Raw genomic sequence first — 81067 nt, forward strand, 5'->3', positions numbered from 1 at the left:
ATCACGGCGACGAACCCCGCGCTCCTCGATCTCGGCGCGGTCGCCGGCCTGCAGTTCGGTCTCGCGCTCGCGTTCGCCATCCTCGGCGCGGAACTCATCAACCAGACGTGGTGGCAACGTATCTACGCGGCCGACTCGTCGGAGACGGTCGGGCGGAGCTTCCGGACCGCGGCGCTCGCCAACGGTGCCATCGTGTTCGTCACCGCTTTCTTCGGCGTCGTCGCGGTCGGCAACGCCGCCGTCGTCACCGATCCCGCGAGCGCGGGTTACAACGCCGACGCCGCCTTCTTCGTCCTCCTCGGCGAGGCGTTCCCCGAGTGGCTCGTCCTCGCGGCGGTTCTCCTCGCGCTCCTGCTCGTGATGAGTTCCATCGACACGTTGTTCAACGCGCTTTCGAGCCTCGTGACTGCGGACCTCGCCCGCCTGCTCGCGGAGCCGAGCGACCGCCGCCTCGCGCTCGGGTCGCGGGCGCTCACAATTGCCGTCGCGGTCGCCGCGATTTACGTCAGTCTCCGTGCCCAGAGCGTCCTCCGGCTGTTCTTCTTCGCCGACCTGCTCGGCGCGGCGGTCGCCTTCCCCCTCGTCTACGGGCTGTACTCGACTCGAATCACCGGTCTCGGTGCGCTCGCGAGCAGTCTCACCGGGCTCGCCGTTGGCCTCGCGTTCTTCCCCGACCTCCGCGGCATCATCACGTCGATTCCGGTCGTCGGCGGCCTGCTTCCCGCCGCCGACCCGCTGTATCTCACCTCCTTCGGCGGGGCGTTCGTGGTGTCGACGGCGGCGGCGCTCGTCACCGCCCGGCTCACGGATGCCGGGTTCGACCTCGGTCGGCTCTCGCGGGAGATTCGGCGGTTCGACGACGGCCGAACCGACGCGCCGTCGTCCGACTGACGCGCCGTCGGCCGACTGGACGACTTCAGTACTCGCTGACCGTCGCGGTCCCCACCGAGATTCGGACGAGTTCGTTTTCAGGCCACGCGGATTCTTCGGCCCCGTACTTCCGGTTGATTCGCCGCGTGGCATCTCGAACGGCCTCATCGTCGTCGGTGACGACGGTTGCCGTCCCGAGAATCGTCACCTTCCATTGCGCCTGTCCCTTCTCGTCCTTCTGGACGGAGAGCGCGACGCGCGGATTCTCGCGAATGTTGGCGAGTTTCCGGCCCGTGGTGAGCACCTCGATTACCCCGCGGTCGTCCGCGTAATCGAACCAGACGGGAGCGACGTGAGGGCGGTCGTCGACGCTGGTCGCGAGGTGCGCCATGAGCGGTTCGCTCGTCACGAGCAACGCGGCGCGTTCGGAGAGGCCAGTCATAGTCGGATATCGGTCTCTCGGCGTAAAACGATGGCTTCGACCGGGTCTTACAAACGCGAGGGTAGTCCCCGCGACGGCGGGTACTGTCGGTTCTGATGACTCTCGTCTCACCTCCCCCGCTCCGTGAACACCCGAACTCTCTATTTTCATGTCATCTAAATGTTCTGTTTAGTTATTCCTAACGCCAGCCGGAACGCAGTTGTCATCCGTTCGAATCGGCCGGAATAACCCTCCTAACGGGTGCATAACAAAGGGGTCGGACGCGACAGTTCAGGCACCTTACTCATGAGTATCGAGGTTCGGCGGGCGACTGGAGATGACGTCCACAGTTGGGACGCGTGCGTTCGTCGAACAGTCACCGCACGGCAACGCGTTCCATCAGTACGACGCGCTGGAGATTCAGGCGGCACACGCCGGCGCGGAGTTGGTTCCGCTCGTCGGACGAAAAGGCGAGGAAGTCGTCGGCTTGTTTCCGCTGTTCCGCATCGACAAGGGGCCGATAGCGACGGTGTTCTCGCCGCCGCCGGAGCTTCGCGTCGCGTACCTCGGTCCGGTCCTCTTGAACATGGACCACATGAAACAGCGAAAGCGCGAGGGCCGACACCACGAGTTCATCGACGCCTGCCTCGAATGGGTCCGCGACGAGATTCGACCGCGCTACACCCACATCCGCCTCGACGGTCGGTACGACGACCTCAGAGCTTTCTCGTGGAACGACTACGCGATAACGCCGCAGTACACCTATCACGTCGACCTCTCGCCCGGCGTCGACGACGTGCTCATGAGCTTCAGTAGCGACGCCCGGTCGAACATCCGGAACGCGCCCGACGACGCGTACTCCATCGAGGAGGGCGGTCCCGAAGCAATCGAGCAAATCGTCGAACAGGTCGCCTCGCGCTACGAATCACAGGGTATCTCGTACCGGTCGACCCCGGCGTTCGTCACGGACCTCTACACCACCCTCCCCGAGGGGCAGATACGACCCTACGTCCTCCGAACCGACGGCGAGTTCGTCGGAGGCATCCTCGTCATCGACTACAAGGAGACGGTGTCGCGGTGGCAGGGTGGCGTGCGGACCGACGTGGAGACGGACCTCGCCGTCAACGACCTGCTCGACTGGCGCATCATGCGCGACGCGATTGACCGCGGGCGGACGACCTACGACCTCGTCGGCGCGAACAACCGCCGCATCAACCGGTACAAGGCGAAGTTCAATCCCGAACTCCACCCCTTCTACAGTCTCGAACGGAACGCGGCGGGGATGAAGACGCTCGCGCACCTCTACAAGACGATTCGCGAGGGCGTGTGACTACCCAGCCAGCCCCGAGTTAGAGCCCCGCGTAGGGGTCGGGCTTCGCTTCGGTCAGGCGGTCGACCTGCTCGTCCGTGAGGTCGATAGCGGCGGCTTCGAGGTTTTCGGTCAGTTGTTCCACCGTGCGCGCGCCGACGATGGGGGCCGTGACGCCATCGCGGTGCATGAGCCACGCGAGCGCCGTCTGAGCGGGCGTCGCGTCGACTTCCTCGGCGACCGCGTCGAGTTCGTCGTGCACGTCGAAGTTCTCCGCCGTCAGATACGACTCCTCGAACCGGCTGGACTCCGCGGCGCGGGACTCGCCGGTGAGGCCGTCCTCGCGGGTGTACTTCCCGGTGAGGAAGCCCTGCCCGAGCGGGCTCCACGGGCAGACCGCGATGCCGTACGAGCGGGTCATTTCGAGGTAGTCTCCCTCGATTTCGCGGTCGACGAGGTTGTACCGCGGCTGGGCGACGGTGAACGGCTCCCAGCCCTCGGCGCGGGCGATTTCGTTCGCCTTCGCCACCTTCCACGCGTTCGGCCGGAGGGTCGATGCACCGAGGTAGTGGACCTTCCCGTCTTCGACGAGGCCGTTGAGCGTCTTCATCATCTCGCGCGTGGGCGTCTCGTCGTCCCAGCGGTGGATGTAGAGCACGTCCACGTAGTCGGTGTCGAGGCGGTCGAGCAGGGCGTCGATGCGGTGCCGGATGTTCTTCCGGTTCGTCCCGCGGCTGTTCGGGTCGCCGTCGCGAATCTGCCAGTATATCTTGGACGCGATGGTGAACCGCTCTCGGTCTCGGTCTTCGAGCCAGTCGCCGATCCAGCGCTCGCTCGCGCCGCCGCCGTAGATGTCTGCGGTGTCGATGAAGCGCCCGCCGGCCGCCTCGTAGGCGTCGAGCAGTTCGTGCGCGCGCTCCTCGTCGATTTCGACGTTGCCCTGTTCGGTCTCCTTGCCGAACCGCCACGTTCCGAACTGGAGTTCGCTCGTCTGGAGGCCCGTCTCGCCGAACGGCACGAAGCCCAGGTCGATGTCGTCGGGTGTCGTCATGCCCGCGGGGATACGCCGAATCGACGCAAAAGCGTTGGGTAGCCGGAAGGCGATTGGGGTGAGTCACCCCGCGTTCCGTCGTCAGGCGTTCGCGCGAATCAGCGATTTCAGTTCGTCGCGCACCTCGCTCGCGTCGGTGGTCCGAACCGTCGTCTGGACCGTTCGCTCGTCCAAGTCGCTAAGCTCGCTCAGTACGCCGCCGCGACGGTCGACTTCGATGTGCAGTTCGAGCGCGTCTTCACCCGGCCGGGGCACGACTTCGAGTTCGTCCAACTCGCCGGCGAACGGCCCCGACGTGGGTCGGAACTCGAACTCCTGTACGAAGCGCCGAGTCGAGGTGAAAACGCCGTGGGGGTCGGCCTCGCACTCGGCGCTGTGCAGCGAGAAACCGAGATCGTCGAGCGCGTCAAAGACGGCTTGCAGCCGCGGCGTCGGCCGGACGTTCAGGTAGTCTTTGTCTTCGGGGTCGACAGCCAACTCGATGTCGAGTTCGGTTTCGACCCACACGTCGACGTTGCCGAGCGTGACGGGCGTTCCGTGAGGGATGTCGAGCGAGACCTCTCGCGTCTCCCGTTCGTCCGGTTGGATAGTGAGGCTCTCCGCGAGAGTGTACTGTGCGATGTCGACCTCTCGGTAGCCCTCTTCGGTCCGGTAGCGGGTCTCCAGTTCGAACCGAATTTTCCCGATTTCCTGCTCCGTCGAACCGCCTTCGATGCGCACTTCTGCGACGACCGTCTCGCCGGGACGGACGGTGTCGGAGGGGAGGACGGTATCGACGGTTGCGTTGCCGATTCCGATTCGTGCGAGGACCTTCTTCATGATGCACGCCGCACGTCTCGCCCGCGGTGTAAGTGTCTCGTGGCTCGCTCACCCTCGAGCGACAGTCGGTTTTCAGAGCGACCGAATCGCTGCCACACGCGCCGACCCTCCAGATAGCGACTTGTCGGTCCGGTTAGAAATGACAAACAAATGAATATTGGGCTGGGATTGAAATTCAAAATCACATAATTACCTTTGAAACGGGGCTCTCAGCAGGTTCTGATAGTGTTTAGATATGACAGACAAATATCTATTTACACCTCGACATTGTCTAGTAGTCGAGGTGTTCAGAAGTGACAACCAAACCACGAACTCGACGAGGCGTCCTTCGGAGCGCGGCAGGACTTGTGAGTCTCGTCGCGTTCTCCGGCGTGGGTAACGCGAGTTCGACCGCGAAAAGCCGGTTCGACGACGAAGACGGCAACGGTATTCCTGACGAGGGGGAGGTCGTTACCGGCGCGTACAAGTCGGTCTTGGCGTACGAGGGCGAGTACGGTTCGGGAGCGTATCCGCAGGAAGACTGGTACTGGGACCTCGGCGACGGTCGGGTTTACGGTACGGTCTCTAGTATCGATGAACTCGATCAGGACCGTCTCACCATCTGTGATTACAAGGTGCAGTACCGGGGAACGTACGCGAACGACCCGTTCCTAGACACCGGCTGGGTCAGAAACCAGATTAACTGTCGCGGCTACGACGACAACGGGAACTACAACTACAACATCGTCCACGAGACGGACCCGCGGTACACGGGTGACCGCCCGCCCGCGTTCGGTGGCGACTGGGAGTACCAGACGAACGTCGTCTCTGGCGTCGGTAACCAGGTCACTCGGCCAACATCGCCACCGGGTCAGTAAACCATCGGCATCGCGGTGAGGCCGTCTTACTCCGTTTTTCACGACGCCCCGCACTCGCGCACTCCAGTCCAGTACGACGGCCCTCACGTCACGTACACGTCGCCTTCGACTTCGTAGAGATACCCCTTGTTCAGGAGTTCGTCGACGGCTTCGGGGTCTTCGCCCGCCGAGCGAACCCGGCGGCGCGCATCGGTCACGGGCATGCCCGCGTCGCGGTCGGCGACGAGGGGCCGAAGGTGCTCGAACGCTCGCGTCGCCCGAGGAGAAAGCGGTGTGTGTCCGCCCTGGTTCGATGTCATCGAGTCCTCTATTCGCGACCACGGAACGCTCCGTAAAGAAGGTGGGTGCCGATTCGGTCTCTCGCGCGGTGGTGGGGTTCCGACGCGCAACCTCAATGTGTGGTCCGCCAGCGTCCTCCAAGTTCCTCACGTTCGCGATCAGTGTATTCTCCACTCCGAAAGACGGTCACACGGCCGTTCTCTTCGCTCAGCGTTACACTGGCAAGCACCTCTTCTCGGAGGGACACTTCTAACGCACTGAGATGTTTGGTTCCCATCCAATCGGCATAAGCGAGGGGTGGCTCTTCGACCACTTCAGTAGCATTTGGAGTCCGAACGCGAACCATCTGTTCTTGGATCGTCCTATCCGCGGCAATAACGACTGCCCCATCGCAGCTGAATGCCACGTTGCGGGCTGCGTCGATGAACTCATTGGATGTGATGCCGACTGACCGGCACTGTTTGACGGGCCACGTGTTGTCTCCCAGTGGATCGGTGTATCTTCCGAAATCGATGTCAGCGACGATAATAAAATAGAGACTCGGTCCGGTCACGTATGGCTCGTCCCACCGGCTGAAAGAGAGACTCAAACTCTCTGCGACATATCTGAGGATGTCGATAGTCTCTGGGATTGTGGCGTACTCCGCTTGACTGTCGTTGGCTTCTACGATAGCTCTCTCACCGATATACTCGATGTACGGGGAGACTCCGTTTGAATGCTCTGCCCGCGATAGAGACGCCTAAGGTACATCACCGCTACTGACGTACCTACCCTCCGTAGACGCTGTACAAACACTCATTCGCCTTGCACAGCTTCTAGAAGCATGGCCGAGTTTCCAGATGAACGACAGCACCACTCGCGCGGCAGTACGTTCATCTCTACTCACCACGAAGTGTTTCCTCATGCCGGTCAACGTTCTCGTCGCCTTCGATGGCTCTCCGCTTTCAGAGCGCGCGCTCGCATATGCCACTGAGACCTTTCCGGACGCGTCCATCACATCGATGTACGTGATTAATCCGCTCGACTCGGTTATCGACGTGGAGGCTGGCGGCTTACCAGTCGCCGAAGACTGGCACGAGAATGCGAAAGAAGTCGCAACCGAAATCCACACGACGGCCACAGATCTCGCGGCGGACCGGAATACTGAACTCGTTACCGTCACGGAGGTCGGCAAACCGGCACGAGCAATCTTGGAATACGCCGACGACCACGACATCGATCAGATCGTCATGGGTAGCCACGGCCGCTCGGGAATCGATCGTGCGCTCCTCGGGAGCGTTGCCGAGACGGTTACCCGCCGAGCGCGGATTCCGGTGACGATCGTCAGTTGAACCATTCGGACCAGACGGACGCGAGGGCGGTCGATAGTGGGTGCCCATTTCGTCTGCACTCAGACAGGGACACGATGACAGACCGACAATACAGAATCAGAATGCAGTATATGGAGAGACCGCGTGACCGTTACTGAACCGTCCCCGCTCTCGACGTGTGCCGTCCAGATCGAACGACGAGGCGGTCGCGGCGAAGCGGGAGCACGAGCCCTCGCACGACACCTCCGAGACACGCCGGGCGTCCACGACGTCGACGTCTCGTTCCGAACGGGGAGCGTTCGAATCGCCTACGACGAGAGCGTCACCTCGGAGGAACAGCTTCGAGAAGCGGTTCGCGACCGCAACGTCTCGATTCGGGACGACCCCGACACGGCACCCGACGAGGCGACCACCCGATCGGACCTCAGGCGGGAGGCCGTGTTCGTCGGGCTGACGCTGGTCGGCATGGTGACCGGCCTGGCGACGGGATGGCTCGGCGGACCGTCACTCCTCATGTGGACCGGCTACGGCGTCGCGTACGCCTTCGGTGGCTGGTACGGACTCAAGGGGGCGATAGAGACGATTCGTCACGGCGCTGTCGACATCGACCTGTTGATGATCGTCGCCGCGCTCGGGGCGCTCTCTATCGGCTCACCGTTCGAGGGCGCGATGCTCCTCTTCCTGTTTTCGCTGTCGAACACGCTCCAGCACTACGCGATCGGCCGCTCGCGACGGGCGATCAAGTCCCTCGTCGAGATGCGGCCGGACGAGGCGCAGGTCCTCCGCGATGGTGAGGAGGTTACGGTTCCCATCGAGGAGGTCGCCGTCGGCGACGTGTTCGTCGTCCGTCCCGGCGACAGAATCCCGCTCGACGGCATCGTCACGTCCGGCGAGGGAACGGTGGACCAAGCCTCGCTCACCGGCGAATCAGTTCCCGTACCCAAGGTACCCGGTGACGAGGTGTTCGGCGGCACGATAAACGAGAGTGGAAGCCTCGAAATCGAAGTCACGCGGCAGGCACACGAATCGGCGATCAGCCGCCTCATCCACATGGTCGAACGCGCCCAAAGCGAGAAGGCCCCGACACAGCGGCTCATCGACCGCCTCGAACAACCGTACGTCCTCGGCGTGTTCGGGCTCACGATTGCCGCTATCGCCGTTCCGGTCGCGCTCGGGAGCGAGTTTACCGGGACGTTCTACCGCGCGATGACGCTCATGGTCGCCGCCTCGCCGTGTGCGGTCATCATCTCGACGCCCGCGGCAGTCCTCTCAGCTATCGCCTCCGGAGGCAGACAGGGCGTCCTGTTCAAGGGCGGCGAGCACGTCGAGACCGCCGCGCGCATCGATGCGGTCGCCTTCGACAAGACCGGGACGCTCACGCAGGGCGACACGCAGTTGACCGACGTGTTCGTCCGTGACGGCACGGCAGAGGAGACGCTAACCGAGGACGAACTCCTCTCTGTCGTGGCCGCGGTGCAGGCCCGCTCGGAGCACCACCTCGCCCGTGCGACGGTGCGGGCGGCAGATGCTCGGTCACTCGACGTCCCCGACGCGGAGCGGTTCCAGTCGGTCGCCGGGAAAGGGGTCAAAGCGGACGTCGACGGCACGACGACGCACATCGGGAACCGCAGTTATTTCGAGACCGCCCTCGGCGACGCGGCGATCGACGGTCTCGACCCGGGCCTCGACCGTCTCCAGACGTTAGAGGCGGAGGGGAAAACGAGCGTCCTCGTCGCCCGAGAGCGCCACGGCGACGTCAGCGTGTCGGGGTGGCTCGCCTTCACCGACACCGTTCGCCCCGGCGCGGCCGAGATGATCGACGATCTCCGCTCGCTCGGCGTGGAGCACATCGTCATGCTGACGGGCGACAACGAGCGCGTCGCACAGCGCATCGCCGACGAAGTCGGCATTGACGAGGTACAGGCCGAACTGCTCCCGGAGGAGAAAGTGGCGACCATCGAGGACTTGGTCGGGCGATTCGAGAACGTGGCGATGGTCGGCGACGGCGTCAACGACGCGCCGGCGCTCGCCACGGCGACCCTCGGCATCGCGATGGGCGGCGCGGGAACCGACGTCGCGCTCGACACCGCCGACGTGGTGCTGATGGGCGACGACCTCAGCAAAATTCCCTACGTACTCGGTCTCGGACGCAGGACTCGCCGGACGCTCACCATCAACCTCGCAATCGCCTTCGGAGCGATTGCACTCATGGTCGGTGCGATCCTCCTCCGAGGCATCCCGCTCCCGCTCGCAGTCGTCGGCCACGAGGGCTCGACGGTCATCGTCTCACTGAACGGCCTTCGGCTGCTCGGCTTTCGTGGGTGAGCACGTCACGGGCGACGGCAGTGAATTCCCTCAGGTCGCTCGGACGACCGCCGGTCTGTCGCGATGATGAGAGGTCGACGGACTTTCCAACCCGCCTGTTCACCTCTACGCAGGCCGTACGTTCCAGTATAAAGACAATTCACCGGTTCCTCGCGGCTGCGGGCTTCGTCGTGCTGTCCGGTATCGTGAGCTTGCTTGCCGCTCCATCGCTCCCCGCTGCGCTCGTCACGAACTGGGGGGGCGGGTGGCGAGCCCAACGGGACGATGCCGAAGCTGCTTGCCCTCTGGCTCATTCCCGCTCTGACCGCGGGGCTCCTTGTCACGTTCGCCGCCCTCCCGCAAATCGACCCGCTCCGAGAGAACAGGTCACGTCGTAAACCACAATATCCCAACTGCGGTGGGGAATCCTCGCGCTTCAGCGCGGGGAAGATGTCAAGTTACCGTCTCCTGACGACTCTTGCGCTCCTGTCCGCTTACTCCCACGGGTTCGTCCCCAGCGCGTGGACCAACAGAATCGCTCCGACGGCGATGCCCACGAGGACGAGCGCGACCGGGAACGCGGCGTCGAGGCCGGTCGAGAGGTACGACACCCAGATTTGTACCGGGAGCGTCCGCGGGTAGTACGCCAGCATGAGCGTCGCGCCGAACTCGCCCATCGCCCGCGCGAACGTCAGGGTCACGCCGGCGAGGATGCCCTGCTTCGCCAGCGGGAGCGTCACGCGTCGGACGCTCCCGACGCGGTCCTCACCGAGCGAGCGGGCCGCCGCTTCGAGTTGCCTGTCCACGCCGTCGAAGGCCGTCTTCGCGGTCACGACCAGAAACGGCGAGGCGACGTAGGTCTGCGCGAGGACGACGCCGACCAGCGAGCGCGTGAGCGGAACGCTTGTCAGTTGGCCGAGGCCCGCGGGGCCGACCAGCTTGAGCAGTAACATCCCGCTGACGACCGGCGGGAGCACGAGCGGGAGCATGACCATCGCCAGGATCACGTCGCGGCCGCGGAACGACGTGCGCGAGAGCCAGTAAGCCAAGGGGACGCCGAAGGCGACGGCGACCAGCGTGCTCAGCGTCGCCGCGACGACGGAGTTGGTGGCGGCGGTCAGGACGACCTCGCTCGTCACGTCGCCGACCAGCGACGCCGGCGACTGCGCGAAGACGAGCGCGCCGATAGGAAGCAGGTAGTAGACGAGGAGCATCCCGGCGAGAAGCAGCGTCAGACCTCGCCACGTCTCGGGTAGGAGTCGCGTGACGCCGCTCTCGCGGCGGTTAGGCTCTCGGTGGGACATCTCCGAAGTAGTGTGGTTGGCTCTCGCGCACGGTGAACCCGGAGGGTTCGAGGAACTCGCCGGCGGTCCCGACAAGCGCCTCGAACACCGATTTCGCCGCCATCGTGTCGGTTCGTCGCGTCGCAGCATACCGGATGGGGCCGCCGCGGACGGTGACGCCCTCCGGGAGCGTGTAGGAGACCGACGCGTACGCCGACGCGTGTTCGGGGTCGCTCAGGTTAATTTCCGCCGGGAGTTCGAGGTACGGGTAGTCACGCTCGACGGCCATGCTCCGGTAGACGAACGCTGCATCGACGCCGCCGGCGTCGAACTGCGCGAGCAGTTGCGTCTCGGGATATATCTGGTCGCGGCGGAGCAGGTCGTTGGCGAGCGCCGGTCGGTCGTAGTAGTCGGCGGCGAGCACGAGCGCGAACCGCGTCCGGTAGCCCAGCGGGTCGAGGTCGGGGTCGGTTCGGCCGAGACTGACGTCGTCGTCGAGGAGGGAGTCGGGCCACGACGCGGCGTCGGCGACTCGCTCGCCGCCGTCGGTCTGGGGGTTGTACGCGACGACGAGCGCGTTGTTGGCGAACGTCGCGTACCACGGGACCGAAAGCGGCGCGTCGAACAGCGTCGGGTCCGCGAGGGCGACGATGTCGGGGTCGCGTTGGTCGTCGGCGACCATCCGAGCCACGCGCGCGGAGCCGTGTGCCTCGACCTCGACGCGGGTTCCCTCCGGCGCTTCGAACTCGGCGGTGAGCGCCCGCTGGAGGCTCCCGGCGGCGAGAATCGACACGGTCGGCGTCGCCCCCGCTCGGCCGAGGCAGCCCGCTGTCGCCGCGAGGCCGGCCGCCGTGGCCCCGCCGACGGACGCGAGAAACGCCCGCCTGCTCGACCCACTGGCGGACCCGCTGGTGTTCTCCGCCGCGTCCGTTCGGGGCGGCCGATCCCGTCTCTTTCGCATCATCTGGTCAGGGTTTCTTGGAGATGTCTTCGAGCGATTCGGGGTCGGTAGACGGGTCGAGCACGCATGCCTCGACGGCGCGGACGCCTTTCACCGTCCGCGACCCGTCGATTTCGGGCGCGATAAAGCGCGTCTCGTAGTCGTACTCCTCGCCTATCGGCGTCCCGTCGCGGGCGTAGGCGAGCACGGCGTCGAGGGCGTCGTACACGTCGATACAGACGCGATAACCGTCGTCGCTCTTGACGACGAGGTGCGTCGTCTCGTCGTCGAGGCCGACGTCAGCGAAAAGGTCGAAGACCGGAACCCCGGTCCACGTCGCGGTGTGCCGCGTCCCCGACGCGCACGCGACCGTCACCGTTCGGTCCTCGACGGGGAAGTCGAGTAACTCCGCGCCCGACAGCGATGCTCGGTCGTCGCCGCGGACGAGAATCGACTCGGTCGGGGCGGTCGCCGAACGCGACCTGTCGTGTTGTGCGTGCATGCGTACTCACTAGTCCGATATTGGTTGACTCTACCGGTGTGTGTAACCGCTAATAATTAAGGGCTTATAACTGTCTGAAGGATGGGTCCCCCTGACGTAGTTGGTTGGCGGGCGTCGACCCGATTGGACGGTTTCGACTCGGTTGCGAGTCGGTCGATTCCGAACTCCATATATTCATTGCTTTGAGAATATATGTTCAATCTACATGTTCGAGGTCCAGTCCGAGTTGGCGGTGTTCGTCCTTCTGATGCTCGTCTGGACCGTCTTCGTGCTGTATTCGGCCTCGGTGTTCACCTGGTTCGTCGAGGTGCTCGTCCTCGCGTGGCGACAGACCGTCCCCGCCGACGACGTCGCCTACGGCTACGACGACATCCAAGTGCGCATCATCACCATCGACGCTGCCAACATCGTCCAATCGACGGTCAACGCGGTCCCCGACGGTCTCGACGACGTTCGGGTCATCGCGGAAAAACCGATTTCGGTCGACGGTGCGACGGTTCACGCCGTTCCCGAGGAGTTCACGTGCACGGCATCTCACAAGGGCCGCGCGCTCGAATGGGCGCGCCGCGAGGTCCCCTGCGACAAGGAGTTCGTCCTCTACCTCGACGAGGACACGTTGATGGCGAACTTCGAGGGGTTGCCGGAGGGTGACATCGTCCAGATAACCGAACTTCCGGTGTATACCGGTTCGTGGGTGACGTACCTCTCGGAGGTGTTCCGTATCGGTTACCAACGCGAACAGCGGGCGTTCGGCCGGTTCAGCTTCCCGCTGTACGCGTGGGGCGGCGGCATCGCGATTCGAACGAGTCTCGAAAATCGAATCACGTGGGACTCGAAGACCATCACCGAGGATACGGACTTCGCGTGGCGCGCGGCCGCCGATACTGGCCTCGATTTCAACGTGCTGAACTGCAAGTTCCGCAATCAGGCCCCGCCGTCGGTCATGACGATGCTCAAACAGCGTCGACGGTGGTTCTCCGGAACGCGACAGGACTCGGACCTGCTGCCGCTACACTATCAGATGTTCCTACAGTTCCGCCTCGTCGCGTGGGGCTTTTCGCCGCTCATTCCGCTGATAACCCTCATCACGTTCCTCGTCCCCGGCGCGCTCCCCGACCTGATGGTCTATCGAATCGGCTCCCTTCTCGAGTTCGCCACGCTGTTCGTCGTGACGGGCGCTGGCGTGGCAAGTTACTGGTCGGAGTCGAAACTCACGCTCCTCGCGGTCCCGTGGACGCCGATTCTCGTCGTCCTCAACACGGCGGGCGCGCTCTGGGGGTTCGTCTCCCCGGTCGAGCACTTTGCCGTCACGACCAAGGTGCCGTTGGAGACGGTCGAAAAGCGCAACCCCGCGTTCGAACCCGGTTCGCTCACGAAACACGACGGGCGGAACGACCTCCCCGAACATCTGGATATGAACCGCTTTACGAGCGAACACCGGGAGTCGTTTCATATCCATGATAATTAATTGCGGACCGTTCGGACCGCACTACTCCCGGTGTGACCCCAAATAATATCCCGCTAAATACAGCGTATTTGGCGGTACTGTCTACCGATTCTGCACATCACCACCTCGTGGGAACCGAATCAAGCCTTATCCATCGCAGCCGCAAACCTCCACCTGTATGTCATCTAGAAGACAACTTTGTCATCATCGTTCACGCCGTTCGGTCGGAGCCGGCCCGACGGCCTGCGTGCACCGTCTCGGGACCGGGGGTGAGCGCCCGTGGCGGTAATCGAGTCGCTCGTCGGAAACGGGCTGTTCGTCCTGTTTCTCGCGGTGCTCGTCGGGATGGGTCTCGGCAAAATCAGTATCCGCGGCGTCAAGTTCGGCGTCGCGGGCCCGCTCTTCGCGGGGTTGGTGCTCGGCCACTTCGGCTTCACCGTCCCCGACGCGTACAGCGGCCTCACGCTGGCGCTGTTCGTCGCCGCGGTCGGCCTCATCGCGGACCACGAAATCGAGGGGACCGTCAAGGCGTACGGGCTCAACTTCGTCGCCGTCGCGGTGCTGATGCCAACCGTCGCGCTGGCGCTCACCTACGTCTGGACGCAGTTCGTCTTCCCCAACGCGTCCACGCCGCTCATCATGGGGTCGTTCTCGGGCGCGCTGACGAGCAGTCCCGGACTGGGGTCGGCCATCGAGGCCCTCCCCGCGGCCGCCCGGCAGGACTACCAAATCGGCCACTCCGTCGGCTACGTCGTCGGCGTCCTCGTCATCGTCGTGTTCCAGCAGTTGTACCCCGTCATCGCCCGACTGAACCTCGACGACGAAAAACGCCGTTTCGACGAGGCTATCGGCGGGACCGCCGACGACGCGGCGTCGGAGTCCTCCGTCTCAGAGGTGACGTTCAGCGTGATGGGCTACGCGCTCGTCATCGTCGCTGGCGCGGTTGTCGGGTCGATTCCGATTCCGATGGGGCCGTTCGGCACGCCCTCGCTCGGGACAACTGGCGGCGTCCTCGTCGCCGCGCTCGTCTTCGGCTACTTCGGCCGGGTCGGTCCCGTACCGACGCGCATGGACACGACCATCCTCTCGGAGATTCGGGCGTTCACGCTCGCGATGTTCCTCGCGGTCGTCGGCATCGGCGCCGGTGGCGGCTTCCTCGCGACCATCGCCGAGTACGGCCTCCAAATCGTGGCGGCCTCGGCGCTCACGAGCTTCGTCGCCATCCTCGCGGGCCTCGCGCTCACGCGGTACGTCTGGGGGATGGACTGGATTAGCGCCGCCGGCGGTATCACCGGCGGGCACACCGACACGAAGGGGCTCGCGGCCGCCGTCGACGCCACCGGCGCAGACGAGGTCGCGGCGGGCTACGGCAACACCTACCCCTTCGCGCTCCTGTTCATGGTCGTCTACGCGAAACTCCTCGTCATCGTCATCCCGCTCGCCGCGTAGCGAACCGTTGGGGTTGTCGTAGTGCGAGGTGTTTGACCGGCCACGACCCGTCCGCAGTCGGGCGTTCTCTCTCGTGGTCGCCCCGCCCTCGGGCCGCGGTCTGGGTCGCCGACGACCCTCCAGGGGCTGGCTCCCGCGCCGTGGTAATCGAGTCACCGATTGATGCGCTCACGGCACGTCTTCTCACGTATGAACGCGCACGCGAACATCGGTCCCGACCGCGCTCGCAAACACGAGCCCTTCCCGGCGTACGGGCCCGTGGATGCGGCGCTCGGATTCGTCGTCTTCTACCTGTTTGTCGAGCGCGCGACCCCGACTATCGTCGAAACCCTGACGAGTGTCGTTCCCGGGATCTCGGCGTCGGCGGTCGGCTTCGGACTCGCGGCGTTCTTGTGGTTCATCTTCGTCGTGACGACGCTCGACCAACTTCGTCGACAACTCGCGGCGCTCGGGGTCGTCGCCGGGGACGCCGGCCGACCCGTCCGCGTAGAGTTGGGGCGGGCGGTCCCCACCACCCCGCGGCTTCTCGTGTACGCCGTCATATCCGTTGTCGGCGGCTCCATCGCCGTTCTCACGTTCGACCGCGCCGTCGACGCGGGCATCGCGTTCATCCGACTCGTCGTGGACCTCGGTGTCGGCGTATTCCCGTTCGGCGCGTTCCCGATCGTCGAGTTCCTCGTCATGGTCGTCTTCTTCGTCTCGTTCGGCGCGGCGACGCACTCGCTCGATAGGGTCGTCATCGGGATCGTCAGGGCTGCATTCGCGATGGTCCGCCCGTAAACCAGTCGGCAGACGCGACATTCTCTCTTACGAGACGTATCGAACCACAAGACTGTTATCCTAGTTTTCTGATTGACAGAGACGAGAGTCCCCATGAAGCGCCGCACGTTCCTCCAACTGACCGGTCTCGGGGCCGCTGGCGGACTCGCCGGCTGTCTCGGTTCGAACTCCCCTCCCCCGCGAAAGTCGAGCGTCGTCTCCGACTTCGAGATCTCCGACGGCTCGCTCGTCGTCGACCTCGCCGACCAGACGTGGGTGATGTCCCGCTACGAAGCCGCCGACCAGTCGTCGCTGTCAGGGTTCGACCCGCAGTCGCTGGCCGCGCTCAGCCCCGTCGGGGTTGCGAGCGCGAAAGGCAAGAGCGGCGGCGGTGGCGGCCGCGGTGCGACCGGCCGCGGCACGGGTGGCTACGCCTCCGCCCCGCGGACGGTCCACGGCCACGCGTGGTACCACGGCGGCGACTACGCCGACGATTGGTACGAGGACAACGCCGGCAAGGTGAACCGGTTCCCCGTCGGCGTCGCCGCGCTCGGCATCGCCTACCTCGGGTCGACCGCGGCGATGCGAGACGACGCGCCCGAGGCCGGCCCGGTCCCGTGGGACCGCGAGATACAGGACCCGAGCGGCACCGCCGAGTACGACATGTCGGACGGGAGCCAACTCGGTCGAGACGGCTGGTACCGCGTCGGCGCGCACATCGTCGGCGACGACGTGAACCACGACTTCCGCTGGGAGTGTTACGACCTCGAAGTCACCGACGGCATCGGTGACGCGGGGTACTCCATCGAGGAAGAGTGGAAAGTCTCCCCGCGCATCTGAGCGGGACGAACCACGACGGCGACCGCGGCGTCGTTGTCGCACACGCCGCGACCGACTCGCCCTCCATCGATGTCTGACACACGAACCGACACGGCGACGCTCCTGACGCTCACCTTCGTGGTGTCGTTCTGTAGCTTCGCCTACGAGTTCGTCTACTCCGAACTGCTGACGGTGATGTACGGCGGGACGGTCACCCAGTACGTCATCACGGTCGGGCTGTACTTCTTCAGCCTCGGCATCGGCGCGGCGCTCTCAGACGACCTCGACGGCGCGAACCTCGGCGGGAACTTCTTCCGCACCGAGGTGCTTCTCGCGGCCGCCGCGCCCGCGGGCTTCCTGCTCATCGTCGGCCTCAACAGCGTCCGCATCCCGCAGGCGGTGCCCGCGGAGGTCATCTGGACCGTCGCCCGCCTCCCCGTCGTCGTCGTCGGGTTCCTCTCCGGGTTCGAACTCCCGCTTTTGACCCGCATGTTCGACGAACTCGACGACGACGAATCGGCGACGCCCTCGTGGCTCCGAACCGCCGGCACGCGAATCCACGATTTCGTCGTGGCCGCCGTCGGTACCCTCTGGACCGTCGAGCGGACCGAGGGTCGCCGAAGCGGGCTGTCTGTCATCCTCGCGATGGACTACGTCGGCGGCCTCGCCGGTGCCGTCGTCTACGCCCGCGTCCTCTACCCGGGTATCGGCCTCATCCCGACGATATTCGTGTTGGCGCTCCTCAATGGAGTCGCCGCGCTCGTCTTCGTCGCTCATTTCGGCGAGTGGTCGTGGTGGCCCTTCAGCGGCGTCACCTCGTCCGCAAGACCCACCTCGTCCGCCAGCGCCGCACCCGGCGGGAACGCGACCGACAGCACCCGAACCGACCGATCGCTCTCGGCCGCTCGGGTCTCGAAGACGCTTCTCGTGGTCTGCCTCCTTTTGACGGCGACCTACGCGGGCGTCGTCGCCAAGCACGATGTCGCGGACGAGCGTCTGTCGCAACTCTACCTCGAACAGCAGATCGAAAACGAGTACCCGCCGGGCGCGATGCGCGCGACGGTCACCTCGCAGGAAACGACCGCTTACCAGCACGTCATCCGGTACAATCGCACGTGGACCGGTACCGGCCCGAATCCGCACTTCGACGGGCGGACAGAGCAGTGTCTCCGCCTCGGCGCGGCCGTCCAACTCTGCGAGAGTTGGGCCGACAGCTACCATGAGGGGCTGGTCGACGTGCCGATGTCGCTGGTCGAACCCGGTCCCGAGACCAAGGTGCTCGTCGTCGGCGGCGGCGACTGGATCGCCATCAACCACCTGCGGGAGTATGGCGTCACCGTCGACCACGTCGACCTCGATGGCGAGTTCATGCGCGACGCGAAGACGGACCCGTTCTTCCGCCGCTGGCACGACGACGCCTACGAGTACGACCGGCTGAACACGACGGTCGCCGATGGCTACCGCTACCTTCAGGAGACGAACGAGACGTACGACCTCGTGTTGCTCGACGTCCCCGGCGCGACCGACGACGACCTGCTCACGCTCTACTCGACCGAGTTCTACCGCTCCGTCCGGACCCACCTCTCCGAGGACGGCGTCGCGGTGACGTGGGGCTACTCGCCCGACGCCTACCCCGAACACCACAAGGCGTTCGTCAACACCGTCGGGGCAGCGGGCTTCACCCAAGAGCTTTCGTACTGGGTTCGCGAGGACCTCGACGACGACGGCGAGACCGAGCGCGTCGAGCAGTTCTACGTGCTCGCGCCCGGCGACCGCCCCCGGCTCACCGGCGACGGCGCGACGCGGTACGTCCGCGCCCGCGAGGAGCACTACGACTCTGCCGAGTGGCACACGGTCCCGCACTACCGCGGCGTCCGCCAGAACTCCATCTTCCACCCGAACTACGACATCCTCGTCGACACCTGATCTCCCATGCCCTCCCAACAACCTTCCACCACCGAACCGCCCGCCGGCTCCGACCCGTCTCCGCCGGTCGAGACACCAACGGAACTGTACTTCGGCTACAGCGCCGACGTGCCGGACCTGACGACCGTCGACGTGAAGACGGTCGCCCCGGCGACGCTCGCGGGCGAGCCGGCGGTTCTCACCGTCATCGGCGAGTCCCACTACATTGGCCTGCCGGCGCTCAACTTCCACGAGCTGTGTTCGTGCAAGCCGCTGCCGCACGAACGGACGCACGAGACGCCGCTTTCCGTCGGGGCGGAGCGCGAGTTCAGCTTCGAGAGCGACCGACTCGACGCCCGAACGGTCGTCGAGGGTCGGCCACTCGGCGACTTCCCCGGCCCGGACGACGCGACCGTCGCCTACCGGTTCGACCCGGACGCGTGGACCACCATCCGCGTCGGCGACGGCGGCTACGAGACGTACCACACCTATCCGGAGTACGACCTCGCGCTGTACACCGAGACGACGATGACCCCCAAACGAGAGGCCCAGCGATGACACCCGAACGACAGACCCAACGATGACCCGAAACGCCACCACCTACGACGGCGACGTGACGCTCAACGGCTCCGAACGACCTCCGGTCGAACTCCACGACCCCGCGGACGTGTTTGTCGGCGGCGCGAGCGTCGCCGGCGACCTCACCGTGCAGAATGCCGAGTACGTCTTCACCCACGCGCCGGTGACCGACGACGCGGCCGTCGGCGACGGGACGGCTGGCGACGCGGCCGTCGAGACCGAGATTCGCGGCAGCCTCGAAGACGGCTACGTCCAGTCGGTCGACGGCGACGTGCTCCTCGGCGACGCCGAAGACGTGTTCATCGCGGCCGATGCCGCCGACGGAGCGGTCTCGGCACCCGGCGCGGAGAACGTCTACGCGGGCGAGGCGACGCCCGTCGCCGCCCCCGACGACTACGACGTGTCCACCTTCGGCTGGAAGCAGTCGGGGAGCGCGACCGACCCCGACACCGGCGTCTACGCGGTCGGCATGGCCCACGACATCGACCTCACGAAGGTCAACTCCGACGTGGAACTCTACCTCGTCGGTCACGGTCACGAGGTACGAGTCGAGGGCCGGGGTGCGGCGGTCTCGATTCACTTCGTCGGCTACGACAACACCGTCAACGTCGGGCCGTACCTCGCGTCGAGCGTCGAGACCGACACCGGCTTCGACAACGCGGTCGACGCTGACCCATATCCAGCGGAGGACCTCGTCGAGATGTCCAGAAGCGAGGCCTACTCGAACGCCGGGTTCGGCCGCCGGAAGGTGACGTTCCAAGAGCCGGCCAACGGCGACGAGTGGTGTCCGAACTGCGGCAAGCCCGCCGAGGCCATCATCGAGCGCCACCAGATGGAGGCCTTCTTCCTCTTCGGCTGGCCGCTTTGGACCTTTGAACAGAGCACCAATCCCGCCCGCGAGTGCGAACACTGCTCGCCCAACGCGATTCACGCCGAACTCTCGGCGTCCGAGCGCCGCGAGATATTCGACTGACGCCGACGACGGTCCGAAGATATATATCAAAACACCAGACAATGTTGCACATACGACTGTCCGCGCGTTCGAACGTCGCCCCGACGACCGAACGCACCCGCCGGGTCCGCACCCGCAACCGTATCCGCCACACCCGCTGTCCCCGGCACACCCGTCCACCCCTCCCCAGCCATGTCGAGAAATGAGTCCACGCCGGCGTTGATGTCCTCCTCATCGTGCCGGTACACGTTCGACCCGTCGGTCCAGACCGACGCCCACCTCCAGACGACGTGGGAGTGCCCGCACGAAGCCCACCCCGAAAGCGAGTTCTGCGTGTTCCACATGAGCCGCGACGAGCGCGCCTCGCTCGACGTGACCGGCGACGACATCGTCGGCGAACTCCGGGCGAACCTCCAGTCGCCCGACACCCGCGTCAACGAGTACGTCGGCGCGGACCTCCCACATCTCTCGCTCACCTATCAGGACATCAACGGCGCGACGAACCACGTTCTCAACTTCCAGCACGCCGACATCGAGGGGTTAGACCTCACCCACGGCCGCCTCGACCAGGGGTTGATTCTCCGCGAGGCGACGGTCGACCGCCTCAAACTTGACGAGGCGGTCGTCACCGGCGACGTGGACGCCCGGGAGGTCACCGTGACCGGCGCGGTGACGACCAACGAGGCGACGTTCGAACAGGACGTTCGCTTCTCCGGGGCGACCTTCCGCGGCGAGGTCCGCTGCGACGAGACGGTGTTCCAGGGCGACACCAGTTTCGCAGACGCGACGTTCCACGGCACGGCACGCTTCCGCAACGTCGAGACCAGCGGGAGCAGCCACGTCCTCGACGACAACATCACCTTCGCGAACGCGACGTTCCGCGACGACGCGAGTTTCAGACAGGCCATCTTCGACTACGTGACGTTCGAGGGGGCGCGGTTCTCCGCGGGTTCGGACTTCGAACACGTCGAGTTCGAGGGAGACGCGCGGTTCGACGGCGTCCGCTTCGACGAGATGGCCGACTTCGACGAGGCGCGGTTCGATGACGACGCGAGCTTCGCCGACGCCCGGTTCATGCAGTTGGCCGAGTTCCGCGGCGTCGAGTTCAACGGCGGGAGTCGGACGACCCACGACGACGTGACGTTCGAGGGCGCGACGTTCGAGGGCGAAGCGGACTACAAACTCGCGCGATTCCGCTATTCGGACTTCAAGGACGCCGTGTTCAAGGGCGCGGTCAACTTCGACCGCGCGACGTTCACCGCCCGCACCGACTGCTATCGCCTCCGCGTCGACGGCGCGTTCGACCTCTCTCTTTCGTCGTTCGGCGGGCAAGCGAACTTCGACGAGAGTGAGTTCCGCGACGCCGTCGTCGCCGAGGAGGCGACGTTCGGCTGTGACGCCTCGTTCGAGGCGGTCGAGTTCGAGTCTACCGCCCGGTTCGGCGAGGCGCGATTCGAAGAGGACGTGAGCTTCAAGACCGCCACGTTCCACGGTCTCGCGTCCTTCCGCGGGACGTTCTTCGAGGGCGAACTGCAACATCTCGAAGCGAACGCCTCGTTCAACGAGGCGACCTTCGAGGCCGGCGCGGAGTTCGAGGCCGCGAACTTCACGAGCGCGTCCTTCTGGGAGACGACGTTCCACGACCGGGCGGACTTCCGGCAGTCGGATTTCGAAACGGCACGCTTCCGCGTGCTGGTCGGCGACCGCGACACCTACCTCGACTTCACCGACGCGACGCTTTCCGGCGGCACGATATCGCAGGGCTCCGGCGAGCCGACGCCGTACGACCTCACCCGCGCGACCATCGGCGACCTGACGCTGGAGGGCGACGGCAACGAACACCAACTTCTGGACCACTTCCGCTTTTGTCTCACCGAGTTCGACCGCTTCGACTTCAGCGACCACCACGGCTATCTCGAACGCAACGACTGGACCATCCACGACTTCGTCGGCAACGGCGCGACCGGCCAGTTCGCCGTCGAACTGACGCCCGACATCATCGAGGAAACCTACCGGAAGGCGCAGGACAGCGCCAACGCCGTCGGCGACACCCCCGCGAGCCGCGAGTTCGAGTTCAAGCGCTACTACTACAACCGCCAGAAGAACTTCGACATCATCCTCAACGAGTACTCGCTGAACACGTGGGCCCACGGCAAGAAGGTCGCCAGCGTGGGGCTGAACATGCTCATGCAGGTCACCTGCGGCTACGGGAACCGGCTCCCGCGAATCGCGGCGTTCACGTTCCTCCTCCCGGCGCTGTTCGGACTGTGTTACGCCCTCGGCGGGCCGTTCCTGACGCAGGCGGGGAGCGCCTTCGACCCAGCCGCGGTCGACAAGACGACGATGGAGGTGCTCTTCGACAACGTCTACTACAGCTACATCAGCTTCAGCACGGTCGGCTACGGCGACATCAACCCGCTCGGCCCGGCGGCCCGCGTGCTCGCGGCGAGTCAGGGGATGTTGAACGGGCTGTTCTTCACCCTGCTCACGTTCACGCTGTTCAAGCGCGTGCTCGGCGGGAGCTAATCGCGCCAGTCCGCGTCCTCACTTCTCCGACCGCTCGTACACGTCCGGTCGCGCGTGCTGGAGCGTCTGCATGTCGCGGCGGATATCGTCAAGGTGGGACAGGTCGATGGTCGCCGTGACGACCTCCTCGCGGTCCCGCGCCTTCGAAATCACGTTCCCCCACGGGTCGACGACGAGCGTGCGGCCGTAGGTCTCGACCCACGACGGCTTGTCGCCGATCTGGCCGGGCGCGATGACGTACGCCTGATTCTCGATTGCGCGGGCGCGAAGCAGCGGCTCCCAGTGGTCTTTTCCGGTGTGCATCGTGAACGCCGACGGGACGAGAAGGACGTTCGCGCCGGACTGCGCCATCGTCCGGTAGAGCCCCGGGAACCGGAGGTCGTAGCAGATGGAGAGGCCGAACGTCGCGAGATCGGTGTCGACCGTCACCGTCCGGTCGCCGGATGCGACGTAGTCCGATTCCCTGTGTTCGACGCTCCCGTCGAGTTCGATGTCGAACAGGTGAACCTTCCGGTAGGTGTCGAGCACTTCACCGCCCGGGCCGATGAGTGCCGACGTGTTGTACACCCGGTCGCTGTTCGGAATCCGCTCGAAGAAACTGCCCGTATGGACGAAGATGTCGTGTTTGCGGGCCTTCTCGGAGAACCGTTGTATCGTCGGTCCGTCCAGCGACTCCGCGACCTCGGCGAACCGCTCTTCCGGGCCGATGAAGGTCGTCATCTCCGGGAACGCCACGAAGTCAGCGCCGTCGGCCGCGGCCTCGTCGAGGAGGCCGAGCGCCCGCTCCACGTTCGCCGCCTTGTCGTCTCGCGAGTCTAGCTGGCACGCGGCCGCCACGAATCGGGACATCTCGTCGGAACGCTACGCGGACCGACGGTATGGTAGTCACGGTTATTCGCTCGGGTCGAACTCCAGATAGACGAGTCGCTTGTCTCCGACTGTCCAGCCGCGGTGTCCCGGCGGGATAGTCGCGGCACAGCCGGCGGTAATCTTCGTCTGCGTCCCGTCGTCCAGTTCGAGGCCGAGCGTCCCGGAGACGACGTAGATGTCGTGGGCGTTCTGGCAGTAGTCTGGCTCCGCACTCCCGCGGTCGCTGTCGGTTCCCCACTCCGGCTCCAGCGTCGCTCGCGTGACCGACACGTCGCTTAGGTCAACCGACTCCGTGCGGCCGGCTTCGAGCGCCGTCGAGTTCGTGTCGGAAAGCTCCGTGACAACCAGCTCGTCGACTTCTGTACTGTCTGCCATAGAACACGTTCTCCGGGGATGGTAGTATCTCTTCCGTCGGGGGTAACAACGTCACTAAAACATATAAGAAAAATTTAGAAATCGGTTTCATATACTATTTCAGACGATATAGTCTGGGTCCGTTGACTCGGTAGGCTCGCTGTCTACGAATCGACACACGAGCGACTCGGAATCGGATTCGAAACTCCTTCCCTCGAGATCCACCCCTGCCAAGCTATATGAACTCTTAGCCATCTTACATACGAGACGATGGTCTCGACTCCCCGCTTCAGGCCCTTCTCCCCAGCATGGAATGCCGCGCTCATCGGTGTGGTTGTCTCGCTCCCCGTCATCACGGTTGTCAACTGGCTCCCAGAATCGGAGTCGACCGTCGGTGCCGGCATGATGATATTCGGCGCGTTCATTGCGGGGGCTGTCGCCGCAGTCCGCTCGACGGACCCGGACGCCGCCGGACTTCGCGCCGGCTTTCTTGGCGGCGTTCTAGAACTGGTCATATTCGCGGTGACGGCGGGAACGACGGCGGCGTGGCCGCTGTCCAGAGTCGCGTTCTTCGCACTCGCCGCCGGAGCCGTTCTCTGTCTCGCCTCCCTGTTCGGTCTGGGCTGCGGGCGAGTCGGCGGGTGGGTGGTGCGCGCCGTCGCCTCACGGTGGAATCCCACCGCGAGTACGCCGTAGCTTCCTCGTGATATCTACACTGAAATAACAAATTTAAAACATACATTCAAAACTGATATTAAGAGGTTTTTGACGCCCGATTCGGGTTCGAACACCACCTCGCTTCTCACAGCGACGAGATTGCGAACCGTTCGGTGACGGCCGTCTCATTTGTTCTCCACAGGGGAACGGTCTCTGCCGCGGCACGTGCCGCTCCGCTCACTCGTCGACGGATTCGAGCGGGTCGGTCTTCCCCCACCGCGCCGACGCGCCCTCGGTCGGCGTCGCCCACTCGACGGCGTTGTCGATGACTCGCTTGACCTCGTCTTGGTGGAAGATGGGGTACTCCTCGTGGCCCGGTCGAAAGGCGAAGATTCGCCCGCGGCCGCGGCGATAGCAGATCCCCGAGCGGAACACGTCGCCGCCTTCGAACCACGAGATGAAGACGGTTCTGTCGGGTTCTGGGATGTCGTAGGGCTCACCGTAGGTCTCCGTCGCCGGGATGACGAACTGTTCGTCGAGGCCGTCGGCGATGGGATGGCCGGGGTCCGCGACCCACACGCGTTCGCGTTCGCCGCCGTGGCGGTATTTGATGTTGCACGTCGTGCCCATCAGCCGTGTGAACGGCTTCGAGTTCTTCCCCGAGTGCAGCGGGATGAATCCCATCCCTTCGTGGACGCGGTCGACGACGCGCTCCGCGACGGCGTCTGTCACCTCGTCGTTGGCGCAGTGCGACCACCAGACCAACACGTCCGTCGCGTCGAGCGTCTCCTCGTCTAGCCCGTGTTCGGGTTCCTGTAGCGTCGCCGTTCGAACCTCGCGGTCCGGTCCCTCCAAGTGCTCCGCGATGGTGCCGTGGATTCCCTTCGGATACCGCTCTGCGACCTCTGGCTCTTCTCGTTCGTGGACGTTCTCGTTCCAGACGGTGACTCGTGTCGGCATGCGCCATAGTGTTCGCCCCCGTTGATAAATTCTCTCACCAAGTGTGATTGCGGTCCTCATTCGTCCCAAAAAGTGTTCCTCTATTGGGAACAATCTGTGATGCGCAAGGAGAACGGTTCTCGGCGACGAATATGGAATGTCCGCTGTCACCATCGACGAACTACGAGAAGTCGACTCGGTATTAGGGAGCATTTCCGTTACACGCATATAGGTGTAATATCCTTCCCGGGTCACTCTCTTACAGCCCTCATCTCGGTCCAGAATGATAGTTCCTGACAAACAATTCCCGATAGGGGAACGGAAATCGACACAACGTTTCCTATCAGGGGCGACTCGACAGCAAATCACCGACCTCGAGACTTCTCAGTCGCTCTTTCGAATAGTGAGATTCCACACGACGAATGCTGACGTTCCCGTGACGGGAACGAATCTCCCGTTTTCGAATCCTCGTACGCGTCTTCCGAATCCCGAGCGGCGCGGCCGGTGTCCCGCTTACGACTCCGTCTCCGACCACGGGTGGTCGTAACTCGGGTCGTCGACGAAGCGGTCGAGTCCGGCCTGAATCGACATTCGGCTTCCGGCCGGGAGCCGAATCCGGAGCGCGTCCGTGCCTTCGTCGTCAGCCGTATCGGTGTCTGCTCCGCTCTCGTTGACGCCGCGCTCCGCCCCGTCGGCCTCGACCGCGGTAAATCGGTGTTCGCCGTACGCGCCGGCTTGGACGACGACCTCTTCCTCCCTTGCTCCGGTGTTGACGAGTGTTAGTTCGATTCCGCCACTCGTCACCGACTCCACGAGCGCGGCGACGCCGGTCGGGAGCCCCGGCCGCTCTCTTCGGGCGTCGAAGTGCCGCACTTGGGCCATCACGAGGCCGCCGTAGTAGACTGGCTGTGGCGCACCCATCGTGAGTTGGAGTAGCGCCTTGTGGAACGCGGGGTTCCGGTCTCTGAGGTAGTCCTCGTCCACGGTCGTCGGCTCGTTCCCTTCGGCGTCGAACAGGCGCAGTCGCTCGTCGACGTGCTCGCGCGTCGCTTCGAGGATTCGGTCCGGGTAGTCCGGGAACTCCCCGTCGAGGTAGGCGAGCCACGCGTACTCGTGGCCGTCACCATGTTTCGTCTTCGCCCGCGGATCGATCCGCCGCCAGTCCTGTTTCCCCCAGTCGCGGAGCTGACGCACCCGATTTCGGTCCTTGTCGCGCATCGACATGTACCAGAGGTGGACCGCGTAGGGGTCGTCCGTGTGCGGCTGGAACTCGTACCAGCCGTCCCTCCACAGCACCTCCCCATCGTCTTCGGTGAGGACGCCCGAGGCGTCGTAGTGGTAGTCGCCCTCGCCGCCGTACTTGTGTGGGATGTAGAGGGTGCTGTGTACGTCGTCCTCGGCGACTTCGATGCCGTTCTCGATGAGGATGTCGAGTTGCGACCGCGGGAAGTCGAGATACTCTCTGTCGCCTTCGAGTAGGACCGCGTTCTCCGCGGCGACGGTCGGTCCGATGCCGATGTAGTGCCACCCGCCCCACGACCAGCCGTAGTAGCCGCCGTACCACGACCCGTCTGTGTACTCACCGATTTCGCCGGAGTGCCCGACGTTGTCGGGGATGATGCCGCCGTTTTCGGCCGTCCGCTCGCGCCACGCGTCGAGGTAGTCGGTGACCCACTCGCGGTAGCGGTCGTCTCCCGTGTGGAGGTAGGCGTTCGTCATCAGGCTCGTGATGTTGAGGTTCAGCGGGATGTCGCCCTTCGCGCAGCGCTCGTTCAGCACCTCGAACAGGCGCTCTTCGTTCGCCGGGTCGAGGAGATCCGCGGCCTCGTCGAACTCGAGGTCCCGCCACGGGAGGCCGTGTCTGGCCCAGCGGTAGTCCGCGCCGTATGGGTGGTGTTCGTAGGCCGAGAAGTCGCAGAACTCCGGGCCCATGCTCCCGTTCATCGGCCCGCGAACCACGCGCTTTTCGGCGTCGTAGTTCCCCGTCTCCGAGTCGGCGGTGTAGAGCTCCGCGAACTTCCTCGCCCGGTCGACGACCGCGTCGTCGTCGGGCGCGGCGAGGCCCATGTTGTACGTGTAGAGGTTGCCCTCCCCGAGGTGGAACCAGTCGCGGCACTGTTCGAACTCGTCGACGACCATCGGGTGGCCGAACGGCGTCTCCGTCTCCGCACCGCGTTCGAGCGCGGCCTCGTACACGCGGCGGGCGTGGTCGAGCAGGCGTTCGTCGCCGCCCATCGCGTACACGAGCGGCCAGTTGTAGAACCCCTCGACCACGTCGTCGAATCCGTCGACGCCCACGTGGTCGTCCGGCGGCCAGAACGGTTCCCCGTCGGGGCCGGTGTAGTCGGCGACAAACCGGTCGACTGCGTCGCCCGTCAGGTCGAAGAGTGCTCGCTGTTTGTGCGCCCACGTCGGCGGCCGAGTCGCCTCGGCGGTCGCTTCGAACTCGCGCATGCCAACATACCCCGCGCCTCGGGTGATGAATATTTGGGTCGCGCGAGTTACTGGGGTCCGGTCGTCCGGGCCGAGGCGAGCAGGGCGGCCACGTCGCTGTCGAACCGCTCCGTTCAGTCGTCACTCTCCGCGCCGACACCGCTCTGCGACTCGGTCTCGTCCATGGCCGTCGCTCTCGCCGCTGTCGGTCGTCGGCGTCTTCCGTCGTCCGCGTTCAGTCGATGAGGCGCTCGATGTCGTCATCGAGCTGGTCGTACAGCTCTTCCGCCCGGCGCTCGTCGGCGGCCGACAGCGAGCGAATCGGCTCGCGGACTGCCCCGCCACGCAGGCCGGCCAGTTCGAGTCCCTTTTTCACCGCTGGGACGCTGATAGCGCCGCCGAGGCTGTTGTTCTGCCCGGTCTGGTCGCGGAAGTTCTGGTAGGGCAGACAGATGTTCCGAAGCTCGCGAGCGCGCTCCCAGTTCTCCTCGGTGAGCGCGTCAAATAGTGCGAGACCGACTTCCGGCCGGAAGTTACTCACACCGGCTGAGAACCCCTCGATACCCTCGTTCCAGAACGAGACGGCGAAGGGCTCCGCGAGGCCGTCCACCCAGACCACGTCGTCGCCGGTGGTGCTGGCGGCAGCGCCGAGTTTCACGGCGTCTTCGATGGCGTACTTGATGCCGACCACGCCGTCGAGTCCCGCGAGGTCGCGGAGGTAGCCGATTGAGGGGTCGAAGCCCTTCACGTACGGCACCAGCGGAGCCGTCGAGGCCTCGGCGAGCTTCTCGTAGTAGCGAAGCAGGCCGCGCTCGTGGACGTAGGTGTGGTCGGGTGGCATTATCATCATCCCGTCGACGCCGATGTGGTCGTAGGCGTCGATGAGTTCCCGCGCGCCCGCCGTGCTCCCGCCGACGCCGGCGAGGACGCACACGTCGGACGGGAGCGCGTCGACCGCCGTCTCCGTCACCGCGATTCGCTCCTGCTGGGTCAGCGAGTGGTACTCGCTGATGTTCGCCGACGCGAGGAACGTGCGGATTCCCTCGTCGTAGAGCGTCGTCGCGTTCGCTGCCAGTTCGTCGTGTTCGATGTCGAGGTCGTCGTCGAACGGGGTGAGGAGCCCGGCGGCGACGCCGCGCAGGTGCTCGCGCACACCGCTCTCTGCGAGTGGCATACCCGAACCACCGGACACTCGCGCATAAAATCTTCGGACAGGGGGGTCGCGAGAGACGCCGAACGCCCGAGGACCGTCAAAACAGTTATCTGCCCTATCTCTGTAGTCGAACTCATGCCGCGTCAGACAGACTCGTCTCCAATCGCCGTCGGAGTCGTCGGCCTCGGAAGCCTCGGTCGTCGGCTCTGTCAACAGTTCGTCGAACTTCCCCGGTCGGAACTCGTCGCCATCTCCGACGTGGACCCAGACGGCCTCGCCGAAGTCGGCGACTCCTTCGACGTTCCCGAGACGCATCGCTACCGGTCGTTCGAGGCGTTCCTCGATTCGGCCCCGATAGACGCCGTCGCGGTCGCGACGCCCAACGGCCTCCACTACGAACAGACCTCTGCCGTGTTGGACCGCGGCCTCCACGTCCTCTGCGAGAAGCCGCTCGCGACCGACGCCGAGGAGGCCTACGAACTCACGACCCGCGCCGAGGCGAGCGACCAAACCGTGATGGTCGGCTACCAGCGACACTTCAACCCGGCCTACAAGCGCGCCCACGACGAGTGGGCCGACGGCGACCGCGTCCCGCGCTTTATCACCGGCGAGGTGACCCACGACTGGCAGTCCTACTACGAGAAGGAAGACGACTGGCGGATGAACCCCGAGTTGAGCGGCGGCGGCCATCTCCTGAACGTCGGCACGCACGTCATCGACGCCATCCTCTGGACGACCGGCCTCACCCCGACCCACGTCAACGCCTACGTTGACTTCCACGACGACGAGCAGGTGTTCGACCGCCAGTCCTCTATCATCATCGAGTTCGCGGAGGGCGCGGTGGCGAACGTCTCCGACACGGGAGTCGTCGCGCGGACTCGCGAGCACGTCCACATCTGGGACGACGAGGGGGCGATATACCTCGAAGGCCACGAGTGGGACGACCGGACCGGCTACGTCATCGACGACGAGGGGACCGAACACCACCCCTACGACGGCTACGAGCGCTGGCTGAGCAAGGGCACCGCGTTCCTCGATGCCATCGAGACCGGCGAGACGCCGCCGGCGACCGCCCGCGACGGCCTCAAGGCGGTCCTCATCACCATGGCGGCCTACGAGTCGGGCCGGCGGAACGAGCGCGTCGCTCTCGACGAACTCTACCCGTTCGCGTCCGACGTCTTCCAGTAGCGCGCCGCTCTTTCTCCCGGTTGTCTCCGCTCTCGTCTCCCCGTGCCGTCCCCGGTTGCGAGGCGGAGTTTTATCGTGATGGCCGAGTCTGTACAGGTATGCGAATCGCGACTGTCAGCGGATACGCTCTCTCGTCACCCATCGAACCGCCGCAGGACCGGTCCTTCCACGGTGGCACCCGTCGCCTGCTCAAACGCGACGTGGTGCTCGTCGTCGTCGAATCGGCCGGCGGCACCCGTGGCATCGCCACCGCCGGCGCGAGCAGTTCCGCGATGCGGGAGTATTTCGAGGGCGACTCCCAGGGGACCTTCGCGGACGTGGTAAACGGCGCAGTCGCCGACGCGCTCGAAGGCGAGACCATCGAGGAAGTCGAAGACGCGCACGCGATACTCCGCGACACCGACCTCCCCGACCGACTCCGCCACGAGGCCATCTCGGCGCTCGACGTGGCGCTGTACGACATCCGCGGGAAGGTGGTCGGCGCGCCCATCTACGAACTCCTCGCCGACGAGTACGGCACCGACCCGACGACGGAGATGCCGCTGTACGCCAGCGCCGGGATGTACATGGAACCCGAGGGCTACGCCGAACAGGCGGCGACCATCCGCGACCTCGGCTTCTTCGGCTACAAATACCGACCGGGAATCGGCCCCGACGGGGACCGCCGCACCATCGAACTCCTCGCCGATGTCGCGGGCGACATGGAGGTGATGCTCGACGTGCACACGTGGTGGAAGATTCGGGACGGCTACGACCGCGAGACGGTCGAGGACCTCGTCACCTTCGCCGCCGAACGGGACTGCTACTGGGTCGAAGAGCCGGTCTCGCCTGACGACCACGCGGGCTACGTCGAACTCGCGGAGACGGGCGCGCCGCTGGCCGGCGGCGAGAGCGAACCGACGCCCGAGGGACTCGTCGCGCTCGGCGAGACGGGCGCGGTCGACTTCCTGCAGGGCGACGTTCGCCACCACTGCGGCTACACCGGCTGTCGTCCCGCGGTCGAGTCCTGCGTCGGCCGCGACGTGGAGTTCGTCCCGCACAACTTCGGCACGTGGGTCGGCCTGCTCGCCAACGCGCATCTCGTCGCGGCCGCGCCCGAGGTTTCGCTCCTCGAATACCCGGTCTTCGAGGACGACCCACTCCTCGACGCCGAGACCGACCCCGGAATGTACCCCTTCGACCTCGCGTTCGACATCATCGAGGGCCAACCCGCCGTCGAGGACGGCGTCCTCTCGCTGTCTGACGAGCCGGGACTTGGCGTCGAGGTGAACCTCGACGTGCTCGACGATTACCCCTTCGAGGAGGGGCCGTGGACCGAGTTCCACTACGACGAGGACTGAGTCGGCGATTCGCACGCGCCTCGTCTGCTTCGTCGCCCCCGCCCCGCCCGTCTCGCCGCGTTCGCCGTCTGCACAAGCTATAATGCGTCGCTCCGTGGTACACTTTTCATGCACGTAACCGACATCGAAGTCATCCCGATATCGCACCGCCTCCCCGACGGGGAGGGCCTCGGCGACGCGCGCGGGTTCGGCCACGACAGGGCGACGACGCTCATCCGCGTCGATACCGACACCGGCGACGTCGGCTGGGGCGAGGCGTTCGCGCCGGGGAGCGTCGTCGCGCCCGTCGTCGACGAGTTCTTCCGCGACGACGTGGTCGGCATGGACCCCTTCGACGTGCGACGCCTCGCCGAGGAGTCGTACACAGACCCGTACCACTTCGGCGGGAGCGTCTTCGTCCAGAGCGCCCTCAGCGGCATCGACGTGGCCCTGTGGGACCTCGTCGGCAAGGCGACCGGCAAGCCCGTCCACCGACTCCTCGGCGGGACGCCTCGCGAGACGCTCACCGCCTATGCCTCGACGATGTACTTCACCGAGGCGAACCGCGACATCGCAGAGCCGATTCGTGACGCCGTCGATGAGGGGTTCTCCGCGGCCAAGATAAAAATCGGCAACGGCACGGACTCCGACGTGGAGCGGGTTCGGACCGCCCGCCAACTCCTCGGCGACGACGCGCGGCTGATGGTCGACATCAACGGGAACTACCGGCCACGACAGGCGATTCGAACCGCGAAGGCCATCGAGGAGTTCGACATCACGTGGATGGAAGAGCCCGTCCCCCCGGAGAACCTCTCGGGCTACCGCGAGGTCAAACGCGGCGTTGACGTGCCCCTCGCGGCCGGCGAGGCGCACTACGGCCGCTTCGAGTTCAAGCGCCTCGTGGACGACCGGACGGTCGACGTGGTCCAGCCCAATCTCGGTCGGTGCGGCGGGCTCTCGGAGGCGAGCCGCATCGCCGACCTCGCGAGCACGGAGAACGTGGCGGTCCGGCCGCACATCTGGAACAGCGCGGTCGGCCTCGCTGCGGCGGTCCAGTTCGCGGCGTCTGTCTCGGACTACCCGCACACGCGGAACGTCCCGGACCCGATGATGGTCGAGTTCGACCGGAGCGAGAACCCGCTCCGCGACGAGATTCTGCAGACCCCGTTCGACCCGACCGGCGGCGAAGTGGACGTGCCGCAGGCCCCCGGTCTGGGCGTCGAAATCGACGAAGACGCGGTCGAACGGTTCCGAGCCGACCGCTGAGCGCGGGTCGCTGACTCGCTTCTCGACTCATTGCACCGGCGAACCGACCTCGCTTTGTTCCGACTCGCGGGATAGTTTTATGCGTTAAAGCACCGTGGCACCGGTATGCAGTCATCCCTAGTGGTAGTCGACAGTACGGACTCCAACGAGCGTCTCCTGACCGAGGCGGGACAGATTGCGGCCGGCACGGACACGCCGCTCGTGCTCCTCACGCGAATCACCGAGGACGAAATCGTCGAGAACGCGGAGACGTTGCAGGCGATGAGCGACGCCGCCAACACGCCGCTGGAGTCGAACTCGGCGCGGGAAGTCGCCTCCCGCTTCGCGTCGCAAGCCGCCGACGAGGCGTTCGAATCGGTAGACGGAACCGTCGAGTACGACGCCGTCACCGTCGTCGCCGAGGAGGGCGAGTTCGCCGACGAGGTGATTCGCGTCGCCGACGAGCGCGGCTGTGACCACGTCTACGTCGCCGGCCGACAGCGCTCGCCGACCGGGAAGGCGCTGTTCGGCGACACCGCACAGCGCGTCGTCCTCAACTTCGACGGGCCAGTCACTATCCTGACCGAGTGACGGAGCGACCGGACCCCCCCGAAACGACAGCTATTTGCGACCACGAATCGTCACGTGTTATCACATGTATCAGCTGTCGGAGCAAGCGGAGCCTGTACCGTCGGGTTCGTCCCGAACTATCGACATCGGCTACATCGGCGGCGGGAGTCAGGGGTGGGCCCACACGCTCATCAACGACCTCGCGCAGTGTCCGGACCTCGCGGGGAGCGTCACGCTGTACGACGTGAACTACGAGATGGCGTCGAAGAACGCCCTCCTCGGAAACCGCGTGATGGACCGCGAGGAGGCGGTCGGCGACTGGTCGTTCGAGGCGACCCGGAGCATGGACAAGGCCCTCGACGGGGCCGACTTCGTCATCTGTTCGATTCAGGACCCGCCCGGTGAGACGTTCGTCCACGACATCGACGTGCCCCAGGAGTACGGCATCTACCAGACGGTCGCCGACACCGTCGGCCCCGGCGGGGCGATTCGGGCCCTGCGCGCGATTCCGCAGTACCGCGAAATCGCTGCGACGGTCCGCGAGCGCTGCCCGGACGCGTGGGTCATCAACTACACCAACCCCATGACGGTCTGTACACGGACGCTCTACGAGGAGTTCCCGGATATCAAGGCCATCGGGCTCTGCCACGAGGTGTTCAAGACCCAGAAGCTGTTCGCCGAGATGGCGGAGCGCTACATCGACGAGGCCGAGGACATCGCCCGCGACGAGGTCCGGGTCAACGTCAAGGGGGTCAACCACTTCACGTGGGTCGACGAAGCGCGGTGGCGCGACCGCGACGTGTTCCAGTACCTCGACGAGGAACTCGACCGGCGGAAGCCGCTTTTCGACCGCGAACCGGGCGACCTCGACGGCGAATCCTACTGGGTGAACAACGAGGAGGTGGCCCTCGACCTCTACGACCGCTTCGGCGTCCTCGGCGCGGCGGGCGACCGTCACCTCGTGGAGTTCGTCCCGTGGTATCTGAGCATCGACGAACCCGAGGAAATCCAGCGCTACGGCATCCGACTCACGCCGAGTTCGGCCCGTGTCTCCGACGACGAGGGTCCAGACGAGATGGAACAGTACCTCGAAGGCGACACGGAGTTCGAGTTCCACGAGTCCGGCGAGGAGGCGGTCGACATCATGCGGGCGCTCTCCGGCGAGGGGACGTTCGTCACGCACCTCAACTACCCCAACGAGGGGCAGGTCGACGGCCTTCCCGAGGGCGCAGTCGTGGAGACGAACGCGCTCCTCTCCGGCGACGACGTGACGCCCCTCTGTGCGGGCGGCCTGCCCGACGAGGTCGAGAGCATGGTCGAAACCCACGTCACGAATCAGGAGACGCTCGTGCGCGCGGGCTTCGAGGGCGACCTCGACCTCGCGTTTCAGGCGTTCCTCAACGAACCGCTCGTCACCGTCTCGCGCGACGAGGCCCAAGAGCTGTTCGCGAAACTCGTCGAACTAGAGCGCGAATACTTCACCGACTACGACCTCGACGCGTCGGTCCTGCAGGCGTAAGCCGGCGTTTCGAACCCCCAACGAACACGTCGCTCCCCGCCTCCGGGGTCAGCTATTTATCCCGCCATCCAGTCGGTACACGCGATGTCGAGCGCCAATAGCCGCGGTTTGAGCTTCGGCTGTCAAGTTGTCAGCTACGGAAACGTCGAGGAAACCATCCAGCGAGCGGTCCGAGCCGGGACGGCCGGGTTCGACACCGTCACCGTCCCGGACCATCTGTTTCATCCGACCGACTCCGAGGAGTATCTGGTCGACCCGCCGTGGGAGGCGTTCTCCGTCCTCGGGGCGATTGCCCAGCGCACCGATGAGGTGACTCTCATGCCCGGCGTCGCCGACTCGGTGCGCCGGCACCCGACCGAACTCGCGCACGTCACGGCCACGTTGGACCGGATGACGGACGGTCGTGCCGGTCTCGGCATCGGGGCCGGCGAGGCGTTCAACTTCGCGCCGATTTCGGATATCGACTGGGACGATCCGTACACCCGGTTCAGAGAGTGCGTCGCCGTCATCGACGGGCTGTGGAACTCGACGGCGGACGAGCCGTTTTCCTTCGCGGGCGACTACTTCGACCTCGACGACGCGCACATGGGACTGAAACCCGCGCAAGACCCGCGCCCGCCGCTCTGGATAGGCGGCTACGGCGAGAGCATGCGCGGCCTGACGGGCGCGGTCGCGGACGGCTGGTTCCCGTGGATTTACTCGCCCGACGAGTACGCGGCCGACCTGCGGAAAGTCCTCGACGTGGCCGCGGACCGCGGCCGCGACCCCGAGTCCATCGACCGCGCCGTCATGGTTCCGACGACGGTCTACGACGACGGCGACGAGGCGCGCGCGGCCGGCATCGAGCGAAACCGCGTGAATCTCGCGCTCCGACCGCCGCTCCTCGCCGACATGGGCTACGAGGACATCGCGGAGTCGACGCCCATCATGTGGCAGATGGCGTTCGACGAGGAACAGGAACGGCAACTGTCGGCGGCGGCCGAGCGTATCCCCGACGAGGCTGTTGACGACATCTGCGTCTCCGGTGACCCCGAGCGCGCTATCGAGCGAATCGAGGCGTTCCGCGACGCGGGCGTCGATAACCTCGTTCTCATCCCGGTCGGCGACTACGAGGAGACGATGCGGCACTACGAAAACGAGATTATCCCGTACTTCAGCGAGCGATAGCGCGGCGGGACGAACCGGAGTGTCGGTCGCCGACACCGGCTGATGCGGTCAGTCGGTCACTCTTGTGCGCCGTCGCCGACGCCGGCCTCTTGTCGGCCGTCGTCGTCTCCTCTACTCGTGTTGATTCGCGGCTCCACGCTGAAGCGGTAGTACACCGTCCAGACGGCCGCGACGACGGCGACGATGGCGAACAGCGTCGGCGACCACTCCATGCCGAACTGCTGGGCCAGCCACATTCCCGAGAGCATGACGCCGAGGACGAACACGAACACGGTCAGGTCGGCGGCTCGAAGATTCATGTACCGACGTTCGGAACCGACCGGGATAAACGTTCACACGCCGCCGGCGGCGACGCCGCGGCCGACCCGCTCAGTCGCGGACCAGCCAGCCGACGGCGTTGCGGAGCAGTCGCCGGTAGTCGTCGTTCTCGAAAGCCTCCGCGGTGTGTCCGAGCGACGCGTAACAGACCCGCCCCGCGCCGTACTCGCGGACCCACGCAACCGGGTAGTCGTCGGTGAGGTCGGGATGAGCCATGCGCGCGAGCACGGTCACGTCGTCGTCCACGTCGACCTGATACGGCTCGTCGAACACCTCGAAGTCGTCGACACCGTCGGTCACGGCGTGGTCGGAGACGATTTCGACGCCGAACGTCGACTGCTCGGGGTGAGTGAGGAAGTGACCGCCGAGCAGGTCGCGGAGGTCGGGAAACGGTTCGTCGCGCTTGTCGAGGCCGCCGTCGCCGTCGTGGACGTTGATGAGGTCGGCGGCGCAGTGGAGACCGAGATAGGCTCCGCCGTCTCGGACGAATCCGAGGAGGCCGTCCAACTGCTCGGGGTTCAGGGTGGCGTCCGTCAGGTAGTCCACGACGAGGTCGTAGCCCGTGAGGTCGGCGAGGGCGTTCCTGTCGGTCGTCGCGGTCACCGCGGCGGCGTCGCCGATGGCGGACTCGATGTGCGGTCGCATCTCCTCGAAATCGTGGAACGAGAAGGTCGTCTCTCCGATGACTAACGCGGACGGCTGTTGCATGGACTGCCGTTCTCGACCCGTGTGAAAAGCCGTTTCGGTGCCACCACGACCTGCTCGGTACGACCGTCCGGGGCAACCGTCCGAGGCGACCACTCACTCGAACTCGATACGCCCGAAGAACGACGGCGAGTGGTACGTCGGCTCCGGCAGTTCGATTCGGTTCCACGTCCCCTTCTGCGCGTCGGGCAGCCCGCTCCGGTAGAAGTTCCCGCGCCAGACCGCCCCGGAGTCGAGTTCGAGCGGGAGGCCGGTCAGCGACCGGAGCGTGGAGACCGGGAGCCGCGCCGCGAGCCACCACGAGTCGTCGTCGGGGGAGGCGGTCTTCGTCGGGCTGGGCACTGATGTCTCGGCCTCGACGGCCGCCGCGTCGGTCGGCGCGACGAGATCGCGGCCGATGTCGCGCTCGCGCCAGTTCGGCTCCTGCCACGCGAGTTTGAACGTGCCGCAGCAGTTCGCCTCGAAGTTGAAGTACCGCCCCGGCGAGCCGTCCTCGGGCGGGGCCGGCGTGGCGAACAGTTCGACCGAACTGTCCTCGAACGTCGGCCCGTTCAGCTCCGTCACGTCGGCGGTTATCTCGTCGTCCTCGACGTGGAACTGCAGGTAGAGCGCCTCCGCGTCGAACAGCGCCCTGACCGTCGTCTCCGGACCGGGCTCGTCGCCCCACGCGTACTCGTCCAGTCGGGCGACGTTCGCCCGCTCCCACACCGTCCCGTCGACCGCGCCGGTCAGCGGGACCGCTCTGCCCGCGTCGATGCGGCTGACTTCGTAGGTTCGCATACGACACACTCACTCGACCCGCCCGCAAGAGCGTTCCGCCCGCACCCGACGAAACCACTTTGTCGGGCGCTACCGAATCGCGTGGTATGAGACGAGAGTTCACCGGCTACCGCCGGGAGAGCGGCCGCATCGGGGTCAGAAACCACGTCGCCGTCCTTCCGACCTCGGTCGCGTCGTCCTGCGTCGCCCGCGGCATCGCGGCCGAGGCGGGGGCGTGGGCGCGCGCGACGCCGCACCAGATGGGCGCGAGCCAACCGGACGAGTCGCGGGAACAGACAGAGCGGGTGCTGGTCGGCGTTGGGCGAAACCCGAACGTCGGCGCGGCGCTCGTCGTCGAGTTCGGAACCGAGGACATCGACGCCGACGAGATCGCGGACCGAATCGCCCGAGACGGCAAGCCGGTGGAGACGCTGTCGGTCCGTGAGGTCGGCGGGACGGCCGCGGCCCTCCAGCGTGGACGCACCGCCCTCGACTCGTTGAACGAGGCGGCCGCGAACGCCCGTCACGAGTCGGCCGACGCGAGCGAACTCGTCGTCGGCGTCGAGTGCGGCGGGAGCGACGCCACCTCGGGCATCGCCGCCAACCCCGCCGTCGGCGACGCCTGCGACCGTCTCGTCGCGGCCGGGGGAACCGCCTCGTTCAGTGAGACACCGGAGTTCATCGGCGCAGAACATGTTCTCGCGGAGCGGTGCGCCGACGAGGAGACCCGCCGCCGACTGCTCGACCGCGTCGAACGACGCGAGGCGACGGCCGACCTGATGGGCGTCGACCTCCGGGGTGCACAGCCCTCGCCCGGCAATCAGGAGGGCGGGCTCACGACTATCGAGGAAAAGAGCCTCGGAGCCATCTCCAAGGGTGGGACGACCCCCGTTCGCGGCATCGTCGACTACGCCGAGCGGCTGCCGGTCGGCGGCGGCCTCGTCCTGATGGACACGCCGGGCTACGACGTGGAGAGCGTCGTCGGCAAGGTCGCCGGCGGGGCGCAGATTATCGTCTTCACCACCGGTCGCGGGAGTACCACCGGCAACCCCGTCGCGCCCGTGGTGAAGGTCACGGGCAATCCTCGGACGTGGGAGCGCATGCGGGCGAACATGGACGTGAACGCCGGGGCGGTGGTCGAGGGCGACGCGACCATCTCCGAGGCGGGTGAGCGCGTCTTCGACGAGGTGCTCGCCGTCGCCGACGGGAAGCGCACCGGGGCCGAGACGCGCCGGATGGAGGAGTTCGCCATCACGGAGGTCCACCCGCGCGAACTCGCGGAGGTGCGGAGCACATGAAGGGTCGCGTCCTCGGTGGTGCCGCCCTCGTGCTGGCCGACGGCGACAGCGTGGCGACGGCGCTCGAAGACCTCGAGGCCGGGCGCGAGATCCACAACGGGAACCACGCAATGACCCTCACCGACGACGTTCCGTTCGGTCACAAGTTCGCCCTCGAACCCCTGTCGGCCGGCGAGACGGTCCAGAAGTACGGCGAGGTCATCGGGCGGGCCACGGAGGCGGTCGCGGCCGGCGAGTGGGTCCACACGCACAACTGCGAGAGCACTCGCGGCCGCGGCGACGTGGCGGCGACGGAGGCGGAGCGATGACCGAGAACCGCCTCTCCAACCGAATCGGCCGCGACTCGTTCGCGGGCTACCGCCGACCCGACGGCCGCCTCGGAATCCGCAATCGGGTGCTTGTCCTCCCGTCGGTCATCTGCTCGCACGTCGTCGCCGAGGAGATAGCCGCCCGCTCGCCGGGCGCGGTGGCCGCGCCCCACGACCACGGCTGTGGGCAACTGGGCGCGGACGCCGAACAGACCGAGCGGACACTCGTCGGCCTCGCCGGTAATCCCAACGTCGCAGGGACGGTCGTCGTCGGACTCGGCTGTGAGACGGTCCGGAGCGACGTCGTCGCCGCGGCGGTTGACGAGTGCGGGCTTCCGGTCCGCGAACTCACGATACAGGATGCGGGCGGGACCGACGCCTGCGCCGACCGCGGCGTGGCCGCCGTTGCCGACCTCCGCGAGTCGGCGGCCGCGCAGGAGCCAGCGGAGGTGGACGAGTCGACCGCAACAGCCGACGAACCGGCGGCGACCCTCAGCGACCTCACGGTCGGCGTCGTCGTCGACGACCTCGCGGACTCGACCAGACGGCACGCGCACCCGCTCGTCGCCGAGTTGGTCGAGCGAGTCGCGGCGGCCGGCGGGCGGGTCGTCGTCGCCGGAAACGAACGGTTCGCCGCACACCCCGACGAGACACGGGCACTCGTCGGCGACGCGGCCGCTGACCGACTGCTCGACGCGGCGGACCGCCCCGCGAGAGCGACGCGCGTCGGAACGGAGGCGGCGGCCCAAGGCTTTGAGGCCGCCACGGGATTCATCGGCGACGCACCGGTCGCGGGTGTCGCGGCGTACGGCGAGCGGGTCGGCGATGGGGACGCCGCGGGTGAGGGCGGGGTAACACTACTGGATGCGCCCTCCCGTGTCGAAGAGGCCGCGACCGGCCTCGCCGCCGCGGGCGCGCATCTCGTCCTCCACGTCACGGGACAGGGGACGCCCGCCGGCCATCCCATCGTTCCGGTGGTGAAGCTCTCCGGCGACGCAGACACCCTAGCGGCCGTCCCCGGTGACATCGACCTCGATGCCCGCGAGGCGGACGCGGACGACCTCGAATCGCTCCTTCTCGCCGTCGCCGACGGCGACCGGACGTGCGCCGAGCAACACGGACTCACGGAGTTCGCCATCGCCCGCGCCGGTCCGTCGACCTGAGCCCGTTCCGGCAATTCGGACGTGTCAGTGAGGTGAACGTGTCGCCTTCCGCCTCGCCAATCTTTATTGGGTGGTAGTGTCACACCGAGTCGTAGTGGTAGTCAATCAGCAGGCTCGACCAGCGAGTCGAGGGCAGCGAAGCGCACTCGCGCTCATCGGCGTCTCCCGCGTCGCGTGCGGGTCGCTCTTCGGGACGGCGATGGCGCTCTACATCGGAGAACAGGGGTCGCCATTCGAGGTGACCCTCGCGTACGCGGCGTTCTCCTTCGGACTGTTCGTGTTCGCCCCGGTCTGGGGCGCAATCGCCGACATCACGGGGCGGCGGCGCGCGATACTCATCGGCACCGCGTTTCTCTCGACGCTCGCTATCGTCCCGCTGACCGTGACAGCGTCGGTCCCGCTCCAAATCGTCTGTCGGGGCCTCTTCGCGGTGTTCACCGCCGGCTTCCAGTCGGTGATTCTCACCATCGTGAGCGAGTCGGGCGGCGAGTCGGAGCGCGGGCGCTCCATCGGTTTCTACAGCAGCGCCCGCTCTACCGGAGCCATCAGCGGTCGGCTGTTCGTCGGCTATCTCGTCGGCCTGCTCGTGCCGACCGACCTCTATCTCGTCGTCGTCGGCCTCGGCCTCGTGGCGACGCTCCTCACGCTCCGCATCGCCGACCCGACGCCGCCGTCCGAAGAGACGCTGACCACGGGTCGACTCCTGGGGGAAGTCCGCGGGCGACTCCTCCCCGGCGGCGCGCGGCGGGAACTGTTCGAGCGGACCGGACTCGGCTGGCTGTACGTCGGTATCGTCCTCCGGAACATGACCGAGAAGGGCTTCATCTCGGTCGTCCCGGTGTTCCTCGTCGCCGACGTGGGGCTCTCGAACGTCGTCATGGGCGCCGTGCTCGCGGTCAGTCCCGCGGTCCGAGTCGTCTCGATGTACGGCTTCGGCCGCCTGAGCGACAGCATCGGCCGGAAGAAGCTCATCGTGGGCGGCCTCGCCGGCAGCGGCGTGCAGGCGCTCGTCGTCGTGCTCGCGCTCGTCCCCGACGGGCAGCTCGCCCGCATCGGTATCAGCAGCACCGCCTTCGTCGTCCACGCGGTCACGTTCTCGATGCTCACCGTGGGGACCATCGCCTTCGTCGCCGACGTGGCCCCGGTCGACCGCGAGTCCGAACTGATGGGACTTCGCTCGACCGCCCGCGGTCTCGGCGGCGTTCTCGGACCGCTTCTCGTCGGCGTGCTCGCCACCCGGTTCGACTACGCCACGGCGTTCGTCTGCACCAGCGTCCTCGCGTTCGTCGCCGCCGGGCTGGTCGGGCGGACGCTCACCGAGAGCTTCTCACCCGAGTGAGCCGCTCCACGCCGTACAACCGTCCGACACGCTGGTAAACGCTTATCACGCCACCCGCTGTCGTTCGAGTCGATGACGCCTACAGTCGCCACTTCCCCTTCGCCCGACGGTGAGCGCCGATGACCGAGACGCCGATTCGGGTCGGTATCGTCGGCTGTGCGAGTATGGGCCGGTCCCACGCCGAAGCGCTCGCGGACATCGACGGTGCCGAACTCGTTGGCTGTGCGGACCACACCCCGGAGACCGCCCAGTCGTTCGGCGAGACGCACGGCTGTCCGTCGTACACTTCCCACGCCGACCTGTTCGCCGACGCAGCCCTCGACGCTGTCTGCGTCTGCACGCCCAATGGGGCCCACCGCGACATCGTCGTTGACGCCGCGGCGGCGGGCATCGACGTGCTCTGCGAGAAACCGCTGGAAATCACGCCCGGCCGCGTCGACGATATGGTCGTCGCCTGCCGCGACGCCGGCGTCACCCTCGCTTGCATCCTTCAGCGGCGGCTGTTTCCCACGATGCAGTTCGCCCGCGAGGTGGTCGGCGACGGTCGGCTCGGACGACTCGTGTTCGCCGACGTGCGGGTGAAGTGGCACCGCGACCGGTCGTACTACGACGACTCGTCGTGGCACGGGAGCGCGAACCTCGACGGCGGCGTCCTGTTCACGCAGGCGCTCCACGGTATCGACCTGCTCCAGTGGGTCGCCGGCGACGTGTCACGGGTTGCCGGCACCGGCGACGCGCTGTATCACGATATCGAAGCTCCCGATACGGCCGCGCTCTCGCTCCGGTTCGAGGACGGCGCGCTCGGGCAGGTGTCGGCGACGACGGCGACGCGGCCCCAACAGGCCATCAGCCTCGAATTCAACGGGACGGAGGGAACGCTTCGTGTCACCGAGACGGGCGTCGAACTGTTCGAAGTGAACGGGGAGAAACAACCCGTCGAACTCCCCGACCCACGCCCCGACGGCCCGCACGTCGCCCAGATACGCGACTTCGTCGAGGCCGTCTCGGAGGGCCGACCGCCGATGGTGCCGCCGGACGAGGCGAGAAAGGGAGTAGACATCGTCTTCGCCGCCGAGCGCTCGGACAGTCGCGGCGAGTGGGTGTCGGTGTCGTCTGTCGGCGACCTCCGCGACGCGGACGACTGAGCGTGCTGACTCGCCCGACGACTTCTCTCCGCCTTCGCCCGTCAACAGCTATTTCAGTCTCTCCCGCGTCGCCCCGGTATGGAGAGTGTGACTCTCGGTATCATCGGTTGTGGAGCCATCAGCGACGTGTACTTCGAGGCGGGGAACCGCTTCGACGCCCTCGACATCGTCGCCTGCGCCGACCTCGACACGGACCGCGCGGAGTCGAAGGCGGACGAGTACGGCGTCCCCCACGTTCTCCCGACTGAGGACCTGCTCGCGGACCCCGAAATCGACGTGGCGGTCGTGCTCACGCCGGCGGGAACCCACGGTGACCTCGTGTCCGCCGCCCTTCAGGCGGGCAAACACGCCTACACCGAAAAGCCGCTCGCGGCGACGAAGGCCGAAGGTGAGGCGATTCTGGAGACTGCCGCCGAGCGCGGACTGACCGTCGGCGTCGCGCCCGACACCGTCCTCGGCACCGGCATCCAGACCTGTCGCGACCTCATCGACGAGGGCCGCATCGGCGACCCCGTCGGCGCGACGGCGTTCTGGTCGAACCACGGCCACGAACACTGGCACCCGGACCCCGACGGCTTCTACGCTGAAGGCGGCGGCCCGCTTTTCGACATGGGGCCGTACTATCTCACGTCGCTCGTGACGCTCCTCGGTCCGATTCAGTCGGTCGCCGGCACCGCGAACACGCCGTTCGAAGAGCGCGAGATAACGAGCGAGCCGCGCCGCGGCGAGCGGATTCCGGTGTCGGTGCCGACCCACGAGACAGCCGTCGTGACTTTCGAAAACGGCGCGACGGGGACGCTCCTGACGAGTTTCGACGTATGGGGGTCCGAACTGCCGGGATTCGAGATTTACGGCACCGAGGGGACGCTGAGCGTCACCAACCCCAACCGGTTCGACGGGACGCCTCGCGTCCACCTCAGCGACGACGACGACGGCGAGTGGCGCGAGGTTCCCGTCGAGCGCGACCACCCCGGCCAACAGCGCGGCCTCGGCCTCGTCGACCTCGCGTACTCGCTCGACGCCGACTGGGACCACCGGACCAGCGGCGACCTCGGATTCCACGTCCTCGAAGCGATGGACGGCATCCGCGAATCCGCCGAGGAGGGCGCGTACGTCCAGCTCTCGGCGCAGTGCGAGCGCCCGCCGTCGGTCCCCGACGGCTTCCCGACTGACGTCGGGCCCGCGGGCGACGCGGAGTGAACTCGGGAGCGAACAGGGAATCAGTACGGAGTAAAAGCGGACGCCGGTACGGGAGCGAAAACAGGCATCGGTGCCGGTACCGGGTCCGGTGTTGGCGACGGCGTCCGAACGATAGTTCGAATCGAGGCTTTTCTTTCAGTCGGCCGGTTGTTCCGCGTCGTCGGCGACGCCGATATCGAGGTCGTCGGTGAGCGGCTCGCTGTTCCGGTAGTCGATTCTGTCGTGCGCGTCGAAGCAGGCCGCCTCGTGGCGGTCCGACGGGCCGCTCATACCGGAGAGGTCCGGCGTGTTCGACGTGCAGTACTCTCGCGCCTCGGGACAGCGGGTGTGGAATCGACAGCCGCTCGGCGGGTTCTCCGGGTCCGGGATGTCGATTTTCCTGACCGGCGGCGTCTCGATGGGGTCGTTTATCTCCGAGAGGCCGGAGGTCGCCCACAGGAGGCTCTTGGTGTACGGGTGCTGGGGGTTCTTGATAATCTCGTCCGCCGGGCCGATTTCGACGATGCGGCCGAGGTACATGACGGCGATGCGGCCGTCGGCGCGACCGGCGAGGTACCGGGCGTTCGCCATGTTGTGCGAGATGAAGACGAACGAGGTGCTGAACATCTCCTGCAGTTCGAGGAGCAGGTCCATCAGGTTCACCCGAAGCGACACGTCGAGGGCGCTCACGGCCTCGTCGGCGAGGATGAGGTCCGGTTCGAGGAGCATCGACCGGACGATGACGGTCCGCTGGGCCTCCCCGCCGCTCAGTTGGTGGGGGTACCGCGAGGCGTAGTCGTCCGCGGGCGTGAGTCCGACCGTGTCGAGCATCTGGTGGACGAGCTCCCGGCGCTCGACGAGGTTGAGCTCCGGCCGCCACTTCTTCAGCGCCGGGTTGAGGTTCTTGAATATCGTCCGGTTGGGGTCAAGCGAGTTACCGGCGTCCTGGTGGACCATCTGGAGCGACTTCCGAATCTCCTTGTACGGGATATCGCCGGGTTCGAGGTTGGACTTCCAGATGTCCTGCCCGCGGAAGCGGACCGTCCCCGAGGTGGGACGCTGGAGGCCGATCATGGCCTTTCCGAGCGTCGTCTTGCCGCAGCCGGACTCGCCGACGAGCGCGACCACGTCGTTCTCGCCGATGTCGAGCGAGACGTTGTCGACGGCGCGGACGACGCCCTTGTCGTCGCCGAGGAAGCGGTCGAGAATGCCCTCGTTGCCGCCGAAGTGGACGCTCAGGTCGTCGACGCGGAGCAGGGGGTCGTCGCTCATTTCGAGACCTCCTTCTTGAGGGGAATCGTCTCGCGGGCTTCGTCGGTGTAGAAGCACGCGGCCCCGTGGTCCTCGGACACCTCGATGAGGTCAGGGTTCGTCGCCCGGCACTGCTCGTCGGCGAGCGGGCACCGCGTGTGGTACGAACAGCCCTTCGGGACGTTCAGCGGGTCGGGACTCGTCCCCTCGATGGACGCCATCTCGTCGAGGTCGGCGTCGATGTCGGGTATCGAGTTGAGCAGCTCCCGCGTGTATGGGTGTGCGGGGTTCATGACGATGTCCTCGACCGGGCCGAGTTCGAGCAGTTCGAAGGCGTACATCACCGCGAGGCGGTCGGAGATGCGCGCGACGTGGCTCAGGTCGTGCGTCACGATGACGATGGTGAGGTCGTACTCGGTTTTCAGCTCCGAGAGGAGCTTCAGAATCGACTGCTGCATCAGGAGGTCGAGCGCGGCGGTCGGCTCGTCCATCACGAGCACGTCGGGGTCGAGGATGAGGCTCAGCGCGATGAGCGCGCGCTGTTTCATCCCGCCGGACAGCTCGTGGGGGTACGCGTCGAGGACGCGGTCGGGTTCGAGGTGCACGTCGGAGATGAGCTGTCGGGCGCGCTCCATCCCCTCTTGGATGTCGTAGTCGTGCGCGCGGAGCGTCTCGACGAAATGGTCGCCGATGCTGAGCATCGGATTGAACGAGTCGAGCGCCCCTTGGACCACCATCGAGACGCGCTCCCAGCGGAACCGGCGAAGCTCCTCTTTGCTCAGGTCGTTGACCTTGATTGGCTCGCCGCCCTCCGGCGGGTTGAACACCACGTCGCCGGTGAGCGTCCCCGGCGAGTCGATGGCGTCGAGCATGGAGTCCGCCAGCATCGACTTGCCGGAACCCGACTCACCGACGACGCCGAGGACTTCTCCCCGCCGGACGTTTATCGACACGTCGTCGAGGACTCGCGCGTCCCCGCGTTCCATCGCGAACGCGACGCTCGCGTTCGTTATCTCTAAGACGTTGTGCTCGGCCGTCGGCTCGTCTGGCATCTTCTGTTTGGTGTGTTGTGTCGCCATGGTCAGTCCCTCTCGTCGGTTCGTACGGCGGGCGAGCGACCCCACCCGTCACGCGTGCCTATCGTCAACATGTGACCGTAGTAGGAATCTATCACGTTCAATACTACTTAATACTTTCCGCCGACGCAGTCGAGGAGCGCCGATATCGGGGCCTTCGGACGGTTCGGCTGCCGATACCGGCAAGCTATAAGTCCGTCCGCGATGTCCGTGCTGACATGGCGCAAGCGCAAACGCGACAGAACGTACTGTGGACAGTTCGCTCCAAAATCGGCGGTATCACCTCGACGGTGATTCTCCTCGGAGCGCTGTTGATTCTCTTCGGTGCCGCCCTTCAGACCGGCGTCTGGGCGGGAATGTTCGGAATAATCGGTGGATTGCTGGTGTTCGTCGCCGTCGCGTTCCGGGTACTGATCTGGGCGTACCGGCTGTTCTGATCACATCATGGTGAATCCGTAGTACACCCCGATGAGCAGGATCACGAGTATCACGAGGCCGAGCAGGTACCGCGTCGTATTTCCTTCTTTCTCCACTTTCATGGTTGAAGTCCGTTTCGTAGGTCGATAGCGCGTGTGTTAACCTTTTCCCTGAGACAGCGTGACGCGGCCGCTCTCGGGTCGAGATAATCGAAAAAACAGCGACGCGAAACGGACCGGCTGGTCCGGTTGGTTAGTCCGCGGCCGATGCGGCACCGTCGCCGCCTTCCGAGCCGCCGCGACCGCCTTCCATGTCGTCGGTCGAGACGGTCGCCGCGTGCCGGGCGCGGAGACGGGGGTTGAACAGTCGGTCCGTCCCCTGCGCGAACAGCTGGAGGCCGTACGTCATCGTGACGATGAACAGTATCGGCGCGAGCAGCCAGTGGAAGCGGTCCATGCCGGACAGCGCGCCGCCGTTGCGGGCGATGTTGAGGACGACGCCCCAGTTGCTCGTCGTGAACGGCAGCACGCCGATGAAGTACAGGCCGACGGACTCCATCAGGATGTTCCGCATGGAGCCGACGGTCCCCATCGTCAGCATCGGCATGAGCCGGGACATGACGTTCTTCGAGAGGATGCTCGACGTGGGTAGTCCCAGCACGCGCGAGGCCTCGACGTGGGACTCACCGCGGATGGTGAGCACCTGCGAGCGGAGCTGTCGGGCCAAGCGTGGCCAGTTGTCGATGGCCAGCACGAATCCAACGAACACCGGACTCTTCGGTTCGAGAATCACCGCGAGGACGATGACGAGCGCCAGGCCGGGGATGTTCATCATCACGTCGGTCACCGTCATGAGCACCTTGTCGATGACGCCGCCGAGGTAGCCGGACGTGACGCCGAAGAAGATGGCGAGCCCGAGCGTGACGAGGGCCCCCGACAGCATCATGACGAGCATCGGACGGGTCGCGAGCACCTGCTGTGCGAGGAGGTCGCGGCCGATGTCGTCGGTGCCGAGCGGGTAGCGCATGTTCTCTAGCGGTTGCAGGAGAATCGGTCCCTGCATCGGTCTGACCTCGGGGACGATGTACGGCCCGAACAGCCCGAGGAACCCGAAGATGCTGAGGATTATCGCGCCGACCCGCGCCCGCGGGGAGGTCCAGATGATGCGGAACGGGGTCAGGAGGCTCTGGTCGATTCGCTCTTTGATGTACTCCCCGCGCGAGAAGTCGGAGCTATCGACGTCGAAGCTCATCGCACCGCTGGCCGAGATGCGGTTGCCCTCGATGCGGTCGTCGATGGTCTCGGTCTTGTCCGCGCCGCCGCCCCGCAGGCGGTTGACGAACCGCTGGAGGGTTTCGCGGTACGACCGCGAGTAGGACTCACGCTGGGTGTGACCGGCGCGGGGGTCGATGAAGCCGTAGGTGAAGTCGGCGATGAGCAGGCCGACGACGGTGACGATGGTAAAGAGGATGACCGCCGCCATGACCGTCGTGTAGTCCCGCGCCATCGTGGCCTCGTAGAAGTAAAAGCCCATGCCGCGGTATCGGAATATCTGCTCCATGATGACCGAGCCGCCGAACAGGCTGGCGAGGCCTGCCATGAGGCCGGTGTACATCGGCAGCATCGAGTTCCAGCCGATGTACCGCAGTTGAATCCGGCTGTCGGGCAGTCCCCTGAGTTCCGCCACGTCGACGTAGTCCTCACCGATGATGCGGGTACAGTGCGCGCGGAACTCGAGGCCGCCCCACGAGGTCAGCGCGAACGACATGATGGGCAGCGCCGCGTGTCGCAGCACGCTGGCCATGAATTCGATGTTGAACCCGGGCGTGAGCGCGTTGTCGTACCGCCCTCCGTTGGGGAAGAACTCGGTGCCGAATCCGAGCGTGAACAGCAGCACGAGGCCGACGATGTAGTACGGGACGGCGTCGGAGAAGATGACGAAGTAACTCCCGACAACGTCCCAAGTGTCGCCCTCGTGGACGGCGAGGAAGCCGCCGATGAGGAACACCATGATGGTGCCGATAACGAGGGCGAAAAGCGAGACGAACATCGTCCACGGGATGGCCGGTCCGAGAACGCTCCAGACCGGGTCCGCGTAGAAGATAGACCGCCCGAAGTCTAGTTGCGCAACCGATACGATGTATTCGACGTACGCCTGCAGCATCGGCTTGTCCGGGTTGACGTTCGAGTACATCTCGACCATCTGGTTGAGGCGGGTCGACGAAACCGCCCCTCCGGACCGCTGTCTGATCTGCGCGGCGATGTAGTCCATCGGTCCGCCCGGTATGAGCCGAACCGTCACGAACGAGAACGTGATCGCCGCCCAGACCGTTATCAGGGCCTGCGCTATCCGACGCACGTAGTAATTTTTCTCGACCATCCTTGCTAGTTCTTACCTCTCATGTGGGTACTTAATTATTATTAATAGGGCTACTTTCGTCCGCACTCGACCGAACCGACCTCGCCGTCGTCGCGTCCGGAGGCGGCGCGTTGCGCCCCCGGACGAGGAGTTCACCGCATGGCTGATACGTTCTGACTGACTCGGTGAGACGACGGGTTCTCGTTCAGGTGGCGGCGCCCGGTTCGGTTACTGGCCTCCCTCCGCCGGGTGGAAGTATTCGGTTCCCATCTTGGCCATGTACTGGCAGTAGGAGTACTGACCGATCTCGACGATTTCGTAGCGGTACGCCGGGTTCAGGTTGTTGTTTGGCGGCTTCGTCGCCCAGTTGTCGTGATTCAGCCAGTAGCCACCCGTGCCGCCCTCCTCGTTGATGAGCATCATCGGGAGCGACTGGTTGAATATCCACGAGACTTCCGCGACCTTCTGTCTGCGCTCTTCGTCGGACATCTGCGTCCGGAGCTCGTTGAGCTTGTCGATGACGTCGACTTCCTGGAGATCGCCGGTCGGGTCGCCGATGGGGTATGGCACCTCGACGACGCGGTCCATCGCCCAGCTGTCGTTGCTCGGAAGCGGCTGTCCGGACAGCGACTCTTGGACTCTGAAGGAGTTCGAGAAACCGAGGAACGGCGGGCCGGATTTCGCGCCGCCCCAGTTGTCGAACAGCAGCTCCCAGTCGCCGGATTCCATGGTCTTGCCGGCGCGGATCGTCGACTCCTGTGCGGTCACTTCCGTCTGGAGACCGAAACTGTCCAGGTAGGACTTCGCGATCTGCGCGAACCGCAGGGCCATCGGCTCCTCGTCGGACGTGGCCGTGTAGAACCGGAGGGTGACGTTCTCGCCGTTCGGGTCCTTCCAGCGGTTGCCCGACTTCGAGAAGCCGGCGGCCTCGAGGAGTTCGGTCGCCCGCTGTTCGTCCACGTCGTCTTCGGTGTGGGCGTACCGCTCGAGCTTCGCGAGGTCGCCGCTCGGCCAGTTCGAGTTCCCGCCGAACCATGGCACTTCCTTGTCCTGCCCGATACCGGACGGAATGCGGTCTTCGACCCAGTAGGTGCCGTAGTCCGGAACCCACTCGACGAGCGGCTTCCGGGGGACGATGTGGTGAATCGCCTTCCGGACGCGCGGGTCGCCGGTGATGTCGCTCTGACAGTTGAGCAGGACGCCCATCGCCCCGCTGCGCATCTGCGGCGTGATCTGGTCCTCGGAGAGGCTGTCGGCCGGCCCCCACCCGTTCTCCTTGAGTCGGTCACGGGCTGACTGCGACTCCGGCGGGTAGCTCACGTCGATGACGCCTTCCTGCATCGCCTTGGTCCGCTGTTGCTGGTTCGGGTAGCGGTGCCAGTCGAGGCTGTAGTCTATCATGTCGCCCGTGATTTCGCCGCTCGACCACTCGGCGTCGCTGAAGGGGCTGACGTAGTCGTCGTAGGGTTCGAAGTGCGCGACGTTCTCCTCTCCACTGACGAACTCCCAGACGGAGTTCCCCGGGACGTTCGCGTTGTCCCAGACGTTCTTTTGAACCGCCTGCATCATCTCCTGCTGGGCAGAGGTCCGTTCCGAGTCGGTGGTGGCGTCGTCGAACATCTCGGCGTACTTCCCCCAGATGTCCCGGTGCGCCCAGAGCCACGCGCGGCGCTTCATATGACCGAACTCGAATATCTCCCGGCTGATGTCTGGCTCGACTAGGTCGAACGTGAGTTCGTACTTCCCGGTCGTCTCCACGTTCTCGTACAGCGGTTGCGCGCCGTAGCCCTTGTGGACGGTCTGCATCAGCTTGCCGATTTTGAGCTGGGTCGCCACGTCCTCCGCGGTTAGGTCGTCGCCGTTGTGCCACGTGTAGCTGTCGCGGACGTTCCACGCGACCTGTCCGTTGTCGGCGTACTCCCAGTCTTCGATGACCATCCCCTTCGTCTTGTTCGACACCTTGTCGTGGACGGCCAACTGGTCGAACATCGCCCAGTACCACCGGAACGAGAAGTTCGCGGCGTTACCGTAGGGGTTGAATCGAGCGTTCGTCGGCGCGAGCGAGATGATGTGGTCGAGCGTTCGACCCGACGACTGGCCGGTCGAATCGCCCTCGGTCGTTGTGCTCCCGCCGCCACCACCCTCGTTCTCGAGCGGCGTCGGCGTGTCTTCGTTACCACCACTACTACAACCGGCCAGCGCGGCGGCGCCGGCCGTGGCACCGAACGCGTTTCGAAGCAGACGACGGCGTGTCTGTGGTGATACGTCTTCCCACTCGTCATCGCTGATCCACTTGTCGGACTCAGCGCTGCTTTGCGAATCCATCACACAGTATCCATTATGACTATCCTATATATACCCATCGATAATGGTAATTATCTACTGACAATTATTTGATTGCGCGGCCGCGCTCGTGTCCCTCGCGACGCGCGGGGCGGTCCCCCAAAGGACTATTATCCCGTTTTGCGAAATCGCCGGTAATGGGAACCTCAGAACAGTCGTACTTCAAATGTTGGATCTGCCGAAAGAAGATGCTGTGGACGAGCGTGCTCTCGTTTACGCTGCTCATCGTCGTCCTCGGCCTTCTCGCGATGACGGGCATCGAGCGCGGGACCGCGTCGTACGTCGTCCTCATGATGGACTTCGCCCTCGCCGGCGTGCTCCTCGCGACCGTCGGCGTCGTCTTCTGGCGGTGCGGCTACCTGAGTGACGCCCTCGACTGAACGCTCTCGGCTCTCTGTTTTCTCCCGTCGTCTCTGCCGACTCGGATCATCGTCGTTCTTCATATCACGGTGTCATCTCCGCCGCTATCTTGCCGCAGTCTCCCGATTCACGCGCCCAATCTGTAATTTAGTTGTCTTCTTTTGTTCGCGTATGGGGAACTCAACATGCGAATCCGACTGAGTATCCTCGCTGAGCGGCGTCCCAGTCATCGCCGGGAATCCCAAAATCGTCGTATCTAGGTTCTCTACTGGGTGAAGTCGGATCAGAAACGGACCGCAACCCGCCGTGACGACGCTACAACCGTAATGCTCCTTTTCCCGATTTCAGACCGGTTCGTTCTCCATCGAAAACGACCGAAAATGGATGAGTGGTGGGTTCTGCGTCCTGTTTTCTTCACAGCCAACTCTGTTCGCCCACGGGGAACAATTCTCCCGGTCCGCGACGCCGACACGCACTTGTGAACCCACCGCGTTCGTCGGAACGACACCGAATGACTGGCTTCGACTACGACGACTGGTTCGACGGCATCCTCCGAGCGACCGACCGCTCGGTCGCGTACGCGGGTGAGAGAGGACCCGAGTTCGAGGCGTGGCAGGAGTCGTTCCGCGACGAACTACGCGACGTGCTCGGATTTCCGGCGATGCGTGACCGCGCCGTCGAGGGCATCGACCCAAATCGACGGGAGCGTCCGGAAGCGACGGTTCAACACCGGAGTTACGAGCGACAGACGTGGAGCGTCCGCACCGAACGGGGGTTCCGCGTCCCGTTCTACCTGCTTCTCCCCGACTCGGTGGACCCGCCGTATCCGGTCGTCGTCGCGCTTCACGGCCACACCGAACACGGCAAAGACCTCGCCGCCGGCGTCGCCGAGGCCGAGGCGGCCAGCCGCCACATCGACGACGACCGGCGGGACATCGCTCGACAGGCGGCCCGGCGGGGCTTCGCCGTCGTCGCCCCAGACATGCGCGCCTTCGGCGAACTGCGTCCCGACGCGGCCGACGAGTCGGACGAGTCCGATGCTGTCAACCCGTGTACGTACTGGCAGAAACGCGCCCAGCTTCTCGGCCGGTCGCTCGTCGGCGAGCGCGTGTGGGACGTGCGCCACTTGGTCGACTTCGCCGAGGGGCACTCCGCGCTCGATGCCGACCGACTAGCCGTCTGCGGCCACTCCGGCGGCGGAACCGTCGCGCTCCTCGCGGGCGCGCTCGACGACCGAATCGGGCACGTCGTCGCCTGCGCGTCGGTCTGTCCGTTCGAGGACTCCATCGTTCCCATCGACCACTGTCTGTGCAACTACGTTCCCGGTCTCCGACGCCTCGGCGAAGTGTGGGATATCGCCGGCCTCGTCGCTCCGCGGTCGCTCCGCATCGTTGCGGGCGAATCCGACCCCATCTTCCCGATAGCCGGGACGAGACGGGCGTTCGACCGAATCCGCGGGCGGTACCGCGCCGCGGATGCTGAGGGGAAGTGCAGCCTCTTCGTCGGCGACGGTGGCCACCGCTTCTTCGAGGCCGGCGCGTGGCCCTTCCTGCGCGACCGACTCTGAGCCGACGCGCTACCCCCGACTCCGCTTCCGTCTCTCGCCTCGCGTCGCCGATACCGATGCCTCGTGGTACCCCGGCACAACGTTTATCAACGCGCTCGCGGATGCTTGAGGCGTGACTCTCGAACAGCGGAACGTGCGCGACTACGGTATCGAAGACGACGATTCGCTCGACACGGCGGCGATTCAGGCGGCGCTCGACGACTGCGCCGGCGAGGGCGGCGAGGTGTATCTCCCGCCGGGGACGTACCGAAGCGCCCCGCTCCGCGTCGGCGACGACACGACGTTCAGACTGGCAAACGGGGCGGAACTCCGGTTCGTCCAAGACTTCACCGAGTTCCCGACGGTCGAGAGCCGCTGGGAGGGGTGGGACCAAGACGGCTTCCACCCGTGTCTCCACGTGGCCGACGCCTCGAACGTCACCATCACCGGCGAGGGCGTCATCGACGGCGGCGGCTCCTACTGGTGGGAGTTCGTGTCGTTACCGCCCGAGCAGTACCCCTCCGAACTCACCGAGCGACTCGAGGAGATTCGACGCGGCAACCAGCAGGACGAGGTGAGCACGTTCACGGTGCGCCCGCCGCTGCTCCAGATAGACGGCTGTGAGAACGTGACCGTCTCCGGCGTGACGCTTCGGAACTCCCCGTTCTGGAACACACACGTGGTCTACTCCGACGACGTGACGATTCACGACGTGTCGATTCAGAACCCGCCGGACGCCCCGAACGGCGACGGTATCGACATCGACTCCTCGCGCTTTGTCAGGGTCAGCGACACCCACATCGACGCCGGCGACGACGCCATCTGCCTGAAGTCCGGCAAGGACGAACAGGGCCGCGAGGTCGGCCGCCCGACCGAAAACGTCGTCGTGACCAACTGTACGGTCGAACACGGCCACGGCGGCGTCGTCATCGGGAGCGAGACGGCCGGCGACGTGCGGCACGTCACCGTCACGAACTGCACCTTCACCGACACCGACCGCGGCATCCGCATCAAGTCTAAGCGCGGCCGCGGCGGGACGGTCGAGGACCTCCGGTTCGACACCATCATCATGCGCCGCGTCGCCTGCCCGTTCGTCATCAACGGCTACTACCAGACGGACATCGACAGCGACCCCAAGCCCGTCACCGAGGCGACGCCGAACGTCCGCAACGTCGACTTCCACCACATCACCGCCGAGGAAGTCGAGTCGGCGGCGTTCCTCGCCGGCCTCCCCGAACAGCGGTTCGAGGGCATCTCCTTTACCGACGTGGACATCGACGCGACCCGCCCGTTCGACGCCTCGGACCTCTCGCCCGCGATGGCGAAGGGGTACGACCAACGACACGGCGTCTTCTGTAAGTCGCTCGGCAGCGTCTCGTTCCGAGACGTTCGCGTGACGGTCCCCGACGGAAGCGGGACTCCGCTGACCGCGGAAGCGAGTTCGACCGTCGTCCTCGACGGGTTCGAAGCCGAGGCCGACGAGGGGCCAGCAGTCGAGGCAGACGGCGTCGAGAACCTCCGAATCGGGGGCTGCGTCGCCCCCGACGACGGCGAACCGTTCGCTCACGTTCGTGACGAGAGCGACGGCGAGTCCTCGGTGCTCCTCGCGGGCAACTACGGCGACATGGCCGAGGCCGTCGTCTCGGTACAGCCAGAGACGGTCGAGCGGTAGGCGACGCCCGACGCACTCGTTTTTCCGAAAAAGACGCTTCTGCGCGCTTCAGTCCCGGAGCGACGGCGCGGCGAACTGGCCGTCTTCGAACGCTATCGGCGAGGGCTCTTCGACCACGCGGAGGTCGTCGCGGTCGCGGGCCTCCTCGACGAGCGCCGGCGAGGCGTACAGCCGGTGGAGATGCATGGTGTCGGCCGCGCGGACGACCCGGACCGTGTCGGGGTCGACGACGCCGATGGTCGACAGCGCGGCGACCACGCCCGCGCGGTCGGTCTCGACGACGGGCGGGAGCTTCACGCCGCGGATGGTGCTCGCGGTGAGCGCGTTGATGAGCGTCGTCTGCGCGTCCAACTCGGCGACGATGTCCTCGTGAATCACGTCCGCCGACCCGACGCCCATCGCGTTGCCGTGGGCCTTTTCGGTTAGCCCGTGGGTGTAGATGCGCTTGATGTTCGGCTTCTCGGGTGCGGGCTCGTTGATGGAAAACGGCCGGCGACCGATGACGTTCGTGTCCATCCCCTGCCCGCTAATCTCCTTGCCCTGTCGGTCGAACACGACCAAATCGAGTTCCTCGAACGGGAGCTTCGGCATCAGTTCGTACGCGGTTTCGAGCAGTTCGCGCTCGCGGTCGAGGAAGCCCGACGGGGGAACGCCCTCGATGAGCGTGGTGTCGTCGTGTTGGTCTTCCACGATTGCGACGCCGCCGACGATGGGAAGCGAGTCCAAGAGTTGCTCGGTTATCTCGGGAATCATCCGCCGGAACGACCAGTCGACCGCCCACTTGTGGGCGATTTGCGCGCCGCGCTGTTTGCCCATGCCGATGACGAGCATCTTCGACAGCCCGCTTTCGACCTCGCCGTCGAAGTCGGTGTGGGGCTTGACGCGGTTGACGGGGATGATGGCGTCCGCAGCCGCCGCGTTGGCGTCGGCGACGACGGGCACGTCGCGGTCCGGCGTGCGCCCGACCTCCACGACCTCCATGCTGGACCGAATCTCGCAGCCGATTCGCTCCTCGGTGATGCCGAGTTCGTTCAGCATCTCCCGCTGCCCCTCGCCGGTCGCGCCGCCGTGGCTCCCCATCGCGGGGAAGACGAACGGCTCGTAGCCCGCCTCGGAGACGGCGTCGACGACGCCCGCGACGATGTCGGGTATGTTCGCGATACCGCGGCTCCCCACGCCGAGTGCGACCTCGCCGCCGTCGGGAACGTCCGCGAACGACAGCGCGGCGACGGCCTCCGCGGCCGCCTCCGGAACCTCGGCCGTCGGAATCGGATTCGTCTCCCAGACCTGTTCGAGGATACCTAACTCGGGGAGCGGGGGGTTACCGCACGCTTCGAGGATAACGTCTTCCGGGACTGAGAGCCAGTCTACGTGGTTCTCGCCGTCATCTGTGTGCATGCGAAACTCGACGGCCGAGTTCGACATAAAACTGTTCGTGGGCCGTTCTACACGCTGAGGTCGTCGAGAACGACGCGACGGCCCTCCTCGGAGGACCGATAGCTCGCCTCGGTGAGTTGGACGCCGCGCGCCCCGGCGGTGAAGTCCCACGGGAACGGCTCGTCGGCGACGACGTGGCGGATGAACTTCTCCCACTGGAGCTTGAACGCGTTCTCGAACACCTGATTGTTCGGGACGCCCGTCCAGTCCTCGTAGAAGTCGTGTTCCTTCGGCGTGTCCGGGTTCCACTCCGGTTTCGGCGTGTTCGCGTGGCCCTGCGTCTTGCAGTCGCGCAGGCCGGCGACCGCGCTGCCGTCAGTTCCATCGACCTTGATCTCGAGGAGGTCGTCGCGGTTGACGCGGACGGTCCACGAGGAGTTGAGCTGGGCGACGATGTCGTCTTCCAGCTCCATGATGGCGTAGGCGGCGTCGTCCGCGGTCGCCTCGTACGGCTCGCCGTCCTCGTCGATTCGCTCGTCGATGTGGGTCTTCTGGAGACAGCGGACGGACTCCACCTCGCCGAACAGGTTCTCCAGCACGTAGCTCCAGTGGGAGAACATGTCGTCGACGATGCCGCCGCCGTCCTCCGCGCGGTAGTTCCACGAGGGGCGCTGCGCCTCTTGTCCGTGGCCGGTGAACACCCAGTAACCGAACTCGACGCGCACCGAGAGGATGTCGCCGAAGAAGTCCTGTTCGATGAGTCTCTGGAGCTTCAACAGCCCCGGCAGCCAGAGCTTGTCCTGGACGATGCCGTGTTTCACGTCGCTCTCTTCGGCCATCCCGGCCACGTCGAGCGCGGCGCTGAGGTCGCTCGCCAGCGGCTTTTCGCAGTAGACGTGCTTTCCGGCGTCGATGGCCTTCATGACGCTGTCCGGGCGGCGGGGGGTTATCTGCGAGTCGAAGTACACCTCGTCGTCGCCGTCGAGACACGTCTCGAGGTCGGGGTCGACGGTCCAGCGGTCGATACCGTGTTCCTCGCTCAGTTCGCGGAGTTTGCGCTCGTTGCGGCCGACAAGAATCGGGTCCGGCATGACTCGCTCCCCGTTGGGGAGTTCCACACCGCCCTCCTCGCGTAGCGCGACGATAGAGCGGATGAGATGCTGATTCGTTCCCATCCGGCCGGTCACGCCGTTCATGATGATACCTAGCTCTTGCATGTGCTGACTCGTTGCACCAATCTGCTGGTCGGAGTGTAATAACCTTTTGCATGGCTTCGCTTTCCGCCGTGAACGATTCGCGCGCCTGACCGTCGCCTGCGCCCGCGAGCCGCCGATTCGACGGTGTCCGAGAGAACGGTCATCGACGACGTACGTGACCGGACATCTCCATTCGAATATACCGAACTTTATAAGATATGGCACATGTATTACAAACATATGGGTGTAATATATCATATCACATCTCGTTATTTCGAACCAGCCGCGGCGTCAACCGTTCGTTCCTCTCGAACTTTATATACTCTGTCGGTGCCAGATTCAGGCTGCCATAAATTATAACAATCGTTGAATATGTTCTTTGTTCGAGTGATGCACTCATGAGACCCGATAGACGGACGTTCCTCCGCGTGCTCGGAGCAGGAAGTATCGGTGCGGCGACGACTGGCCTCTTCGGTGGCAGCGCCGCGGCCGCGACCGTGATCTCGATGCAGGGCGGCGGCGATGACATCTGGGGTACTGCCGACGCGTTCCACTACTACTACACGGAACTGAGCGGCGACTTCGACGTCGCCGTCCAGAACACCGGCATCGACAACATCGAAAGCTGGACGAAGACGGGCCCGATGGTCCGCGAGTCGCTCGACCCCGACTCGAAGAACGTCATGGTCCGTCGCCGGCCCAACGGCGAGGCGTCGATGCAGTACCGGCCCGAAGACGGTGCCGAGACGAACAGCGTCGGCGGCACACTGGCTGACTGGCTCCGTCTCAAGCGAAGCGGTGACACGATAGAGACGTACCACTCCGCGGACGGAGAGACGTGGACGTCGATTAACACGCTCGACGCCGCCGACATCTCGCTGGACGACAGCGTCTACGTCGGACTGGCGGTCACCAGCCACCTCTCGGGGACGCTCGCGACGGCGACGTTCCAGAGCCTTTCTGGCGTCGACCTCGACCGGAACCGAGACATCGGCGACGTCGAAGTCGCGGGAAGCGTGGAGAGTACGGCGGGCGTCCCGCTCGTCTCGACCGACGACGTAACCGACGCCGGCCCCGGGTCCGCGACGCTCACCGGCGAACTCGGTGACCTCGGCGGTGCCGATTCCGCGGACTGTTACTTCGAGTACCGGGAGGTTCCCACCGAATCGTGGAAGACCACGGACCCGACGGAACTCACCTCGCCGGGAGCGTTCAGCGTCGACGCCGACGACCTGACGCGGCGTCGCTACTACGAGGTGCGCGCGGTGGCAGACACGGCCGACGGAGACACCGCGCGGGGCGCGGTCTCCACGTTCAGCACGCCAAACCCGTCGAACAGCAAGGTTCCGGCCCACGCCGGTCCGGACAGCGCGTCGCACTTCGGACCGAGTGACGGGTTCGCCGAGGCCGCGCCGTGGCTTGACGACGACACACCGATCATCGTGATAACCGAGCCGACGCGCCGCCAACTCGAAAAGGCGGTCACCGTCGACGGCGAGCGATTGGTCGTCTTCGAGACCAGCGGAACGATCGACCTCGGCGTGCGCGACCTCCCGATTCCGTACGACAGGTGCTACATCGCGGGCCAGACCGCACCCTCACCGGGCGTCACGTTCGTCAAGGGTCGCGTGAATATCGGGGCGAGCGACTGCGTCCTCCAGCACGTCCGGGTGCGACTCGGCGACGCGGGCATCGAGGAGCCGACCGAGGACTGGGCGCTCGACACGGTCAACACGGCCGACGAGACGGAGAACAACGTCATCGACCACGTCTCGGCCTCGTGGAGCGTCGACGAGTGCCTCTCGGTCGGCTACGAGACCGCAGAGACGACCGTCTCGAACTGCCTCGTCGCCGAGGCGCTCGACGACTCGGTCCACCCGAAGGGCGAACACGGCTACGGCTCGCTCATCGGCAACGACGCGAAGAACGTCGCCATGCTGGGGAACGTCTGGGCGTTCAACACCGACCGCCATCCCAGACTCAAGGAGGGAACCGAGAGCGTCGTCGTCAACAACGTGATGTACGACTTCGAAGACGGCACCTGGCTTGACCCCGACACCGAGGCGAGCATCGTCGGCAACGCCTATCTCCGGCCCAACTCGGACAAGGCGAACGTCTTCACCGAGGACGACGTGGACACCGCCGTGGCGTACCTCGAAGACAACCGCACCGACGGCGACGTGGCGATGGTCGACGAGAACGTGACCGTCGTCGACGAGCGGCCGCTGTGGCCCGACGGTCTGTCGGCGATGCCGTCCGACCGGACGCTCGAACACAACCTCGCCAACGTCGGCGCGCGCCCGGCCGACCGGACGGCGACCGACGAACGCATCCTCGAAAACGTCGAAAGCGGCGCGAGCTACCTCGTCGACAGTCAGGAGCAGGTCGGCGGCTATCCGGACCTCCCGGTCAACAGCCACGACCTGAACGTCCCCAACGGCGGGACCCGGCCGTGGCTTCGGTCGTGGTCTCGGCGAGTCGAGACGCCACAACGCTGACTGCGGGGGGCCGACGCACCGTCCGCAGGCGATTATTTTGCTCGAACCCACACATTTTTAAATTATTTTCTGTGAAGTACGTGTATGGGTGCGAACATCGGATACATCGGTATCGACCACCACCACCGGGACCCCTATTTCGCCGTCGCAAGCGAGTTGGATGCGACGATTACCGCGGTCTGCGAACCCGGACGCCGGGTCGACGTGGCGAACATCGCGGCGATGGACGATCGGCCAGACGAAATCACGACCGAGGGACAGGACATGGCGGACCTCGTCGGCGGCGCGGCGGTCTACGAGGACCCCCACGAACTCGTCTCCGACGCCGACATCGACGTGGCGTGGATAACCTACCGGAGCGACGAGACGCCGGCAATCATCGAGAGCGCCGTCGAGAACGGCGTTCACGTCGTCAGCGAGAAACCCATCGCTCGGACCGCCGCCGACCTCGAAGACATCGCCGACCGAGCCAACGAACTCGGCGTGACCGTCTCGCCGACGATGTACTACCGGCGCAACCCCGTCGCGATGGCGCTCCGCGACCGAGTCTCGGAAGGCTTCTTCGGCGACGTGTGGACGCTCGACGGCCGCTTCAACGCCAGCCAGCTCTCCTACCGGGACACCGACCACTACCTCTACGACCGGGAGACGAGTCGCGGCGGCGCGCTCCAATGGATTGGCCCGCACTGGGTCGACGTGATGCCGTGGATTCTCGACGACCCCATCGCGCGGGTGAACGCCCGGTTCCACGACGCGGTCGAGACGGACGTGGAAGCCGGGGCCGTCCTCCAGTTCGAGACCGAAAGCGGGACGCTCGGCACGTACCACACCGGCTACTACCTGAGCGACCGCGGCAAGGACACGCACCTCGGGCTCTACGGCACCGAGGGACAGGCGTTGACGCCGCTGCACCACGACTCGCTGCAGCACGAACCCACGGTCCCGCTGGACATCACCTCGGAGCACCCCGACTGGACCGCCGCGCCGAAGCGGACCGTCGAGTTCGAGTTCACCTACGACCGGTTCCCGGCGTGGGGCGACTTCGTGCAGGACTACTTCGAGGACTACTTCGCGGGCTACGAGACCGGCGACGTGCCCGCGACGGTCGACGACGCCGTGCAACTGCTGCGCGTCCTCGATGCAGCCTACGAGTCCGGCGAGCGCGGCGGCTGGGTCGAAGTCGAGGGGTGAACGCGCTCACCCATACCGCCGCCGCCACGCTGCGCCGCGGGGTCGACCAGCCGTTCGACTATCCTGAATTTTAAATACCCGGGCGAAAATATTGGGGTATGCCAACGGATAACTCGCCCAAGACGCTCCGGACGACCGCCACCTCGATAGAGATTCTGAAGCAACTCGAAGCGATAGACGGCGCGCGAGTCTCCGAAATCGCCGAGCGGATGGACAAGCCCAAGAGCACGATTCACGGCCACCTCGCGACGCTCAAGCAGGAACAGTTCGTCATCAAGGAGGGCGATTTCTACTTCATCGGTCCGGAACTGCTCCGATTGGGGAACCAAGTCCGGACGCGGGAGCCGGCGTTCGTCCTTGCGCGACAGTTCACGGAGCGTCTGTTCGAAGAGACTCGCCTTCGGTCGATTTTCACCGTCGAGATGGGCGGGAAGGCCGTCTTCCTGCACACCGCGTCGGGGAGTAAGATGGGGTGGTCCCACGAGCAACTCGGCAACAGACTGTTCTTGCACAACACCGCCGTCGGAAAGGCGATTCTCGCGGAACTCCCGGAGCCGCGCATCGAACAGATAATCGACCGGTGGGGCCTCCCGCAGGAGACGGAAAACACCACGACCGACCGCGAGGCGCTGTTCGAGGAATTAGAGCGCGTCCGCGACCAGGGCTACGCCGTCAACCGCGCCGAGAACTTCAACGAACTCTACGCCATCGGCGTCGCCGCGACGCGCCGCTCGGGCGACGTTATCGGTGGGTTCAGCGTCACAGGACCAGCTCACTCGGTGACCGGCGAGGACCGGAAGGCCGAACTCGCGCATACGGTCAAAGACATCGTCAGCGAGTTCGAACTGGAACTCGCACTCGCATGACTCGGGTGGGATCGACCCGCGTCACTCGACGCTGCCGACTCTCCTGCAACCGTTCGGAAATGCCGAACATTATATACTCACAATAGTTGCAGCTGCTCTCTCCGCTGTATTATTACTGCGAATCAACAAATTACGCTCGTACGTCTGTAATATATTCTTGTATCGTGTCACCGATCTGAGTGTAGGTTCGGACGACGTGATTGCACGGTCTCGATTACAGCCGGCGCAATCTTATTCCGGATAAATTACCTATTGACTAATTCATCAGAAAACAGTAATAATTTGGATCTGGGACGCTATCTCCCGCCTCGCCTTCGACGATACCCGAGAAGTAAGGGTTCGAACGCTGAAACGGCGAAGATTACTTTATTCAACTCAAACCACCTTTCGGCTCGAGATTTTGGTACCAATCAATGCTGTTCCGCACCGTACCGCTTGCCACTGAAAGCAATCCGTGAACGCCGAACTAACGGCCTATTCGGTCCTCTCGGTCGTACCTTGTGCTCTCGAACCACGAATCGAGAGTGAGATAGCACTTCGAGAAGTACCAGATTCAAATGCATGTATGAATATTTACTATTGGGGCGGTGTGCTCTCGGAGTCCTCCGTGTTCGTTCGACGGCCACCACCTTTTCGTCCGAGGAGTCGCTATCGCCGACGCCATGGGCGTGATGAGCAAGCTTCGACGGTTGCTCGGACTCGTAGAGGGCCACGAAGACGAAGTCGCCAAACAGGTCGGAAAGCGAACGAAGGTGAGCGAAGAGAAGGCCAAGAAAGGCATCGAAAAGGCGACTGACGCAGTCAAAAACGGCTCTGACTCCGGTTCGGGAGACCGGAGTAGCTACTGATTGGTGGTGGTGTAACAGGCCGGGACGGGCGGTCGCCCGGGGGACAACCGGGCACTTCGGCGCGTCGGCGGCGGACCACTCATAACGGTCGGCTTCGCACACGGACTATGCCCGAATCTCACGCACCGTCGCTCGACGGACGAGTCTTCAAGTCGGTCGCCAACGCCGAGGGCGGCGACGTCGGCGACGACACTTACTTTTGGTTCGACCAGTCCGACGACCTGATTCACGCGACGTACCGCGGCGGAACCGTCAGGCTGGGCCACCTCGTCGGCCTCCACCTCGGCGACACGCTCGACTTCCGGTATTCCCACGTCACCGAAGACGGGACGACCGCGACCGGCCACTCGACGGACCGAATCGAACAACTGGAAGACGGCCGTCTCCGCCTCCACGAGGACTGGTCGTGGGACTCGAAGCCGGGTTCCGGGACGAGCGTCCTCGAAGAACTCACCGACGAGGAGCGGGCGGGCCTCAACTCGTCGCCGGCGTTGTTCGGCGAGCGGTAGCACGGGCGCGCGCTGGGCCCTACTGCGACCCGGTGGCTTCGACTGGCTCGTGCGGGTCCGAGTCGCCGCGGTCGTCGCTCGGTGGGTGAGACGAGTGATAGACCGCGTTCCCGTCGTCGTCGAACAGGTGGAGGCGTTCCTCGTCGAACGCGAGTGCCACCGTTTCGCCCGGCTCGACCGCGCTCCGGGGTTCGGCCTTCACTTTGAGTTCGGCCCCGCCGAGCGTGCAGTGGACGAGTAGCGCGTCGCCCAACGGCTCGGTCACGTTGACCGCAGCTTCGATAGTCGGTGCGTCGCGGGCGCGCCCCGAGACGATGGAGACGTCCTCGGGTCGGACGCCGAACGTGCCGCTGGAGCCGCCAGCGTCACCGGTGGGTATGTCGGATCCGTCAGCGTCCGGGAGCGCGAGTTCGAACCCCTCGCGCTCCACGACGAGGGCGTCCCCTCGGTCACGGATTTCGACGGGCAGGACGTTCATCGCCGGCGTTCCGATGAACTCGGCGACGAACCGGGTCTCCGGGTAGTCGTAGAGGCGTTGCGGCGGGTCGACCTGTTCGATTCGGCCGCCGTTGAGGACGGCGACGCGGTCGCCGAGCGTCATCGCCTCGGTCTGGTCGTGGGTGACGTAGACGGTGGTCGTTCGGAGCGTTCGGTGGAGTTCGAGCAGTTCGGTCCGCATCTCCACTCGCAGCTTCGCGTCGAGGTTCGAAAGCGGTTCGTCGAGGAGGAACACCTCGGGTTCGCGCAGTAGTGCGCGGCCGATTGCGACCCGCTGGCGCTCGCCGCCGGAGAGTTCCTTTGGCTTGCGGTCGAGGAGGTCGGTGATGCCGAGCGTCTCGGCGACTTCCGCGACCCCTTCGTCGTGGTTCGACCGGTCGAAGAGCCCCGAGTCGAGGCCGAACGTCATGTTCTCCGCGGCCGTCATGTGCGGGTACAGCGCGTAGTTCTGGAACACCATCGCCACGTCGCGCTCGTCGGGCGGGTGGTCGTTGACGACGGTGCCGCCGATAGAGAGCGTGCCGTCGGTGATCGATTCGAGCCCGGCGAGCATTCGGAGCGTCGTCGACTTGCCGCACCCCGACGGGCCGACGAAGACGAGAAACTCGCCGTCTTCGACCGCGAGGTCGATGCCGTTGACGGCCTTCACGTCGCCGAAGTGCTTCGTGAGGGAGTCGAGTCTGAGGTGTGTCATGGATTACTTCTGTTGTATTGCGAACGTTTCGAGGAGCGGGCGGTGCAACGTGACGAGGACGGCGAGCGGCGGGAGGAGCGCGATGACGGCTCCGGCCATGATGAGCCCCCATTGGGTGAGGCCGGACTGGCTCGCGCCTTGGAGGAATTTGATACCGACCTGCACCACCTGCTTGGACTGGTCGCTGACGACGATGAGGGGCCAGAGATACTGGTTCCACGCGTAGATGAACGTGATGACGGAGACGCCGGCTATCATCCCCCTCGACATGGGTATCAGCACGCGGACGAGGAACGAAAGCGGGCCGACGCCGTCGAGGCGAGCGTTCTCCACAAGCGACTCCGGAATCGACATGAAATGCTGGCGGAAGAGAAACACCGCCGTCGCGCTGGCGATGTACGGGCCGGTGATGGACAGAAGCGAGTTCGCCCATCCGAGGTCGGCCATGAGTTGGAACAGCGGCACGATGCGGACCGGGACCGGGACCAAGAGCGTCAGCAGGATGAACGTGAAGACGGCGCGCTCGAACGGGAAGCGGTAGTAGACGAGCGCGAGCGCGGCGAGAAGCGACAGCGAGACCTTGCCCACGACGATGACGACCGACATGACCGCCGAGTTGATCATGTACCGCGTGAGGTTGTACTCCGTGAGCGCGGTCTCGTAGTTCGACAGTCCGGCGCTTCCGAGTCCGAGGTTCGTCACCTCGTACACCTCCGTTGTGGACTGCGTGCTCATGACGACCGCGAGGACGAGCGGGAGCGCGACCAGCGCGATAGCGCCCGCGAGCGCGACGTGGACGAGCAGGTCGCCGCCGAAGGCGCGTTCGAACCGGGTTCGAAGCCGACGCGACGGTGCTGGCTCGGTCGCCGTGTCTGTGTTCGTCGCCATGTCAGGCCCCGTAGTGCGCGTGCCGGTCGGAGAACCGGAGTTGGACGTACATCAAAAGCGACACGATGCCGAACAGCACCGTCGACTCCGCGGAGGCCAACCCGAGGCTGTTGAACGAGAAGGCGTCGCGGTAGAGTTTGAAGATGAGCAGATTCGTCGCGTTGTTCGGGCCGCCGCTCGTCATGAGGTCAACGAGCGGGAACGCCCCGAAGAAGGCGTAGATGGTGTTCATGACGACGAGGAACGTCAGCGTCGGCGAGATGAGCGGAAGGTAGACCCGGACGAGCATCCGCAGTCGGCCGACGCCGTCGAGTCGCGCCGACTCGGTCAGCGTCTCGGGGACGTTGTTCAGCGCGGCCACGAGGAAGATGATGTTGTAGCCGAGTTGCTTCCAGACCGCGACGGCCACGAGGACCCCGAACGCGAGCGGACCGCTCGTGAACCAGTCGAGAGTGAGCCCCGTCAGGGCCTCGAGGTAGTGCGTGACGATGCCCAGCGTCGGGTGAAGCATGAACAGGAGGATGGTCGCCGCGACCGCCGTCGGGAGCGCGTACGGCCAGATGGCCGCGAGCAGGTAGCCGGACGCGCCCGCGCGGACCTCGAACAGCAGGTACGAGATGAAAAGCGAGACGACGAGCGTGCCGACGACGACGGCGGCGGCGAAGAGCACGGAGACGAAGAGGCTCTGTCGGTATTCGGCGGACGTTGCGAGCGCGACGTAGTTGTCGATGCCGACGAACTGCCGGCCGGTTCCCAAGAGGAGCGTCTGGAAGAAACTGAGCCGGAACGTCTCGACGGCCGGGTAGTACAGGAAGGCCACGAGAACGACCAGCGTCGGGACCAGAAGCAGGCCGGCCTGCGTCGTCGAACGGTACGGTTTGGTGAAATCGCTCATTGTGAGTGGTGTGTGATGAGTGTTGACGGGCGGTGTCGGGACGCGGTTTCGCGCGGGCGAGGCGTCGCTTCGCCGCTCAGTTCACCTTCTGGTTGTAGCCCGCGAGGGCGTCTTCGACCTGTGCGTCGATGTCGCCGAGCACGTCGTCGACGCTCCGGTCGTCGTTCTGAATCATGCTGACGTAGCCCTCCTCGACGATGGTTCGGGCTTTCGTGAACGTCCCCATGAGCGCGCCGCGGGTCGCCGGCGAGTCCTCCGTCTCGCGGAGCTGGTCGATGGCCGTGCGGAAGTTCGGGTTCTCGTCGTAGAATCCCTCGTCTTCGAGTTGGGTAATCGCCTCCTCGCGGACGGGGAAGTAGCCCGTGTTGGTGTGCCAGCGCTTCTGCTGGGCGGGTTCCGTGAGCCACGCGAGGAACTCCCCGGCGGCGTCCTGCTTGGCAGAATCGAGGCTTTTCGGGGTCCACAGCGACGCCCCGCCGATGACGACGCCCTGTCGCTGTCCGCCGGGCGTCGGGAGTCGCATCGTCCCCAGTTCGAAGCCGTTGTTCCGCGCGCCCTCGGTCATGGGAGCGATGCTCGACGTGGAGTAGCCGAGGAGCCCCGTCTTCTGGGTGAGAAACGCCTGTTGGGCCTCTGACCACGCTTCGATGCCGGGGTTGAGGTACTGCCCCTCTCCGTAGAGGTTCGCCCACCAGTCGAAGACGGTCTTCGAGGCCTCACTCTCGAAGTGGGCCTCGGTCGCGCGACCGGTCCGACCGTTCTCGTTGTTCACGAGCGTCTGGTTCTGCTCTGCGAGCCACTGTTCGACGAACCACGAGTGGTTCGGCCACGTCGTTCCCGTGTCGACTGCGCCCGCGTCCGTGAGTTCCGTCGAGGCGTCCAACACGCCTTGGAAGGTCGTCGGTGGGGCCTCGGGGTCGAGGCCGGCGCTCTCGAAGGCGTCTTTGTTGTAGTAGAAGATGGCGTTCGAGGAGTTGAACGGCATCGAGTGGAGCGTGCCGTCGATGCGGTAGTAGTTCAGCACGGAGTCGAGGTAGTTGTCGAAGTTCACCCGGTCTTCCGGGATGATGTCCTCGACTGGCGCGAAGACGCCGCTGTCGATGGCGAGTTGCGTCCCGATTTCGAAAATCTGCGCGATGGCGGGTGGGTTCCCGGCCTGTACCGCTGACGTCGTGGCGTTCAGCGTCTCGCGGTAACTCCCCTTCTGGGTCGCTTCGACCCGGATGCCGTCCGCCTGCTGTTCGAACTCGCTCGCCAGCGAGTCGATGAGTTTGCCGATGTCCCCGCCCATCGCGTGCCAGAACTTGATGGTCGTCGTTTCCGTCCCGGACGACCCGGTTGTCTCACCGGCCGTCGTCGTCTCGGCCGAGTCGCCTCCCGTGCCCTCGTCCGGTGACTGCCCTCCGTCCTGTCCACCCGTGCATCCTGCCAGCCCCGCGATTCCGGCGGCACCGACGGTCTTGACGAACCTGCGTCGCGTGTTTCGTGTCATTCGACACCGGCCGGTTATCGGCTCTAAATTTAATTCTTTTGAACATATAACTAAATTGAACTTTTGTGTTCACAATAGTATCACGTAGCCGTTCATAGCGGGCGACGGTCCGGTCGCGGTCCCCGTCGTCGACTCTGTCGCCCTCCGATTCGGCCGACCTCAGTCGTCTCTCGCTTCCCGACGCTTGACCGCGTCCACGTCGAAGTCGTTGACCGCGCGGTTCGGTTCGAGGCCCGCCCGCTCGACGACCTCGATGTCGGTCCCCGGCGACTGCCCGTCGGTCGTCAGGTAGTCGCCGGTGAGGATGCCGTCCGCACCGGCCTCGAACGGGAGGTGTTGCTCGTCGGGCGCGAGGTTCACTTCCCGCCCGCCGGTCAGTCGGACGCGCGCGTCGGGGTGGAGCAGTCGATAGACTGCGACGGTCTTGACGAGTTCCGTCGTCGTGATGTCGGCGTGGTCGGCGTCGCCGAGCGGCGTGCCGGGGACGGGGTTGAGCACGTTCACCGGGAGCGACTCGACGCCGATTTTCTGGAGTTCGATAGCGGCGTCGACGCGGTCCGCCGGCGTCTCACCCATCCCGAGGATGACGCCGGCACAGAGGTCCATCCCCGCGTCTTTCGCCCGTCGGAGCGTCACCAGTCGGTCCTCGAAGTCGTGGGTTCCGACCACCTCGTCGAAGTACCGCGGCGAGGTCTCGATGTTGTGGTTGTAGTGGTTCACGCCCTCGTCGGCGAGTATTCGCGCCTCCTCCTCGGTGAGCAGTCCGAGCGAGGCGTCGATTTCGACGTTCGTCTCGTCGCGGACGAGTCGAATCGCCGCCAGCACCTCCGCCCACTCGTCGGGCCGGCGCTCCTTCGAGACGCCTTTCTCGGCGACGACGATGCCGAACCGCTGTGCGCCGTCGCGCTCGGCGCGCCGGGCGGCCTCTAACACCGCCTCCGGCCCGAGAAAGCCGTGTGTCTCTACGCCGGTGTCGAAATGCGCCGACTGCGCGCAGAACCCGCAGTCCTCGGCGCAGTTTCCGGCTTTCGCGTTGACGATGGAACAGGCGTCGACGGTCCCGTCGGAGCGGACGGAACGGACGTAGTCGGCCCCCGATGCGAGCGCCTCGACCGGCTGCGCGATGAGTGCTACCCCGTCGGTCCGGTCGAGTTCCTCGCCGCCGAGCACTCGCCGCACCGCGTCGTCGACAGTCGGGTTTCCAGTCTCGTAAACCATACTTCATTTCTAAGTTGACGAGTTCAAAAACCCGTTGCCTCGTCGACATTCGCCCCTCTGACCACCGACTCCCCGACAAGGGTCCTGCTCTGCTGGCATCACAACACTATTCGAGCTACTGACGAAACTCGTAGCCAGTTCTATGGCTTTCTCGGACCCCGATGTCTCCGACTTGGTCGACTCGCTCTCCCTCGACGAGAAGTGCTCGCTCGTGCGCGGGGCGGCCGACCCCGAAAGGACGGCGACCGGCTACGTGCCCGGCGTCCCCCGACTCGACATCCCCGAACTTCGCCTCGCCGACGGCCCGCTCGGGATTCGCATCCCCGGCCGCTCGTCGACCGCCTTTCCGGCCTCAATTGCCGTGGCGGCGACGTTCGACCCCGAACTCGCGCGGCGACAGGGCGTCGCGATGGCCCGCGAGGCCAAAGCCAGCGGCCAGCACGCGGTCCTCGGCCCCGGGCTGAACCTCATTCGCGTCCCCAACTGCGGGCGTAACTTCGAGTACTTCGCCGAGGACCCGGTCGTGACGGCCGACTTCGCCGCCGCGGTCGTGGCGGGCCTCCAGTCCGAAGACGTACTCGCCACGCCGAAGCACTACGTCGCTAACAACCAGGAGACGAAGCGACTCGTCGTCAGCGCCGAAGTCGGCGAACGGGCGCTCCGAGAGCTCTATCTCCCCGGTTTCGAGGCGGCGGTCGAGGCGGGCGCGGGGTCGGTCATGACCGCGTACAACCGCGTCAACGGAACCCACATGAGCGACCACCGGCGGCTCGTCACCGAGGTGCTGAAAGACGAGTGGGGCTTCGACGGCTACGTCGTCTCCGACTGGTTCGGCACCGCGAGCGCCGTCGGTGCGGCCACCGCCGGCCTCGACCTCGAAATGCCGGGCATCTCGCTCGAAGCGCTCCACGAGGCGTTCGGGCTCGACCCCGACGCCGAGATGCTGGAGGAGGGCGACGACGAGAGCATTCCGGCCGGCGAGACGACGATGCCCAGGTTCGCGACCGAACTGAAATCCGCGGTCGAGTCAGGCGCGGTCCCGGCCGACCGCCTCGACGACATGGTCGCGCGAATCCTCGGGCAGATGGCCCGAATCGGCCTCCTCGACGGCGACTGGGGCGGCGGCGGCGCGCTCGATACGCCCGAACACCGCGACCTCGCCGAGACGCTCGCCGCCCGCGGCACCGTCCTCTTGAAGAACGACGACGGGGCGCTCCCGCTCTCTGACGACGCCGACGTCGCGCTCGTCGGCCCCGGCGTCTCGGAGGCGATGCTCGGCGGCGGCGGCTCCTCCGAAGTCACCCCCGCACGCGAGGTATCGGCGCTCGCGGGAATCCGCGCCCGCACCGACGGCACGGTCGCGTTCGAACCCGGCGTCGAGCGCGTCGTCACGCCTTCGTTCTTTGACGACGAGAGCGCGGACGCCGCGGGTGGCGCCGACGACTTCCCTGGCGGAAAGACGCCCGACATCGACGCGGCAGCCGACTGCGCCCGCGAGGCCGATGTCGCGGTCGTCGTCGTCAGGGACGCGACCACGGAGGGCGCGGACCGCGAGACGCTCCGCCTCCCCGGCGAACAGGACGAACTCGTCGAGGCCGTCGCCGACGCCGCCGACCGGACAGTCGTCGTCGTCCAGTCCGGCGGCCCGGTCGAACTGCCGTGGCGCGACTCGGTCGACGCCGTCGTCGAGTCGTGGTACCCCGGACAGGCAGACGGTGACGCGCTCGCGTCGATCCTCTACGGCGACGCCGACCCCTCGGGTCGCCTCCCGGTCACGTTCGCGCCCGAGGAGTCGTACCCCACGGCGTCTGATGAGCGATTCCCGGGCGTCGCCGACGAGGCGCAGTACGACGAGGGCGTCTTCGTCGGCTACCGGCACTTCGACGCCGCCGACGCGGACGACGAACCGACCTACCCCTTCGGACACGGCCTCTCGTATGCGACCTTCGAGTACGGCGACGCGGAGGTGCGCGGCGACGACGTGGTCGCGGTCGCGGTGACGAACGCGTCCGACCGCGACGGGAGAGAAGTCGTGCAGGCGTACGTCCGCCCGCCGGCCGTCGCGGGCGTCGAGCGCCCGACGCGAGAACTCGCCGGCTACGCGGCCGTCGAAGTCGCCGCGGGCGCGACCGAGACGGTCGAACTCTCGCTGTCCGAGCACGCGTTCCGCAGATACGACGACTCCGAGGGGTGGACCGTCGACGCGGGTGACTACGTCGTCGAGATCGGTCGCTCGTCCCGCGACATTCGGGCAGAGACGACGGTGTCGCGGTAGGCCGTCGAACGAGCTATTCGGAGCGCTCCAACTGTTCGCGCCGCCGTTCGAACTCGTCGTCCGAGAGTTCGCCCCGCGCGTAGCGGGTTCGGAGGACCGACAGCGGCCGTTCGTCGGGATCGGTCTCCCGCCGCTTCCCGAGGGCGAAGACGAGGTACAGCGGAACCGCGAGCAGTAGCCCCATCCAGAGGAGTCCCCAGAGGCCCATCCCGCCGCCGAAGAGCCCCCAGCCACCGCTCATCATGCCGCCGCCGTATCCGCCGCCCATGGCGGCGGCCGTACCGGTCGCCGCGACCAGTAGCGGGACCGCAAGCATCGCGAGTCGGCGAGCAGTACGTCCGAGGTAGGTGTCACGTTGTGTCATTGGTTCGAATCGGTAGGTTGCGGTGTTCTATCGAGGCGATTCATCCGGACAGGTCCGTCAGCAGTGGCCCTGCCCGTACATTCCGCCGCTCTGTCCGTACATCCCACCGCTCTGCCCGTACATTCCGACGCCCTGTCCGTACATCCCGCCGTCGTGGTCGCCGTCAGCCATGTCTCGGGCCATCTCGTCGACGGTCACGCCCATGTGCGACTCCATCCATTCGACGCTCCCCGGCCCCATGTGTTCGGTCATCTGCGACTCCATCCACGCCGCCCACTCGGCGGCGGTTCCACCGGTCGGGGCCGCGTCGTCGACAGCCGTTTCGTCGCCGTGTGTGCTGACCGCGGGCGCGGCGACCGCGAGTCCGACGATTGCGAGCGCCGCGAGCAGCCAGCGGCCGAGTTTGACGTTGGTCATTGTGTTTCTCCTCGGTTGGTCGTAGGACCGCTCCGGAGTTATCGGACTGGGTGTGAACACAGCTCTGAGAACGTCCAAGAACGTTTATACGGGGTTCTAATCGTTTTTCAGAAACGGGACCGTTCATCAGCGCCGAATTCGCCGGTGTCGGGCCTTTCCGCGTACTCTCACCCACCGGTTCGGGCAACCCGCGAGCGAGGAGACGCCACGGCAGTCGGCTACGGCGCTTGGTTCTGCTGTAACTCGTCACTCGGATAGATTCGATACGTTCGTCCCTGGCGCTCGCGGTACAGCAACCCGCGTTTTTCGAGGGCGCTCACCGTCTGGCTCACCTTGCTCTTCGAGAAGTCCGAGCGGTCCCGGAGTTCTATCTGCGTGATCCCGGGCGAGGTGAGAACCGGTTCGAGCACCCGACGCTCGTCCTCCGGGAGGAAGTCCAACACGCGAGTCCGCGGGTGTGACGCCGAGGGACTCGTCTCCTCCGACTGACCGACTTCCGCCGGCGGTTCGGACCGTTCACGGTCGGTCGGATTTGGCGTCTGGCCCTGAACGCGCTCGCTCGCGTCCGCACCGTCTATCGCGTCTCGAACCGCGAGATACCCGCCACCGATGACGGTCGCGGCGAGGACTGTCCCGAGGACGTACCACAGCGGGTTCGTTCCGTGAACGGCCCCCATCGACGTTCCCATGTCCATCATCGACCCCATCTGCTCGAACGCCTGCTGTCGCTGGTACGCCTGCCAACTGAGCGCTCCGCCGATGAGAACGGTGCCAGCGACGAGCGCGCCGACGACCGCGTCGGCTCGTCGCCGATTCATCCACCCCACCTCGGTTTCCCGTGATGCTCGTTCATGCACGGTGATTGGTGCGACACCGGTGTACCAGTTGTGGTTGTTGCGTCCACTTCTGCGTGCGTCCGGTGGGGATCGGAACGACCCACGGCGTTTCGATTCCAAGATATCGGCCGCCTCAGAGCCGATGTTTCGAAGGGAAAATCCGCATAAGGCCGGGGAGCGTACGTTTCCGTGTACGTCGGCGGCTGTCACCGTCCGGGGATAGCCCGCTGACCGCGAACAGAGAGCCGAAGTCGCGTGATACGATGCGCTTCCCGCGTCTGCGTGAACCTAGACGGTTCGAGAACCGTATACCGTCGACGACTCCCTCACCGCTCTCCCCCTAATCCCCTTCGCCTGACCGCGCCGCGCTGTTTCAGGCTCCGGACAAGATGCGGGGACGGCACCACCCACCAACCCATGAGCACCCATCCAGACCACGACCACGACCACGACGCTTCGTCACACCACCATCGCCAGGCCCACACCGACCATTCGGGCCACGAGCAGATGTTTCGGCGGCGGTTCTGGGTGTCGCTCGCGCTGTCGTTGCCGGTCGTCTACTTCAGCGAGTTCGTCCAAGGTACCTTCGGCTACACCGCGCCGACGTTCCCCGGAAGCGTTTGGATTACGCCCGTCCTCTCTATCGTCGTCTTCGCCTACGGCGGTGTGCCGTTCCTCTCGATGGCTCGGACCGAACTGGCGAACCGCGAACCGGGGATGATGATGCTCATTTCGCTGGCGATCACCGTCGCGTTCGGCTACTCGATTGCGAGCCTGTTCATCGAGGGGACGACGCCGTTTTTCTGGGAACTGGTCACGCTTATCGACATCATGCTCCTCGGTCACTGGATGGAGATGCGGTCGGTCCGGCAGGCTTCCGGGGCGCTCGACGAACTGGCCAAACTCATGCCCGACACCGCCGAGCGCGTCACCGAGAGCGGGGATACTGAGGAGGTTCCCGTCTCTGCACTGTCGGAGGGCGACGTCGTGCTCGTCCGGCCCGGCGCGTCGGTTCCCGCTGACGGCGAGGTCGCCGAAGGCGAGTCGTCGGTCGACGAGTCGATGATCACGGGCGAGTCCCGCCCCGTCGACAAGGACGCCGGTTCGGAGGTCATCGCCGGCACGGTCAATCAGGACGGGAGCCTCCGCGTGAGGGTCACGAAGACGGGAGACGAGACGGCGCTGGCGGGAATCATGCGTCTGGTCGAGGACGCCCAGCAGTCCAAATCCCGCACGCAACTCCTCGCGGACCGCGCGGCCGGCTGGCTGTTCTACGCCGCGCTCGCCGCCGCGGGAGTCACGGCCGTCGCGTGGGTTCTCGCGGTCGGGTTCAGCGTTGGCGTCCTCGAACGCGTCGTGACAGTCCTCGTCATCGCGTGTCCGCACGCGCTCGGTCTGGCCGTCCCGCTCGTGGTCGCAATCAACACCTCGACGGCCGCCCGAAACGGGATGCTCATCCGCGACCGCATCGCCATGGAGGAGGCGCGGAACCTCGATACCGTCGTCTTCGACAAGACGGGCACGCTCACGAAGGGCGAACAGGGAGTCGTCGGCGTCGAGACCGCGGGCGAGTGGGACGAGACGCGGGCGTTCGAGGTCGCCGCGGGCGTCGAGGGCGACTCGGAGCACATGATCGCTCGCGCGATTCGGAACGCCGCCACCGACCGCGGCGTTCGACAGGCCACGGTGTCGGAGTTCGAGAACCTCCGCGGACTCGGCGTCCGGGCGACCGTCGAGGGCGAGACGGTTCACCTCGGCGGCCCCAACCTGATAGACCGACTCGGTATCGAGTATCCCGACGAAATCGCGTCGTTCGCCGACGAGGCCGGCTCGAACGCCCAGACCGTCATCTATCTGATTCGGGACGAGTCGGAGGTCGTCGCGGCGTTCGCGCTCGCCGACGTCATCCGCGAGGAGAGCCGGCGGGCCATCGAGGCGCTGCACGCGATGGGAATCGAGGTCGCGATGCTGACCGGCGACTCCGAGGACGTCGCGCGCGCCGTCTCTGCGGAACTCGGCATCGACCAGTATTTCGCGGAGGTCCTGCCCGAGGAGAAAGACACCAAAATAGCGCGGCTCCAGTCCGAGGGGAAGCGGGTCGCGATGGTCGGCGACGGCGTCAACGACGCGCCGGCGCTCGCGAGGGCGGATGTCGGCATCGCCATCGGCTCCGGCACCGACGTCGCCATCGAATCGGGCGACATCATCCTCGTTGACAACGACCCCGTAGACGTGGTTCGGCTCGTCAAGCTCTCGAAGGCGAGCTATCGAAAGATGCAGGAGAACCTCGTCTGGGCGACCGGCTACAACGTGTTCGCACTCCCGCTCGCCGCGGGCGTTCTCGCGCCGGTCGGTATCCTCCTGTCGCCGGCGGTCGGCGCTGTGTTCATGTCTCTGTCGACGATTATCGTCGCGGTCAACGCCCGTCGGCTCCGGGGTATCGACCTCTCGGCGTGACGATGCTAGTCGTTACGGCTACCTGCTCGCCGCCGATACCCCGCGAATCCCCGTTGAGGGCGTTCTGGTTGGCCTGCCGAGACGCGTGACGAAACTCCACCGGTTCGTCGGACCCGTTCCGCTATGACCGTTTTTCCTTATCGACCCATTCCGCGCGCTTTCGCACGTAGGGTACACGTTCATTAGCCGCCACTGCGAGTCTCGATTGATATGTTTTCACGTACCAATACCTCGCGGACCGCCGCACCCTGGTCGTCGGCGCTCGTTTTCCTCGGAGGTCGCTGACGATGGCCACTCGGACAGACCCGTACAGACAGCTACGGTTCATCCTCGAAATTGGTGGACTCGTGACCGCCGGCTTCAGCCGCTGTGACCTCCCGTCGGCGACCTCGGCGGTCGTCGAGTACCGCGAGGGGGCCGACCCGCCGACGCCGCGGAAACTCCCCGGTCTGAACGAGTACGGGCCGCTCGTGCTCGAAGTTGGTGTGACCGACCGGTCGCTCGAACTGTCCGAGTGGCGGACGCTCGTCGAACAGGGCGAGATGGCCGAAGCCCGGCGCGACGCCGCAGTCGTGCTGTTGGACGCGACGGGCAACCCCGCCGCTCGCTGGGTCTTCCGCGAGGCGTGGCCCTCGAAGTACGACGCGCCCCGGTTGGACGCGATGGCCTCCGAAGTCGCCGTCGAGCGCCTCGTCGTCGTCCACGAGGGATTCGCACGAATCGCGGTCGAAACCGGTGACGACGAGGACGACGAGAGTGAGAACGACGGCGGTTCCACCCCAGCGCTCCCGGACCTCGACTTCCCGGTCGGTGAGGGACTGCCGCAGGGCATCGACGAATCGCGACTGAAGGTGAGTCGCGCCGGCGATGAGGAGTCCGACGAGACGTGACCGCGGCCGAGTCCGACCCCTACGGCGCACACCGGTTTCGGGTCCGATGCGACGCGCTCCCGAAGCTGGGGTTCTCCGAAGTTCGCGGGCTCTCGGTGGCGGTCGAGTCCGCGAACGGAGACGAGTCGCGGTCCGACTCGCCGCCGTCCGAGACCGACCGCCGCGACCGCTACGGCCGTCGCGGCCGCCGTGTGCGGAAGCGACCGGGTCCGCGACCGCGGCCACCCTCACCGTCCCGCCGAGAAGCCAGTTCGCCGCCGCTCGAACTCCGTCGGGGTGTCACCGACGACCAGTCGCTGTGGGCGTGGTTCCGGGCGTGGGTCGACGGCGAGGCGACCCCACAGGACATTTGCATCTGCCTGCTCGACGCGACCGGCGAGCCGGTTCGCGGGTGGGTCTGCCGGGCGGCGACGCCGGTCAGGTGGACCGGGCCGCACCTCGTCGCCGACGCGGCCGCCGTGGCGACGGAGTCGCTCGAACTGACCCACGAAGGAATCGACGCCCTCACCGACCTCGACGAGTGCGCCGACTGAGTTCGGGCCCGCAGCGACGGCGTCTCACGGACCGAGGTCGTTCGGCCCCGCCGTCGTTCGCTCGTCGGACTCCAGCATCGCCTCGTGCTTGCCGCGGTAGTACAGCCACCCGAAGACGAGCAGCGTCAGGGGAAAGAACACGAGGGCGATGAGCGCCGCCGGCGGAAACAAGACGAACAGCGCGAACGTCTGCCACGAAACGAGCGTGTCGCGTGCCATAGCTAAAAATTGTGTCCGGTTGTCATGTGTTTTCGGGCACGCCTGCGGTCGTGGACAAGCGGGTCTCGGTCGGTTCCATTGGTCGTCGTCGGCCGAAACGAGTGCGGTATTTTCACCACCTTTTATTTGGTTTGACGCGAAGTAGGGGGAAGTGACTGATATCTCAGATTCTCTTCGGCTCCTTTTCGAGACTTCGGTCGAGCGAGACGGTGACCGTTACGTGGTGTCGATTCCGAGCGAACTCGTCGAAAGCGGGTCGATTTCGACGGAGGAACTGTACCGCGTCGCGCTGTTGACGAGTCCGGGCACCGCGTCGACGACCGAGGCTTCGGCCGAACCGACGGCAGCGAAGACGACCGACGGCCGCGGCATCAGTTCGGGCGACGAGCGGGAACCGGAGGCTCCGGCGTCGGATTCCCACGAGGCGCGTTCACAGCCGCGACAACCGCCCGTCGCGGAAGGCGACGTCCGAGCCGTCATCATCGACACGCTCGGCGACCAGGGCGACGGCATCGCGAAGGTCGAACGCGGCTTCGTCATCATCGTCCCCGGCACGGAGCCCGGCGACCGCGTCGAGGTCGAAGTCACCGACGTGAAACAGACCGTCGCGTTCGCGGAACCGGTCGACGGCGCGGGCGTCAACTGACCCGTCGAGACCGACCGCGGCTTTCGTTCCTCGGCGTTGGTATATTCCAAACAGGGTCACATTAGGTTCGGAGCCGTAGCCGTCGATACCACCATATGTCCGAACGAACGCTCCGTCACGCCTCTTCTCCACGTGACGACACCCGAACCGAGTCCCCCCGAGCCGACCGCCCGGTGTTCGAATCGAGCGGCGACGCCGCCGCCCACGGCGGCCCAGACGCGCAGGCGCAGCCGACGCCTGCGAACCAATGGCGTCCGACCGTCCGACAGGGAATCGCGCTGTGGGCGCTCATCACGGTCGGCTGGGCAGTCGTCCCCGCCGACCACCCGCTACAGATTGCCGTCGCCGTCAGCGGCGTGTACGCCTCGCTTCTCCTGCCGACAGCGCTCTACTTCGACTTCCGAGAGCGACGGTCCGAATCGAACGCCGCTGTCCTCCGCGAGACTGCGTGCGAACTCGTCGAACGCGTTCGCGGTGCTCTGCCGGGACGCGGCGGTGCGACTCGCTCACCGTGTACGTGCAATCGCTGACGCGTTCGAGAGCGCTACCGCGTCCTCGCGGTCGAACCGAACGGTCCGAACGGACTGAACAGTCCGAACGCACTAGCTGAAAACGAACCGAGCCGAAGAGAAAAGCGGCTTTTAGCGCCGGAGTTCCGAGTTAGGCGATCGTCCCGACGGCTCTCTCGCCCGACTTCTGCGTCGCTTCGAGGAGTTCGCGGTAGCGGTTCCTGATGGTCACTTCGCTGATGTCGGTCACCTCGCTCACCTCGGACTGCGTCAGCTCCTCGTCGGCGAGGAGCGCGCCGGCGTAGATGGCCGCCGCCGCGAGTCCGACCGGGCTCTTGCCGCTGTGGATGCCCTGCCGCTTCGCGTTGTCGAGAAGCGATCGAGCGCGGCGTTCCACGTCGTCGGTCACGTCGAGTTCGGAGACAAATCGCGGGAGGTACTGTGTGGGGTCGGCCGGCTTCATGTCGAGTCCCAGTTCGCGGGAGACGTAGCGGTACGTCCGGGTGAGTTCCATCTTGTCGACGCGGGAGACACGCCGGACCTCGTCGAGCGAGCGCGGAACGCCGGCCTGCCGGGCCGCGGCGTAGATGGCGGCCGTGGCGACGCCCTCGATGGAGCGGCCGGGGAGCAGGTCGTCGTTGAGCGCGCGGCGGTAGATGACCGAGGCGGTCTCGCGGACGGTGTCCGGAAGCCCGAGCGCCGAGCCCATCCGCTCGACCTCGCCGAGCGCTTGCTTGAGATTACGCTCTTTGGAGTCGCGGGTGCGGAACCGCTCGTTCCACGTGCGGAGCCGCTGCATCTTCTGGCGCTGTCCCGACGACAGGGAGTTGCCGTAGGCGTCTTTGTTCTGCCAGCCGATGTTGGTCGACAGCCCCTTGTCGTGCATCATGTTCGTCGTCGGCGACCCGACGCGGGACTTCTGGTCGCGCTCCGCGGCGTCGAACGCGCGCCACTCCGGGCCGCGGTCGATTTCGTCCTCGCGGAGGATTTCGCCCGTCTCGGGGTCGACCCACTCGCCGTGTTGTTCGTCGTAGACGAGGTCGGTCCGCTCTGCGACCGACGCCTCGGACGACTCGGCTTCGTCTTCGTCGCGCTCCTCGCCGGACCGTCGGACCTCGGACTCCGCCGTCGGTGCCGACTCGTCCCGCATCGAACGCCAGTCGACGTGTTTCGTATCCATTGAGTATCGGTTCATTCCCTATCGAGGGTAATGGGCTCTCGGTTGGAATATGCCAAACACCTTCGATTCGAGGGATGACGGCCGGAGAGCGATTCCGCCCACTCAGCCCCGGAGCGCGTCGATAGGCCGCTCATTTGCCGCCCGCCACGCGGGGTACGCGCCGGCGAGCAGGCTGGTCAGGATACCGAACGCGACCGCCCCGGCCAAGTACAGGAGCGCCGACTGCGTGAAGGCGAAGGGGTCACCGAGGAACAGCGCGTTCGCCACCATCGCCACGGCGACGGCGATGGCGAGACCGACCGCCGAGCCGAGCGCGCCAAGGAGTACCGCCTCGACGAGGAGAATCCGGACGATATCGACCTTGCCGTAGCCGACCGCCCGCAGGACGCCGATCTCTTCGCGGCGCTTGATGACGGCCATCAGCATCGTGTTCGCAATCGAGACGCCGGCGACGAGAAGCGAGATGGAGCCGAGGCCCGCGAGGAACGCGTTGATTCCGTTCACGAGCGTCTTGAGCAGGCGGACGAGCGAGGTGAGTTCGAACACCAACAGCCTGTCTTTCCGGTCGTTGAAGCGGTCGCGGAGCGCTTCGGCGACGGCTTCGGCCCTGTCGGTCGACTCCGTCATCACTTCGACACGGCTGTACTGTCGGTCCCCGGTCTCCTCGATGGGGAGGAACAGTCCGCCCCCTCCGAACGACTGACTCTCGGCCAGCACGGCGACGACGCGGTAGGTGTGTTCTGTCTCGACGGTTCCGGCCGCCGTCTCCGTCTCGGAGACGAGTTTGAGGCGCTCGCCGAGTTCGACGCCGCGGTCGGCCGCGAACCCGTGGGAGACGACGACGCTCTGTCGCCAGTTGTCGGGGATTCCGCCCCGTTCTACCTCGTGTAACTGTCGGGGGTCGTCGATGTAGGTGACCGACACCCCCTCGCGGGTGCCGTCGCTCGTTATCAGCTCCATGCTTCCGGGTTCCGTCGCCACGATTGTGGCCGCCCCGACCGTCTCGTCTATCGCTTTGACGTCCTCTCTGTCGAAGTGCGACGCTTCCATGTCGGCCCCCGGCGAGACGTAGACGCTCGTCGCGCCTTGGGCTTGGATGCTCTGCAGTTGGCTCTGCTTGAACGCCGCACCGCCCGCGCCGATTGCGCCGATTGCGACGACGCCGATGAGTATCGAGGCCGCCGCGAGTATCGACCGGACCTTCGCCCGCGAGATGTTCCGTCGGGCGATGACGAGTCGCGGGAACCGCCCGGCGATTCGGTGGCGCAGGCTCACCGCCTCTCGCCCCACGTTCGCGTCATTCTAACGCCTCCACGGGCCGCTTATTCGCGGATTTCCACGCGGGGTACACGCCGGCGAACAGCGACGTGAGGACGCCGAACAGCGCCCCGAGAGCGACGTATCGAAGCCCTGCGGCCGTGAACGCCAGCGGGTCCCCGACGAGGAACTGCATCCGTCTTTAGCTAAGCGAAGAACCGCATGACTGCGGCGGCTTATCGGTGTTACTTTTCGGAAGGAATGAGGAGGCAACGAGTGTGT

Annotated in this window: 73 protein-coding genes and 1 pseudogene (1 of these 74 cut by a window edge); 41 read left to right on the plus strand and 33 right to left on the minus strand. The window is 65.7% G+C overall.

From position 1 onward, the window contains the following. Window positions 1-891, plus strand: the 3' portion of a protein-coding gene (locus AM590_RS17625; RefSeq protein WP_058828602.1) for a sodium:proline symporter. The gene continues 639 nt to the left of window position 1, outside the view; the window shows 891 of its 1530 coding nt (coding positions 640-1530); its start codon lies off the left edge, out of view; the stop codon is at window positions 889-891. A gap of 25 nt (window positions 892-916) precedes the next feature. Here AM590_RS17625 and AM590_RS17630 read toward each other — a convergent pair whose 3' ends face one another. After that, window positions 917-1312 carry a pyridoxamine 5'-phosphate oxidase family protein gene (locus AM590_RS17630; RefSeq protein ID WP_058828603.1) on the minus strand — a complete coding sequence of 132 codons (396 nt, stop codon included), beginning with the start codon at window positions 1310-1312 and terminating at the stop codon, window positions 917-919. 285 nt (window positions 1313-1597) lie between these two features. Here AM590_RS17630 and AM590_RS17635 point away from each other — a divergent pair. Next, window positions 1598-2621: pseudogene (locus AM590_RS17635) on the plus strand (lipid II:glycine glycyltransferase FemX). 19 nt (window positions 2622-2640) lie between these two features. Here the strand turns inward: AM590_RS17635 and AM590_RS17640 are convergent. Together AM590_RS17640 and AM590_RS17645 are read right to left on the minus strand one after the other, a co-directional pair. Next, a complete protein-coding gene (locus AM590_RS17640) occupies window positions 2641-3651 on the minus strand; it encodes an aldo/keto reductase (protein ID WP_042665723.1) in 1011 nt (336 codons plus the stop codon). 81 nt (window positions 3652-3732) lie between these two features. Then, on the minus strand, window positions 3733-4470 hold the full coding sequence (locus AM590_RS17645; protein ID WP_058828604.1) for a sporulation protein: 738 nt from the start codon (window positions 4468-4470) through the stop codon (window positions 3733-3735). 347 nt (window positions 4471-4817) lie between these two features. Between AM590_RS17645 and AM590_RS17650 the strand changes: the two genes are divergently transcribed. After that, window positions 4818-5327, plus strand: coding sequence for a hypothetical protein (locus AM590_RS17650; protein WP_058828605.1), 510 nt, complete (start codon window positions 4818-4820; stop codon window positions 5325-5327). Between the two features lie 83 nt (window positions 5328-5410). Here the strand turns inward: AM590_RS17650 and AM590_RS17655 are convergent, their stop codons facing one another. Continuing rightward, complete coding sequence (locus AM590_RS17655) at window positions 5411-5626, minus strand: hypothetical protein (protein ID WP_058828606.1); 216 nt, start codon at window positions 5624-5626, stop codon at window positions 5411-5413. Between the two features lie 882 nt (window positions 5627-6508). Here AM590_RS17655 and AM590_RS17660 point away from each other — a divergent pair. Continuing rightward, a complete protein-coding gene (locus AM590_RS17660; RefSeq protein ID WP_058828607.1) occupies window positions 6509-6937 on the plus strand; it encodes a universal stress protein in 429 nt (142 codons plus the stop codon). A gap of 123 nt (window positions 6938-7060) precedes the next feature. Beyond that, the gene (locus AM590_RS17665; protein WP_058828608.1) at window positions 7061-9241 is read left to right on the plus strand and encodes a cation-translocating P-type ATPase; all 2181 of its coding nucleotides are present in this window, start codon (window positions 7061-7063) and stop codon (window positions 9239-9241) included. A 473-nt stretch (window positions 9242-9714) separates the two neighbouring features. Here the strand turns inward: AM590_RS17665 and AM590_RS17670 are convergent, their stop codons facing one another. The 3 genes from AM590_RS17670 to AM590_RS17680 are packed head-to-tail and all read right to left on the minus strand — an operon-like array spanning window position 9715 to window position 11945. Next, complete coding sequence (locus AM590_RS17670; protein WP_058828609.1) at window positions 9715-10524, minus strand: molybdenum ABC transporter permease; 810 nt, start codon at window positions 10522-10524, stop codon at window positions 9715-9717. Continuing rightward, the gene (locus AM590_RS17675) at window positions 10505-11464 is read right to left on the minus strand and encodes an extracellular solute-binding protein (RefSeq protein ID WP_394329106.1); all 960 of its coding nucleotides are present in this window, start codon (window positions 11462-11464) and stop codon (window positions 10505-10507) included. The genes AM590_RS17670 and AM590_RS17675 overlap by 20 nt, the downstream gene beginning before the upstream one ends. Window positions 11465-11471: 7 nt before the next feature. After that, a complete protein-coding gene (locus tag AM590_RS17680; RefSeq protein WP_058828611.1) occupies window positions 11472-11945 on the minus strand; it encodes a molybdopterin-dependent oxidoreductase in 474 nt (157 codons plus the stop codon). A 205-nt stretch (window positions 11946-12150) separates the two neighbouring features. Between AM590_RS17680 and AM590_RS17685 the strand changes: the two genes are divergently transcribed. The 8 genes from AM590_RS17685 (at window position 12151) to AM590_RS17720 (ending at window position 22381) form a co-directional block, all read left to right on the plus strand. Then, window positions 12151-13413: a glycosyltransferase family 2 protein gene (locus AM590_RS17685; protein ID WP_058828612.1), complete on the plus strand. Its 1263-nt coding sequence runs from the start codon at window positions 12151-12153 to the stop codon at window positions 13411-13413. Window positions 13414-13671: 258 nt separating this feature from the next. Continuing rightward, on the plus strand, window positions 13672-14841 hold the full coding sequence (locus tag AM590_RS17690) for a hypothetical protein (protein WP_058828613.1): 1170 nt from the start codon (window positions 13672-13674) through the stop codon (window positions 14839-14841). Window positions 14842-15030: 189 nt separating this feature from the next. Continuing rightward, window positions 15031-15621, plus strand: a complete 591-nt coding sequence (locus tag AM590_RS17695; protein WP_253805958.1) for a hypothetical protein — start codon at window positions 15031-15033, stop codon at window positions 15619-15621. Window positions 15622-15714: 93 nt separating this feature from the next. Continuing rightward, window positions 15715-16440 carry a hypothetical protein gene (locus AM590_RS17700; RefSeq protein ID WP_058828615.1) on the plus strand — a complete coding sequence of 242 codons (726 nt, stop codon included), beginning with the start codon at window positions 15715-15717 and terminating at the stop codon, window positions 16438-16440. A 69-nt stretch (window positions 16441-16509) separates the two neighbouring features. Next, window positions 16510-18345, plus strand: coding sequence for a spermidine synthase (locus AM590_RS17705; protein ID WP_058828616.1), 1836 nt, complete (start codon window positions 16510-16512; stop codon window positions 18343-18345). Between the two features lie 6 nt (window positions 18346-18351). Continuing rightward, window positions 18352-18882: a hypothetical protein gene (locus AM590_RS17710; RefSeq protein WP_058828617.1), complete on the plus strand. Its 531-nt coding sequence runs from the start codon at window positions 18352-18354 to the stop codon at window positions 18880-18882. 22 nt (window positions 18883-18904) lie between these two features. Beyond that, a complete protein-coding gene (locus tag AM590_RS17715) occupies window positions 18905-19876 on the plus strand; it encodes a hypothetical protein (protein WP_058828618.1) in 972 nt (323 codons plus the stop codon). Window positions 19877-20077: 201 nt separating this feature from the next. Then, on the plus strand, window positions 20078-22381 hold the full coding sequence (locus AM590_RS17720; RefSeq protein WP_058828619.1) for a pentapeptide repeat-containing protein: 2304 nt from the start codon (window positions 20078-20080) through the stop codon (window positions 22379-22381). A gap of 18 nt (window positions 22382-22399) precedes the next feature. Here the strand turns inward: AM590_RS17720 and AM590_RS17725 are convergent, their stop codons facing one another. Both AM590_RS17725 and AM590_RS17730 read right to left on the minus strand, forming a co-directional pair. Next, entirely contained in the window at window positions 22400-23230 is an 831-nt protein-coding gene (locus AM590_RS17725) for a carbon-nitrogen hydrolase family protein (RefSeq protein ID WP_058828620.1), read from the minus strand. 42 nt (window positions 23231-23272) lie between these two features. Beyond that, window positions 23273-23626: a hypothetical protein gene (locus AM590_RS17730; protein WP_058828621.1), complete on the minus strand. Its 354-nt coding sequence runs from the start codon at window positions 23624-23626 to the stop codon at window positions 23273-23275. Between the two features lie 249 nt (window positions 23627-23875). On the opposite strand from AM590_RS17730, the gene AM590_RS17735 reads away from it, so the two are divergent. Beyond that, a complete protein-coding gene (locus tag AM590_RS17735) occupies window positions 23876-24301 on the plus strand; it encodes a DUF5518 domain-containing protein (protein WP_058828622.1) in 426 nt (141 codons plus the stop codon). Between the two features lie 198 nt (window positions 24302-24499). Here the strand turns inward: AM590_RS17735 and AM590_RS17740 are convergent, their stop codons facing one another. From AM590_RS17740 to AM590_RS17750, 3 genes are all read right to left on the minus strand, one after another. Then, window positions 24500-25222 (minus strand): ThuA domain-containing protein, encoded by a 723-nt coding sequence (locus tag AM590_RS17740; RefSeq protein WP_058828623.1) that lies wholly within the window; start codon window positions 25220-25222, stop codon window positions 24500-24502. A 492-nt stretch (window positions 25223-25714) separates the two neighbouring features. After that, window positions 25715-27655 (minus strand): hypothetical protein, encoded by a 1941-nt coding sequence (locus AM590_RS17745; RefSeq protein ID WP_058828624.1) that lies wholly within the window; start codon window positions 27653-27655, stop codon window positions 25715-25717. Between the two features lie 214 nt (window positions 27656-27869). After that, on the minus strand, window positions 27870-28808 hold the full coding sequence (locus AM590_RS17750) for a dihydrodipicolinate synthase family protein (protein WP_058828625.1): 939 nt from the start codon (window positions 28806-28808) through the stop codon (window positions 27870-27872). A 114-nt stretch (window positions 28809-28922) separates the two neighbouring features. Between AM590_RS17750 and AM590_RS17755 the strand changes: the two genes are divergently transcribed. The 6 genes from AM590_RS17755 to AM590_RS17780 all read left to right on the plus strand — a co-directional run bounded on the left by AM590_RS17755 (window position 28923) and on the right by AM590_RS17780 (window position 35795). Then, on the plus strand, window positions 28923-29975 hold the full coding sequence (locus tag AM590_RS17755; protein ID WP_058828626.1) for a Gfo/Idh/MocA family protein: 1053 nt from the start codon (window positions 28923-28925) through the stop codon (window positions 29973-29975). A 98-nt stretch (window positions 29976-30073) separates the two neighbouring features. Further along, window positions 30074-31315 (plus strand): mandelate racemase/muconate lactonizing enzyme family protein, encoded by a 1242-nt coding sequence (locus AM590_RS17760; protein ID WP_058828627.1) that lies wholly within the window; start codon window positions 30074-30076, stop codon window positions 31313-31315. 108 nt (window positions 31316-31423) lie between these two features. Beyond that, window positions 31424-32560, plus strand: coding sequence for a mandelate racemase/muconate lactonizing enzyme family protein (locus AM590_RS17765; RefSeq protein ID WP_058828628.1), 1137 nt, complete (start codon window positions 31424-31426; stop codon window positions 32558-32560). A 120-nt stretch (window positions 32561-32680) separates the two neighbouring features. Beyond that, window positions 32681-33130 (plus strand): universal stress protein, encoded by a 450-nt coding sequence (locus AM590_RS17770; RefSeq protein WP_058828629.1) that lies wholly within the window; start codon window positions 32681-32683, stop codon window positions 33128-33130. A 64-nt stretch (window positions 33131-33194) separates the two neighbouring features. Beyond that, window positions 33195-34628 (plus strand): glycoside hydrolase family 4, encoded by a 1434-nt coding sequence (locus AM590_RS17775; protein WP_058828630.1) that lies wholly within the window; start codon window positions 33195-33197, stop codon window positions 34626-34628. Between the two features lie 84 nt (window positions 34629-34712). Then, a complete protein-coding gene (locus tag AM590_RS17780) occupies window positions 34713-35795 on the plus strand; it encodes an LLM class flavin-dependent oxidoreductase (RefSeq protein WP_058828631.1) in 1083 nt (360 codons plus the stop codon). Between the two features lie 56 nt (window positions 35796-35851). On the opposite strand, the gene AM590_RS17785 is transcribed toward AM590_RS17780, so the two are convergent. The 3 genes from AM590_RS17785 to AM590_RS17795 all read right to left on the minus strand — a co-directional run bounded on the left by AM590_RS17785 (window position 35852) and on the right by AM590_RS17795 (window position 37598). Continuing rightward, window positions 35852-36094, minus strand: a complete 243-nt coding sequence (locus AM590_RS17785) for a hypothetical protein (protein ID WP_058828632.1) — start codon at window positions 36092-36094, stop codon at window positions 35852-35854. Window positions 36095-36164: 70 nt separating this feature from the next. Continuing rightward, window positions 36165-36821: a ThuA domain-containing protein gene (locus AM590_RS17790; RefSeq protein ID WP_058828633.1), complete on the minus strand. Its 657-nt coding sequence runs from the start codon at window positions 36819-36821 to the stop codon at window positions 36165-36167. 93 nt (window positions 36822-36914) lie between these two features. Beyond that, window positions 36915-37598 (minus strand): carbohydrate-binding family 9-like protein, encoded by a 684-nt coding sequence (locus tag AM590_RS17795; RefSeq protein WP_058828634.1) that lies wholly within the window; start codon window positions 37596-37598, stop codon window positions 36915-36917. Window positions 37599-37684: 86 nt separating this feature from the next. On the opposite strand from AM590_RS17795, the gene AM590_RS17800 reads away from it, so the two are divergent. From AM590_RS17800 to AM590_RS17825, 6 genes are all read left to right on the plus strand, one after another. After that, the gene (locus tag AM590_RS17800) at window positions 37685-38875 is read left to right on the plus strand and encodes a UxaA family hydrolase (protein WP_058828635.1); all 1191 of its coding nucleotides are present in this window, start codon (window positions 37685-37687) and stop codon (window positions 38873-38875) included. Then, the gene (locus AM590_RS17805; RefSeq protein WP_058828636.1) at window positions 38872-39183 is read left to right on the plus strand and encodes a UxaA family hydrolase; all 312 of its coding nucleotides are present in this window, start codon (window positions 38872-38874) and stop codon (window positions 39181-39183) included. The genes AM590_RS17800 and AM590_RS17805 overlap by 4 nt, the downstream gene beginning before the upstream one ends. Then, window positions 39180-40346 carry a UxaA family hydrolase gene (locus AM590_RS17810; protein WP_058828637.1) on the plus strand — a complete coding sequence of 389 codons (1167 nt, stop codon included), beginning with the start codon at window positions 39180-39182 and terminating at the stop codon, window positions 40344-40346. The genes AM590_RS17805 and AM590_RS17810 overlap by 4 nt, the downstream gene beginning before the upstream one ends. 154 nt (window positions 40347-40500) lie before the next feature. Then, window positions 40501-41685, plus strand: coding sequence for an MFS transporter (locus tag AM590_RS17815; protein ID WP_345775628.1), 1185 nt, complete (start codon window positions 40501-40503; stop codon window positions 41683-41685). A 119-nt stretch (window positions 41686-41804) separates the two neighbouring features. Then, complete coding sequence (locus AM590_RS17820) at window positions 41805-42830, plus strand: Gfo/Idh/MocA family protein (RefSeq protein WP_058828638.1); 1026 nt, start codon at window positions 41805-41807, stop codon at window positions 42828-42830. 78 nt (window positions 42831-42908) lie between these two features. Then, window positions 42909-44030: a Gfo/Idh/MocA family protein gene (locus AM590_RS17825; protein ID WP_058828639.1), complete on the plus strand. Its 1122-nt coding sequence runs from the start codon at window positions 42909-42911 to the stop codon at window positions 44028-44030. 135 nt (window positions 44031-44165) lie between these two features. Here AM590_RS17825 and AM590_RS17830 read toward each other — a convergent pair whose 3' ends face one another. Both AM590_RS17830 and AM590_RS17835 read right to left on the minus strand, forming a co-directional pair. After that, complete coding sequence (locus tag AM590_RS17830; RefSeq protein WP_058828640.1) at window positions 44166-45281, minus strand: ABC transporter ATP-binding protein; 1116 nt, start codon at window positions 45279-45281, stop codon at window positions 44166-44168. After that, window positions 45278-46339 (minus strand): ABC transporter ATP-binding protein, encoded by a 1062-nt coding sequence (locus AM590_RS17835; protein WP_058828674.1) that lies wholly within the window; start codon window positions 46337-46339, stop codon window positions 45278-45280. The genes AM590_RS17830 and AM590_RS17835 overlap by 4 nt, the downstream gene beginning before the upstream one ends. A gap of 215 nt (window positions 46340-46554) precedes the next feature. On the opposite strand from AM590_RS17835, the gene AM590_RS17840 reads away from it, so the two are divergent. After that, window positions 46555-46773, plus strand: a complete 219-nt coding sequence (locus AM590_RS17840) for a hypothetical protein (protein WP_058828641.1) — start codon at window positions 46555-46557, stop codon at window positions 46771-46773. 232 nt (window positions 46774-47005) lie between these two features. Here AM590_RS17840 and AM590_RS17845 read toward each other — a convergent pair whose 3' ends face one another. Together AM590_RS17845 and AM590_RS17850 are read right to left on the minus strand one after the other, a co-directional pair. Beyond that, window positions 47006-49132, minus strand: coding sequence for an ABC transporter permease subunit (locus AM590_RS17845; RefSeq protein ID WP_058828642.1), 2127 nt, complete (start codon window positions 49130-49132; stop codon window positions 47006-47008). A 207-nt stretch (window positions 49133-49339) separates the two neighbouring features. Continuing rightward, window positions 49340-51436: an ABC transporter substrate-binding protein gene (locus AM590_RS17850; RefSeq protein WP_058828643.1), complete on the minus strand. Its 2097-nt coding sequence runs from the start codon at window positions 51434-51436 to the stop codon at window positions 49340-49342. A 155-nt stretch (window positions 51437-51591) separates the two neighbouring features. Between AM590_RS17850 and AM590_RS17855 the strand changes: the two genes are divergently transcribed. From AM590_RS17855 to AM590_RS17865, 3 genes are all read left to right on the plus strand, one after another. Beyond that, the gene (locus AM590_RS17855) at window positions 51592-51834 is read left to right on the plus strand and encodes a hypothetical protein (protein ID WP_253805961.1); all 243 of its coding nucleotides are present in this window, start codon (window positions 51592-51594) and stop codon (window positions 51832-51834) included. Between the two features lie 491 nt (window positions 51835-52325). Then, the gene (locus AM590_RS17860) at window positions 52326-53381 is read left to right on the plus strand and encodes a S9 family peptidase (RefSeq protein WP_058828644.1); all 1056 of its coding nucleotides are present in this window, start codon (window positions 52326-52328) and stop codon (window positions 53379-53381) included. A 112-nt stretch (window positions 53382-53493) separates the two neighbouring features. Beyond that, a complete protein-coding gene (locus AM590_RS17865) occupies window positions 53494-55032 on the plus strand; it encodes a glycoside hydrolase family 28 protein (protein ID WP_058828645.1) in 1539 nt (512 codons plus the stop codon). 48 nt (window positions 55033-55080) lie between these two features. On the opposite strand, the gene AM590_RS17870 is transcribed toward AM590_RS17865, so the two are convergent. Continuing rightward, a complete protein-coding gene (locus AM590_RS17870; protein ID WP_058828646.1) occupies window positions 55081-56457 on the minus strand; it encodes a DUF362 domain-containing protein in 1377 nt (458 codons plus the stop codon). Between the two features lie 20 nt (window positions 56458-56477). Beyond that, window positions 56478-57626: a Gfo/Idh/MocA family protein gene (locus tag AM590_RS17875; RefSeq protein WP_058828647.1), complete on the minus strand. Its 1149-nt coding sequence runs from the start codon at window positions 57624-57626 to the stop codon at window positions 56478-56480. A 377-nt stretch (window positions 57627-58003) separates the two neighbouring features. On the opposite strand from AM590_RS17875, the gene AM590_RS17880 reads away from it, so the two are divergent. The 5 genes from AM590_RS17880 (at window position 58004) to AM590_RS17900 (ending at window position 63517) form a co-directional block, all read left to right on the plus strand. Beyond that, window positions 58004-60103 carry a pectate lyase gene (locus tag AM590_RS17880; protein ID WP_172795833.1) on the plus strand — a complete coding sequence of 700 codons (2100 nt, stop codon included), beginning with the start codon at window positions 58004-58006 and terminating at the stop codon, window positions 60101-60103. Window positions 60104-60187: 84 nt separating this feature from the next. Next, window positions 60188-61294 carry a Gfo/Idh/MocA family protein gene (locus AM590_RS17885; protein WP_058828648.1) on the plus strand — a complete coding sequence of 369 codons (1107 nt, stop codon included), beginning with the start codon at window positions 60188-60190 and terminating at the stop codon, window positions 61292-61294. Window positions 61295-61392: 98 nt separating this feature from the next. Then, window positions 61393-62160 carry an IclR family transcriptional regulator gene (locus tag AM590_RS17890; protein ID WP_058828649.1) on the plus strand — a complete coding sequence of 256 codons (768 nt, stop codon included), beginning with the start codon at window positions 61393-61395 and terminating at the stop codon, window positions 62158-62160. 662 nt (window positions 62161-62822) lie between these two features. Beyond that, window positions 62823-63008, plus strand: a complete 186-nt coding sequence (locus tag AM590_RS17895; protein ID WP_004041242.1) for a hypothetical protein — start codon at window positions 62823-62825, stop codon at window positions 63006-63008. Between the two features lie 107 nt (window positions 63009-63115). Further along, on the plus strand, window positions 63116-63517 hold the full coding sequence (locus tag AM590_RS17900; protein WP_058828650.1) for a hypothetical protein: 402 nt from the start codon (window positions 63116-63118) through the stop codon (window positions 63515-63517). Window positions 63518-63536: 19 nt separating this feature from the next. Here the strand turns inward: AM590_RS17900 and AM590_RS17905 are convergent, their stop codons facing one another. The 5 genes from AM590_RS17905 to bioB all read right to left on the minus strand — a co-directional run bounded on the left by AM590_RS17905 (window position 63537) and on the right by bioB (window position 69202). Beyond that, entirely contained in the window at window positions 63537-64709 is a 1173-nt protein-coding gene (locus tag AM590_RS17905) for an ABC transporter ATP-binding protein (protein WP_058828651.1), read from the minus strand. A gap of 3 nt (window positions 64710-64712) precedes the next feature. Next, the gene (locus tag AM590_RS17910; RefSeq protein WP_058828652.1) at window positions 64713-65597 is read right to left on the minus strand and encodes a carbohydrate ABC transporter permease; all 885 of its coding nucleotides are present in this window, start codon (window positions 65595-65597) and stop codon (window positions 64713-64715) included. A 1-nt stretch (window position 65598) separates the two neighbouring features. Beyond that, window positions 65599-66492: a carbohydrate ABC transporter permease gene (locus AM590_RS17915; RefSeq protein ID WP_058828653.1), complete on the minus strand. Its 894-nt coding sequence runs from the start codon at window positions 66490-66492 to the stop codon at window positions 65599-65601. Window positions 66493-66568: 76 nt separating this feature from the next. Further along, complete coding sequence (locus AM590_RS17920; protein WP_058828654.1) at window positions 66569-67984, minus strand: ABC transporter substrate-binding protein; 1416 nt, start codon at window positions 67982-67984, stop codon at window positions 66569-66571. Window positions 67985-68143: 159 nt separating this feature from the next. Next, window positions 68144-69202 (minus strand): biotin synthase BioB, encoded by a 1059-nt coding sequence (bioB, locus tag AM590_RS17925; RefSeq protein ID WP_058828655.1) that lies wholly within the window; start codon window positions 69200-69202, stop codon window positions 68144-68146. A gap of 142 nt (window positions 69203-69344) precedes the next feature. Here bioB and AM590_RS17930 point away from each other — a divergent pair, with 142 nt between their 5' ends. After that, a complete protein-coding gene (locus AM590_RS17930; RefSeq protein ID WP_058828656.1) occupies window positions 69345-71477 on the plus strand; it encodes a beta-glucosidase in 2133 nt (710 codons plus the stop codon). A 13-nt stretch (window positions 71478-71490) separates the two neighbouring features. Here the strand turns inward: AM590_RS17930 and AM590_RS17935 are convergent, their stop codons facing one another. From AM590_RS17935 to AM590_RS17945, 3 genes are all read right to left on the minus strand, one after another. After that, window positions 71491-71841, minus strand: a complete 351-nt coding sequence (locus AM590_RS17935) for an SHOCT domain-containing protein (RefSeq protein ID WP_058828657.1) — start codon at window positions 71839-71841, stop codon at window positions 71491-71493. 57 nt (window positions 71842-71898) lie between these two features. Next, window positions 71899-72258 (minus strand): hypothetical protein, encoded by a 360-nt coding sequence (locus AM590_RS17940; protein ID WP_058828658.1) that lies wholly within the window; start codon window positions 72256-72258, stop codon window positions 71899-71901. Window positions 72259-72476: 218 nt separating this feature from the next. Next, window positions 72477-73076 (minus strand): MarR family transcriptional regulator, encoded by a 600-nt coding sequence (locus tag AM590_RS17945; RefSeq protein ID WP_058828659.1) that lies wholly within the window; start codon window positions 73074-73076, stop codon window positions 72477-72479. A 435-nt stretch (window positions 73077-73511) separates the two neighbouring features. On the opposite strand from AM590_RS17945, the gene AM590_RS17950 reads away from it, so the two are divergent. From AM590_RS17950 to AM590_RS17960, 3 genes are all read left to right on the plus strand, one after another. Beyond that, the gene (locus tag AM590_RS17950) at window positions 73512-75551 is read left to right on the plus strand and encodes a heavy metal translocating P-type ATPase (protein ID WP_394329105.1); all 2040 of its coding nucleotides are present in this window, start codon (window positions 73512-73514) and stop codon (window positions 75549-75551) included. 287 nt (window positions 75552-75838) lie between these two features. After that, entirely contained in the window at window positions 75839-76441 is a 603-nt protein-coding gene (locus tag AM590_RS17955) for a phage tail protein (protein WP_058828660.1), read from the plus strand. Beyond that, window positions 76438-76974, plus strand: coding sequence for a phage tail protein (locus AM590_RS17960; RefSeq protein WP_058828661.1), 537 nt, complete (start codon window positions 76438-76440; stop codon window positions 76972-76974). Before AM590_RS17955 ends, AM590_RS17960 begins: the two co-directional genes overlap by 4 nt. Before the next feature lie 24 nt (window positions 76975-76998). Here AM590_RS17960 and AM590_RS17965 read toward each other — a convergent pair whose 3' ends face one another. Then, window positions 76999-77193: a hypothetical protein gene (locus tag AM590_RS17965; RefSeq protein WP_058828662.1), complete on the minus strand. Its 195-nt coding sequence runs from the start codon at window positions 77191-77193 to the stop codon at window positions 76999-77001. A gap of 151 nt (window positions 77194-77344) precedes the next feature. On the opposite strand from AM590_RS17965, the gene AM590_RS17970 reads away from it, so the two are divergent. Both AM590_RS17970 and AM590_RS17975 read left to right on the plus strand, forming a co-directional pair. Beyond that, a complete protein-coding gene (locus tag AM590_RS17970; RefSeq protein ID WP_058828663.1) occupies window positions 77345-77839 on the plus strand; it encodes a TRAM domain-containing protein in 495 nt (164 codons plus the stop codon). Window positions 77840-77934: 95 nt separating this feature from the next. Beyond that, complete coding sequence (locus AM590_RS17975) at window positions 77935-78369, plus strand: hypothetical protein (protein WP_058828664.1); 435 nt, start codon at window positions 77935-77937, stop codon at window positions 78367-78369. Window positions 78370-78499: 130 nt separating this feature from the next. Here AM590_RS17975 and AM590_RS17980 read toward each other — a convergent pair whose 3' ends face one another. The 3 genes from AM590_RS17980 to AM590_RS20605 all read right to left on the minus strand — a co-directional run bounded on the left by AM590_RS17980 (window position 78500) and on the right by AM590_RS20605 (window position 80981). Further along, the gene (locus AM590_RS17980) at window positions 78500-79528 is read right to left on the minus strand and encodes a transcription initiation factor IIB family protein (RefSeq protein ID WP_082677763.1); all 1029 of its coding nucleotides are present in this window, start codon (window positions 79526-79528) and stop codon (window positions 78500-78502) included. Between the two features lie 102 nt (window positions 79529-79630). After that, a complete protein-coding gene (locus AM590_RS17985; RefSeq protein WP_058828665.1) occupies window positions 79631-80803 on the minus strand; it encodes an ABC transporter permease in 1173 nt (390 codons plus the stop codon). Window positions 80804-80825: 22 nt separating this feature from the next. Further along, window positions 80826-80981 (minus strand): hypothetical protein, encoded by a 156-nt coding sequence (locus AM590_RS20605; protein ID WP_345775627.1) that lies wholly within the window; start codon window positions 80979-80981, stop codon window positions 80826-80828. Between the last annotated feature and the right edge of the window lie 86 nt (window positions 80982-81067).

Source organism: Haloferax sp. Q22, from assembly GCF_001482285.1.
GTDB lineage: Archaea > Halobacteriota > Halobacteria > Halobacteriales > Haloferacaceae > Haloferax.

Excerpts from the sequence above, each read along its gene's own strand:
- AM590_RS17630 (WP_058828603.1), bottom strand. The coding sequence starts at position 1,312 with ATGACTGGCCTCTCCGAACGCGCCGCGTTGCTCGTGACGAGCGAACCG.
- AM590_RS17640 (WP_042665723.1), bottom strand. The coding sequence starts at position 3,651 with ATGACGACACCCGACGACATCGACCTGGGCTTCGTGCCGTTCGGCGAG.
- AM590_RS17645 (WP_058828604.1), bottom strand. The coding sequence starts at position 4,470 with ATGAAGAAGGTCCTCGCACGAATCGGAATCGGCAACGCAACCGTCGAT.
- AM590_RS17655 (WP_058828606.1), bottom strand. The coding sequence starts at position 5,626 with ATGACATCGAACCAGGGCGGACACACACCGCTTTCTCCTCGGGCGACG.
- AM590_RS17660 (WP_058828607.1), top strand. The coding sequence starts at position 6,509 with ATGCCGGTCAACGTTCTCGTCGCCTTCGATGGCTCTCCGCTTTCAGAG.
- AM590_RS17670 (WP_058828609.1), bottom strand. The coding sequence starts at position 10,524 with ATGTCCCACCGAGAGCCTAACCGCCGCGAGAGCGGCGTCACGCGACTC.
- AM590_RS17675 (WP_394329106.1), bottom strand. The coding sequence starts at position 11,464 with ATGCGAAAGAGACGGGATCGGCCGCCCCGAACGGACGCGGCGGAGAAC.
- AM590_RS17680 (WP_058828611.1), bottom strand. The coding sequence starts at position 11,945 with ATGCACGCACAACACGACAGGTCGCGTTCGGCGACCGCCCCGACCGAG.
- AM590_RS17685 (WP_058828612.1), top strand. The coding sequence starts at position 12,151 with ATGTTCGAGGTCCAGTCCGAGTTGGCGGTGTTCGTCCTTCTGATGCTC.
- AM590_RS17695 (WP_253805958.1), top strand. The coding sequence starts at position 15,031 with ATGAACGCGCACGCGAACATCGGTCCCGACCGCGCTCGCAAACACGAG.
- AM590_RS17700 (WP_058828615.1), top strand. The coding sequence starts at position 15,715 with ATGAAGCGCCGCACGTTCCTCCAACTGACCGGTCTCGGGGCCGCTGGC.
- AM590_RS17705 (WP_058828616.1), top strand. The coding sequence starts at position 16,510 with ATGTCTGACACACGAACCGACACGGCGACGCTCCTGACGCTCACCTTC.
- AM590_RS17710 (WP_058828617.1), top strand. The coding sequence starts at position 18,352 with ATGCCCTCCCAACAACCTTCCACCACCGAACCGCCCGCCGGCTCCGAC.
- AM590_RS17715 (WP_058828618.1), top strand. The coding sequence starts at position 18,905 with ATGACCCGAAACGCCACCACCTACGACGGCGACGTGACGCTCAACGGC.
- AM590_RS17720 (WP_058828619.1), top strand. The coding sequence starts at position 20,078 with ATGTCCTCCTCATCGTGCCGGTACACGTTCGACCCGTCGGTCCAGACC.
- AM590_RS17725 (WP_058828620.1), bottom strand. The coding sequence starts at position 23,230 with ATGTCCCGATTCGTGGCGGCCGCGTGCCAGCTAGACTCGCGAGACGAC.
- AM590_RS17730 (WP_058828621.1), bottom strand. The coding sequence starts at position 23,626 with ATGGCAGACAGTACAGAAGTCGACGAGCTGGTTGTCACGGAGCTTTCC.
- AM590_RS17735 (WP_058828622.1), top strand. The coding sequence starts at position 23,876 with ATGGTCTCGACTCCCCGCTTCAGGCCCTTCTCCCCAGCATGGAATGCC.
- AM590_RS17740 (WP_058828623.1), bottom strand. The coding sequence starts at position 25,222 with ATGCCGACACGAGTCACCGTCTGGAACGAGAACGTCCACGAACGAGAA.
- AM590_RS17745 (WP_058828624.1), bottom strand. The coding sequence starts at position 27,655 with ATGCGCGAGTTCGAAGCGACCGCCGAGGCGACTCGGCCGCCGACGTGG.
- AM590_RS17750 (WP_058828625.1), bottom strand. The coding sequence starts at position 28,808 with ATGCCACTCGCAGAGAGCGGTGTGCGCGAGCACCTGCGCGGCGTCGCC.
- AM590_RS17755 (WP_058828626.1), top strand. The coding sequence starts at position 28,923 with ATGCCGCGTCAGACAGACTCGTCTCCAATCGCCGTCGGAGTCGTCGGC.
- AM590_RS17760 (WP_058828627.1), top strand. The coding sequence starts at position 30,074 with ATGCGAATCGCGACTGTCAGCGGATACGCTCTCTCGTCACCCATCGAA.
- AM590_RS17765 (WP_058828628.1), top strand. The coding sequence starts at position 31,424 with ATGCACGTAACCGACATCGAAGTCATCCCGATATCGCACCGCCTCCCC.
- AM590_RS17775 (WP_058828630.1), top strand. The coding sequence starts at position 33,195 with ATGTATCAGCTGTCGGAGCAAGCGGAGCCTGTACCGTCGGGTTCGTCC.
- AM590_RS17780 (WP_058828631.1), top strand. The coding sequence starts at position 34,713 with ATGTCGAGCGCCAATAGCCGCGGTTTGAGCTTCGGCTGTCAAGTTGTC.
- AM590_RS17785 (WP_058828632.1), bottom strand. The coding sequence starts at position 36,094 with ATGAATCTTCGAGCCGCCGACCTGACCGTGTTCGTGTTCGTCCTCGGC.
- AM590_RS17790 (WP_058828633.1), bottom strand. The coding sequence starts at position 36,821 with ATGCAACAGCCGTCCGCGTTAGTCATCGGAGAGACGACCTTCTCGTTC.
- AM590_RS17795 (WP_058828634.1), bottom strand. The coding sequence starts at position 37,598 with ATGCGAACCTACGAAGTCAGCCGCATCGACGCGGGCAGAGCGGTCCCG.
- AM590_RS17800 (WP_058828635.1), top strand. The coding sequence starts at position 37,685 with ATGAGACGAGAGTTCACCGGCTACCGCCGGGAGAGCGGCCGCATCGGG.
- AM590_RS17805 (WP_058828636.1), top strand. The coding sequence starts at position 38,872 with ATGAAGGGTCGCGTCCTCGGTGGTGCCGCCCTCGTGCTGGCCGACGGC.
- AM590_RS17810 (WP_058828637.1), top strand. The coding sequence starts at position 39,180 with ATGACCGAGAACCGCCTCTCCAACCGAATCGGCCGCGACTCGTTCGCG.
- AM590_RS17820 (WP_058828638.1), top strand. The coding sequence starts at position 41,805 with ATGACCGAGACGCCGATTCGGGTCGGTATCGTCGGCTGTGCGAGTATG.
- AM590_RS17825 (WP_058828639.1), top strand. The coding sequence starts at position 42,909 with ATGGAGAGTGTGACTCTCGGTATCATCGGTTGTGGAGCCATCAGCGAC.
- AM590_RS17830 (WP_058828640.1), bottom strand. The coding sequence starts at position 45,281 with ATGAGCGACGACCCCCTGCTCCGCGTCGACGACCTGAGCGTCCACTTC.
- AM590_RS17835 (WP_058828674.1), bottom strand. The coding sequence starts at position 46,339 with ATGGCGACACAACACACCAAACAGAAGATGCCAGACGAGCCGACGGCC.
- AM590_RS17840 (WP_058828641.1), top strand. The coding sequence starts at position 46,555 with ATGGCGCAAGCGCAAACGCGACAGAACGTACTGTGGACAGTTCGCTCC.
- AM590_RS17845 (WP_058828642.1), bottom strand. The coding sequence starts at position 49,132 with ATGGTCGAGAAAAATTACTACGTGCGTCGGATAGCGCAGGCCCTGATA.
- AM590_RS17850 (WP_058828643.1), bottom strand. The coding sequence starts at position 51,436 with ATGGATTCGCAAAGCAGCGCTGAGTCCGACAAGTGGATCAGCGATGAC.
- AM590_RS17855 (WP_253805961.1), top strand. The coding sequence starts at position 51,592 with ATGGGAACCTCAGAACAGTCGTACTTCAAATGTTGGATCTGCCGAAAG.
- AM590_RS17860 (WP_058828644.1), top strand. The coding sequence starts at position 52,326 with ATGACTGGCTTCGACTACGACGACTGGTTCGACGGCATCCTCCGAGCG.
- AM590_RS17870 (WP_058828646.1), bottom strand. The coding sequence starts at position 56,457 with ATGTCGAACTCGGCCGTCGAGTTTCGCATGCACACAGATGACGGCGAG.
- AM590_RS17875 (WP_058828647.1), bottom strand. The coding sequence starts at position 57,626 with ATGCAAGAGCTAGGTATCATCATGAACGGCGTGACCGGCCGGATGGGA.
- AM590_RS17880 (WP_172795833.1), top strand. The coding sequence starts at position 58,004 with ATGAGACCCGATAGACGGACGTTCCTCCGCGTGCTCGGAGCAGGAAGT.
- AM590_RS17885 (WP_058828648.1), top strand. The coding sequence starts at position 60,188 with ATGGGTGCGAACATCGGATACATCGGTATCGACCACCACCACCGGGAC.
- AM590_RS17890 (WP_058828649.1), top strand. The coding sequence starts at position 61,393 with ATGCCAACGGATAACTCGCCCAAGACGCTCCGGACGACCGCCACCTCG.
- AM590_RS17895 (WP_004041242.1), top strand. The coding sequence starts at position 62,823 with ATGGGCGTGATGAGCAAGCTTCGACGGTTGCTCGGACTCGTAGAGGGC.
- AM590_RS17900 (WP_058828650.1), top strand. The coding sequence starts at position 63,116 with ATGCCCGAATCTCACGCACCGTCGCTCGACGGACGAGTCTTCAAGTCG.
- AM590_RS17905 (WP_058828651.1), bottom strand. The coding sequence starts at position 64,709 with ATGACACACCTCAGACTCGACTCCCTCACGAAGCACTTCGGCGACGTG.
- AM590_RS17910 (WP_058828652.1), bottom strand. The coding sequence starts at position 65,597 with ATGGCGACGAACACAGACACGGCGACCGAGCCAGCACCGTCGCGTCGG.
- AM590_RS17915 (WP_058828653.1), bottom strand. The coding sequence starts at position 66,492 with ATGAGCGATTTCACCAAACCGTACCGTTCGACGACGCAGGCCGGCCTG.
- AM590_RS17920 (WP_058828654.1), bottom strand. The coding sequence starts at position 67,984 with ATGACACGAAACACGCGACGCAGGTTCGTCAAGACCGTCGGTGCCGCC.
- bioB (WP_058828655.1), bottom strand. The coding sequence starts at position 69,202 with ATGGTTTACGAGACTGGAAACCCGACTGTCGACGACGCGGTGCGGCGA.
- AM590_RS17930 (WP_058828656.1), top strand. The coding sequence starts at position 69,345 with ATGGCTTTCTCGGACCCCGATGTCTCCGACTTGGTCGACTCGCTCTCC.
- AM590_RS17935 (WP_058828657.1), bottom strand. The coding sequence starts at position 71,841 with ATGACACAACGTGACACCTACCTCGGACGTACTGCTCGCCGACTCGCG.
- AM590_RS17940 (WP_058828658.1), bottom strand. The coding sequence starts at position 72,258 with ATGACCAACGTCAAACTCGGCCGCTGGCTGCTCGCGGCGCTCGCAATC.
- AM590_RS17945 (WP_058828659.1), bottom strand. The coding sequence starts at position 73,076 with ATGAATCGGCGACGAGCCGACGCGGTCGTCGGCGCGCTCGTCGCTGGC.
- AM590_RS17950 (WP_394329105.1), top strand. The coding sequence starts at position 73,512 with ATGAGCACCCATCCAGACCACGACCACGACCACGACGCTTCGTCACAC.
- AM590_RS17955 (WP_058828660.1), top strand. The coding sequence starts at position 75,839 with ATGGCCACTCGGACAGACCCGTACAGACAGCTACGGTTCATCCTCGAA.
- AM590_RS17965 (WP_058828662.1), bottom strand. The coding sequence starts at position 77,193 with ATGGCACGCGACACGCTCGTTTCGTGGCAGACGTTCGCGCTGTTCGTC.
- AM590_RS17975 (WP_058828664.1), top strand. The coding sequence starts at position 77,935 with ATGTCCGAACGAACGCTCCGTCACGCCTCTTCTCCACGTGACGACACC.
- AM590_RS17980 (WP_082677763.1), bottom strand. The coding sequence starts at position 79,528 with ATGGATACGAAACACGTCGACTGGCGTTCGATGCGGGACGAGTCGGCA.
- AM590_RS20605 (WP_345775627.1), bottom strand. The coding sequence starts at position 80,981 with ATGCAGTTCCTCGTCGGGGACCCGCTGGCGTTCACGGCCGCAGGGCTT.